Here is a 115,343-nt window from a genome sequence, read left to right on the forward strand (position 1 = left end):
GAAATTCAGAATCCGCGAGCTTCACGATTGGAAGGAGTTCCCAGTCATAAAGGTCGATTGTCTGCTTCAAGCCGTTTACTGCGACTGTCACCTTCTTACCATCATCGGCGCCTGGGTTATACTTGAGCGAAAACAATTCAATCTCAAAATCGGCACGACTTGTCACAACGCCTTGCAGGATCCCTCCACCCGAGTTCTTCAGTATCTCTATCTGATTATGTGTCTCTCTGCCCTGACCCTTCATTTGCAGGACTCTTGGTTGACTTGGAAATCCGGATAATCGTTGCCGCCTTGGGTCATTGGGATTCCCGAAACTGATTTCCTCAGCCGCGAACAAAACACCGACGATGCTCTGAAGCCAGATTGCCGCAATAAGATACGCTGAGATTGTGAATCGCAGACGATGTGATGAGGGCTTGATCATATTGGTTTCTATTTATCCTCGTTGTTTGGCGGATAAGGAAAATTCTCTTGCCAAGGGGCTGGCGTTACCTCTCCAACATAGCCGAGAGCGGATAGTTCCTCTTTTGCTCTTTGATGGATTTCTTGAGGTAAAATAACTCGCCGTACGCGTGACTTGATAGGAGTGCAGTTTATATCGCGGATGATGCGGCAGCAGTCAAGATAGCGAAGCGTCTCGGAACCGAATGGTATGAGCGACAGATTCCAAGATGGGTAAATTTTCGCAAAATCGGCCTTCTCGACGAGATTTAAAGGAGCGTCTACCGGATCTCCGGAATTTAGTATTTCGCTAATCACTCTCCACTCTCTTTCGTGATAATAATCCATTTGACTTGACTCAGGACAAGATGGCCCCGCGGGGAAAAACAGACAGCTGAGCGCCTGAATGGTCGAACTTAGTTCTTCGAGCGACTCCTGTTTGGGTTTTACCATGTCCAGAAAGCCTCTGAGGGATCGATTGTGAATTACAACCTCCTCCGAGGCTTCGTTCGTGCTGACAACCATTGATTCGTCTTGATCAAAGGCTTGAGCCTCGGCGCGTAGCGCTGCTAGCTCGTCAAGGACTCTTCTGACGTAGCGAAGCTTTGAAACAAATGCATATCCAATGCTCGCCATTAGATCCTTGCGCTTGTCAACTACTTGAGGAATGTAAATTACAGGCAATGCCCCAAGATCGCGGATGGCGCTCCTATCGAATTCGAGAGAAACTGGGCCGAAGGTATCGCAATGAGTCTTGAGATCCGATATATCGAGTTGGGTTAGGCAGAATCGCACCTGCAGGATTGGCGGAATTTGTTCACCGCTTCTAGGCTGAAGTTCCTCGGCCTTGAATTCGACCAATTCCGGGGTCAGTACAATCCCTCGAGTGAAGATGGATCGCAGGATCGTGAAACACCGATCAATCCAAGCTTGACGACACTCGTGGGGTCGCGAAATTGAGAAGGAGTGGTAGAAGTAATGTTCGGGCATACCGCTCGACCTTGAGTTCGTTCTGTATCCGCTGGTTTCCTTGCTGTTGTCCGTTTGTTGAAAACGACTGGTCCTGTTCTCTCGCGTTAAGTCTTGGTTATGCCCAGAAGTTGTTCGGCTGTGAAGTGCTATTCCGACAAGCCGGCGTTCACACATCCCGAAGTCCGCCGGACTATTTGGCAAAATTTTGGTAAGCGGACCGATGAGGACCCTTGCGGACCCTGTACGACCAAGGGAGGGGTGTTTGGCGGGTTTGGCCCCTAGAAAACGACGAAGCCGCTGGAGGCCAGCAGCTTAATTGGTTGCGGTGCAACGGAAGTTGGTTGCCGGGGCTGGATTTAGTTCAACCTAGGACCTTCAGGTTATGAGCCTGAAGCGGAGAGGGTTGATGAGGGAACGGTGGGAATGCGAGGAACAAGCGGGGCATGGGCGTCGGGGAGTTTGGGTTGGTAGTGGGAGGCTTTGCAGGCGGTGGAGGGCGGTCAAGCGATTTCCTGAGGCCGATTCTTCAGCGTCCCGGGGACTGTATTCTTCGTAGTTGGGCGGGTTCATTGCCTGGTCCCGGGTCGGAGTTGGTAGGGGCGAGCGGGCGGCGCATCGATCGCGACTTCCTCCAGGGCCCTTCGGGATGGGTACGAGTCCCAGGGGGGGATGGGTTGGGCGAGTTCAGAAAACCTGCGATGCACCGGAAGCAGGGCTGTTCCGAACGCGATCCTTGCCGGGGAGGCGACGGGGGGGGCAAGATGCCGCCATGGAATCTGCGGAGCGCGGCTTCGCCGAACGCCTGGCCATGAAGGCTGAAGAGTCCAGTGCCCGGTGCCAGGCCATGTTTCGGCACCGGTCGGAGGGCTGGCCTTGGCCCCGCTTGCCAATCCGAACTTCCATCGATCCCGATGCCGAGTGGCTCCTCGAGTTGGACCTGGAACGAGATCGCGCCGTTTGCCCGGATCCTCGCTGACCTGGGGGCGCCGTCGGTGGTTTGTGGCGGTCAAGCGGTCGCTTTCTGGGCGGCCCGATTCGGCCTGGGAGCCATTGTGAGCCGGGACCTGGACGTGTTGGGCGAGCGCGATGGGGCCGATCGACTTGCGGCGACGCTTGGGGGCACCATCCAGTATCCCCATCGGTACGAAATGACCGTTCTTGCGGCCGTCATTCGGACGACCTGGCGAGGGCGCCCACTGGATATCGAATGGCTGCACAGTGTCCCGGGTATCGAGGCCGATCCGGAAGCCATCTCGGTCCTTGCAGATCTCGGTGAGGGACATCTTCTACGAGTGCTGCACCCGGTCCCGCTGGCGGCCGCCAAGCTCCACGCGATCCGCTTCTTCGATCAGAGGGGGAGAAACGACGCGGCACACCTCAAAGTCGTCGTGCAGGTTATCGGGTATCGGGTCACCGAGGAATTGGACCTGAACCCGGCCTTGGCCCTCGGATTCATTCACCGTTGGTATCGAGCGGCGCGGCTTCATGGAAACCGGCGGGTGCTCGCCGAACTCGCCATCGATTGGCGGCATGCGGTCCCGGTCGAGGAATTGCACAGGCGCGCGAGTCGTGATCCGCGGGTTGCACGATTCCTCTCGGAGCACTGGCCCCGGTTGTCGGCTGAGATCTGAGCCGTAGGCATGCAGCAGGGGCGGGCGCCATTCGCCATTCAACATTCGCCCGGGATCGGTAGGATTACCTAGGCAACGGTTCGTAGCGGGTTCTACGCAAGCCATCCGATGGTTGGGGATGGGCGAGGGCGTCACGATTCGGGGGTCATGGCCCGATCGGGAAGTTCCAGAATCCTCGTGGTGGACGATCATCCGCCGACACGGCCGTACCGCCGGGTACGAGGGGCGCTGACACGGATGGCGCTGGCGGGTCTGCTGTTCGCGGCAGGTCTGTCGGCCCCGGGCGCACGGGCCCAGGAGGTGGCCGGGAACGCCCTGCGCTTCAACGGCACGACCGCGAGGGCGGAGACGCATGGGATTCCGATCGGGGACAATGGGAGTTTCACCGTCGAGGCCTGGGTGAGAACCCGCGTGGCGGCGCAACCGGGAACGGTCAGTCCGGCCGTCGCGAAGATGGCGAGGACGAGCTTCCATCATCCAACGGAGCCCGGGGAGTGGATGGTAGGACTGCGCCCGGACGGCGTGCCGATCTTCAATCTGCACGCCGCCAACGTGACACTCGATGCCTACCCGCTGCGCATTCCCGAGGGGCACTGGGTGCACCTTGCGGCGGTGTACGACGCCTCGATTCCCGAGGCACGGCTCTTCGTGGACGGCGGGTACATGACGGTGTCCCCGAAGTTGAACGCCTTCGGGCAACCCTGGAGGGAGCTGGTCCGGTCCCAGGGCGGCAACGGCAGTCCGGTCACCCTCGGATTCCTTCCGGGCAGTCATCTGGACGGGGATGTGGACGAGGTGCGGATCTGGAACGTGGCGCGGACGTCCTCGCAGATCAGCGGTGCCATGAATGCGCCGCTGACGGGGTCGGAACCGGGTTTGATCGCGTACTGGCGGATGGACGATGGGGCGGGGACGGTGGCGGCGGACAGTTCGGGCCATGGCCGGGTGGCCCACCTTCTGGGGGGTGCGACCTGGGCAGTCTCCGGGGCAGGGCTGTCCACGGAACCCGTGACGATGACCGTGCCGCCGCGGGGCGGTCGTCAGGCCAGGGCACGCGCGACGGTCAGAGTGGAGCCCACCACGAGTCTGCTGCCCACGGGTCGCATCGTGGAGGGCCACTTGAACGACGGAGGCAGCGGCTACGATCGCAAATACTATTACGAGCCGCTGGACGTGGTGGCGCGAGGGCACGGCGGCCCCAGAAAGGTCGGCTCCTACTTCCCCGGGATTAGCGGGTGGGGATTGCTCGGCGTCTTCGACAGCACCGGGGGATTCACCGACGACACGACGCTGGTCATTCCTCCGCCGCACATGGGCGATCTGAACCCGGCCATCGACAATCCCCGCTGCAACGTGATCCGGCTCGGGGTGGGGACCTACTACGACAATGTCATCGTCGATCGGGACCTGACGATCCGGGGCGAGGGCATGGGACGGACCTTCGTGTCGGGGGCGCTGTTGGGGACGGTGTTCACCGTGCTCCCGGGCAGGACGCTTCATCTGGAGGATCTGACCGTCATCGACGGACTGGCTCCGAGCGGCGGCGGGATCTACAACCAGGGCACGGTGGTGCTGGACCGGGTCGAGGTGCGCGACTGCCGGGCGTTTGACTATTGGGGAGGCGAGGGCGGCGGCATCTACAATCGCGGTTCGGCCCGGCTCACGGTGCGGAACAGCGTCATCCGCAATAACTCGGCGGCACGGAACGGCGGCGGGATCAGCAGCAGCGGCTTGAATGTCTCCACCCTGCGGGTGGGCGGCGGGCGCAGCGCGTCGGACGAATTGACGGGGCATCGGTCGGACCTGGCGGAGATCACGCCGCCCTTGGATCCCACCCAGGAGGACCAGGCCGAAGCGGTCGAGGCCGAGTACGTCGCCAAATCCTCCACCCGCGCTGCGCAGGCCGGATCGGCGGAGGAGTTCATGGGCGGGCAACTGGGCAACAGCGACTCTGAAGGCGGCAATCCCCTCACCAACATTGCGGGCTGGCTTGGCCTGGGCTCACCGGTCACCGAGGTGATCGATTCGGTCATCGAGGGGAACAAGGCCGGGACCGGGGTCGCGGTTGCGCGGCACCTGATGAAGATCTGCTGGGTGGAACGAGGCCTCGTGCATTGTTTCCTCGCCGACCACATTCCGACCCCGCGCGCGCTGGTGGTCGGGGGTGGGATCCACACGGACCTGGGGCTGCTCAGGATCCGGAACTCGGAGCTGACGGGGAATGAAGCGGCGGGTCTGCTGGGCAGTCACGGCGGGGCCATCAGTTCGTTCTTCAGCGGGCTGGAGGTGACCGGCTCGAAAGTCAACGGGAACCGCGTTCGCGCCACGACGATCCTGGCGATGGGCGCGGCCATCCACAGTTTCGGGTCCTACACTCGGGTGAGCGACTCGGAACTGAACGACAACGCGGCGGAGGCGCTGTTCCTGTCGAGTGGCGGCGCGATGAAGACGACCTTCGGCAGCTTTGTCCGCATCCAGGGCAGCGATCTCAACCGGAACACGTCCGGCGGTGGCGGCGCGATCGCGAACGACTACTACGCAGCCCTGCTGGTCCAGGACAGCACCCTGGCGGACAATCAGGTTTCCGGGGTCATTGCGGCGTATGGCGGCGGGCTGCGCAACGAGAACGGCGGCCAGGCCGTTCTGATCGGGAGCACGATCAGCGGCAATGTCGCGAAGGGGAAGTCGAAGGGCGGGGGCGTGTTCAACGACTGCGCGGGGTCGGGCACGATCCTCATCAGCACCGTGACGCTGCAGAATTGCACGTTGAGCGGCAACCGGGTGGATGGGGAAGGCACGCGGGGCATTCCGTTGCCGGCCTTCGGAGCCGGGCTGTACAACGGCAGTTTCACGCAGGGCACCGCCATCGCCACGCTGGTGGACTGCACGATTTACGGGAACCAGGCCGTGAACGGTCTGACCCGTCAGGGCGGAGGGATCTATTCGACGGCGATGAGTTCATTGAAGGCCCAGCTCAAGCCGGAGGTGCTCGGGGTGTCGGTGGTCCACCTCTCGGGAACCCTGCTGGCCGGGAACAGCCCCAACGATGTCTTCAACCGGACCCAGACCCTTCAGTCCCTCGTGGTTTCGACCGGGCACAACCTCGACACCGACGGAACGGGCGCCGAGGCCGCCTGGGCGAGCGAGTTGTTGCTTTCGGAAGGGGCGAGGTTCCGGACCGCGGACGATGCCGGGTTGGGTCCCCTGGAACATAACGGAGGTCGGACACACACCCATGCGTTGCGTCCGGACAGTCCGGCGCGGGACCAGGGGGCAACGGGCAGCCTGGTGGACCAGCGGGGCGTGCCTCGCGCGCTCGGGGGCGTCCCCGACATCGGGGCCTTCGAGAGCGTGGCGCCGTATGGCGCGCCCGAAGCCTACGAGGGGATGGAAGGCGTCCTGCTCGCGGTGGAAGGATCGCGCGGGGTGTTGGTGAACGACTTCGGCGACTCGCTCAAGGCCGCGTTTCAGTTGGGGAGCGGTCCGCAGAACGGCCAGCTCACCCTGTTTGAGGACGGGAGCTTCACCTACCAACCGAATCCCTTGTTCCACGGCGAGGATGGGTTCCTCTACCGGGTGCAGGATTTCGAGGGACGCATCTCCCCCGCCATCGCGGTCTCCCTCACCATCCGTCCGCGGCTCGACTGGCTGGCCCTCAGTCCGAACCCGGGCAGCGAGGCCGAGGAGTCGGCGCCGGTGGTGCTGACCTTCGATGAACCCGTGACGGCAGCCGCACTCGATGCCCACGTCGAAGTGCGCGGTTCGGTCAGCGGACGGAGACCGGTCTCGATCGCCCTGTCCCCTGACGGACGGGAGGCGACGTTGACCCCGGTCGGGCGGTTCATCCGGGGCGAGACGGTGAACGTCACGGTGCGGGATACGATGACCAGTGCGGCGGGCTCGCCGTTCTTTCCCACCGAGACACGGACGTTCGGGATCCTTCCCAACCGCGCGCCCATTCCGGCGGCGCCGCGGACCTTTGTGATCGAGAGGAACACCGTGCTCGAACTGCCGCGTGCGCAATCGTTGCTGCAAGGCGCCTCGGATCCGGACGGGGACGACATCACGGTGCGCACCGATGAGTGGGTCCAGGGGCGGCTGTACGATCTGCTGACCCGGTTCCCGGGAGTGGCCCTGGAGGACATGCAGTACTTCGGCAACTGGCCGGATGGGAGCTGGGCGGTGCGGGTGCCGGTGCCCGCCGAGCGGGGCCAGTTGAACCTGCGTGCGGACGGCACGTTCACCTACACCCCGCCGCCGGTCTTCCGGGGGACCGACACGTTCCAATACGTGCTGACCGACGGCGACCTGGAATCGGCTGCGGTCACCATCACAATCCAGGTCGGGGGCGGCACGGAAGCGCCGGAACCGAGACCGGACCACTACCCGAATGTGCCCTTCCAATTCAACCACGGCGTCGATGCCCACTTCTCGCTGACCGTGGACGCCAGTGGCGGCGTTCTGGCCAACGATCGGAACCCGGACGGGCTCGATCTGGTGGCCGAGCTGGTGGAGGACGTCCAGAACGGGTTCCTCACCTTCCATCCCGATGGCGGGTTCACCTACCGGTCCTTCGGTTCCTGGAGTGAGGGGATCGATGCCTTCACGTACCGGGTTCGGGCGGACGAGATCGAGTATGTGTCCGGGCCGGTTCGCGTCGCCCTGGGCGCCGCGTCCCTGATCATGGCGGATGACTATTATGCGTACTCCGGTGCCGGGAACATCGATGTGCCCAGGGATGCGGGCGTGCTCGCCAACGATTTCGATCCGAACCTCGGAGTGCCGGCCACCGAAACGGCGTGGGCGGAACTGGTGACCCCGCCGGGCCACGGCACGGTCGTCCTGGCGAACGACGGATCGTTTGTCTATACGCCGGGGCCGGGCCATCCCGGGTCCGACGCCTTTGTCTATCGCGCCGGAACGGCGTACACCTCGGGGACCTACCCGCAGGCGAGGGTCAAGTTGGGGAACCGCGCCCCGGTGGCCGGGGACGACACGTACTTTCTCTTCCAGGGCCAGCCACGCACGGTGTCCGCAGGCGAGGGCCTGCTGGCGAACGATGGCGATCCCGACGGCGACCCCGGGCTGGTGGTCGAGCTGCTGACCGCTCCTTCGCACGGCGCGTTGTCCCTCGCGGCGGACGGCTCGTTCGAGTACGTCCCGGAACCGGGCTTCGACTCGGTCGATACGTTTACCTACCGGGTCTCCGACGGGCGCGATGCGTCGGGACCCGCGACGGTGACCCTGCGTGTGGTCGAACTGCTGGAGATCGTGTCCGTTGAACCGGCGGCCAACACGACGGATGCGCCGGCGTCCGGGCCGGTCCGGATCACCTTCAGCGGGGCGGTGGAGGCTTCGTCCGTTGCGGGGCGGGTCCATGCCTTCGGATCTCTGACCGGTCGCCGGGAAGTCACCGTGGGGGTGAACGGAGCGGAAGTGACCCTGGTTCCCGGGGAACCCTTCCTTCCCGGGGAAGTCATCACCGTGCACGTCTCGCCCGGCATTCGCGAGGGCGTCCGGGCGGAACTGGCCCGACCCCACGCGTGGCAGTTCCACGCCGCGGTTCCCCGGGGAAGTGCGGTGTTCCAGCGCGCGTTGGCGGGAACCTCGACGTCGGAGTTCAGCGAGTTTGTGACCCTGGTGGATTTGAACGGAAACCGGGTCCCCGACGCGATCGTGTGGAATCGCGACACGCATCCGCGTGTGTACCTGAATCAAGGGGACGCCACCTTCATCGAGCGCGAAGAGTCGCTCGGACTCCAGTACCCGGACCTTGCCTTCCGCGGGTCCGCACCGCTGGTGGCGGATCTGAACGGGGACGGACATCCGGACCTGGTCCTGATCTGGCAGGTGGACAACTTCCTCGGCAGCCAGAGCAGGGAGATGCGGATCGGGTTCAACGATGGCACTGGCGCGTTTCCCGCCGGGAGCGTCGTCGTGCTCGGACTGTCGAGCTTCCCGCTGGGGGCGCCGTCATTCCTGCTGGCGGGCGACTTCGACGGTGACGGCGACCTCGATCTGCTGGGTGTCGGCTCCTCATGGGCCTGGGTCTGGCGGAACGACGGCCACGGAAACTTCACCTTCGATCCGGGTTCCGCGGTGGCCATCGCCTCGGCGTCGGCCGGTGCGGTCGGGGACCTGAACCACGACGGGTTGATGGATGTGTACCTGGTCGGGCTCGCGGGCGGGCAGTTGCTGATCAACGAAGGCGGGGCGCGGTTCGACTTGCGTTCAAGCGGGGTGAGCACCACGTGGTCCCGCCAGGTGGTGCTGGCCGACCTGGACGGCAACGGCACCCTCGATGCCTGGCTCGTGCATCAGGTGAATTCCGGACCCAACGAGGTCTGGCTCAACGACGGCGCCGCGAACTTCCACCGGTCTCCCTTCGGAATCGAACGGCGTTTCACCCTCGGGGTGGGGCTTGGCGACCTGAACGCGGACGGGCACCTCGATGTGTGGCAGGCGGATGTCCGCGACGGGGCGGGCCAGGGTGGCGGCGATGGCGTCCTGCTCAACAACGGGGCTGCCCGGTTCACGCAGTCCGGCGCGCGGTTGGGCACCTCCGAGAGCCTCCATGCGGGGGTGGCGGATCTCGACGGCGACGGCGATCTCGACGTGTTCGTGGTCAACAACAGCCGCACCACCGGCTCCGGCAATGAGGTGTGGTTGAATCAGTCCGCCCCGGTGGCGCGTGACGATTTCCATCCGGCCAACGGATCCGCGCCGGTCGTCGTCGCCGCGGCCCAGGGGGTGCTGGTGAACGACCTCGCTGGCGACGGCGGTCCGATGCAGGCGCAACTCGTGAGCGCTCCCGCGCGGGGAAGTGTGGTGCTGGCCTCGAACGGCGGGTTCACCTACACCCCGGGGACGGGGTTTGCCGGGACGGATGTGTTCACCTACCGCGCCGCCGATGCACAGGCATCGTCCGCGCCGGCCCGGGTGAAGATCGGCAACACCCCTCCGGTGGCGGCGGGTGATGGACCCTACCTCGTGCCAGCCGGCGAGGCCTTTGCGGTCGTCGCGTCGCACGGGGTGCTCGCGAACGACATCGACGCAGAGGGCGATCCCCTGACTGCCGTGCTCGTGACACCACCGACCCACGGCACGGTTGTGCTGCGGCGCGACGGCTCGTTCGTGTACACGCCTTCGCCGGGGCACCTGGGCGCGGATGCGTTCACCTATGCGGCCACGGATGGCCTTGAGAACTCGGCGCCAGCGACGGTCACGCTCGATGTCCGTTCCGTTCTGCGCGTGGTCGAGATGAGTCCTTCGCCCAATGATCCCTCGGCGCCGGGCAACGGAACCGTAGTGCTCCGATTCAATCGTCCGCTCGATTCCGCCACCGTCGGCGCCAACGTCGCCGTGGCCGGCGGACAGAGCGGCCCGCGGAGTCTGCGGACCGTGTTGAACGGGACGATCCTGACGCTGCATCCCGATCCCGAGACCGGGTTCATTCCCGGCGAACAGGTCACGGTGTCGGTTCGTACGGGGCTGGGCGGGGCGCAGGGCGAGATCTTGCAGGCGCCGTTCCTGGCGCAGTTCATCGTCGAGGCCCCGACCGGGACCGGGTCGTTCACGGACAGCCTCCTGCGGTTGGGCAACGCCGAGTACAATTCCGTCGGCATCGCGATCGGGGATTTGAACGGGAACGGACATCCCGACCTCTTCGTGCCGAACGCGCTGGGCTACTTTGGCCAGGCCGAGCCGTACGGCAGCCGGGTCTGGTTCAACGATGGCGCCGGCGGGTTCTCGGAAGGGCAGCAGAAGATCGGCTCCAAGATCCTCTCGAAGGCCCAGCTCGCCGACCTCAACGGCGACGGCCACCTGGATGCCCTCACCACCCATCGGATGGAGCCCTACGGCATGACCCTCTACTTCAACGACGGCAGTGGCGGGTTCACCGAAGGAACCCAGGCGCTGGAGAGTGTCCTGGTCGAGGCCTTCGCAGTGGGAGACCTGAATGGCGACGGAGCAGTGGACCTGGTCACGCTCGCCTCCGCAGGCTTTTCGAACTGGTGGGTCCGCGTCTGGTTGAACGATGGAACCGGCCAGTTCACCGAGTTCCCGGCCGCCATGGAAGACATCAGCTTCGCGAACCGGACCTTTCTCGAGGTGCGCCTGGCCGACCTCAATGGCAATGGCAGCCTCGACCTGGTGCTGGGCCAGTTCAGCGGCCCCACGCTGGTCTGGTTCAATGACGGTTCGGGCCGGTTCCGTGACAGCCTTCAACTGCTCGGCACAGGCGGCGCCTTCCCTCTCGTCGGGGACGTCAATGGCGACGGCGCTGTCGATATTGTCACCGTGCGTCGGAGCGGCACCGGACCCCTGGTCTGGTTGAACGATGGCTCCGGACAGTTCACGGCCACCGCACAGACCTTCGCCGGGACCACCATTCAGGGCGCCGTGCTGGGCGACTTCGACGGGAGCGCGGCGCTCGATCTGGTCGTCCTTCAGAGCGAGTTCGTCAGTGCCCTGTCCGAATCCTTCAATCGTTCCGTCCTGCTGGTGAACGACGGCCACGGGAACTTCACGGCTTCCGCCGCCATGCCCGGACCGGTGCATCCCATGGTGTCGATCGGGGCAGGGGACTTGAACGGCGATGGCGCAATGGACCTGGTGCTCAGCGGCGGTCTCGGCCGATCCAGCCATGTCTGGTACAACGGGGTGGGGCTTCCCGCGCCCTCCGGAATCGCCAGCCTGACGATCACCGATCGCGAAACCGCCCTGCCGTTCGACAACGTCTCGTTGCGGTTGCCCGCGGCGACACTGGTGACCGTCCGCGTGGTCATGGAGGACGCGGCAAGGGGCGTACTCCTCGCTGCCGGGTTCTCCGGCTCCGACGTGGCCGGCTACGAATTGACCGGTCCGGCTGGGACGGTCGAGGCGGCGTTGCGGGCGGTGCGTTTTATTCCCACCCGGCACCGGCGTCCCGTCGGGGAATCCGAGTCGACCGGGTTCACCCTGACGGTCGGCCTGGGCAGCCTGAACCGCGTCGCGGACGGCACCGTTGTGACGGTGGTGGCGGAGAACGACCCGCCGCTGGCCGCGGACGACGGTGGAGCGGGTTACAGCACCGTGGCCACGGCGGCCTTCACGACGCCCAGCGTTCTGGTGAACGACACGGATCCGAATCCGGGCGACACCATCAGCATCGTCCATGTGGTCACTGTGGGAACGATCGGGCAGGTGACGCACCAGGGGGGCGGGGTGTTCCACTACGATCCGAGCGGCCGGTTCCCCCTGCCGCCCGGGGTGACGGTGACCGACTCGTTCCGCTACGTGGTCGAGGATTCGCACGGGGCGCGGGCCTCGGCACGGGTCACGATCCAGGTCCAAGGGGAGAATCATCCGCCTGCCGCGCCGGACCTCGTGGTTGTCGTGGCTGAGTTGAGCGGGGACAACCTGATCGACAACGCCATCCTGACCCAGGCGACCGATCCGGACCTGGGCGACCAGGTGCAGATCACCGCCATTGATCCGGCGGGTGTGCTGGGCCAGGTGTCCCTCGCCCCGGACGGGCGGCTTCGTTACAACCCGGCGGGCAGCGGTCCGAAACTTGGACCCGGCGGCGAACGCCTCGATGGTTTCGGGTACACCGTCAGCGATCGCCAGGGCGCCACGGCGTCCGGGCGCGTGACCGTCCGCATCGAAGGACGCAACGACGCGCCGACGGCCGGGCCGGTGGCCATCACCGTGGCGGAGAACGAAGATCCAGTGGATATCGCCGCCCTGCTAATGGCGGCGGCCACGGATCCGGACCCGGGCCAGACCGCCCAGTTGCGTGTGGTGCGCGTGGATCGCTCGCTGACCCAGGGGCAGGCGGTGGTTGCCGGGACCGAAGTGTTCTACTCGACGGCACGGCGCTTCGAGAGCCTTCAGGAGGGCCAGACCGCCACGGACCTGTTCGACTACGAGGTCGAGGATCCGTTCGGCGCCATCGGAAGGGGCACCGTCACGGTGACGGTCACCGGCGTCAATTCGACCCCCACAGCGGGTCCGGCGCATGCGGTGATGGATCTGCAACCGGTCGAGGCGGACCTGACCGCCCTCCTGCTGGCGAACGCCGAAGACCCGGACGACGACCCTGCCACCTTGCGGGTGGGGGAGATCGATACGGACGGAACGCTCGGTGAGGTGACCCTGTCGGGTGACACGGTGCGGTACACACCGCCGGCCGGATTGGTGATTCCGCGGGATGAGTTCCACACCGACCAGTTCCGCTTCAGCGTGCGCGACCCACGCGGTGCCGGGAGCGCGTTTGCGGTGGCCACGGTGCATCTGCGGGGCGTGCAGTCGCCGCCGACCATCGAGGTGGATCGGATGGATCAGGAGGTTCAGTACAGCGACGCGATCGCCCCGGTGAGCGTCTTCGCCAGCGACGCCGACACGGCGGGAACGGATCTCGTCGTGCGGATCGGGTGGAAGCGCGCGGACCACGCCGGAGCGTTCGAGCCCGGCGTTCCCGGGGGTTTCTCCTGGGGTCTCGCCCTGACCGAGGCGAACGCCGCGCACTGGACGTTGTCCGGGCGGGCGCAGGTTGCGCCGGGCGACTACCGGTTCCGGGTGGAGGTGGAAGACGCCACGGCGTCCACGGACGAAGCGGAGTTCGGAATCACGGTGTTGCCCGAGGACGCCCGCAGCGTCTTTGGTGGAACGCTCTTCCAGGGGACCGCGTCGCCGACCAGCGGAACGACCGTGCTGGCGCTGCGTGCCACCGTATGGGACCTGTCCACGTTGCCGGTGGGTGATCCTGAGCATGACCCGTATCCCGCCGAGATACGGAATGCGACCGCCAGCTTCGTCGATCGCAACACCGGTTCGGTGATCGCTGCGAACCTTCCGGTGCAGGTCCCTGACCCGACTGCCCCCACGGTGGGCGTGGTGTCCTTCGACTGGCCGGTGGACATCGGAACGGCCGATTCGAAGTCGTATGCGATCGGGGTGATCGTCGGAGGCTGGTTCGAGCGGGACAGCCGCGAGGACGACGTGCTGGTGACGGTCTCCAGGCCATCGGCAAGCGACATGGTGACCGGAGGCGGATTCCTGGTGCTGTCGGGTTCGCAGGGCATCGTTCCGGGCACGCCCGGGTCGAAGCTGGATTTCGGCTTCAATGCGAAGTTCATCCAGGGCGGCAAGACCCTGCAGGGTTCGGTGGACCTCACGCTGCGGGACGGCGGGCGGGTTTATCAGATCAAGAGCAGCGCGGTGACGTCGCTCGCCGTCCAGGGCAACCGCAGTGTCTTCACGGCGAATGGGGTGATCTCCGACATCACCGGACCGGGCAAGGGGATCACCGTGGAAGACCAGGCAACCCTTCAAGTGCTGCTGACCGACCGTGGCGAGCCGGGTCGGGACGACAGCCTGGCGGTGACGGTCTGGGATCGGAACGATGCCATGTGGTTCTCGAGCCATTGGAACGGACACCGGACCGTCGAGCAGACCATCGGGGGTGGCAATCTGAAGATCCATTCGAAGGGTCCGGGTGCCCACGGGTGGGCTGGTGGTTCCACCGGGGAATCCGACGGACCTTCCATCGAAACGGCGGGCGATTCCGACGCCGGTTCAATGCCGAACGAAGCGGGCGCGGCGGGAACTTACAGGATCGCCTTTCCGGCCGTGCCAGATCGGGACTACCTCGTCGAGGCGTCGTCGGACCTGACCACGTGGACTCCGGTGGCGCGGGTCCGGGGTCTCGGCCACCGGATCGAGGTGTTCGAGACGACCGACGCCCCCGTGCGCTTCTATCGGGCGCGCCAAACCGGGGACGAGGGTAGTGACGCCGAACCCGTGCGCTCCACGGGTTCGGGCGGGCACCTGGAGTGACGGCACGACTCGGGGCCTCAACATCGCGCGAAAGGATTCGTGGCGGATGCTTCTGTAGTGGGTTGAACGCGGGCCATTCCCGTGCGGACCGTCGTCCGAGTGGATGCGGCAGAACGATAGAACGAAACAGCCCGACCCATAAGATCATGAGAAAGTCACTACGCGCCCTCCTAGGTTCCATCCTCGCTGGCCTCCCGGCGTTCGCAGAGGACGGCCTGTTCATCCATGTGGACCCGCTCACTCAAACCTACTTCCTCAGCGGCTCGGCCACGGGACAGCCGGCAAGGCAATCACCATTCCGAGTTTTCTGGGAAAACTTCCAGCCCCAGGCGGATGAATTTGCGAGACTTCTATCGCCCGAGGCGTTTACGGTTTCCGGGAACATCATTGTCAGGGCATTTGATGGATTCATCCATGCTGGCGGCAATGTGAATGGGGCCATCGCATTCGACTCAGACAGCCTGACGACATTGACCGGCAATAAGGCGGTTCAGTTCGATTACTCCGGCTGGTCGTCAGCCCTCATCGATGAGCTGGAGAATAAGGCACTGGATGGAGAGGTGGTGGGTATGCTGGAAGGCTCGCCTGAATTCGCTCTGACATTTCGTCTGTTGGAACCGGTCGAGCCGGAGCCGTTGTCATGGTCGGGCGTGCTTTCTCCGATCCGGGCCGATGGATCCTCGGTGTTCAAGGCCGGGCGCGTGGTCCCGGTCAAGTTCCAACTCACGGGAGGGGATGGTGGCATCGTGGACCTCGAGGCCCGGCTTTACTTCACCAGGCTCCAGGGTGCGGAGGCCGGTCCGATCAACGAAGCCAGGTCGCCCGGAGCCGCCAATTCGGGGAATCTGTTCCGATACGAGCCCGGGAGCGGCGAGTACATCTTCAACTGGAGCACCAAGGGACTGAGCGCCGGTACCTACCGTCTGGAGCTGGATCTGGGCGACGGCGTGGTCCGCGAGGTCCTCGTCGGGATGCGGTGAGGCAGGGCGGGATCACGAGATGGACGCGGCGGTTCACCGTTCACGAAACGGCTGCGGGTCGGGCTGCTGTCGATCGATGAGGAACCATCGGGCCCAACGGGAGTAGAAGTCGGTCTCGCGACGGGTTTCCAGCCCGGCAAGGAGGCTGTCCCATTGCGAGGACGGAACGGGCTCGATCGTATCGTCGTCCAGAAGACGGGCGCCGGCCACGGTTTCGGCGAGTTCAGGGAACCAGGTGGGGGCGGGACGCCGGGGGAACAGGGGCTGCCAGAGGCGCACCCCGCGCCCGAGCGACGCGGTCAGGGCGTAACGGGCATGGGGCCCCAGTCGCGCTCGTCGGATCGGCGTACCGTGATCGAACCATCCGTTCAACGGCAGCCCGGATCGGGCATCCCAGACGCGCGCGTGGCCGGTGTCGTCGGCGGTGAACACGACGCGTCCGTCCTCGCTGAACTGACCGAACCACACCGCGCTGGGGTGGCGCATGGGCTCTCCCATGGGGCGTCCGTCCGCCAGGTTCCAGAGCTGGGCGATCTGGTCGCCGCCGCCCGTGAGGATCACTTGCCCGTTGGGAGCGATCTGGGAGCAGTAAACCGCCTTCTGATGGCGGAACTCGGCCAGCAGGGTACCCGACTCGACGTCCCAGAGGCGGGCGCTGCGATCGTTGGAGGCGGTGAGCAGGCGCGTTCCGTCGTGGCTGAACTGGAGCATCCAAATGACGCCCTCATGGCGGCCAGTCTGGTGACGGCGGACCGCGCGAAGCAGACGCGTGCCTTCGGCGCTGCGGGGAATTTCGGGCAAGTCCCAAAGCAGGACCTGACCGGAGACGGTCGCTGCCGCCAGGCGACGCCCGTCGGGACTGAACTCCGTGCCGACCACAGAACCCTCGTAGGCCAACGGATCGAGGACCGCGCGCCCGGTTTCGACATCGAACACCAGGACCTGGGGTGGCTCAGGGACGGTCGCCGCGTACCGGCGGCCGTCGGGAGCCAGGGCAAGATGACTGACATAGCTGGATAACGGGTGCATCCTGGACAGCAGGTCCCCCGTCTCCGGGTTCCACACCAGCACACCGGCAACCGAGGAACTGGCGAGAAGGCGGCCATCGTCCGAAATGACCAGGTCTCGAACCGGGTCTGGAATCGGCAGCACTCGGCGGATGTGCCCGTCCTCGGTGTAGAAGAGGGTCACGTTGTTCGACCTGCCCACCGCCAGCCAACGTCCATCGGGGCTGAAGCGCGCGTCGCCCAAGTGCGCATCGGTCGGCAGAAGGCGCGATGAAGGCGTCGCCATATTGAATTCCCAGAACTGCACGATCCGTTCCGAGGCGGCGGCGACCCACCGTCCGGAGGTGGACTCGACAACACTCGCGATGGCTCCGCGATATTCGACCGGTTCCAGAAGACGTTTCCCATCCTCCAAGCCGAAACAGGTCAGCAGACCCGAGCGCGCCCAGACAAAGGCCTTCGATGGATCGCGACTGACCAGCACGCCCGACGTTTCCGCAGGGGCTTGAGCGGAAACCTGGGGATGCTGCTGGACGATCGGCTCCGTGCCGCTCGACGCCGCGAGGTCGAGCGGCCACACACAGAGGAGACGCCCGCCGACACCGGCCAGGTGAGTGCTGACGATTGGTCCACCGTTTCCGGTGAAATCCCCTCTGGCGTAGTACCAGTCTGAGACGGGCGAGACAGGTTGGGCACGCCAGACCAAACGGCTCGTCGCGGTGTCGTACACACGGAGTTCGAGATTCCGGGTGCGCAGCAGGAGTCGCCCGTCGGCATTCAGGCGGATGAAGGCAGGGTCCTCGCGATCCTCTGCGGCGCCTATCCAGAGCCTCTGCAAGGTGGCGGTATCCCAGACCTCTGCGGGTCCCTCCCGAGGGCTCAGGGCCAATCGACGTCGGTCTCGAGACAGATGCACGCTCTCCCAGTCCTGGCCGGGGACTTCGCGCAGAGGTTCGGCGCCGCCATGGGCTGGCCACAGGGAGACGCCGGAACGATCGACGACGAGAATCGGTCCATGACGGGTCACGAAACCGGCCAGGGGATGTTCAAAGGTCCTGGGCAGCGTGAACAGCTCCGTTCCCGAGGCGACCGACCAGCACCGGACGCGGCCCGCGACATCGGTCGTCAAGAGCTGGGAGTCGTCCGGCGAGAGATGGATCTCCAGAACCGCAGCGTCGTTCGTGATCGGCGACCCTCGAGGGATCGGGAAGGCGTGATCGCTGAGAAGCGACAGGAGACGGGTGCTCAACTCGAGACTCTCCGGGTGCTGACGCAGGGCTCGGGCGAACCACATCAACGCCCCGGCGGTCTTGTTCTGCGCCACCAGGGCCTCGGCGCCCTGCCATTCGCGGAGGAACAGGTTGCGCGATAGCCGCGCATTCGCCTCTTCCGCGGCCTCTCGCGCCCTGACCACATGAAGCGTGAAGACCGCGCCTCCCACGCCCAAGGCCAGCAGGGCCGTGACCGCGGTGGCGATCAGGGCTGCCCAGGCCGGCCTGCGGCGAATCCATTTGCGGATCCGTTCGGGGGTTGAAGCCTTCCGCGCCAGGATGGGTTCGTGGCGCAACCAGCGCTGGAGATCTTCCGCCAACGCCGCCGCCGATTCGTAACGCGAGCCCGGTTCCTTCTCGAGACACTTCAGACAGATCGTATCGAGATCTCTCACGTCGGAGCGGGCCGTGTCCCATGTCCGGGAACGCTCGCCATGCGCCAGTCGGCTGGGCGGCGTCGGCTCGGTATCCTCCACCTGTCGGAGAATGTCGGCCGGCGACGCACCCATGAAGGGAGGGCGCCCGGCGAGCAGTTGAAACAGGATGGCCCCCAATCCGTAAACGTCGGCCGCGGTGGTGACCCGCCGCGAATTCCCCCGCGCCTGCTCGGGCGCCATGTAGGCCGGTGTTCCCATGACCGCCAGGGTGCGCGTCAGCGTGCTTTCCTTCTCCAGCAGGCGGGCCAGGCCGAAATCGGTGAGGAAAAGCGCGCCGGCATGGTCCACCAGGACGTTATTGGGTTTCAGATCGCGGTGGAGGACCCCTCGCTCGTGGGCGTAGTGGACGGCGCGGGCGAGGGTGACAACAGCCGCCGCACAGGCTCGGCGATGGGCTTCATCCGGTTCGCGAGAATGCCAGGAGGCGAGCGTGCCGCCCTCCACCAGCTTCATACTGAAGTAGGACTTGCCTTCCGCTTCACCGACTTCGTAAACGGGAACGATACTCGGGTGATCGAGCGCGGCTGCCGCTTCCGCCTCGGTCCGGAATCGCTGCTTGAAGTCGGCCGATGCGAACTCGCCCCCGGCCAGGACCTTCAAGGCGACCCAACGGTTGAGCCGGGCGTGGCGCGCGCGGTAGATCACGGCCATTCCGCCGCGCCCGATCTCCTCGTAAACCTCGTAGTCGCCAAGGCGCCGGGGGCCTGCGTCGGATCCCGCCCCGGGGGATTCCGCGGCACTTGTCCGGGTCAGGACCTGGCGCAACGCGCAACGCGCACAGAATGCGGCGCTCGACCGGGCCCCGAGCGGGACGCCGCAGCTCTGGCAGGCACGCCCGGAGTCCGTCCCGGTAATTCGTGAATCTCCGGATTTCATGTTCGTCCCCGTTACAGAAGCACCCGCCCGGAATCCCTTCGCGGGTTGGGGTCTTCGTCATTGGCTCAACGCCTCGATCAGGTCGCGCAGCTCGGATTCCGCGTCGCGAGCGTCATCGAGAGTCTGGGCCGCTTCCCGCAGCAGATGTTCGCGAAAGCGCAGGCGCATCCGATGGATTGCCGAGGTCACAGCGCTCTCGCTCAACCCGAGACGCGTGGCGGCCTCGGCGTAGGTCACTCCCGATGGATCTCCGAGCACGAAGTCGCGCAGGACCTCGAATCGGAATCCCTGGCTCGCGGCCTCACAGTCCGCCTTCAATCGATCCAGGGCCACCTCGATCAAGGTCTCGGCCCAACGGCGGTCGAAGGCCTTGTCCGGTGACGACTCATCCACCGGTTCCAACTGATACCACCGTTCCGCGGCCAACCCGTCGATCGACAAGACCTCCACGCGCCCGCCTCGCTTCAGGCGTTTGGCACGGTCCAGCTCGTTCATCAGGAAGTGGCGCGCGGACGCCAGCAGGAAGTTGCGGAAACGTCCCTTTGCCGGATGAACCCGGGCCAGATCGTTTCGCTTCAAGAGCGCCGCGAAGAAGGTCTGGGTAAGGTCCTCGGAGTCCTCGGCGGACTGCCGGTCACGCCGGAAGAACGCGTAAACCGGATACCAGTAGATCTGGCACAAGTGCAACAGCGCCTGCTCGGCTCCGGGCGACGTGCCGTCCCGCCCAGCAAGGAGCACCACACTCCAATGGGTCGTCGCGAACATCGGATTGGCATCCGAGCCTGCGGCGTGAATGTCGAAGGCCATGAGAGCGTGCCGTCGCCGCTGGGACTCCTCTTACCCGGACCCCGAACCCCTGGGCATCCCGCGGGGCATGATCGAGGTGTTCATGGGCCATGTGGGACCCATCGCGGGATCAAGGGCTTTCCCCCGGACGGAATACTCCAGTTCGTCCGGGTTGTTGCCGCCCTGGTGGCGGCAGGTCGGGATGGGGCTGCGAATGCAGGCAAGACACCTGCGAGCCGACATCTGCGTTCCTCGCAGCGCGCGAAAGCACCCCGATATCCACTGCATGATCAACCGTTGGTCCGGATGTCCGCGATCAGGGCATCGAGGCGGCAACCGTACTCGACGAAGTTCGCGCGGGTGGCGTCGTCGTTGGCGGCCTGGGACTGGGCATCGTGGAAGACGACCACCATGTGGGGTTCGATGGAAATCGCCTCCTCATACCCGCGGTGGAGGGCGTCGGCGAGGATGCGGCGGACGGCGCCTTCCCCCTCGCCGGGCCAGGTGTAGTCGGCGTCGCTTTTGCCGGGATTCCAGGTGGCGTCCTTGACGTGGATGTGGACCACGTGGTCGCGCACATGTTCCCAGAACTCCCACGGGTCCTGGCGCGGCCACGGCTTGGGCTTCGAGCGGTCGGGATTGAAGACGGGATTGGCGGTGTCGAACACCCAGCGCAGGCCGGGACAGCGGTCGAGCAGTTCGAGGGCGTGCTGCCAGCTCATGCCGCCGTAGTTCATGCAGTTCTCGTGGACCGGGGTCAGCCCGGCATCGAGGAAGCGCTGGGTGACCTCCCGCACCCGGTCGAAGACCACCTTGGGAATGCTGTGGGCATCGTCGGCCGGTTTGAAGCTCATGATCCGGACGAAGCGGGTGCCCAGCCGCTGCATCCGGGGCAGGCATCGTTCCACCTCGGCGAGCGTGACCTCCCAGGGTGTCTCGATGGTCTTGGCCCAGTTCATGATCGTGGAGCCGAAGCAGTACACGCCGACGCCGGATTCGGCGAGGCGGGCGGCGGCCTGATCGAAGGCCGCGTCGGGGAGATCGTGGAAGTTCGCCTTGGGAACGCCCGGGAGTTGCACGCCCCGCATTTCAAGCTGGTTCCAGCCGAGTTCGCGGACCGCGGCAATCTGGGAATCCAGGAGACTGCCTGCTTCGTCGCCGATGCCGGTGAGGATCATGGGCAAGTGGTAACCTCGAACCCGCCTGCGGTGCCAGCGGAACCGCACCCTGAGGAGGCCGCGAATTGCTGGAGCGGGTTATGGGGTGCGGGGGTGGAGGGCGAGGAAGCGGGCGATCGGCGGTTCGAGGAGGGATGGAGGGGAGCAGGGTTGGTCGCCGATGAGGAACGTGCGGTAGCCGAAGGCGGAGAGGCGGTCGAGGACGGCGGCGGGGTCGGCGCCGCGTTCGCGGATCATGGCATTGTGAAGTTCGAGGAAGAGCGGGGTGCGGCGTTCGCCGAAGGTGAGCGGCCCGCCGGCGAGGACATCGGATTCGAGGCCTTCGACGTCGATTTTCACAAGGGTGGGGGGGTCTTCGAGGGATTGGGCGAGGGAATCGACGGTGCGCAGGGGCAGGGTGAGGCGGTCGGCCCGGGGATGGTTGCGGGGCAGGACCATGTAGCCCGCCCCGGTGAGCCCGGTTTCGACCAGTTCGATCTGGCCATCCCGGGCCCCGACGGCGGCCTGGAGGAAGGTGAGGCGGTCCGTCCAGCCGTTGAGGCGGGCGATGCGGGCGACCATGGCGCGGGCCTCGGACGATGGGTCCACGCCCAGGACACGGGAACCCGGGGCGCCGTAGTGGAGGGTGGCGCCGCAGAAGATTCCGAAATGGCAGCCGACATCGAGGAGGTTCACCCGGCCGGCCGCGCGGAGGTGACGGACGAAATCATCGAACTCACGGATCTGGGGGGGGTCCTGGGACTGGAGGTGGAAGGCACGTTCGACGGCGTTGCGGGGACAACGGAGGGTCCAGTCGGTCCGCACGGGATGGGCGATCGGGGGACGCCAGGCGTTGAGGATCCAGCGGGCGGTCTGGCGGGGGGATCGCAGCCAATTGCGAATCCTGCGGGGCACGATCGTGCGGGTCAGGGAACGCAGGACCGTCGTCACGCGGGCGAGGGTAGCGACGGGCGGGCGGGGAGACGACCGCGAATGCGGGGAATGCGGGGAATGCAGGAAGTATGGGAGCGGGGCATTGCCCCTCCAATCAGGGGCCGCGGGCGGCGAGGAACTCGAGGAGGCGGGTGGCGGTGGCGCCGCCGAAGCCGGGGACGGAGGCGATTTCCTCGAGGGACGCCCGCTTGAGGCGCTGGACGGAGCCGAAGCGTCGCAGGAGGGCCTGTTTGCGGATCTCGCCCATGCCGGGGAATTCGTCGAGGAGGCTTTCGCTGATGCGCTTGAGGCGAAGCTGGGCGTTGAAGGTGTTGGCGAAGCGGTGCGCCTCGTCGCGGACGCGCTGGAGGAGCCGCACGGCGGGGCGATCGAGGCCGAGCCGTAGGGGTTCGCGGTCGCCCGGACGATGGATTTCCTCGAACTCCTTGGCGAGGCCCACCACGGGGATGGCGCCGAGACCCAGTTTCTCGAGTTCAGCGAGGGCGGCGCCGAGCTGGCCTTTGCCCCCGTCGATGAGAATCAGGTCCGGGTACCGGGGCTGGCTTGGGGGTTTGGCGGGCGACGCGGCTTCCGTGGGGGGATCGGAAGGGGACGGGGTCGATGGGGAATCGGGATCGTCGTCCGGGGGGGCGGGGGCGGGTGGCTTGCGGGACCGTCGCGAAGCAATGCCCATGGCGGCGGCGTCGGTATCAGATCGGGGCGGGCGTCCGGCGAAGGCGGCGCTGATGTCGTTGGCGGCGCGTTGGAGTTCCTGGGGGCTGGCGGTGCCGCCTTCGTCGCGGGGTTCGCCGGTGGCTGCCGGGCTGGGGAGGATGGAGGAGGCTTTCGATTCGACCTCGCGGCGCAGGCGGGCGTAGCGGCGGCGGACGGTTTCGGCCATGCAGGCGAAGTCGTCCTGCTGGGTGACGGACTTTATGCGGAAGCGGCGATAATTGGAGCGGTCGGGGCGGCCGCGCCAGAAGCTGACGAGGGAAGCGACCATGAAGGTGCCGCTAATGTTGGAGATATCGAAGCCTTCGATGCGGGCGGGGAGGGCGGGGAGGTCGAGGGCACGGGCCAGATCGGCGAGATCCGATTCGGGGTCGAGGGCGACGGGGAGGGTGTAGGGGATGCGCTCGAACTTGCCGGTCTTCTGGGTGGAACGTTTGAGGTCGGTGACGGCGTCGCGGAGCTGGGCGGCTTTTTCGAAGTCGAGGCGGGCGGCGGCCTTCTTCATCTCGGCCTCGAAGTCGGCGATGAGTTCGTCGCACTGGCCGGCCATGAAGTCGCAGGCGGCCTGGACCTGGGCGAGGTACTGGTCGCGGGAGACATTGCCGATGCAGGGGGCGGTGCAGTACTTGAGGTTGGCGTAGAGGCAGTGGCGGTAATCGGATTCGCCGGGCTGGAGGGGGCGGCAGCCGCGGAGATGAAAACGGCGGCGCAGGACCGCGAGGGTGCGGCGGACGGAGCCGGAATGGGCGAAGGGACCGAAGTAGAGGCTGCCGTCGTCGTGGCGCAGCCGGGTGAGGGTGAAGCGGGGGATGGGATCCTGAAGATTGACCTTGAGCAGGAGGAAGCGTTTGTCGTCGCGGAAGTCGATGTTGAAGCGGGGCTGGAACTCCTTGATGAGCCTGCCTTCGAGGAGGAGGGCCTCGGCCTCGGATTTCACCACGTGCCAGTCCACGTCGTGGATGGACTCGACCAGGGCGTTGAGGCGGAGGTCCCAGGCGAGGCGGCGGGAGGGTTGGAAGTAGGTGCTGACGCGTTTGCGCAGATCGCGGGCCTTGCCGACGTAGAGGACGCGGCCGAAGCGGTCCTTGTGGAGGTAGATGCCCGGCCGATGGGGGAGTTGCGCGAGCTTTTCGCGGATTGCGGGGGTGACGGGCATGGACGCGGTCAGGGTTCCGGGGCGGGCTGGCAGCGGTGGAGCGTCATGAGGGCGAAGGCGGTGCCGTAGGGCTGGTGGTAGTTGTAGAGGGGATAGTCCCACCAGGAACCGTCCTTCTCCTGGAGATCGAGGAGGAGCGCGGCGAGCTGGGGGCGGAAGTGGTTGGCGACGGCGGGTTCGAGGAGTTCGAGGCAGCGGGCGGCGTAGTAGTGGCCGTAGTAATAGAAGTAGCCGGCGACCTCGAACCAGGACTCGTGGGGGATGGGGCGTTTGCGGCCGAAGGAGAGCCAGTCGTTGCGGTCGATCAGGCGCTGGAGCCAGTCCGTGACGACGGTGTCGGTGACCTGGGAATCGCCCCAGAGGCGGAGGGCGAGGTTGCAGGTCTGGGAACGTCCGAGGCTGCCGGCGGCGCGGTTAATGGGGCGCATGGGCCGGTGTTTGAGATACTCGCCGTAGAGGTAGGAGTGGTCGGGCTTGCGCTGGCGATGGATGGAGTCAACGGCACGGCGGACGAGGTCGTCGGGGATTTCCACGCCGGTCTGGCGGGCGTCGTGGAAGGCGATGAGGACCGTGGCGGAGACGAAGCTGAGAGTGTCGGCGGCGGGACGTTGGGCGCCGACGCGGAAGTCGTAGTAGCCCCAGCCGCCGTCCACGGATTCGTAGCGGCGCAACCGGTCGATCTGGTCGAGGAGGAGTTCCCGGATGCGTTCCTGGCGGAAGGTGTCGGAGGCGGCGCGTCCGTGCATGGCGGCGAGGGCCTGGAGGGCGTAGGCGTGGGTCCAGATGTTGTAGATGGCCGTGGCGTCGGCGCGGCGGACCCGGGGGAGAAATTCCAGGAACCACGCCTCGGCGCGATCGAGGACGGGGCCGGCCTCGGTGAGCCGTGCCGGGGCGTCGGTTTCGATCAGGGCCGCAATGGCGAGGGCGGTGACGGCGGCGCGGAAGGCGTGATGGGCGCCGGGGACGGGGGCGTAGATGTTGAGGTCCTTGGTGCGGTGCGGGGAGCCCCAGGAACCGTCGGGGTTCTGGGAGGTCACTAGGAACGCGATGCCGCGGTCGAGGCTTTCATCGATGGAGGGGGCGGCTTCGGTGGCGGGGGTGGAAGGAGGGATCAGGATGGCGAGGAGGAAGGCGAGGAGGATGGGGAGGGTGGAGGGGGCAGGAACGGAGGGAGTCGCATGGGATGGGAGCATGGGTTGGCCGGACTCGAGGGAGCCGGGTCCTCCGAGGGCTTGGGGACGATGTGGGGGGATGGGCATGGCGCCGGGGGGTGGGCGGGTTTCGCCCGGCTACTCGGCCGGGGCGGGAACGAGGCGGTCCCCTTCGGAGAGGCCTTCCACGATCTCGACGTGGGCGGCATCGGATTCGCCGATCGTGACGGCATGCTTTTGCGGGGCGCCGGTGCCGGTGTCGCGCCAGACGTGACGGGAGGCACCCTCGCCGAAGACGAGGGTGCGGGGGGCGAGCAGGATGCCGGGTTTGGGGGCGTCGGGGAGGGTCACCTTGCAGAGGAGGCCGGGGACGAAGCGGCCCGTTTCGGAAGCCGGTACGGAGAGGCGGGCTTCGAAGCCGCCGCCGGGGAGGGGAACGGGATGGACGGAATCGAGGGTGACCGGGAGGCGCCGGTCGGGGGCGGAGACGGGGACGGCTTCGCCGCGGAGCCATGGGCGGGCCTGGGCGAGCTGGGATTCGGTGAGCGTGGCGGTGAGGTGGAGCGGGGCGGGTTCCACGAGGGTGATGAAGACTTCGGACGGGGCGAGTTTTCCGCCGGGGACGAGTTTGCGGGCGAGGTTCTGGGCCTGGGTCCAGCGGCCGTTTTCAGAGGGGCCATGGTACACGATGCCGTCGTGGGGGGCACGGACCTCGAAGGATTCGAGGTCGGCGTGGAGTTCCTTGAGGCGGCGTTCGGCGAGTTCGCGATCGTGGCGGAGTTGATCGACGTCGAGGCGTTTGCGGGCGAGGGCGCGGGGGAGGGTGGACTCGGCCAGGGCGAGGGCGGCGGATTCGTCTCGGTGCCGGATGCGGAGGGAATCGTGTTCGCGGGGGATGAAGACGGTGAGTTCGCGTTCGGTATGGAGCCGGGTGGATTCGAGGGCCAGACGGGCGGCCTCGACCTCGAAGCGCTGGCGTTTGAGGATGATCTCCTCGGTCTCCTCGGTGAGGTCATCGGCCAGGTACATCTTCTCGAGTTGCTTCAGTTCCTCGGCGGCATTCTCGAGCCGTTGCTCGGCGCTGCGGACGCGGAACCGGGCGAGGCGTTCGCGGTCGGGACGTCCGGTTTCGCGGAAATAGTGCAGATCCTCCTCGGCGACGCGGAGGGCGCGGTGGGCGGCTTCGAGGCGGTGGGGGGTGGTGGACTCGAGATGCTCCAGTTCGGCGCGGGCCACGGCGAGGGCGGTTTCGGAGGCGGGCCGTTTGCGATCGAGGGCATCGATTTCGTCACGGAGCCTGCGGGTGTCGAGGCGGAGGAGCAGATCGCCCTTGCGGACGCGCGAACCGTGGGCGGCGGCTTCGAGGACGGTGAGATCCGACCAGGCCCGGGGTTCGAGGCGGAGCGGGGTGGCGGAGGCGGGTTCGAAGACGGCCTCGAAGCCGAGGGTGGCATCGAGGGCGCCGCGGGTGACGACATGAGGGCGGGACGGGGCGGCGGCGGGTTCGATGGCCGCGGCGTGCAGGGGGAGGCCCGGGGCTGGCGCCAAGGCAAGCGCGAGGGCGATGGAACGGACGGATACGGGCCGGCGAGAAGCTGGGTTCAACAGGGCGAGCAGGTTCATGCTTGAGGGTCGGTAGGGTACAGCGATGGGGCGCGATCTGTCAGGCAGGATCCGGATCCGGGCGCAGCACGCGGTGCATCCCGAAGTGGTGCGTGAGGAGGCAGCGAATCGGAGGGACGAGCTCCGCGAGTCCTCCACCGAAACGTCGCGGCCCGGAGCGCGGACAGCCGTGTCCGCGCGTTTCGTGACCCGGCCGGGGCGGTGCGGACAGGGCTGTCCGCGCTCCAGACGAGAGAGGGGCGCCCGACCTGATCATCCTCCGTGGAGCACGCCTGGGATGTTCGCTTGGTCCCTTGCTCTGCCGTAGGGCCCGGCGAGAAGCTCTCCTGACGCCATCGTGCGACGATCCGGCAGACCACCGGGGCGGGGGGGCAGATCGGTACGCGAGGCAATTCATTGGGGATCGATCCTGGCGAATCCGCTTGCGTGCGACCCTCAGTCTGGCGAAGTAGATCCCGGACGGGTCGGAACGAACAAGTTTGGCCAAGCGCCCGTAGCTCAGTTGGATAGAGCAGCTGCCTTCTAAGCAGCGGGCCGCGTGTTCGAATCACGCCGGGCGCGCCAACAGCATCAAGGGCTTGGGGCGATGCCCCTCACGACAGCGGCCCCGGGCGAAGGGACGAAGAGCTGTGCTGCAACCGCGCACCAACGGAACCGGGCTCCGCCGTTGACAGTGCGTCCGTTCTTCTCCTAGGGTCGCTCCACGATGAAACGGGCTCGTCTCCGCAATCCTCTCGTCGCCGCAGCGTGCGGCGGGGGAACGGCGTGACCGGCCTGCAGGTTTCCGGCCATCGTCCCTCCTCCACCCGCTCGGATGACTGAGCGGGTTTTGTTGTCTCGATGCCTTGTCGTTCCCTGGAATGAGTTCCCTTGTCCTGCCGAGAACCTGGTGGTCCGAGTGCCGGACCACCGTCCGACTGGCCATCCCGCTCATCGTGGGACAGCTCAGTCAGATGCTGATGGGCCTTACCGACACGCTGATGATCGGGTGGGTCGGGGTCAGCGAACTCGCCGCATCGGCGTTCGCCAACAATCTGCTGTACCTCCCGCTGATGTTCGGGATCGGGATGTCGGCGGCGGTATCGGTGCGGGTCTCGCAGGCCCGCGGCCGGCAGGATCCGGACGGGGCAGGGGAGGCGCTTCGGCACGGATTCCACATCACGATGGTGCTGGGGGTGATCACGGTGGTGGGTGCGCTGGGCCTGCTGCCCTTGCTGGATCTGTTCCGGCAGGACCCTGCGGTGATCGAGCATGTGCCGGTCTATTTCGTGCTGGTGGCGGTTTCGATGATTCCGGCCATGGGAGCCATGGCGGTGAAGAATCACGCCGACGGCATGAACCGTCCGTGGCCTGTGTTCTGGATCACCTTTGGCGGGGTGATGCTCAACGTGGTCCTGAACTGGCTGTTCATCTTCGGTCGGGCGGGCTGCCCGGCCCTGGGCCTGGAGGGCGCGGGACTGGCGACGCTGCTGGCTCGTCTGGTGACGCTGTGGGCCATGCTGGCGTGGTGCCGCCAGGATGCCGGTTTGCGCGCGTGGATCCCGCGTCACTGGTTCCGGCGGCCGGACCGGACGGCGATCCGGGATCTGCTGAAGATCGGATTTCCCACCAGCATGCAACTGCTGGCGGAGGTGAGTGCGTTCGTGATGGCGACCCTGATCATCGGAGGCATGGGGGCGGAATCCCTGGCGGCGCACCAGGTCGCCATTTCCTGCGCGGCAACGGTCTTCATGGTGCCACTGGGGATCTCGATGGCGCTGACCGTCCGCGTCGGGGAGGCATGGGGTGCCCGCCAACTGGCGCGCCTGCGACCGATCATTCTCAGCGGATGGGCCCTGGCCACGGCGTTCACGCTTCTCAGCGCGACGTCGTTTGTCCTGTTCAATGAGGCCATCGCGGGGCTGTTTTTGTCGGAAGGGCAGGGGGCCAACGTGGCCGCGGCGCTGCTGCTGGTGGCGGCGGCCTTCCAGTTCTGCGACGCCCTGCAGATTGTCGCGGTGGGTGGGTTGCGCGGGATGAACGACGTGAAGGTGCCGGCGTGGATTGCCTTTGGTGCCTACTGGGTGGTCTCGCTGCCCCTCGGTTGCTGGTTTGCCTTCCGCCTGGATCTCGGCGTCAGCGGCATGTGGTGGGGCATTACGGTTGGCCTGACCCTGACGGCGATCGCTTTTGGCGGGCGACTTCTCAGGCGAACCCGACAGGGCTGGGATCAGGTTCCCAAGGTGTTCGAGGGTCAGAGCCGGGTGCCGACCGGGGCCTGATCGGAGCCGGTCAGCACCCGGATCAGTTCATCGCGAACGTCGGCCAAACCCTTATAGCGGGCCATGGCTTCGGGCATGGTCTGCAAGGCGCGCGCCAATCCGGAAGCGAGGGCGGGGTTGCGCCGGAAGTCGTCGATCGGGGACTGCTCGATGCGAATGCCGAACAGGATGCCGTCGGATTCGGGGAGGGCGACGAGGGCCTGATGTTCGATTCGAACCCAGACGCCCGCCGGGTCGAGGGGCGGGGTCAGGCGCGGCAGTCGGCGCAAGGGGTGCTGATTCCGCTCGGGCGAGGCGGCAATCCCCCAGTTGGCCCGGAGCCAGGCGATACCTTCCGGCAACCGCTGCAGGAACCGTTCGATGGCGTCGCCCAGGGCCGGGTTCAATCCGGGGACCACCTGATGGATGGCCTCGATCGGGAGCCCGATCCGCTCCTCCGGGGCCCACGAGGACGGAAAACAAACAAGCCCCGCCACCATGCGATGGCCCGCCGTGCCGCGCGTCAGCCAGATGAGGTCGGGTTCGAGGGGCGCTGTCAGGTCCCAGACCGATGACGGCTGCGACGATCCCGCATCGGGCGTATCTCCGGGCCGCAGGACACCCCACGATCGCATCAGCGCGTCGCACTCACGGATCAGAGGGTCGGCTTCGGGCAGGCGGATCGCGTGACGTTCCGGGAAGGACTGCATCCAGCGGGCCCGTTCGGCCAGGCTCACGGGATCGGCTTCCCAGGATCCGAAGAAGTCGCCCGGTTCGGCACGTTGCAGTTTCAGGCGATGGCCGTAATCGGTGTCGGGAAACACCTGTTCCAGGGGGAGCAGGGCAGGGGCCCTGCCCCCGCAGATCCGGCCGTGGGAGGGCGGCGATGGGGTCTGGGCTGCGACGGGGTTTAGAGGGTCGGGCGCCATTCGCTTCGATACTCGCGGGACCACAAGGCCGTGACCGCGGGAGCGGGCCGCGGTTGGCGGGTGGCCGCGTTGAGGTGGATCCCGGTCCGGAGGCGCTGGGCCAGATTCCCCAGATGAACCCACAAGGCGCTGAGTTGTCCGTCGTCGATGCCGGCACTGGGCAACCGGCCGCGGTGGGTCACGGCATCGAGAAAGTTCGCCACGTGGGGAGCCAGTGAAACCGTTCCCGGCACCCGTTCCACGAGGCGGCCCTCGCGGTCTTCGATGCGGTAGCCGGCGTCGTCGAGAACCAGGGAGCCGCTGGTCCCTTGAAACCGCACGCCGCCGGGGCTGCCCTCGACGGGCCGGGGAAGACAGCTCCGGTGTTCCCACACCACGAAGCGCTCGCCGAAGTCGAAGGTCGTCACCTGGGTGTCGGCGGTTTCCTGGTCGTCCTCGTAGGCGGCCCGCATGCCGGCCGAAGCGACCCGGGACGGACAGCCGAGGTCGAGAGCCCAACGGGCCAGATCGAGCCAGTGAATACCCGTGGCTCCCAGTTCTCCGGTGCCCCAATGCCACATCCAGCGCCAGCCGCCGTGAACGAGGTTGTCCCGAAACGGCCGGTCCGGCGCCGGACCCTGCCACATCCCGAATTCGAGCCAGTCCGGAACGGGAGCCAGCCGCCCGAAGCCCATGCCCGGACGTTGGTCGGTGTGCCAGGCATGGGCTGTGAGGGGCATTCCCACCGCGCCCTCCTGGAGGCGCCGGACCGCCTCGATCACCCATGGGAGACTTCGGCGCTGAAGTCCGCACTGGACGACGGTTCGGGATCGGCGGGCGGCTTGGATGAGCCACTCGGTCTCGCGCGGATTATGGGAGCCCGGGCTCTCGAGATAGAGGTGTTTGCCGGCTTGCAGTGTGCGGAGTCCGGCCACGGCGCTCCAGTGATCCGGCGTGGCCACCACCACGGCCTGGAGCCGTCGATCGTCCAGGAGTTGACGGAGGTCGTGGGTCGTCCGGAACGGACGGGCCTGCCGTTCGCGCATCCACGGCGTGACGGTCTCGAACGTGCGTCGATCGACGTCGCAGAGCCACGTGACCACCACGCGCCCGGTGGCCAGGAACTCGCGCAGGAGCCGGGAGCCGTGGCCGTGAAGGCCGATCAAGGCGATTTCGAGCGGTTCCGGGGTTTGGCCCCGGACCGGGAGGAAGAACGGGGCAACGCCCAGAGGCACGGCGCGACGGAGGAAGGACCGCCGGTCGATCGGCGCGGGGATTGTGGGATGAGGAGGCGCCGCCATGCCGGAACGGATGCTGAACTGCGCAGCGCCAGGATCAACCCTCCCAATTATTGCGCACAATGCTTGTTAGGTTTTCTAAACAGGGCCTGGTTCGGCAGGTCGGGTCGGATGGCTGCGGCGGTTCGTCGTGGCTGGGGTCCGGCGCGTGCCGTCGGTTCACAGGTGCAATGCGCGTCCGTCCACAGCCAGGGCCGCCTCCTTCACAACTTCGGCCAGCGTTGGATGCGCATGGCAGCAGCGCGCGATGTCCTCGCTGCTGGCCCCGAACGCCATGGCCGCCGCGGCTTCGGCGATCAGGTCGCCGGCCCGGGGTCCGATGATGTGCACGCCCAGGACGCGGTCGGTCTGCTCGTGGGCCAATACCTTGACGCGCCCTTCGGTCTGGCCCAGCGCCCGGGCACGGCCGTTGGCGGCGAACGGAAAGACGCCCTTGCGATACGGGGTTTCGGAAGCCTTCAGGTCCTCCTCGGACCGTCCGACCGTCGCGATTTCCGGATGGGTGTACACCACGCCCGGGATGGTGTTGTAGTCCACATGACCATGGCCGGAAACCAGCGTCTCGGCGAAGGCCACGCCTTCCTCCTCGGCCTTGTGGGCCAGCATGGGTCCCGGGATGACGTCGCCGATGGCGTAGAGGCCGGGTTTCTCGGTCTGAAAGCGCTCGTTGACCGGGATGCGGCCGCGCTCGTCGAGTTGGATGCCAACGGACTCGAGCCCCAGTCCGTCGGTGTTGGGACGTCGCCCGACGGCCACCAGGACCCGATCCGCCTCGAGGGATTCGTCGTCGTTGAGGGTGATGGTGCAGCCCTGGTCCAGGGTGCGGACGCCGGTCACCTTGGTGTTGAGGCGGAATGCGAGGCCCTGTTTCTCGAACAGCTTGCGCGCTTCGGCGGCGATTTCGGCGTCCATGCCGGGCAGGATGCGGTCGAGGTACTCGATGACCGTGACCTTCGCGCCGAGGCGCCGCCAGACCGAGCCGAGTTCGAGTCCGATATAACCGGCACCGATCACCGCCAGATGGCCGGGGACGGCCTCGAAGTCGAGGGCCTCGGTGCTGGTGACGACGGTTTTGCCGTCGAGGGCGACGCCGGGCAGCGACACCGGGACGCTGCCGGTGGCGATGAGGATGTTCGGGGCCTGCAGGGCGACCGGTTCGTCCCCGCCCCGAACCTGCACCACGCCTTCGGGCGCGAGGGTGGCGTGGCCGCGGTAGCGGGTGACGCGGTTCTTCTTGAGCAGGCCTTCGACGCCCTTGGTCAGCGTGGTGACGACCTGGCGCTTGCGCTGGAGCATTGCGGCGAGATCGAGGCGGAGGTTGTCCGCCAGCACGCCATGTTTGGCGAGGGTCAGGCGGGCGTCTTCGAAGCGTTCGCTGGATTCGAGGAGGGCCTTGCTGGGGATGCAGCCCACGCGCAGGCAGGTGCCGCCGAGTTCCGGTTCCTTTTCGACACAGGCGACGCGCAGACCGAGTTGCGCGGCGCGGATGGCGGCGACGTAGCCGCCGGGACCGGCACCGATGACGACGAGATCGTAGGACTGGGACATGGCGCGGGAGCGGGAGCGGGTCGGATGGGTTCAGGCTTCGAGAAGCAGTCGTGCGGGGGTTTCGAGGATGTCCTTGATCCGTTTGAGGAAGGTGACCGCCTCACGTCCGTCCACAATCCGGTGATCGTAGGTCAGCGCCACGTACATCATGGGGCGGATGACGACCTGGCCATCGACGGCGACCGGGCGGTCCTGGATGGCGTGCATCCCGAGGATTCCGCTTTGGGGCGGATTGACGATGGGGGTCGAGAGGAGACTTCCGTAAATGCCGCCGTTGCTGAGGGTGAACGTTCCGCCCTGGAGTTCCTCCGGTTTGAGGCGGCCGTCCCTGGCACGGGCGCCGAAGTCGGCGATGGTCTTCTCGATCTCGGCGAATCCGAGTCGCTCGGCATTGCGGAGGACGGGCACCACCAGGCCTTTGCCGCCGCCAATGGCGACGCCGATATCGTAGTAATGGTGGTACACGATCGACTGGTCCCGGACCTCGGCATTGAGCTGGGGCGTGTCCTTGAGGGCCTCGATCACCGCCTTCACGAAGAACGACATGAAGCCGAGTTTCACGCCATGCCGCTGGGTGAAGGCCTCTTGAAAGCGCTTCCGGAGGGCCGAGACGGACGACATGTCGATCTCGTTGAAGGTGGTCAGCAGCGCCATGGTGGACTGCGCCTCGACGAGGCGACGGGCCACCGTACGGCGCAGCGGCGACATGGGAACCGTCTCGTCCAGCCGATCCTCCGCTGACACTGGCGAGGCGGATGCGACCGCGGCCGGTTTGGGTGTGGATGACGCCACGGCCACGGGGGCATCCGGGGTTGGAGTCGAAGCGCCGGCCGGCCTGGCGCCTTCCTGGGCGGTGCGGGCGCGCTGGGCATCCTCCTTGGTGATGCGACCGCCCGGGCCGGTGCCTTCCACGGCGGCGGGCTCGATTCCCGCTTCGGCCAGGACCCGTCGGGCGGCGGGCATGACGGTTGGAGGCTCGGATCGAGGAGGGGCCCCCTGCCCTGCCGCGGACTCGGATTCGGACCCGGACCCGGCCTGCTTTGCGGGAGCCGATGACGTGGGAGGGGGTGCTTCAGGGCTGGCTGCGGAATCGGTTCCCGTATCGAGGATTCCGATGACTTCGCCGACACGGGCCGTGGCGCCGCGGGGTTTGAGGATGGAGCGGAGCCGGCCGGCGGCGGGGGCAGGGAGTTCGAGGGTTGCCTTTTCCGACTCGATGGCGACGACGGGTTCATCCTGCCGCACCGGGTCGCCCTCGTTTTTCAACCACTCCCCGACCTGGACCTCAGTGATGGATTCGCCGACGGGCGGGACGCGCAGTTCCGATGACATAAAGATGGCCGCAGGCACCCGTGTGCCGGAGCTCGGCGGAGGGCGGAGACCGGGCGATGCCCGCGGGACGCCGAGGGTAACGCGCGTTGTCAGGCCAGCAAGCCTGGAGCAGACTGCGCCGGCGACATGCCTGGTGCGATGAAGTCCTTGCGAGGAAGACTGTTGCTGGATGGGGGCAATCTCCGTGGATCCTGGTTCCACCGGACGGTGGTGCTGATCTGCCAGCACGATGCGGAAGGCGCCTTCGGCCTGGTATTGAACCGGCCATCCGGGGCCCGGGTGAACGACGCGCTGGTGGCCGATCTTCCCGAGGCCCTGCGCGAACTCCCGCTGTTCATCGGCGGGCCGGTTCAGCCCGGAGCCCTCAGTTACCTGCACGGGGACGCTTTTATTCCGGACGCCTCGGTGATGGACAACGTGGATCTGGGTCATTCGCTGGATCGGCTGGTGGAACTGGCGGGCGACGTTTCCCCCACGCGGCGGTTGCTGGTGTTCGCGGGCTACTCCGGCTGGAGTCCGGGCCAGTTGGAACAGGAGATCGCCCGGGACGCCTGGCTCATTCACCCGGCAAGCACCGAATGGGTCTTCGAATCCGAGCCTGCCCAGCTCTGGAGGCGCATTCTCCGCTCGCGGGGCGGGCTCGGCCGGCTCCTGGCTGACGCGCCGGAGGACCTCGAGGAGAACTGATCCAGGGCGTTGGAATCGGAGAGCCGCCCCTTCGCCACCCACCGGCGAAAGCCGGGACACCCAGCGCTGAGGGCGCGTACCGGCCGTTCGGTGTCCACGCTTCAGCGTGTCTGGATTCGCAGATGGCCAACCCTTCCGTTGCCATTCGGCCCAGCCCACGCACTCTTGGCGGCCATGAAGGACACGCATCGGGTGGTCGTTCTGGGGGCCGGGTTTGGGGGACTTACGTTCTGCCAGGCCTTTCGGCATCCCGCGGCGAAGATCACCCTCGTCGATCGCACCAACCATCACCTCTTCCAGCCCCTGCTCTACCAGGTCGCCACCGCCGGGCTGTCCGCGCCGGAAATTGCCGCCCCGGTACGCGCCCTCTTCTCGGACCGGCCCGACGTGACGGTCCTGATGGACGATGTGCTGTCCATCGATCTCGCAGGCCGCAAGGTCGGGATCGGGCACGGGGTCCTCGACTACGACACGCTCATCATCGCCCTGGGCGGCGTGACCAGCTATTTCGGGCATCCCGAATGGGAACAGCACGCGCCCGGACTCAAGACCCTTGACGACGCGCTCCGGATCCGGCGGGACGTTCTGCTGGCGCTGGAACGGGCCGAGAACGAATCCGACCCGTGGCGCCGCACGGAGTTGATGACCCTGGTTGTGGTTGGGGGCGGCCCGACCGGGGTCGAACTGGCCGGGGCGTTTGCCGAACTCACCCGCACGGTCCTCGCCCGCGACTTCCGCCGGATGGACCCCACCCGGGCCCGCGTTGTCCTGGTCGAGGCGGGAGAACGTGTGCTGGCCCATCTGTCCCCGGAATTGAGCGCGAGCGCGCAGCGCCAGTTGGAGGCGCTCGGGGTCGAGGTGCGCACTTCGACCCGCGTTCAGGACGTTCGCGAACGGGAGGTGGTGCTCCACGGGGGCGAATCCCTCCGGGCGGCCAACATCATCTGGGCCGCGGGTGTCGCCGCCAACCCGCTGTCGCGTGTCCTCGGGGCCGAAACCGACCGGTCCGGACGCATCCGGGTCGAACCCGACCTGAGCCTCCCCGGTCACCAGGAGGTCTTCGCCATCGGCGACATCGCCCTCGTCAAGGATGGACAGGGCGGACTGGTTCCGGGCGTCTCCCCCGCGGCCATGCAGATGGCCCGGCACGTGGCGGCCCTTCTTCGCAACCAGCTCGATGCCGGGGCCGGACTGTCGCCGGATCGCCCGGCCTTCCGGTACTGGGACAAGGGAACCATGGCGACCATCGGTCGGTCGGCGGCGGTCGCCAAAGTGGGGTCACTGGAACTGAGCGGACTGCCGGCCTGGCTGGCCTGGCTGCTGGTGCATCTCGTCTTCCTGATCGGGTTCCGCAACCGGCTCGCTGTCCTCCTCCAGTGGGCCTACTCCTACTTTACCTACAAGCGCGGCGCCCGGATCATCGTGTCTTGAACGCCCCCCAGGAAGCCACGGACGATTCATGGCACGGGTCGCCCACGCCGATCAGTCGGCGCGGCCCCGGGAACTCCCTCCGTGCCAAGTACTGCAACAGCGTTCTGGCCCTCGCGTTCGGACTCCTCCTAGACCAGGCCCCGGCCGCGTCCGATCCTTCGCAGAACGAGCCGCCGGTCCGCGAATCCCTTTCGTGGGCCACGTCGTTGCAGCATCTCGGGCGCCTTCACCGCGACGATGACCACCCCTGGTTCCAGGAGTTCTGGATTCTCGGCCGGTACCACGGCCAGTTCCACTGGGCCGAAGGCTCCGCGGGCGACAGCGACGGCTGGGAATCCCGCCGGTTCCGCATGGGCGCCCAGGCCCGCCTGTTCCGTCACCTGACGCTGCATGCCCAGATGGTCGCGGGCACCGACTTCGATCCCTTCTACAACGGGTTCACGGAACTCTGGGCGCAATGGGCCTTCGCCGGGAGCCTGGCGCTCACGGTCGGACCGCAGAAGCACCGCTTCACCCACGACCGCACCGTCTCCAGCCGCTACATCAACACCATCGAGCGCACCCTCCTCGTCAATCTGTTCAATGCCGAGTACTCCCCCGCCGTGACCCTCTCCGGAACCCACGGCCGCCTCGGTTACTACACCGGGCTCTTCTCCAACACCACCGGACCCGACATCGGCGAAGCCCTGACCCATTTCACAGGCGGGGCCTCCTTCCTCGCGTCGGTGAACTATGACCTCGGATCTGTCCTCGATTTCGACACCGCCCACCTCAACGTCGGTCTCCTCCTCAGCGACGCGAACGACCACGCCACGGTCCTCAACCGGTTTCCCCGCGGATTGTCCTCCGCCCTCATCGTCACCCGCGGCCCGCTCTCCCTGATCGCCGAAACGGTCGCCGGCCTCGGTCATGAGGACGGCGACGCCTGGGCCCTGCACCTGCAACCGGGATGGTTCATGACCCGGCAGTTCCAATGGGTCGCCCGGTATCAGGCGGCCTTCTCGAACCGGGACACCGGCCTTCGGGCTCAACGCCGTTATGAACGACCCGCCGGCCTTCGCACCGGCGATTTCTACCAGGCGGTGTATCTCGGCCTGAACCACTACCTCGCCGAACATCGCTTCAAACTGATGACCGGCGTCGAGTACGCCCGTCTCGATGGGGACTCGCTCTGGACGGCCCTGGCCGCCGTCCGCGTTTTCTGGGGACCCCACGCCCGCGGCCCGTTTCCCGCCGCGCAGGTCCTCGCCCCCCGTTGACCCTCCCCCCCGCCGTCGCCCCCCAGGAACCCTCTACGCAGCCCGGTCCGCCCTCCAGAGCAGCCACGCCCCCGTCAACTGAAACAGGGCGTTCGGCATCCACACAATCAGCCAGGGCACCGCCTCCATCGATGTCTCCAGCGCCTGGGCCACGATCAGGAACCCGTAGTACACGAGCACCAACCCGATCGCCACCGCCACCCCCACGCTGGTCTCCCGACGGTGCCCCCGCACCCCCAGAGGAATCCCCACCAGCACGAACCCGAAACACGCGAAGCTGAACGCCACCTGACGGTGGATCTGCACGTCCAGCGGCGTCACGTCCTCGATCCCCAGCCGCAGCAGTTCCCGTCTCTCGTCCCGCAACTGTCGTGCCGTCATGTCGCTCAACCGCGGCATGCCGCCCGACACGATGGCGCGCGGCAACGCGACCGTCACCGGCAACGCGCCCGTGATCATCAGCGGCTGCCAGAACCCCGCGGATTCCTCCTCCTCCCCGTCGGGACGTCCTCCCTCCATTTCCTCCGGCGCCCGTGGAATCCACTCCAACGCCCGCCCCTGGAAGAAGGTCAGTCTCAATTCCCCTTCCTCCGTCCGCACCTCCAGACGCGCGCGCGGCGCCCGGATGTCCCGCACCTTGCGCCCTTCCCGCACCTGGAAGAACAGCACGTCGATCATCTCCTCCCCGGCAATCCGGTCGGCATACAGGACGAACCCGGGAAACTCGGTCACAAACCGGCCCGCCGGAATCAGGCTCCGGGCCTGTTCCCGCGCGATCTCCTGGAAGAGCTGCTTGTACTGGCCCCGGCAGCGCGGGGCCAACTCCATGTTCACCCAGGCGCATACCCCGCACAGCGCCAGCCCCAGGATCACCACCGGAAAGGCCATCGCCATCACTCCAATCCCGTTCGCCCTCGCCGCCGTCAATTCCTGGTCCGCGCTCAGTCGCCCGAACACCAGCAGCGCCGCTGTCAGCACCCCCATCGGCAGCGCGTACACCAGCACGTACGGGATCAGCAGGCCGATGCCCCGCAGCACCAGCGGCAACGTCGCCCGCCCGGCCATCAACAGCGCGAGAATCTCCTTCAGCAGGTTGCCCAGCAGCAGCAGCCCGATGCACACCAGCACCGCCACCACCAGGGTGCCGAGCATCTCCACCAGCACATAACGATGCAGCGTCCGCATAGCCCGCCCGTTCCCGTCACCACCCGGTACCTGCCCGGAACGGCGACTCTCCGGGCCCGCCCCCCGCCCCATCAAGGCAAACCCTTTCACCCCGCCAAAAACCATTGCCCCGTCCCCCCTCCATCCGGAACATCCGCCGATGCCCGAGTCGCCCGAATCCAAACCCGCACGCCTTCCCATGACGGCGCAATGGGACCCGGAAAAACTCCGCCGGGAGGAGGCCTTCCTTCAGGAGATCGAGCAGAAACCCATTCCCGCCCGGATCCGGGGCTACTGGAAACTCACCGGCCCGGCCTGGATGCAGAGCGCAATGACCCTCGGCGCCGGCAGCGCCGTCGCGTCGGTCGTCGCCGGCGCCTCCTTCGGCTACACCCTGCTTTGGGTCCAACCGGTGGCCATGTTCCTCGGGATCCTCATGATGGCCGCCCTCGGCAACATCGTGCTCTCCACCGGCGAACGCCCCTACCCCGCCTTCGCCCGCGAACTTCACCCCTCGATCGCCTTTCTCTGGGCCCTCGGCTCGATCGTCGCCTCGGTCATCTGGCATTTCCCCCAGTACGGCCTCGCCGGCGCCGCCATTTGGGACCTCGCCCTCCTCGCCGGCGCCCCCTCCGACTCCCGCACCGTCGAGTACCTCGTCAAGTTCGCCGGCGGCCTCGGCATCCTCTCCATGGCCATCCTCGTGACCTGGAACTACGGCTCCGGCACCCGCGGCATCAAGCTCTACGAGAACTTCCTCCGCTGGACCATCCGCCTGGTCATCCTCGCCTTCCTCTTCGTGGTCGTGAAAACCGGCGTGGACTGGGGCGCCCTCTTCCGCGGCTTCTTCACCTTCCGAATCCCGCCCGGCGAAGGCACCACCATCCTCGTCCTCGGCGCCATCGGCGCCGCCGTCGGGATCAACATGACCTTCCTCTACCCCTACTCCCTCCTCGCCAAGGGCTGGGGCAAACACCACAAGGGCCTCGCCCGCTTCGACCTCGCGAACTCCATGTTCGTCCCGTTCGTCATCGTCACTTCCCTGGTGATCATCGCCATGGCGAATACGGTGTACGACCCCTCCACCCCGGGCGTGCAAACCGGGCTCCGCCCGATCGACGCCGCCCGCAGCCTCGAATCCCTCCTCGGCTCGTCCTTCGGCCGCATCATCCTCGACCTCGGCTTCATCGGCATGGCCTGCGGCGCCATCAGCACCCACATGGTCGTCTGCGGCTTCACCGGGTGCGAGATGTTCAAAGTCGAGTACACCCCCAAACGCTACCGCCGCTTCACCCTCCTCCCCGCCATCGGCGTCTTCGGCGTTGTCTTCACCAGCCCCCTCTGGATGCCCATCGTCGCCTCGGCCATCGCCCTGACGATGCTGCCCATCGCGTACCTCGCCTTCTTCGTCCTCAACAACAAACGCAGCTACCTCGGCGATGCCGTCGGTCGCGGCTGGAAACGCGCCCTCTTCAACTTCGGCATGATCGTGGCCATCGTCTTCGCCTGTGTCGCCTCCGCCATCGGCATCAAACGCCGCGTCATCGACAACCTCCGCCCCGCCCCCGCAGCCACCGCGCCGGCAGTCCCCCCCGTCCCCCCCGCCCCGACCGGCTGAAGCCGGGACACCCAACGTCGGGAGGCACGCTCCGACCGTTTGGTGTCCACGCTTTAGCGTGTGCCGGGTCACGATCCGGGCGTTGACCCGCGGCTTCACCCCGACCGGCTGAAGCCGGGACACCCCAACGTCGGGAAGCACGCTCCGACCGTTTGGTGTCCACGCTTTAGCGTGTTCCGGGTCACGAACCGGGCGTTGACCCACGGCTTCACCCCGACCGGCTGAAGCCGGGACACCCAACCTCCGACCGTTTGGTGTCCACCCCACCTCCGGTTTCCCCATCCCAGCCCTTCCGGCGCTCGTCCCGGGCTGGACCAAATTCACCCCGAATTCACTGCAACCCTTGGCCCGGGCATGGTGTCATCAGAGGCACGTGCGCCTCTTGAGTTGTCCTCGGGAACGGGCCCGCAGCCCCTTCAGACAAAGTCCGACAGCAGTCCCGGCTGTCGTCGCCTGCCTGCTTGCCGCCTCCCTCCTCGCCGCCTGCGGAAAGCGGCCCAAGCCGGACGAAGGCCGGAAGAACATCGAGATCGCCATTCCGGTCGAGGTCCAGCCCGTCGCCCGCGGTCCCATCGAATCCACCCTCCGCACCTTCGCCACCCTCGAAGCCGAACAGGAGGTCAAGGTCTTCGCCCGGACCGCCAATCGCGTGGTCGTCCTCCACGTCGAGGAAGGCGACGAGGTGGCCCAGGACGCCGTCCTCCTCGAACTCGACGACACCAATCAACGGGTGGCCCTGGCACGGGCCGAGAATTCCCTCACCAAGGCCCGCCAGGAACTCGAACGTCTCAGCGCCCTCCACGCCCAGAACCTCATCAGCGACCAGGTCTTTCACGACACCCAGTTCGAGGTGCGCGGACTTGAACTCGCCCTTGCCGATGCCCGCCGGGAACTCGACCACACCGTCGTCCGCGCCCCCCTCGCCGGCACCCTCACCCGCCGCCTCGTCAACCTCGGCGACCTCGTCAATGTCAACCAGCACCTCTTCGACCTGGTCGATTTCGGTTCCATCGTCGCCCGCATCCACATCCCCGAGAAAAACCTCACCCAGGTCGCCGTCGGCCAGATCGCCCGTGTCACCGCCACCGCCCTCGGCGATCGTTCCTTCCCCGGGGTCGTCCGCCGCATCGCCCCCATCGTCGATGCCCGCTCCGGCACGGTCCGGCTCACGGTGGGCTTCGACGACATCGGCCCCCTCCGTCCCGGCATGTACGTCGATGTGGAACTGATCCTGGGAAGCAATCCCGACGCGATCCTCCTCTCGAAACGGGCTCTCATTCTCGATGGCGACCAGACCTACGCCTTCCGCCTGGATGAGGGCCGCCGGGTCCGGCGCATCCGCATCGAGGCCCGGGCCAGCGACCGGTTCCATGTCGAACCCGCCACCGGCTTCGCCGACGGCGACTTCGTGGTGATCGCCGGGCAGACGGGACTCAAGGACGGAGCCCTGGTCCGCCTTCCCGACGACCCGGAACCAGCCCAGGAACCGCAGGAGAAATCCGCCGGCCTCAGCGCCGCCAAGCGATGAACGCCCCGGCCGCGCGTCCGCCCCGCCACTTCACCACGCACCGGCCGGTCGCGGTGCTGATGGTCTTCACGGCGGCCGTGGTCTTCGGCTTCTTTTCCTTTCAGCGCCTTCCGGTCACCCTGATGCCGGAACTGACCTACCCCTCCCTCACCGTCCGCACCGAGTATCCCGGCGCCGCCCCCGAGGAGGTCGAAAACGAGATCAGCCGCCCGATCGAGGAGGCCCTCGGCGTCCTCGGCGGACTCAACCGCCTCACCAGCGTCAGTCGCGCCGGCCTCAGCGACGTCACCCTCGAATTCCTCTGGGGCACCGACATGGCCAAGGCGGCCCAGGAAGCCCTCGAAAAGCTCGACCTCGTCTTTCTCCCCCGCGAGGCGGAACGCCCCCTCATCCTCCGGTTCGATCCCGCCCTCGATCCCATCATGGAACTGAGCCTGGCCGGCTCCGGGGACCGCTTCGAAGGTGAGGACGGCCTGCGCCGCCTCCGCCGCCTCGCCGATCTCCAGGTCAAACGCGCCCTCGAACCCATCAAGGGCGTCGCCGCCGTCCGGGTCCGCGGCGGCCTCGAGGAGGAATACCACGTTCTCCTCGACAAACCTGCCCTCGACCGGACCGGCCTCTCGGTTCAGACCGTCATCGACCGCCTCCGCCAGGAAAACATCAACATCGCCGGCGGCACCCTCAAGGAGGGCCGCACGGAATACATGGTCCGCGCTCTCAACGAATACGCGGACCTCCACGAAATTGCCGAAACCATCGTCGCCCGCCTCGATGGCCGCGAGGTGCGCCTCAAGGACCTCGCCACGGTCGTCCGCTCCCACCGCGAACGCGACATCCTGACCCGCACCCAGGGCGCCGAGAGCGTCCAGATCGACATCTACAAGGAAGCCGACGCCAACATCGTCGCCGTCGCCAGGGCCGTGACCTCGGCGGTCGGTCGCATCGTCCCGCCTTCCGACACCGCACCGGCACGCCCGCAGCGCCAGTTCGGACCCCCGCGCCCCCCGCCCCCCCCTTCCCTCGCCCAACGACTCTCCGACCGCGAAGGCGCCGTGCTCCGCGTCGTGGCCGACCGTTCGGTCTTCATCGAAAGCAGCATCCGCGAAGTCCGCAATGCCGCCCTCTTCGGCGGCCTCCTCGCCATCGCCGTCCTCTACCTCTTCCTCCGCGATTTCAAGACCACCGCCATCATCGGGGTCAGCATCCCGATGTCCCTCCTCGTCACCTTCGCCCCCCTCCATCTCCTGGGCGTCTCCCTCAACATCATGTCCCTCGGCGGCCTCGCCCTCGGCGTTGGCATGCTGGTGGACAATTCCATCGTCGTCCTGGAATCCATCTTCCGCTGCCGTCAGGAGGGCGACGATCCGGTCGCCGCCGCCATCCGCGGGACCGCCGAGGTGCGCTCCGCCGTCGTCGCTTCCACGCTCACCTCGGTTGCCGTCTTCCTCCCCATGGTCTTCGTCGAGGGGATCGCCGGGCAGACCTTCGGTGACCTCAGCCTCGCCGTGGTGACGTCCCTCCTCGCCTCGCTGGCCGTGGCGGTGTTTTTCATCCCCATGCTGGCCAGTCGTCAGGCACCCCGCTGGGCCGCCGATTCCGCCCCCGGCCCCGCCCCGGGCCTCGCCTCCTGGCACCAATTCCGGGATTCCATCGCCTCCACCCGCGGCCCCTGGCGCCTCGTCGCTCTGCCCTGGTTCCTCCTTCGCCTCACGGTCGCCGTTCCCCTCGAGCTTCTCGGACGCCTCCTCCTTGCGCTCCTCGCCGGATTCGCCTGGTCCTTCCGCCACGCCATCGCCCCCGCCGCAACCCGGTCCGCCCGCCTCCTCCTCGTCCCGCCCGCCCGCCTCGTCGGCAGGGCCATCGAGGCGCTGCAGGACCGGTACCCGCGCTGGATCCAGTCCTCCCTCGCCCACCCCTTGCCCGTCCTGGGCGCCGTGGCCGTCGCCGCCGTTCTCACCTGGCAGCTCGGAAGCCGGCTCGACACCGAACTCCTCCCCCAGGTGCATCAGGGCGAGTTCACCTTCGAAGTCGATCTTCCCGTCGGAACGCCCCTCGAGGAGACCATCGCGGTCCTCAGCCCGGTCGAACAAGCCATCCTCGACGACCTCGATGCCATCGAGGCGGTGCTCGTGACGTTCGGGTACGACGTCACCAACATCAAACGTTCCGACGAAGGCGAGCACACCGCCCGCTTCAAGATCGTCCTCCGCCCCTCCCGCAATCCCGCCGCCACCGAGGAACGCGTGCTCGCCCGCCTTCGCGCCCGCTTCGCCCGTCTTCCCGACGCCGAGGTCCGTGTCGCCCGGCCGGTCCTCTTCAGCTCCCAACGTCCCATCGTGGTCGAGCTTCAGGGGGACGACCTCGCCGCCCTCCGCACGCTGTCCGCCCGCGCCGAATCCCTTCTCGCCCCCCGCCCCGAACTCGCCGATGTCGAGGTCAGCCTCCGTCGTGGCGCCCCCGAGATCCAGGTCACCTACCACCGCGACCGCCTCGCCCTCTACGGCCTCAATGTGGGCACCGTGGCCCGGCAGGTGCGCGACCTGGTCCAGGGCTTCGAGGCCACCCGCTTCAACCTCAAGGACCGCCGCATCCCCGTGGTCGTCCGCCTCGCCGAGACCGATCGCGCCCACGTCGAGGACGTCGGCCGCCTCGTGGTCAATCCGGGAGGCGAACGACCCATCCCCCTGTCCGCCGTCGCCCAGCTCCAGCTCGGTGAAGGCCCCAACGAAATCCGCCGCGTCGATGGCCAGCGCGTCGCCCTCCTCCAGGCCAACGTCGGCAGCGCCTCCCTCGGCGCCGCTGTCGCCGCCGTCCAGTCCACCCTCCGCCGCGACATCGCCTGGCCCGCCGACATGGCCTTTGCCATCCGCGGCCAGAACGAGGAATGGGAACGCAGCCGCGGCAGCCTCTACCTCGCCCTCGGCCTCAGCCTCTTCCTCGTCTATGTGATCATGGCCGCCCAGTTCGAATCCCTCCTCCAGCCGCTGGTGATCATGGCCTCCATCCCCCTCGCCTTCTTCGGTTCCGTCGTCGGTCTCGCCCTCACCCAGACCCCCGTCTCGGTGGTCGTCTTCCTCGGCCTCATCGTCCTCGCCGGCATCGTCGTCAACAACGCCATCGTCCTCGTCGATTGCGCCAACCAGCTCCGCGCCCGCGGCCTTCCCCTCGCCGAGGCCCTCGCCTCCGCCGGCCGCATCCGCCTCCGCCCCATCCTCCTCACCACCGCCACCACCGCCCTGGGCCTCCTCCCCATGGCCCTGGGCCTCGGCGACGGTGCCGAAATCCGCACCCCGCTTGCCCTCACCGTGATCTTCGGCCTCACCACCTCGACGGTCCTGACCCTCGGCGTCATCCCCGTCCTCTACCACCTGGTCGTCGGCACCCGCGAACGCTGGTTCCCCGTCGTCCCCCTCCACGATGCCGCCCCCCAGTCCTGAACTTCCCCCGCAGGACCGCACCGAGGAGTTCGCCAGCACCCTCACCCGCGTCTCCCTCCGCCGCCGCGTCACCGTCCTCGTCCTCCTCCTCGCCATCCTCGTCGTCGGCGTCGTCGCCACCGTCGGCATCCCCCTCGAACTGTTCCCCCGCGGCTACACCGGCCATTCCCTCAACGTCTGGGTCCCCTGGCAGGACGCCCCGGTCCAGGAGGTGCTCCAGAAGATCACCCTCCCCCTCGAGGAGGAACTCAGCACCGTCCGCGGCCTCGACGGCATCAATTCCTACTCCGGCAAGGGTTCCGCCGGCGCCTTCCTCCGCTTCAAGCGCGGCACCGACATGGATGTCGCCTACCGCGAGGTCCGCGATCGCGTCCAGCGCGCCCGCCTCCTCCTCCCCTCCGATGCCGACCGCATCTTCATCCGCAAGGAGGACGCCTCCGGCATTCCCGTGGCCGTCATCGGCATGGCCATCGACCCCGGCCTCACCGACTACTACACCCTCATCCGCCGCCAGGTCGTCCAGCGCTTCGAACGCCTCGACGGCGTCGCCAACGTCCGCACCGACGGCCTCGAGGAAAAGGAGATCCTCATCGAGGTCAACCGCCAGCGCGCCGAAAGCAGCGGCCTCAACCTCTACCAGCTCTCCCAGGAACTCGCCTCCGACAACTTCTCCCTCGCCAGCGGCACCGTCCGCGATGCCGGACGCAAACGCCTTCTCCGTTCCCTCGCCCAGTACCGCTCCGTCGAGGAGATCGAGAACCTCCCCCTCTCGCCCTCCATCCGCCTCAAGGACATCGCCGCCATCCGCCTCGAGGAACCCGACAAACGCTACTCCGTCCGCGTCAACAGCCGTCCCGCCGTCGCCATCGTGGTCTTCAAGGAGGGCGAGGCCAACACGGTCGAGGTCTCCCGCCGGATCCGGGACGAGGTCGAACGCCTTCGCACCGATCCCCGCATGGCCTCGATCTACATGGAGGTCCTCTTCAACCAGGGCCGCGTGATCGAGGATTCCCTCGCCAACCTCGTCCGCGGCGGCCTGCTCGGTGCCGGCCTCGCCGCCCTCATCCTCTTCTTCTTCCTCCGCCGGTTCCGTCTCACCGCCATCGTCACCCTCTCCATCCCCCTCTCCCTCCTCATCGCCCTCGTTTCCATGTTCTTTGGCGGCGAATCCCTCAACATCCTCACCATCCTCGCCCTGGTCATCGCCGTCGGCATGCTGGTGGACAACTCGATCGTGGTCGCCGAGAACATCCATCGCCATCACCGCGAGGGCTGGTCCCGCTTCGACGCCTGCGTCCGTGGCGCCGGTGAAATCGCCCTGGCCATCACCATGGCCACCCTCACCACCGTGATCGTGTTCGTCCCCGCCGCCCTCGTCGAAGGCGAGGGCCAGTTCTTCCTCATCCGCCTCGCCTGGCCCATCTCCGTCGCGCTTCTTGCGTCCCTCGCCGTGGCCCTGGTCTTCATCCCGCTCAGCGTCTATCTCACCCTCCCTTCCACTCCCCACCCCTCCCAACCCTCCCTCTGGAATCGCGGACACCTGCACCTCAACGCCGCCCTCCGCGCCGCCTACGAGGCGTCCCTCGGCCGCCTCAACCGCCTCTACGTCCGGACCCTCGACTTCTTCCTCGCCCGCCGCCTCGACCTCATCCTCCTCCTCATCGCCGCCTTTGCCCTGACCTTCGGCTGGGCCTTCAGGAAGGTCGAACTGGTCTCCCAGCAGGAGGAGGACCGCACCAACTTCCAGCTCCGTGTCGAGGCCTCCAACGAATACAGCTTCGAGGACCTCGGCGAATACTTCCGCGAGGTCGAGGATATCCTCGCCGCCCGCCAGGAGGAACTCGGCCTCAAGGGCTACTTCGTCTTCTACCGCCAGCGCGGCGGCCAGGTCGAAGGCTGGATCGACACCGACCGGCCCCGCTCCCTCTCCGCCAAACAGCTCGCCGAAAAAGTCCAGGAGGCCCTCCCGAAAAAACCCGGCATCCGCATCTTCCACGGCGACGAGAACCGCGCCCAGGAGGCCCGCGGCAAATCCGTCTTCGTCGTCCATCTCGAAGGCGACGACGCCGCCGAACTCGACGCCCTCGCCGCCCGGGTTCAACCCCTCTTCCTCGCCGTGGACGGCGTCCTTGGCATCCGTCGTGGCGAGGAGGCCGCCCCCAGCGAGATGGCCCTCCGCATCGACCGCGACCGTGCCGCCGCCGTCGGCGTCAATCCCGAGGTCATCGCCGGCCTCGTAGGCTATGCCCTCCGCGGCAACGCCCTCCCCAAGTACAACGATCGCGGCCGCGAAATCCCCGTCCGCCTCCGCTTCCGTGAAGCCGACCGCGAAACCCTCGCCGAACTCGGCGCCTTCCAGATCCCCACCGCCGACGGCGGTCGTCTCCCCCTCGCCGCCCTCACCGACAGCTCCGTCGAGAACGCCCCCCGCGGCATCTTCCGCCGCAACAAGCGCACCACCCGCTCCATCACCCTCGAACTCCGCGACGAACAGTCAGGCCCCGTCCGCGAACGCCTCACCGCCATCCAGAACAGCATCGCCCTCCCCGAAGGCGTCACCTTCGGCTCCACCGCCGTCGATACCAGCCGCGAAGACCTCCTCGCCATGCAGTTCGCCGCCACCCTCTCCGTGGTCTTCATCTACCTCCTCATGGCCTTCCTCTTCGAATCCTTCGTCCTCCCCCTCTCCATCATCTGCACCATTCCCCTCGCCGGCATCGGCGTCGTCTGGATCCATTTCCTCACCGGACGCGACCTCGATTTCCTCGGGGTCGTCGGCATCATCCTCCTCATCGGTGTCGTGGTGAACAACGGCATCGTCCTCGTGGACTACATCAATCGCCTGATCCACGAAGGCCAGTCCCGCCGGGATGCCCTCCTCCACGCCGCCGAACGCCGGTTCCGTCCCATCCTCATGACCGCCCTGACCACCATCGTCGGCATGGTCCCCCTCACCCTCAGCGCCCCCAGCGAGACCGGCCTCTCCTACAAGAGCTTCGGACTCACCCTCATCGGCGGCATGAGCGCCGCCACCCTGCTCACCCTCCTCGTCGTCCCCGTGTTCTACACCCTCTTCGACGACCTCCGCGGCTCCATCACTCGCGGATGGGGACTTGCCGGCGGGCGGGGGCGGGTGGGTAGCCTGCCGGCATGCACGGGTTCGCAATGACGGTGTTGGCCCTGATCGCCCTGCGCTGGGCGGCTCAGATCGTCCTTGAGTACCTCAATCTCAGAACGCTGGAGGACCACCGGGACCGGATTCCTCCGGAGCTCGACGGGGTGATGGACCCCGAAACGCACCGGCGTTCGGTGGATTACACAGCGGCCAAGAGCCGGCTCGGGGTCTGGGAGTTCTCCACCGCCATGCTGCTGCTGGTGGGCGTGCTGTTCAGCGGCTTCCTTCCGTGGCTCTGGGACATCTGGACCGGATTCGCCGGCACCGGTGCCTGGGCAGGCGCCGGAGGCCTGTTCCTCGTCGCCACCCTGCTCTCGATCGCGGCGTGGCCGTGGGAATGGTGGGCCCAGTTCCGTCTCGAGGAACGCTTCGGCTTCAATACCACCACCCCGAAAACCTGGTGGCTCGACCGGCTCAAGTCGTTCCTCCTCTCCGCCGCCCTCGGCCTCCCCCTGCTCGCCCTCCTCCTCCAATGGGTCCATTGGGCCGGCCCCCTGTGGTGGTGGTGGAGCTGGCTGACGCTCGTCGCCTTCCAGACGATCCTCCTGGTGGTCGCCCCCATGCTGATTCTGCCCCTGTTCAACCGGTTCAACCCGCTCCCCGAAGGCCCGCTCAAGGACCGCCTCTGGGCCCTGGCCGCCCGGACCGGCTTTCGTGCCCGCGCCATCGAAGTGATGGATGGCAGCCGCCGCTCCCGCCATGCCAATGCCTTCTTCACCGGCCTCGGGCGCTTCCGGAAGATCGTCCTCTACGACACCCTCCTGAACCAGCTCGGCGAACCCGAGGTCGAGGCGGTGCTGGCCCACGAAATCGGGCATGCCCGGCGGCGGCACCTGGTGAAGATGGCAGCCGTGATGGCCCCGCTCACCCTGGCCGGATTCGCCCTGGTCGCCTGGCTCGCCCATCAACCGTGGTTCTTCGCCGCCTTCGGCTTCAATACCCCGTCCCTCGCCGTCGCCTTCCTCCTGTTCGCGCTCCTCGCGGATACCGTCACCTTCTGGATCCTGCCGCTGACGCGCCACCTCACCCGCCGGTTCGAATTCGAGGCGGACGCCTTCGCCGCCAAGGCCGTGGGGACAGCCCAGCCGCTCATCGAAGCCCTGCGCGTCCTGCACCGGAAGAACCTCTCGAATCTCACGCCCCACCCCTGGTACAGCACATTCCACTACTCGCACCCCACCCTGATCGAACGGGAGCGGGCCCTGCGGGCCATCCCCCCGGGTTGCGGGTAGGGCGACAACGAATCGGAGGGACGAGCTATCGGAGGGACGAGCTCCGCGAGTCCACACCCCATCGCAACTCCCCTTCACGCCTCCGGACGCTGCATGGACCGAACCGGACCAGGCCCGGGTTCCTTCACGAGACCGGCGAGAGATTCTCCGCCACCGGCGTCCGGTACGCCTTCCAGGCCGGAATCACGCCGGCCAGCGCCGCCATCGCAATCATCCCGACGGGTGCCCAGAGCATCACCGCGGCCGGCGCCCAGGGATCGAGCACCACCCCGACCTGGGCCCGCACAATGGCAGCAACCGTGGCCAGAATCGCGCCGTACACGATGAAGGCCAGCGCCATGCCGAGCGCCGCGATGGCCGCCGCCTCGAGGACGATGGCGGAGAAGATGGTCCGTCGCCTGGCCCCCAGCGCCCGCAGGATGGCGATGTCCCGGCGTCGTTCGGACATCGAGTTGTAGATGCTCACCAGGATCGAGCCGGTTGCCACCAGGGCCACCAGATACGCCACCAGCGCCAGCACCCGGTCCACCCACGCGATGCGGTTGAAGAGTTGGGCGACGATCCGCGCGATGGGCCAGGCAAAGGTCAGCCGGTTGCCCTGCCGGTTGTACATCAGGTCCAGGTTGCGCGCGGTGAGCGGACTGGTGTCCCGGAACTTGATGAGCACCCCGCTGATGTCGTTGGCGGCCCTCGGGTCGTGGCCGGCCATCAACTGCACCCCCTGCAGCGGGATCCAGATCACCCGGTCGGCCGGCGTGTTGCTCGGTTCGAGAATGCCCACCACCACGTAGGTCTCCGCATGCTGGTCGTTCGGGTTGAAGATCAATCCGTGGTACGGCTGGAACGTGTCGCCCGGTTTCCAGCCCAGCCGCTGCGCCGCAAAACTCCCCACCACCGCCTCGCGCAATTCCGGATCGAACAGACGTCCCCGCGCCAGCCGGTGACGGCGTCCCTCCGATAGTTCCACCTCCGTGAACAGGTTGGTGATCGTTCCCACGATGCGGTACCCGAGATAGTTGTCCCCCAGCGCGATCGGAATCGCCGTCTGCACCGCCCCGTGCGATCGGATCTGCTCGTAATCGGTCATGGGGATGTTCCCCGGCGACTCCTCGATGTGAAACAGCGTGTTCAACACGAGCTGCAACTGCGATCCCCGGGCCCCCAGCACCGCATCGAAACCCGAGTTCACCCCCGTGAACGCATTCTGTGCCTGCTCCTTCACCACCCACACCGCCATGAGCAGCCCCCCGGCCAGGGCGATCGACAACGCGGTTACCAGCGTGGACAGCAGATGCTGCCGGAGGCTCTTCCGCACCATCCACGGCAGGGTCACGATGCCACCTCCCGCGCGTGTGCCGCCCGGTTCAGTTCGAGCAGGTCCCGCCGATCCTCGAAGGTCTCCAGCACCTCCCGGTCATGGCTGACCAGCAGCAGCGCCGCCCCGTTGTCGCGGCAACCTTCGCGAATCAGTTGCAACGCCTCGCGGCCCGACTTGTGATCGAGATTGCCGGTGGGCTCGTCGGCCAGCACCAACTGCGGCCGGTTGGCCAGGGCCCGCGCCACTGCCACACGCTGCTGCTGCCCGGTCGAAAGCTGCCGCGGATAGTGCCGCAACCTGTCCCCCAGCCCGACCCGCCGCAGCAGCGTCTCGGCCCATTCCCGGTCGGCTCCCGGCCCGAACGACATCCCCAGCAGCACGTTCTCCAGGCAGGTGTACCCCTGGACCAGGTTGAAGGTCTGGAAAATGTACCCGATCCGGGTCGCCCTCAGCCGGTCACGCACGGATTCGCTGAGCCCGACCAGCTCGACACCGTCCAGCCGGATGCTCCCGCAGTCCGGAATGACAATCCCCGCAATCAGGTGCAGGAACGTGGTCTTGCCCGACCCGCTCGCCCCGCTGAGGGCCAGTTGCTGCCGGGCCTCCAGGTCAAACCGCTCGACGTCCACCACCGTGCTGCGTCCCCCCCCTTCCGGGTGCCGGTAGGATTTTCGCAAATCGCGTATCTCGAGTAGCGCCATGACGGGCGACGACGATACCCGCGGCCCGAGCCGGTCGCGAGCGGTTTGGAGTCAATCCCTCACGGCTCAAACACCCGCACCCGGAAATACCGCGCGCTCCCCTCCGCCATCTCGATCCATTCCGCCGTCCCGCTTTCCGCCGGAATCCGAAACCGGTTGGCCTCGGACTCCACCGCCCGCCACGACTCCGGGCTGGCCAGGTCCTCCGTCCACTCGACCACAAAACCCCGGTTCCGGAGGCGCGGATACGACAGCCGCACGCCCGCCTCCGAGGGCGCAATCGACATCGCCCAAACCTCCGCGGGATCGAGCGGATCGGTGCCCGTCAGGTACTCGAGCCAGTTCGTCGCCCCGTCGCCATCGGCATCGAACTCCGGCGCCGCCACCGGCGCCTCGGGATCCTCGAAATGGACCCCCTGCCATTCGGCATAGCTCTTCCAGTCCGGCAGTTCCTCCTCGATCCAACGACGCAACAGCGCCGCGGACACCTCGTCCACCACCTCGCTCGCCAGGGGCGGCATCCGGCCCGGACCCAGCCGCACCACGCGCGCGTGCAGCATCGAGCGGTCCACATGGCCGCGCACCACCAGGCGATTGTCGGCGTCACCCTCATCGTCGCTGAGCAGGCCGTCGATCAGGCCCGTTGCCGAAAGCGGGGTGCGCGACCGGGCATCCCAGGCGCCCAGTGCCGGTCCCCCGGGCTGGTGACACTGGGCGCAATTCACATCGAGCCATGACCGCACCCGCCATTCCACGCTGGAGGTTTCGTCGTCCGCCGGTGCCAGCGCCGGCAACGTCGCATAGCCGTCGGGCGGCGCCTCGAAGTATCCCGCCCCCGCAAGGAGCGCGATCTGGTTCGTCACCCCCTCCCCCGCCACCACCGGACGGTTGAGTTGCGCCGTGCTGAATCCCAGGGCCAGGCCCCCCGCCGGCGTGTGGCACTGGAGACATTCCGACCGGCTCGGATACCGCCACGTCTGGGTCCGCTCGACGTCGCCGTCCCGGACCATGAACGTCTCGTCCATGCCCTCCTCGCCCACCAGCACCGCCTCGGTCGCACCGGTCCAGCGGTAGGTGAACCCATGCACGCCCTGGTCGCGCCGAACCAGGAACCGCGTTTCCAGACGGCGGCGCGATGCGGGATCGCCGCGCACCAGCTCCAGTTCGAAATGCTTGATCCAGACGGTCCCGGCCGGGAACGACCAGGGCCCGCTCGGATGAAACCCGATGCGTTGTTCCAGGCCGGGCACCGAGAACCAGCGTTCCTTCAGCGCCCCGTCCGACCAGAAGGGCACGTTCAAGTCGTAGGGCACAATGCCGGCATGCGGCGTCATCGTCGCCAGGTCCGAAAACGCTCCGGTGTCCGCCAGCGTCGGGGGAAGCGGGTCCCCGGTGGACGTTCCGCTGTAGGTCAGGCGCATCAGCATGTCCGTCGCCTGCACGGCCATCAGCACGTCCCCGTTGCGCGGGTCCACGCCAAACCCGGCGATCTGGGTCCGCCCGGTCAGTCGTTCCATCGGCGGCATCGGACTTCCATCCCCCGGCTCGCCGTCCCAGCGGATGGCCCAGACATTGCCGCTCACATAGTCTGCGAACACATAGGCGCCGGTGAGTTGGGACATCCGATTCCCGCGGTACACCACGCCCCCGGTCACCGAGCGTCCCTGCAACGCTCCGCCCCCGTGGCTGTACTGGACCACCGGCGGAATCGAGGTGAATCCCGCAGGCGCCTGACTGGCCTTCGGACCGTTCAGTGTTCCCTCCCGGAACGCCCATCCGTAGTTCCCGCCACGGGTGATCACATTGATCTCCTCCCGGGCGCCCTGCCCGACGTCGCCGGTCCACAACCGTCCCGTCGCCGGATCGAACGCCATCCGCCACGGGTTCCGCAATCCCACCGCCCAGAATTCCGTCCGCACCGCCCCGGGATCCACCGCCCGCCCGTTGAATTCGGTGACGCCATGGAAGGGATTGTCCGCCGGCACCGCATAGGCCCCGGGAAACACCGCCGGATGCGGATTCGGTTCCACACTGCCGGGACGTCGATCCACATCGATCCGCAGGATCCCGGCATGGAAGTTCCGGTCGATCCACTGCGCATTGTTCCAGTTGTCGTTCGCCCCGCCCTCGTCGCCCAACGCCACGTAGAGATACCCGTCCGGACCAAAGTGCAGATCGCCCCCATTGTGATTGTTGGCCCGGTGATGCTGGCTGAGAAGGATCATCTCCGAATCCGCCCGGGCCCGGTTGGGATCATCCTCGGACACCTGAAACCGCGACAGCCGGTGATGCAGCACCCCGTTGGTCAGGGTCGAGTAGTACACAAAGAACGCGCCGTTGTCCGCATACCCCGGATGGAACGCCAGTCCGAGCAATCCCCGCTCATCCGCAGGCACGCCCCCCGCCACCCGCGCCGCGATGTCCAGAAACACCGTCCGCGTCGGCTCGGCCAGATTGGTGATCACCCCGATGCGTCCCCGCTGCTCGACCACAAACACCCTGCCCGTCTCCCCCGGCGGCGTCGCCATGCCCACCGGATCCGTGAAGCGCACCGTTCCAAACGCCGGCTCCACCGTGTACCCGAACACCGGCGGATCGACCGGAACCGTCAAGGTGGTGTTGGCCTCCCGCTCCAAGGCCATCCCGATCCCCATCCCCGTCAGCCAGCAAGCCGCGACCATCGCTCGCCCAAGGTGTCTTCCGGTTGTGATCATGACCCGACACCCTGTCCTCTCCCCCCCTCGTGTCAAAGAAAGTTCCACCCCCCGCTTCTCCCTTCGGAGGGACGAGCCCCGCGAGTCCCCATCCCATCGCTCCCCTCCCCTGCGGCCTCGTGGAACTCGGCCCTCCGAGTCCGGTTCGATTCCGATGCGGATACCGACCCCGACGGTCCCCTTGTCGTATCCCTCGACCGATCGCATCTCCGACACCATGGAGATGCACCCTGCAGGCGCGGACGTCATTGTTCCCCCTCCCCGTTTCCGGCAGTCTCGGCGCGTGTTGCGTTGTGTTGTCATCCTCCTCGGGCTCGCCGGAGTCCTCGGAATCCTTCCGCCCGCTTCCGGCGCCGACCGTGCGGTCCCCAATTTCGCATTGATCGATATCGAGGACACCAACCATGAGCTGTACCGGACACCGGGCCGCGCCGTGGTTCTCTTCTTCGCCGGCAACGGCTGCCCCGTGGTCCGGCAGAACGCCGCCAAGTTCCTCGATCTGCGCGATCGCTTCGAAGCCCGCGGAGTCGTCTTCTGGATGGTCCACGCCTTCGCGGGGGACACGCCACGCGAAATCCGCCACGAACGGGATCGCCTCGGACTGCGCACCCTCCCCTGGCTGCTGGACCGGCAGCAGGCCCTGACCCTTTCTCTGGGCGTCGAACGGACCGCCGAAGTGATCGCCATCGACACTCGCGACTGGAAGATCTTCTACCGCGGAGCCCTCGACGATCAGCAGGCCGAGGGAGCCGCACGCCCTGAACCCGGATCCCGCCACCTCGAGGAAGCCCTGACAGCCTTCCTCGATGGCAGACCCGTCGCCACGCCCAGGACCCTTCCCCGCGGATGCCGCATCACCTTCTCCAAAGTCGCTCCGGACGGTGCGATCCCTGACTACCCCACCCAGGTGGCGCCGCTCCTCCAACAACACTGCGTCCCGTGCCATCGCCCCGACGGCATCGGCCCCTGGAGCATGAGCCACCATCGCCGGGTCTCCAACTACGCCGACATGATCGAAGAGGTCCTCCTCACCCGCCGCATGCCGCCGTGGGATCCCCATCCCGGTTACGGGCGGTTCCTGGACAGCCACTCGCTCTCCCGGGAGGAAACCCAGACGCTCCTCCGCTGGGTCCGGGCCGGGGCGCCGCGCGGCGACGGACCGGATCCCCTCGAAGCCCCGCTGCCGCCCCTCGCCGAATGGCGCCTTGGAACTCCGGACGCGGTGCTGCAATTGCCCGAACCGCAACGCATTCCGGCCACCGGCGTGCTCGACTACCGCTACGTCCGCGTCGCCAATCCGTTCACCCATGACGTCTGGCTGTCGGCCCTCGATGTCCGGCCCGGCAACCGCAAGGTGGTCCATCATGTCATCCTCTACGCGAAGTGGCCGGGCGCACCGGACAGCGGCACCGGCCGCGGTGTCTTCTTCGTGGGCTGGGCGCCCGGATCCTCCGCCCTGCGCTATCCCGAAGGCGTCGCCAAGCGTCTTCCCGCCGGAGCCGAATTGACCTTCGAACTGCACTACACCACCGACGGCACCCCGCAGACGGACCGGAGCGAGATCGCGCTCTACCTCGCCGACGGTCCACAGGAACGCTCCGCCGAGACGCGCCAGGCGGTGGCCTGGGACCTCGACATCCGTCCTGGCGACGCCGAGTCCCGGCACCTCGCCACCTACGCCTTCACCCGGCCGGCCACCCTCTACGGCATGTTCCCCCACATGCATCTGCGGGGAAAATGGATGCGCTACGAACTCCTCCTGCCCAATGGCCGCCGGGAAACGCTCCTCCACGTGCCGCGGTACGATTTCCAATGGCAGTTCAGTTACTACCTCGAGACCCCTCGCCGCATCCCCGCCGGCGCCTGGCTGCTGGTGACCGGCGCCTTCGACAATTCATCCCGCAACCCGGCCAATCCCGATCCCAACCGCCGCGTCACCTTTGGCGAACAGTCCTGGGATGAAATGTTCATCGGCTTCTTCGAGGCCGCCGACGACCCCGAACTCACCGCGTCCCCCGCCCCGTAAACCCGTCGGAGACCGGCCCCAAACCAAACGGTGTCCAGGCACCCGGGGTTCACTGTCCCGGCCGGACATCTCCCTGCGCGAAGATCCGGTTCGCCTCCTCAAGCGTCTCCTTCGAGCCGATGTCGTACCACAACCCCGGCACCTGCCACGTGTAAAAGGGCCGCTTCTGGCACATCCACTGGACCAGGCGCCCGGGCTGGTCCGGGTTGTTCCCCTCGGCCATGTACTGGTGGATGAGCGGCAGCGCCGACTTCGGGTAGTAGTACAACGCGATCCCCGCCAGCGTGCTCGCCGGTTGCGGCGGCTTCTCGACAAAGCTGAGAATCCGACCCGACTCATCCAGGACGATGTTGCTGTACTTCTTCGCCAGCTCGAGGTTCCCCACGTCATAGATCCCCAGCACCGGCGCGTCCTGGGAACGGCACCGCTCGCCAAACCCCACCAGCGGCTGGCTGAACAGGTTGTCCCCAGCCACCACAATCAGGTCGTCGTCCACCCCCTCCTGCCGCAAGACCAGGTGCAGATCCCCGATCGCCCCCAGCTTGTTCGAATCGTCCGTCGAACCGTCGTTCACGATCGTGAACTCGAAGGTCCCGTGCGCCGCCCGGTAGTCATCGGACCACTTCTGAAAATGCCCGGCGAACTTCGCGTTGGTCACCACATACACCCGGTCGATCCCCCCGACCGGGCCCAGATTGTCGAGCACGTACTCGATCATCGGGCGTCCCGCCACCGGGAGCAGCGGCTTCGGTTGGGTCAGCGTCAACGGGTACAGCCGGGTTGCGTACCCGGCGGCCAGTACAATGGCTTTCATCGATCGGTTGGGTCGTGTGGAGTCCTGAACTCAGACTGACATTCCGGAAACAGGATCGGCGCCAGGCGATGGGTCAGTTCCTCCGAGCGCGAAAGAATGCCGGCCCCGTTCGGCTGTCGCAAGGCCCACTCCGCAAGCTCCCGGGCCTCCGAAATCCGGCAGCGCCGGATCAGATGCTTGATCCCCGGCACCGACGCCGGCGCAGCACTGAGCTCGTTGACCCCAAGCCCCAGCAACAACGGCACCAGCACCGGGTCCCCCGCCATCTCCCCGCACACCCCCACCCAGATCCCCTGACGCCGCCCCGCTTCCACCGTCATCCGGATCAATCGCAGCACCGCCGGATGCGTCGGCTCGTACAGATGCGCGATCCGGTCGTTCAACCGGTCGATCGCCAGCGTGTACTGGATCAGGTCGTTGGTCCCAATGCTGAAAAACTGGACATGCTCCGCCAACCGGTCCGCCACCATCACCGCCGACGGAATCTCGATCATCGCCCCCACCTCGATGTCCTCATCAAAGGCATGACCCTCCTTCCGCAACGCCTCCCGGCATTCCGCCAGCAGCGCATTCGCCTCCAGCAGTTCGTCCACCCCCGAGATCATCGGGTACATGATCTTCACCCCGCCATGCGCGCTGGCCCGCAGGATAGCCCGCAGCTGTGTCCGGAACAGGTCGCGCTGCTGCAGGCAGAACCGGATCGCCCGCCATCCGAGAAACGGGTTCACCTCCTTCGGCATCGGCAGATGCGGAATGAACTTGTCCCCCCCGATATCCAGCGTCCGGACGATCACCGAGGCCGGCCGCACCGCTTCGGCCACCGTCCGGTATGCCGCCAGTTGCGCCTCCTCGTCGGGCAGCGCATCCCCGTGCAAAAACAGGTACTCCGTCCGGAACAATCCCACCCCCTCCGCTCCCGCCTCGGCGATCGCCGGCGCGTCCTCCGCCAGCTCGATGTTCCCCGATAACACGATCCTCTCGCCGTCCAGCGTCACCGCCGGCAGATCGCGGATCTCCTGCAACCGCTCCTCCGACTCCACCCGCCGTCGCGCCAGCTGGCCGTACTCGAACAGCGTCTGGTCCGTCGGATTCACGAACACCGCGCCGGTGTACCCGTCCAGCAGCACCGCATCCCCCGTCCGGATCCGCAGACTCGCCTCGTGCAACCCCACCACCGCCGGGATGTTCAACGACTTCGCCAGTATCGCCGTGTGCGAGGTCCGGCTCCCCACATCCGTGGCAAACCCCAGCACCCGGGCCCGGTCCAGTTGCGCCGTCGTCGAGGGCGTCAAATCCCGGCTGATCACCACCGCCGGTTCGGCCAGCTCGGGCACCCCGCCATGCGTCCGCCGCCCGCTCAGACGGTTCAGCACCCGCTGCGTCACATCCCGTATGTCCGCCGCCCGTTCCCTCAAATACGGGTCGTTCACCGCCCCCAGCATCTCGGCATAGTTCCGCGCCACCTCCGAAAACGCCGCATCCGCATTCAACCGCTGCTCCCGGATGCAGCGGGACGACTCGTTCAACAGCACCGGATCCTCGAGGATCAACAGGTGAACCTCGAAGATGCTCGCGTCGCGGGTCCCGATCGCCTCCGCCAGCCGGCGCTGCAGCTCGTTCACCTCGTGCCGCGTCTCCACCAGCGCCCGCTCCAACCGCCCGATCTCCCCGTCCACTTCCCCCTCCCCCAGTTCCCGCCTCTCGATCGCCGTCCGATCCTCCTCCAGAACAAGGGCCCGCCCGCGGCAGACGCCCGGGGACGCCGGCACGCCTCGCAGCACGACTTCCCCCCCTGGGCTCTGGGAACGCACGCCGTTTCCTTACCGGGACCGACCCGCCGAGAAAAGCCAATCCTCGTGCAACGTGGACCCGAGGAGCATGAATCAGGCTGTCCAATCCGAAGGGCCCGGTTCCACGCGACCCCAAAGGTCTGGAGCGTTGGGTCGAGAACTCCCAGCCTCAGGCTTCAGGTTTCAGGCTTCAGGTTTCAGGTTTCAGGTTTCAGTCTTCAGGTTTCAGTCCTCAGGCTTCGAACTCACGCCTACAGGTGACGGCTCAGGACTGCCGCTTCACCATGGCCTCGATCCAGATCGGCGCGAAGGGCGAGGTGCAGCCCTTCGGCACCGGATAGTCCCGGTAAAGCCCCAGCTTCTCCCCAATCGCAATCGCCCGGCCCCGAAGCGCCGGAACGTGGATCCCGATGGCTGCCAGGGTGCCGTTCATCGTCCACTGCACCTCCGGTGCGGCCCCGGCCATTTCCGATTCGATCCGGTCCAGCAGCGCCACCAGATCCAGCCCCTCCGGCGCCTTGGCCACCCGCTCCGCGGTCAGGCTCCAGCCCGCCCGTGCCTCCCAGCGATCGTCCGAGGTCATCCACACCTCCCGAAGCGCCTCCTTCCCGGGATGCTTCGCCACGACGTAGGCGTTGAGCCAGTCCGCGACACGGACGAAGGCGATGGATCGCACCATGCCCTCCAACTCCCCGGCCGACAGCTTCGCCGGTTCGACCACGAGCGTCGCGAGAAACTGGGCGTCCGCGTTCCCGCTCTCCCAAAGCGACAAACCCAGGGCGTGGTTCGTCCGAATCCGCTTGGCCAACGCCCGGATGTCCCCCAACCGGACGCCGTACTGGATTGCGACCGCGCCGCTCCTGGCGTTCTGCGCCCGCACCTTCTCGTCGCCGCGTGCCTTCAGTTCCTTGAGTGCTTCCTGGAGTGTCATCGTCGTGTTCCTCCCTCACCCGAACCCTTCCGTCACCGGATCGTCAACCGGATTTCAATCGGAACGCCTTGCCACCACGGCTCATCCAAGGATTGTCAGAGGCCATGCCGCTCCGGTTTCTCCTCCTCGTAGGCCTCGCACTGTCCGTGCGGGCCCATGACGACACCCACCATCGCCCGCGCCCCGTGCCGGAGGCGGATCTCCACCGCCCCAGCCCCATGCCCGACCGTATCGTACTCACCTGGGCGGGCGATCCTGCCACGACCCAGGCCGTCACCTGGCGTACCGATCCCTCCGTGGGCCGTGCCGTGGCCCAACTCGCCCTCGCCGCCGACGGCCCTCAGAAGTCCGAACTCGAACGGTCCGCCGTCACCGAACCCTTCACCTCCGACCTCGGCCCCGCCCACTACCACCACGTTCACTTCCACGGCCTGCAACCCGACACCCTCTACGCCTATCGCGTCGGGGACTCGGTCAATTGGAGCGAATGGTTCCATTTCCGCACCGCCCGCGCCGAACCCGCCCCGTTCTCCTTCATCTACTTCGGCGACGCCCAGAACGACATCCGCACCCACTGGTCCCGCGTCGTCCGGGAAGCCTTCCGCGAAGCGCCCCGCGCCGCCTTCACCCTCCATGCCGGCGACCTCGTCAATGTCCCCACCCGCGACGCCGAATGGGGCGAGTGGTTCGGTGCCCCCGCCTGGGTCAATGCCATGGTCCCCGTCATCCCCACCCCGGGCAACCACGAGTACTACACCCTCCAGGGCGCCGCCCCCAACGTCCGGGTCTGGGATATCCTCGGCCGTTCCAATCTGGTGGTCACCCTCCACCATACCCCCATGACCAACACGGTCGGAGTCACCAACGGCTTCCACCTCGCCGTCACCGCCGCCGACGGTCGAACCGCCTCCGCCCAACTCGATGCCGATCACCGCCTCGTTGCCGTCGATGCCGGCTTCGACGCCCTCACCGGTTACGCCCCCGCCGATCTCCTCGGTCGCCCGCTCGCCGCGTTCCCCCTCCACGATCGCCCCGCCGTCCCGCCCCGGCGTGTCCTCGCCCCCCACTGGCGCCCCCAGTTCACCCTGCCCCGCAACGGACCCGCCGGCCTCGAGGAAACCGTGTACTACCTCGACTACCAGGGTACCCGCATCGTTTCCCTCAACTCCAACGAACTCCAGGAATCCCAGGTCGGCTGGCTTCGCGAAATCCTCGCCCGCAACCCCAATCGCTGGACCCTCCTCACCTTCCATCACCCCGTCTTCTCCCCCGCCCGAAATCGCGACAACCCGCGCCTTCGCGCCCTCTGGAAACCCGTCTTCGACGAGTTCCGCGTCGATCTCGTCCTGACCGGCCATGACCATACCTACGCCCGCACCGGCGACGTCGCAGGCCGCGCCGTCGTCGGCACCGAGAATGTCCCCGAAGGCTATCGCCAGGCCTGGGACCCCGAAATCGGCACCGTCTATGTCGTCTCCGTCAGCGGCCCCAAGATGTATGCCCAGGAGCACACCGATTGGGCCGTCCGTCGCGCCGAGGACACCCAGCTCTTCCAGGTGATCACCGTGGACGGCGATGAACTCCGCTACCAGGCCCGCACCGCCACCGGCCGGCTCTACGACGCCTTCACCCTGCGCAAACGCCCCGGCCGCCCCAACGCCCTCCTCGAATCCCTGCCCCCCGAACACCGCCGCCCCCCCGCAACCCCCGCCGAATAACCCGCCCCGTCTCCTCCCCCCCCGAATCGCCCTAAACTTCGTGCATATGCACGCAAATTCAGTCGCTTCCAAGGCCCCATGAAAGGTTCCCACCATCCCCCCAACGATCTGTCCCTCAATCCCTCCGCCAACCCTTCCATCCGCGATGTGCTCGCGCACACCGCCCTCAGCCGTCGTACCTTCCTCCAATCCACCGTCAGCGCCCCCGTCCTGGCCTCGCTCGGCGGCCTCACCATGAAGGGGATCCTCGCCTCCGTGGACGCCGCTCCCATCCCGCCCGGAAACGGATTCGCCGGGATCGGCTTCGAGAGCATCCCCCCCAACCTCGTGCCTCTCGACGATGCCGTCGCCGTGCCCCCGGGCTACCAGGCCGAGATCCTCGCCGCCTGGGGTGACCCGATCCTTCCCAACGCACCACCCTGGATCGAGGAAGCCACCCAGGATGCCGCCGCCCAGGCCGCCCAGTTCGGCATGCACAACGACGGCATGCACTTCTTCCCTTTCCCCGACCCGTCATCCGGCAACCCGGGCCCATCGAGTGAACACGGCCTCCTCTGTGTGAACCACGAATACACCCAGGAGGAAATCCTCCATGGACCCGAAGGCAACCGTGACCCCGCGCCCATGACCGTGGCCAAGGCCCGCAAATCCCAGGCGGCCCACGGCGTCTCGGTGCTTGAAATCCGCCGCGCCGACGGACGCTGGGCGGTCCTGCGCGAATCCCCCCTGGCCCGCCGCATCACCGGCAACACCCCGGCCCGGATCTCAGGTCCGGCGGCCGGACATGCCCTCCTCCAATCCCGACGCTTCGAAATCACCCCCGAGGCTTCCATCGCCCACGGGTTCCACGACGGCCGCTCCGCCCTGGGCACCCTCAACAACTGCGCCCACGGACACACCCCATGGGGCACCTTCCTCACCTGCGAGGAAAACTGGAACAGCTACTTCGGCGTCCGGGCCGCAGAACCCGGTGCAACCGACACTCCTCCGCCGGACCCCGCGGACATCCCTCCCCATCACCGGCGCTACGGTCTCAACCGCAACGGCTCGGGCTACCGCTGGCACGAGGTGGATCCCCGATTCGACCTCGGATCCAACCCCCTCGAACCCCACCTCTTCGGCTGGGTCGTGGAAATCGATCCCCTCGATCCCTCCAAACCCCCGGTCAAACGCACCGCCCTCGGCCGGTTCAAACACGAAAGCGCCCAACCCGCCCTCACTCCCGATCCCTCCGGATCCCACCCTCGCCTCGCCTTCTACATGGGCGACGACGAACGCAACGAGTACCTCTACAAGTTCGTCTGCCACCGCCCCTTCAACCCCGCCAACCGTGCCGCCAACGCCGATCTCCTCGACGACGGCACCCTCTACGTCGCCTCCTTCACCCCTCAGCCCGGCCACCGCCCCGGAAGCTTCCGCGGCGCCTGGATCCCCCTCCTGCCCGATACCGATTCGGTGCTCGATGACCCGAAGGATCCCGGCCGCAAACGCAAACTCCGCGAACTCGACCTCTTCCGCTCCCCGTCCGGCGAGGATCGCGATGTCCTCGCCCGCATCCTCATCCACACCCGTCAGGCCGGGGACGCCGTGGGCGCCACCATGATGGACCGGCCCGAATGGACCGCCCTCCGCACCTACTTCGATCCCGACCTCACCCCCGGCGCCGTCCCCATCTACTCCGCCCGGCGCCCCCTCGAGATCTATTGCAGCCTCACCAACAACGACCTGCGCGGCGCCATCGCCGAGGACCCCGCCCGTTCCTTCAATCAGCCCGACGGTTCCACTCCGGCCGGTTCCGCCCGTCCCCCCGTGGACCCCGCCAATCCCAGACCCCACAACCTCTTCGGTCACATCCTCCGCTGGCGCGAAGACGGCAACGACGTCACCGCCACCGGATTCGATCTTCGTGCTCTGTGGCGACAGCGCCACCACCCTGACCCTCGACGCCACCGGTCCCTCGCCTGCCTTTGATCCCACCCTCGCCCAACCCGGCATGGCCCTCCCCGATGTCTATCGCGGCACCATCGGCGACATCCCTCCGGGCAGTGCCGATTTCGGCGCCCCCGACGGCCTGTGGTTCGATCCCTTCGGTCGCCTCTGGATCCAGACCGATCACCAGGGCACCGCCCAGGGCCACTGGGTCAACCTCGGCACCAACGTCATGTGCTGCGCCGACCCCAATACCTGCGAAGTCCGTCGCTTCCTCACCGGCCCCCCGCAATGCGAAGTCACCGGCATGACCTGCACCCCGGACGGACGTTCCCTGTTCGTCGGCATCCAGCATCCCGGCGATCTCTCCAAGGCCTCCGATCCGGACGAGTTCAGCGCCTGGCCCGGCAGCCAGTTCGCTACCAATAGCGCCGGCGATCCCCTCCCCAACGGAACCCACCGCCGTCCCCGCTCCGCCGTCATCGTCATCACCCGCAAAGACGGCGGCATCGTGGGCACCTGAACGCCAAAACCGCCCGCCCCTCAAAGCCCGCCGAAGCGGCGGTGACGCCGGGTGTACTCCTCGAGCGCCGCGAAAAACTGCGTCCGCCGGAACTCCGGCCACAGGGTCTCGGTCACCACAAACTCGGCATATGAAATCTGCCAGAGCAGGAAGTTGCTGACCCGCAGTTCCCCGCTGGTCCGGATCAGCAGATCCGGATCCGGCCAGTTCCGCGTGTAGAGATGTTCGGACACCGTCCGCTCCGTGATCTCGGCCGGATCGATCCCGCCCTCCCTGACCTTCGCCGAAATCTCCCGCACCGCATCCACAATCTCCGTCCGGCCCCCGTAACTCAGACAGAGCACCAGGGTCAACCCCGTGTTCCGCGACAGCGCCGCCCGCGTCTTCGTCAACTGCTCCTGCACGAACTCCGGCAGGCGCCAGATCTGCCCGATCGCCTCGAGACGCACGTTGTTGCGCTGCAACTCGCCAATCTCGTTCTTCAGGAACCGTGCGAGATACTTCATCAGCGTGTTCACCTCGTCGCGCGGACGGTTCCAGTTCTCCATCGAAAACGCGTACAGGGTCAGGTACCGCACCCCGATCTCCCCCGCCGCCCGCAACACCGCCCGCACCGACTCCGCCCCCTGCCGGTGCCCCTCCACCCTCGGCAATCCCCGCCCCTTCGCCCACCGCCCGTTCCCGTCCATGATGATCGCCACATGCTGCGGCACATTCCCGCGTGCCTCGGCGCTCAGGTGGACGGTGTTGGCGCTCATGAAGGGTGCCCGGAACAACGGGACGGCTCCGCCCGCCGCCTAAAGCAGAATGGTCTGCTCCCGTCCCGGCCCCACACTCACCACCGTCAGTCGCGCCCCGGTCATCTGGGCAATGCTCAGCAGGTAATGCCGGCAGTTCACCGGCAGATCCTCCCAGCACCGCGCCTCCGTGGTCGCTGTCCCCCACCCGGGAAATTCCTCGAACACCGGCTCGCACTGCGCCAGCAGGTTCACATCCGCCGGCACATGATGGATCACCCGGTCCTCGAGCCGGTACCCCGTCACCACCCGCACCGTCTCCAGTGTGTCGAGCCCGTCCACATTGGTGACCGCCAGCTCGTCGATCCCGTTGACCATGGCGGCATGTCGGGTGATGACCGAGTCGAACCATCCGCACCGCCGCGGGCGACCTGTCGTCGCCCCGAATTCGCGCCCCAGCCCGTGCAGCATCGCCGTCACCCCAGCGTCCTCGCTCGGCAGGGGTCCCTCCCCCACCCGGGTCGTATAGGCTTTCATCACCCCGACCACCCGGTCCATCCGGTTGGGTGGCACCCCCGAACCGGTGCACGCCCCGCCGGCGGTGGTGTTCGATGAAGTCACATAAGGGTACGTTCCGTGATCCAGATCCAAAAAGGTGCCCTGCGCCCCCTCGAACAGGATGTTTGCCGCCCGCCGGGTCGCCTGGTGCAGGTACAGCACCGTGTTCTCGACAAACGGTCGCAGCCGCTCTGCCGCAGTCTGATACTCCCGCAACACCGTGGCGTAGTCGATCGGCGGTGCCCCCAGTGCCGCCAGCACCTCGCTGTTCTCGTCCAGGCGCTCCCGCAGCCGCTCCGGAAAACGGGTCGGATGCAACAGGTCCACCACCCTCAACCCCACCCTCGCCGCCTTGTCTCCATACGTCGGCCCAATCCCGCGCTTGGTGGTCCCCAGCCGCCCTGACCCCTTCCGCACCTCACGCCGGGCATCCAGTTCCCGATGCCACGGAAACACCACGTGCGCCGTCTCCGCGATCTTGAGATTCCCGGGAGTCACCGCCACGCCCAGCTTCTCCAGCCCGTCGATCTCCCCCACGAGGTTCACCGGATCGATCACCACCCCGTTCCCGATCACGCAGACCTTGTCCGGTCGCAGGATTCCTGACGGGATGAGATGCAGCACAAACTTCTGTTCGCCCACATAGACGGTGTGCCCCGCGTTGTTGCCGCCCTGCGTGCGGACCACCAGGTCCGCCTGCCCGGTCAGCACGTCGATGATCTTCCCCTTGCCCTCGTCGCCCCATTGGGCTCCCACCAGAATCGTGTTCATGTGCGCATGCTCCGTCGCCTGTCGATTCGCCGCCTCTCGCAACTCGCCACCTGCCTCCCCGCACCTACCGGCCCGCCCGCTCCGGGCGGGGTTCCGGATGCGGCAGCGTGTCGGGAATCACCCGCACATCCGTCGTCAGCTTGAGCGGTGTCGGCGCCCCGACGTCGTAGGTCAGCTCAACCATATACGCCGTCCAGCCTCGCTCCGGTGTCCCCACCCGGGCCGTGTAGGCGCCCTCGTCATCGGCCGTCAGCCCCGTTCCCTTCCATACCGCCCCGATCGTCTCCACCCGGAAATCCCGCGCCTCCGGATTGCTCGCCTGCCAGAGCGTCGCCGCCACCGGCCGGTCGGTCGGTCGCACGCGGAGGTTCCCCGGCGTCCCATGCGACCACTCGAACCTTGGGGCCGCCTTCTCGCGCAACGCCAGATAATGCCACGCCAGCAGCGTTTCGTAGGCGTCCGTGCCCCGAAGGGAATGATCTGCATTCGGCACATAACGCAGGAACTTCGGCCCGGGCAGTTCCGACAGGTAGAACTGCGACGAGTCCGGCAGAAAAAACTGATCGCCGCACGCGTTCAGGATGAGCTTCGGCAACCCTCCCAGCCGGCCCCGGTACGAAAACGGATCCTCGATCTTCACCAACGCCGCCATCTCCGGCGTCCGCATCCAGTCCATGATCCCGTGATGCACATAGTCCCCCACCGCCGGGGCCCAGAATCCGTACGCCCGAAAGTGATGCAGCATGGAATCCTCCATGTTCAGCACATCGATCACGATCGGACAAATCGACACCACCCTGCGGTCCACGATGGCCGTCGCCCACGTCGTCCATCCCCGCTTCGACCCGCCGGCCACCACGAATCGGTCCACCGCCCTTCCCCCACCCTCCTCGGTCCCGCTGAAGGCGGTCAGCGTGTCCATCGCCCGCACCGCCGCCTTGGTCATCGGCAACCGCGCCGGCCACCGCTCGTCCCCCGTCCGCAGAAACTTGTCCCACGTGTACCCGATCAGATCGTCCTCCACCCGCTCCACCCCGTCCCCCCCAAACACCAGCGGCTGGTTCGGCACCATCCGCAATTCCGCCACCATCGATCGGGTCTCCCGCGCAATCCGGATCAGATCGTTGTTCAGTCGCGGCGGACGCGTGTCGTTGTTGTTCCCCCCGCCGATGAACAGCAGCGCCGTCCCGTGCTCCATCACGTCCGGACGGGCCACCACCAGCCAGTGACGCCACTCCGGCCGGTTCACTTCGTTCGTCGTCAGCCACGTCTGCGACGTGAAGTCGATGAAGGTCGCCGTCCCTCCCTCCCCCCGTGCCGATCCCGCCACCCGCCAGGCATAGGCCGGGTCCGGCGCATGCACGTAACGATCCAGAGCCGTCAAAGGCGCATCTTCCGTCGGTGCCCGCTGCGTGGATCCCGACGCCGCCATGCGCCAGCCTGCCCCGATCATCATCAGGATTCCCAATACACCGCCTGCAGCGGTCCGAACTCCGAAAAAGCCGTGGGCCATCATGGGTCAAGAATGTCCCCGGACTGTGCCGGGAACCCGTCCCGCGTGGGAAGCGTCAACCTGCCGGAAACCAGTGGTAGAGCATGAAATAAATCAGCACCCCGGTCACCGAGACATACATCCACACCGGCCACGTCCACCGCGCAATCCGCCGGTGCGCATCGAACCGCTCGCGCAGCGCCCGCGTGATCGTGATCAGCGCCATCGGCACGATCGCCGCCGCCAGCACGATGTGCGAGATCAGCATCGGGTAGTACACCGCCCGCACCCACCCGTCCGCCCCCAGCCGCGTATGCACCCCCTGCACCAGGATCTTGTGCGCCACGTACGACACCAGGAAAATCACCGAGGTCGAAAACGCCGCCAGCATGCAGCGTCGATGCGCCTCCTTCCGTCCCTGCCGGATGAACACGAATCCCAGCACCAACAGCACCGTCGCCACCCCGTTCAACCCCGCATTCAACGCCGGCAGATCCGCAACCGTCATCGGCGCCCCTCCGACTCCAGCATCCGCAGCGCCTCCACCACCCGCTCCGCCGCCCCCGGCTCCAAACCTTCCATCGTGCCGCGCCACCGCCCCTGCCCGTCCAGCAGCACGATGGCCGTGCTGTGCAGAAACAGGTCGTCCGGCGATTGCCGTTCCTCCTCGGGAATGTCCTGCAACACCAGCAGCAACCGCTCGATCGCCAGCCTCCGGATCTCCGCCCGCGTTCCGGTCACAAAATGCCAGCGGCTCCCGTCCGCCCCAAACTTGGAACCGTACGCCCTCAATACCGCCGGCGTGTCGTACTCCGGATCCGACGTCAAGGTCATCAACCCCGCCCGGGAACCCGCCGGCAACCGCTCCTGCACCGAGCGCATGACGCCCGTCAGTTGCGCACAGGGCCCCGGACACCGGGTGAAGATCAGGTTCACCGCCCAGGGCCGTCCGCCCAGATCCTCCAGCCCGAACGGAACCCCCGCCGCATTGGTCACCGAAAACGCCCCGACCTCATGCAGCACCGGCATCGGTGCTGCCGTCTCCACCGGCCCGCGCGGCATCGTCATCCGCAGCACCGCCATCGCCACCAGCAGCACCGCCCCGGAAAGCAACAGCCATCGAAAATGTCGTTCCATGAAAAGGTCCCGCGCCATCGAGGACGCCGCGCTATCCGAAGCTCCTATTCGAAGCTCGTGGCCACGCCGTCCCCGGCCACCTGAGAATCGATCCAGGCGTCATACTCGTCCTCCGGCAGCACCGTCAGCACCCCCTGCGCCATCTTGGCATGGCCGTTGCCGCACAACTGCGCGCAGATCACCTGGTACCGGCCCTCCTTCACAGGCACGAAGTGGATCGGAATATTCAGACCCGGTATGCACTGCTGGTTCACCCGCATCGGCAACACCTTGAAGGTGTGAATCACGTCCTTTGACGAGCAGTTCAGGATCACCGGCTTGTTCACCGGCACCCGCATCTCATTCAGCACCTGAATGTTGTCCCGCGTCGCCTGATCCTCCGGGTCGAATCCGAACGGGTTCGCGTTGCTCACCAGGGTCAGATCCTGGCGCCCGAACTTGCCGTCCGGACCCGGATAGATGAACCACCACCCGAACTGCTCCGCCACCACCCGGACAACCGTCGATTCCTCCGCCGGCGGAAAGTCATCCACCGCCTTGCCCCACAGCGGGATCGCAAAACCCACCAGCAGCACCGCCTCGAACGAAACCACCCCCACCTCCAGCCACGTCGAAGCATGCCCCTTCACCCCCGCATGATCGGCCCGCCGGTTCCGGGTCGCCCGGAAACGCCACAGCACATAGAAAAAGAACAGGGTCCACCCCACCGCCAGCAGCCCCATCAGCCAGTGCACCAGCACCATCATCCGATCCATGTCCGGACCGTGTTGTGACACCACGACCGGCAGGTCCAACAGTTTCTCCATCATGACAGGTCTCCGGATTCAACTCTCGATTCAACCCCCGATTCACCCCCCGAACGCCGCTGAACCCCCGTGGCAGCCCCGCTCTCCAACGCCATCTCCGCCTCCACCGCCGCCGCCCGGCGCACCAGGTACACGGCAAATGTGCCGAAGGCCACCAGCGTCCCCATGATGCACATCAGCAGCGCAAACACGCCCCAGTGCAATCCCTTGCCCAGCGGTGAATCAGTCTGTCCAAAACACACCGAGCACGCCTCGGCCGCCATCGGCAGTCCCCCCATCGCCACCCAAACCACCACCACCGCCGTCGTTGTCCACGAACGTCTCATTCGCATTGTCAGAAGTAGTCGATGTTCTTCAGTTTCTTGAGGAAATACCGGCCATAGACCACCAGGCCCACGGCCCCGGCCAGCGACAGCAGCCCAAGCAGCAGATCGCCCGCCCGGCGTGACTGGGAGAAAAACTCGTTCAAACTCCATCCGCCAAGGAACAGGCAGAGCAGGAACGCCGACCCGATGAAGACGACATGGAAGGTTTTGAGGGACACGGCGGTTCAGGGGAAGATCGGGCGCGGAATGTCATTCATGGCCCAGATGGTGAGGAACATCATTCCAAGAAAGAAAAACGCGGTGATCCCCAGAATCGCGTAGATCATCCGCTGCTCGCTGGCCAGATGCATGAACCACCCCGCCACCAGCGACGCCTTCGCCGCCGCAATCACCAGCGCCACCAGCACCGTCAGGAAGAGCGTTGTAAAATGCACCGTCCATGCCAGCACCGTGATGATGGTGCCGATGATCAGCCCGAAAAACACCCAGAGATACAACCGGATGTTCCCGTGCCCGTGATGCGCCTTGTTCGTGCTCATGCTTAAAGGAGATAGAGAATCGGGAAGAGAAAGATCCAGACGAGATCGACAAAGTGCCAGAAGAGTCCCGTCGTCTCCACACGGTTCGTGTAGCGCTCCGGATCCGTCTTCCACATCCCCGCCCCCGGACCCCAGATCCATCCGATGACCAGCGCCCCGCCAATGACGTGCAGCGCATGCAGGCCCGTGAGGGTGAAATAAATCGCCAGATAGGTGTTGTGCCACGGCCCGTAGGACTGCAACCGCCGGGATTCGGCCAGCGGCACCCGAAATTCCTGGTGGTGATCAATCCGACCGCCACGCTCCTTCTCCAACCGCTTGATCAACGGTCCCTTCGCCTTCCCCGCCGCCGCCATCTCCGCAGGCAATTCCACCCCCTTCAGCACAATGTACTCGGCCCGCTGCCGCACCCCGTCCACCACCTGGCCCTCCCCCTGAAAGGCCACCAGATGACCGTCGTACACCCGGCCGTCCCGCATCACCACCTCATAGTGCGTGAACTTGTCGTGGTACTCATAACTCTTGATCCCCACAAAGATCGCCGCGCAGGCGAGGGTGATCGCCTGGTACTTCCGGTAACTCGCGAAATTGTTCGCCTTCAAGGCCGCCCAGCCCAGCACCACGGTCACGCTTGAACAGATCAGCACCAGCGTGTTCACCGTGCCCACCGGGATGTTCAGTATCTCCTGCGGCCAGGTGCCGGGATCCGCCCCCACCCGCAGCAGCACATACGCCGAAAACAACGCGCCAAACAGCATCACTTCCGACGCCAGAAACAGCCAGATGCCCAGCTTGGCGTTGTACAGCCCCGTGTCGCGTCTCGGTAGTACCGTGTAGGGAATGTCCATGTGCGGAGAAGTCGGTTTCGTCGGTCGCTTCGGTCGCTTCGGTCGCGTCAGTCGGTATCAGCCCTTCACGGGAATCTCGTTCTGAGGGGTGTAATCCCGCGGCGCCCCGGGAACACTGTACTCGTACGGCCCCCGGTACACTTTCATCACCCCCGCAAAGTTGCCATGCGGCGGAGGCGTCGGCGTCTGCCATTCCAGCGTCGTCGCATCCCACGGATTGTCCGAGGTCACCTTCTCGCCCCTCACAATGCTGTGGAAGAAATTCCAGATGAACGGCAGTTGCGCCACCGCCAGCAACAACGCCGCCGTCGAAATCCCGATGTTCGCCTGGATGATCGTCTCCGAAAGCCGCCCCACGACGTCCGCCGTCACATCGGACACCATGTAGGCAGCTCCACCATCCGACATCCGCCGCGACATCCCCGCAAACCCCTGCGCGAACATCGGCAGGAAAATCAGGTTCATGAACACAAACGACGCCGCGAAGTGGATCCTGCCCAGCAACTCGTTCATCTTCCGCCCCGTCGCCTTCGGGAACCAGTAGTAGATCCCCGCAAACAACGCGAAGATCGTCCCCGGGGCCACCACATAGTGGAAGTGCGCAATGACATAGTAGCTGTCATGCAGATGCACGTCCGTGAAACTGAATCCCAGCGGGAGACCGGTGAGCCCCCCGATGCCGAACATCGGAAGAAACGCCAGCGTGAAGAGCATCGCCGTGTTGAACCGGATCGACGCACCCCACAGGGACAGAAACAGACACGTCAGGATGATCACCGATGGAATCGAGATGATCATCGTGGTGGTCTGAAAGAAGGTCGAGATCTTCGTCCCCATCCCGGTCAGATACATGTGGTGCGCCCACACGATGAACGAGAGGAAACCCACCGCCAGAACCGAGTACACCAGCGAGCGGTACCCGAACAGCGGCTTGCGGGAGTTGTTGGCCAGAATCTCGGCCACAATCCCCATGGCAGGCAGAATCAGTACGTACACCTCCGGATGCGCCAGGAACCAGAAGAGATGCTGCCATAACAACGGACTCCCTCCCCCGCTGATGTCCGCCAGGTTGCCCCCCACCATCAGCCCGGTCGGCAGGTAGAAACTGGTGTCGAACACCTTGTCCATGAGCTGCATCACCGCCGCCGCCTCCAGGGGCGGAAACGCCAGCAGCAGAATGAATGCCGTCACAAACTGCGCCCACGTGAAAAACGGCAGCCGCATCCACGTCATCCCCGGCGCCCGCAGTTGAATCACCGTGGCAATGAAATTCACCGACCCCAGCAGCGAGGAGGTGATCAGAAACACCATGCCGATCAGCCAGTACGTCTGTCCGTCCGTCGGAATCGACGTCGCCAGCGGTGAATACGAGGTCCATCCCGCCTGCGCCGCCCCGCCCGGGATGAAGAAACTCACCATCATGATCACGCCTCCGATCAGGAACGACCAGAAGCTCGCCATGTTGATCCGCGGAAACGCCATGTCCGGCGCCCCGATCTGAAGCGGCACCAGGTAGTTCCCGAAGGCCGCAAACCCCAGCGGCACCACCCCGAGAAACACCATGATCGTCCCGTGCATCGCCCCGAAGGCATTGTACAGGTCCGCCCCGATCACCCCGCCCGACGCCACCGGGCCCAGCATCGCCTCCAGCATCCCCCCAAAAACGGGCAGCGGCTGGTCCGGATAGGCGATCTGCCACCGCATCGCCAGCATCAGCAGGAAACCAAAGAACAGGAAAACCAGGGACGACACGCCGTACTGGATCCCGATCACCTTGTGGTCGGTCGAGAAGATGTAGGTGCTCCAAAATCCGCCGTGAGGATGATCGTCCCCGGCGTGGGACGTGTGCCCGTGCGTGGCAGAAGGCGTGGCCGTGACTTGCTGACTCATGGGATGGCGTTCGTCCGTGTTCGGGTTAGCCCAGGATTCGGGAGGCGTTGTCCAGCATCAGTAATCCAAGAAGCAGAGGCAGATAAAGGATCGACGCGAAAAACACCAGCCTTGCCTGATGCCGCTCCAATCGATGCGTAAATCGCGCCGCCATGGCCAGGAATCCAATCCCCAGGATCGTCGCCCCCGCCCCGTAGAGCGGCCCCGCAATCCCCACCCCCACCGGCACCAGACTGACCGCCAGCAGCAGCAGCGTGGTCCCCAGTGTCGCCCATCCGGTCGCCCGCCCGCCGGGATCCACCACCGGAAGCATCCGGTATCCCGCCCGTGCGTACTCGTCCCGGTACAGCCACGCGATGGCCATGAAGTGCGGGATCTGCCAGAGAAAAAGAATGCCGAACAGCGCCAGCCCCCCGAGCCCCATCTCACCCCGCGCCGCTGTCCACCCCATCAGCGGCGGCAGCGCCCCGGGCACCGCTCCGATCACCGTGTTCCATGCCGTGACCCGTTTGAGTGGCGTGTACACCAGCACGTAACTGACCATCGCCAGCGCCCCCAGCACCGCGGTGAGTCCGTTCACCAGGGCCGCCAGGTACACCACCCCAGCCAGCCCGGTGCTCAGACCGAAGGCCAGCGCGAACCACGGCTCGATCTCCCCCGACGGCAGCGGTCGATGCGAGGTGCGCTCCATCAACCGGTCCAGATCCCGTTCCCACCACTCGTTCAATGCCGCCGCCCCCGCCGCCACCAGGCCCGTCCCCAAAAGCACATGCAGGCCCGTCAGCCAGTCGGCCATTCCCGTTCCAGCCACGAAAAAGCCCGTCAGCGTGGTAATCAGGACCAGGGCTGTCAGTCGCGCCTTGGTCAGCTCCGCCAGCATGGAAATCACCCCGCGCATCGGCGTCGCCGACTCCCGCTCCGCCGAGATCGAGGCCTTCATGGTCGCTTCCGGATCCATCTACGACTTCACCCCCACCCACGGAGCTGTCGCTCCGGACAATTCCCCGGGCGCCTCCGCAGCCCGCGGCACCCGGGCGGCGCCGACCACGAAAACCCCCGCCGCCACACCGGCCACCAGGCATAGGGCCCCCACCACCACGTGGGCCGTCGCCATGTCCGCCGCCTTGTTCGACCAGACGGTGATGGCCCCCAGAAGAATCTGCACCCCGACCAATCCCACCCAGACCGTCCCGACCCGCCCCATCCCGGACCGGACCCCGAAGGCACGCCGAAGTCTCAAGGCCGCCACCAGCACCGCGGCGGTCACTCCCAACGCCAGCACCCGGTGCGCCATGTGAAGCTGCACGTGAAACGGAGTGATCGGGTGGAAATCCCGCGTGTCCATGCGCCCGGCGTTCACCCGCTGCAGGAACCCCTCATCCATGGGGGGCCACACCCGTCCGTACGCCAGCGGAAAATCCGGCACCGCCAGGCCCGCATGCTGGTGCCGCATGCCCGCCCCCACCAGGAGCTGGACCAGAATCAAGCCCGTGGCCAGCCCCACCCAGGTGCGAACGCCCGGCGCCACGGCCGGTGCGGAAACCTTCCAGCGCCGCCACGCCGGTGACGCCAGCACGGCAATGATGACCAGCAGGGCCAGGAACAACTGCGCCAATGCCGCATGCACCACGCCGATCTGGTCCTTCATCAGGTTCACCCGCAATCCGCCCAGCACCCCCTGCACCACCACCAGCGCCAGCGCCATCCAGCCCAGCCGGATCAACCGCCGGTCCTTCGACCCCAACTGTAACCCGACGGCCAGGATCACGGTCATCAGGCCCACCACGGAGGCATAAAGCCGGTGCGTGTGCTCGTAGAAGATGCCGCCCACCCACTGGGACACGGGAAACAGGAACATGTTGTACCCGTAGGTCGTCGGCCAGTCGGGCACCGCCATCCCCACCCCGTGCGAGGTCACCAGCCCGCCCAGCGCAATCAACCCCACCGTGGCCAGCGCAGTCAGTGCGGCGTAATGGCTCAGCCAGGGTCGTGTTGTGGATTCGGGGGCCATCTCTGCAAAAGGAACCGCCGAGGAACTACCCCCGGCGGCCTCATCCAGCTTCGCCCGACCAAGCCCCTCGCGAGTCCCGCGAAGCCCGGCCGGCGACGTCATCCTACTGGGTCAGGACCTCCACAGTAAAGTTCGCCGTTACCGTGGCGTCGCCCACCGTGATCTCCTGGGTCGCAGCCTTGTCGTCCGTGACATGCGTCCGGCGATGGAATGCCGCCAGCGTGTACGTGCCGGGCGGAACGCCCTCGATCTTGAAGTTCCCGTCCTTGTCCGTCACCGCGTAATACGGATGCGGGAGCACCCCGACGTAGGCGAACATCCACGGATGCACGTCGCACTTGAACCGCACGAAAACCTCCGCCTGCGGGAACACCCGCTCGATGTCCTTGCCCCCGGCCATCTGGGCAAGGTTGAACCCGCGGTTGATGCGCGGCGTGGCATGCACGTTGTGCAACACCGGATCCGAATTGCGCACCATGAGCTTCTGGCCGGTCTGAAGTCCCACCACATACGGCAGATACTCGCAGCCCTTCTGATCCAGAAGCACCGGCTTGCTCGGAGGATCAACCGCCAAGTCGTCGCTCCGCAGATAGACGAAGACATCCGCCAGCCCGTTGTCCGCCCCCACCAGATAAAACCGGGTCTTCGGCTTTTCGTTCGGCCACAGCTTCCCGCACGAGGGGTCCAACGGCATGACCCGCTCCGGCGGCGGCGTGCCCGACAGCGTGATCTTTCCAACAATGTCGGCGCCTGAGGCGGACCCGACGCCCGCCAGCAGCGCCACTCCGGCGACTGTTCCAATCAATCTCATCGTGATGCGTAAATAGGTGTTAAGACCTGAGCGGCGACCTAACAACCCCGCCCCAACCCGGGCAAGCGATTTGTGTCGCGCCGCCCAAGGTAGAAGCCCCGCTTCTCGCCAGAATTGCCCCCGTTGCGGGCCCACACCGCAATCCCTCAAACCGGCCTCGCCCGTTGCCCGCCCCCCCCTTTCCTACCCCCCCGCAATCGAGGCATCAGCCGCGCCATGGCCAGGGCCGACCGCGCCGCCTCCACCCCCCGGTTGTACCGTGCATCCAGGCAGCGCGCATCCGCCTGCGATTGGTTCGCCACCAGCAGCACCTCGTGGATCACCGGCACCCGGTGCCGGACGGCGATCCCCATCAGGGCCCCGGTGACCGTGGTTCCCACCAGATCCGCATGCGCCGTCTCCCCGCGAATGATCACCCCCAGGCAGATCAACGCCGACCAGCGCCCGCGGGCCTCGTGCAGCAGGGATTCGGCGGCCACAGGGATCTCGAACGCCCCGGGCACCCGGAACACCTCAACCTCCGCTCCCGTCGTCCGAAGTCCATGCACCGCCGCGTCCAGCAGTCCATCGACGTGTTTGCGATTGTACTCGGACGCCACAATCGCCACCCGCGCCCGGGACGCCACGGGAGCGGCCAGTTTGACCCGTTTGAGCATGCCCCCCGACCCTGCCGGGTCCGCCCCCCTCAAAGCAAGTGGCCGAGTTTGTCCCGCTTGGTCTTCAGATACCGCCGGTTGTGCGGATTCGGCCGGATCTGGATCGGGATCTGATCCACGATCTCCAGTCCGTACCCCTCCAACCCGACCACCTTGCGCGGATTGTTGGTCAGCAACCGGATCTTCCGCAGCCCGAGATCCACCAGGATCTGGGCCCCGATCCCGTATTCCCGCAGATCCATCGGGTAGCCGAGGTCGAGGTTGGCCTGCACCGTGTCGCGCCCCTGTTCCTGCAGCTTGTAAGCCTGGATCTTCGGCGCCAGTCCGATCCCACGCCCCTCCTGCCGCATGTAAACCAGCACCCCGCGTCCCGCCTCCGCAATCTGCCGCAAGGCCTGCTGCAACTGCGGCCCGCAGTCGCATCGCAACGACCCGAAGACATCCCCGGTCAGGCACTCGCTGTGCACCCGCACCAGGACCGGCTTCCCGTCCGCCACGTTCCCATGCACCAGCGCGACATGATGCTGGTCGTCGGTCAACGCCCGGTACAACACCAGTTGGAACTCCCCGAACTCCGTCGGCATCCGCACCGCCTCCACCCGCTCGATCAACCGCTCCTGCCGGCGTCGATGCTCGATCAGCGCCTCGATCGAACAGATCTTCAACCGGTGCCGCACCGCGAACCGCCGCAGCTTCGCCAGCCGCATCATGGTCCCGTCGTCGTCCATGATCTCGCAGATCACCCCCATCGGCCGGTACCCCGCCAACCGCGCCAGATCCACCGCCGCCTCCGTGTGCCCCGCCCGCTGCAACACCCCGCCCGCCTTGGCCCGCAGCGGAAACACATGACCCGGCTGCACCAGGTCCCCGGGCACCGCCGTCGGATCCGCCATCACCTGAATCGTCCGCGCCCGGTCGGCCGCGCTGATCCCCGTGGTGATCCCCGTCGCCGCATCCACCGAAACCTGGAAGTCCGTCCGGAAACTCTCCCGGTTCTGCACCACCATCCGGTCAATCCCCAACTGCCGCAGCCTCTCCGATGTCGCCGGTACGCAGATCAGCCCGCGCCCGTGCTTGGCCATGAAGTTGATGGCCGCCGGCGTCACCCGCTCCGCCGCCATCACCAGATCCCCCTCATTCTCGCGATCGGCATCGTCCACCACGATGACCATCCGCCCCCGGCGAAGATCGGTCAGGGCGGCGTCGATGGGGTCCAGTGGGCTCGGCACGCCGCTCAGGCTATCAGGCGCCCCACGCGGGGTCACGCCCCGCCACGATAAACCTCCTCGTACGCCGCCCGCGTCCGGTCCCACGAAAAGTCGGCCGCCATCCCGTTCCGCCGGTAGAATCCAAGCCAGTCCGGCTGCGCGTACAACGCCAGCCCCTTCCGGATGGCCTTCACCAGCGCCCGGCTCGAATACGACTCGAACTTGATCCCGTTGGCCCGCCCCGGGTCGTCCCGCAGATCCGTCACCGAGTCGTCCAATCCCCCCGTCCGCCGCACGATCGGCACCGTCCCGTACCGCAGGCTGTACATCTGGTTGAGCCCGCACGGCTCGAACCGCGACGGCATCAGGAAGAAATCGCACCCGGCCTCGATCCGGTGCGACAGCGCCACATCGAAGCTGACCCGGCTCCCCACCTTGTCCGGATACCGCCGCATCAGCGCCGTCAACGCGCTCTGGTATTCCGCCTGCCCGCTCCCCAGCGAGACAAACTGGATCGGCCCCGCCAGCATCTCCTCCAGCGCCCCCAGGGTCAGGTCCACGCCCTTCTGCTCCGCCAGCCTCCCCACCGTCCCCAGCAACGGCACCGACGCCCGCGGCGGCAATCCCATCTCCGTCTGCAGGGCCGCCTTGATCAGCGCCTTCCCCCGCATTTCCTCCGCCGTGTACGCAAACGGCAGATACGGGTTCCCCTCGGTCTTCCACTCGTCGTAATCCACCCCGTTCAGAATCCCCCGCAGCACCCCCTGCCGCGACCGGATCACCCCGTCCAACCCGTCCCCAAACTCCGGCGTGGTGATCTCCCGCGCGTACCGCGGACTCACCGTGGTCAGCGCATCGGCATAAATAAGCCCGGTCTTCAACAGGTTGAACCCGCCATGAAACTCCGCGCCGCCCGGATGGAAATGCGACCACGGCAACCCCGTCAGCCCATACGCCGCACGCCCGAACATCCCCTGGTACGCCAGGTTGTGAATGGTCAGCACCGTCCGCGGCGCCTCCGCCCACCCCCCCCGTTCCACCGCGTCCCGGATCAGCAACGGCACCAGCCCCGTCGGCCAGTCATGCACATGCACCACCTCCGGCCGCCACGGCAGATGCCGCGCCAAATGCACCACCGCCTGGCTGAATCCGATGTACCGCGCGTCATTGTCCCCGTACGGCACATGGGTGTCGCCATACACGCCGTCCCGGTCGAAATACTCCAGCGCATGGACGAAATACACGGTCAGGTTGGGCTCCGGTTCGAGTACCCGGACCTCCGGCCGCACCGTCCGGTCCCCCACCGTCAGTTCCATCCACCAGTCCAGCCGCTCCGGACTGTGACGCGCCCAGATCGGCCGGTACAACGGCGTCACCACCCCGACCCGATGCCCCGCCCGGGCCAGCGCCTTGGCCAGCGCCGAGACCATGTCCGACAACCCGCCGGTCTTCGAGTAGGGATGCAGTTCGCTGGTCGCCAGTAGAATGCGCATGCTCCAGTTCCCGTGTTCAGGGTTCGTTCAGGGTTCAATCCGGTCCGTCCCCAAATAGTCCCGCAGCGGCTCCGGAACGATCACCCCACCGTCCGCCTGCTGATGGGTCTCGATCAAGGCCACAAACAGCCGCGCCAGGGCCGTCCCGCTGCCGTTGAGAATATGCGGGAACCGGTTCTGCCCCTCCTCGTCCTTGAATCGCAGATTCATCCGGCGCGCCTGAAACTCCTCGCAATTCGAACAGCTCGACACCTCCAGCCATCCCCCCTGCCCCGGCGCCCACAACTCGATGTCATAGGTCCTGGCGCTCGCGAACCCCATGTCCCCCGTGCACAACTGGATCACCCGGTAGTGCAGCCCCAGGCTCTGCAGGATCCGCTCCGCGTTCCCCACCATCTCCTGCAACGCCGCCTCCCCCTCCTCCGGCCGCACAATCCGGATCATCTCCACCTTGTCGAACTGGTGCACCCGGATCATCCCCCGCGTCCCCACCCCGGCCGCCCCCGCCTCCGCCCGAAAACACGGACTGTACGCCACGTACCGGACCGGCAGCGCTTCAACCGGCAGGATCTCCTCCCGATGGATGTTCGCCACCGGCGCCTCCGCGGTCGGAACCAGGTACAGCTTCCCCAACGTCCCGTCATCCAGTCCCTCCCGCACCGCATACGCCTGGTCCGCAAACTTCGGAAACTGACCCACCCCCACCATGCACGCATGACCCACCACAAACGGCGGCGACACCTCGGTGTACCCGTGCTCACGGATGTGAAGGTCCAGCATGTACTGGATCAACGCCCGCTCCAGCCGCGCCCCCCAGCCCGTATACAAAAGAAAGCCGCTCCCCGAGAGCTTCGCGCCCCGCTCGAAATCCACCAACCGCAACCGCTGACACAACTCGACATGCGTCCGCGGCGTGAACTCAAACGCACGTCGCTCCCCCCACGTCCGGATCACCGGGTTGTCCTCCGCACTCCGCCCCACCGGCACTCCCGCGTCCGGCAGATTCGGCAGGGCCAGCAATACCTCGCGCCGGCGCTCCTCGCATTCGTCCACCTCCCGGTCCAGTGCCGCGATCCGCTCCCCCAATCCCCGCACCTCGGCCTTCCGCGCCTCCGCCTCCGCCACCTTCTTCTGGCCCATCAGCGCCCCAATCGCCTTCGAAGCCGCGTTCCGCTCCGCCTTCAACCGCTCGACCTCCCCCACCTTCAACCGCCGCGCCTCGTCCAGCTCCACCAAAGCGTCGATCTTCGCCTCATCCCCAGCCCCACGCGCCCGCAGCCGTTCCCGCACCCAGTCCGGCCGCTCCCGCACTAACTTCATGTCGAGCATCGCGGCGCCAGTCTTAGAAACCGCCCCACCCCGACGCAAGACCCCGTCACACCGTCCGCCCTCCGCCCTCTGCCTTCCGAGGAGCTACGCAATTCGCTGAGACGAATTGGATTACCGGCTTCTGATCTCTATAACATTGACTCACCCTGCGAAATCAGGGACGGACTGAACCCATCCTATGGAGGCTCTCCACGTCCGGCACTGCCGTCTTCCCGTGTCCATTCCCCGCCCCCCATTGGCCTGGCTCGGTGCCCTCGCCGCCGCCGCCTTCGTGGCCGCCACTCCCGGCTCCCTCCGCGCCGCCACACCCTGGGGCACCCCCATCATGCAGCCCGGCATCGGAGCCGTTACCTGCGCCGCCCCCGCCAGCATGGCCCTGACCAATGCCTGGGTCATGGGCCTCATGGATTTCCGCAATCCGCCCCCCGGTGACTACGGCCCCCTCGGCCCGGCCGCGCCGCTCTGGAACCCGCCCGACTACCATCACCCGTCCTGGACCGCCGAGACCCTCGGCGCCGTGTACGGTCTGGCCATCGACACCCAGGGCGACATCTACGCCGCCGCCCACGGCCTCTATTCCAAATCCTGGTTCCTCAATTACCACCATCGCTACGGCAGCCTCGGGGGCGGTTCGAATTCGCTCGCCGCCGCCGGGACCATCTACCGGATCAACCGGACCAACGGCGTCCCCTCCGTCTTCGCCGTCCTGCCCCAGCAGGCCATGACCCTCACCCCCGGCTGGGTCTCAGGCCCCGGCATCGGCAACCTCGCCCACGACCCCGTTCACAATCAGTTCTTCGCCACCAACCTCGAAGACGGCCGCATCTACCGCATCGACAGCGCCGGTTCCGTCGTCCAGACCTTCGATCCCCTCGGTGCCGATACCGGCGCCCCCGGCCTTCCCCCCCTGACCGAACTCCTCTGGGGCATCGGCGTGTCCCAGGGCGCCGTCCACTACGCGGTCTGGAACACCGGCGGCTCCACCTCCCCCGGCAAAATCCGGCGCATCCAGATCTCCGGTACCGGCGCCCTCCTCCCCGCCACCGACGCGGAAATCCTCACCGTCCCCGCCTCGCCCATCGCCGTGCCCACCGGCTGGGCCCAGGCCGTCCCGGTCACCGACATCGCCTTCTCTGCCGACGGCACCCGCATGCTCCTCGGGGAACGCACCATGCTCACCCCGACCGACTCCTATAATCACGCCAGCCGCGTCCACATCGCGGTCCTCTCCGGCACCACCTGGACCGTCACCCGCACCCTCGAGACCGGCAACAGTTGGGGCCGCGGCGAAGCCTATGGCGGCGTGGCCTACGGCGAGGAAAACGGCGCCCCCGAACAGATCATCTGGATGACCTCCGCCGACCTCGCCGACATGCCCGGACCCCACGGCATCCAGGGCGTACGCCCCGCCGACTTCCCCCTGGCCACCAGCCCCTCCATCGTCACCAACGCCTTCCGCGTCCCCTTCGATCCCGCCTACACCACCTCCGGTCCCGACTTCAAAGGCAGCGGCGGCGACGTCGAGATCATGCCCGGCCAGCCCTGCAGCGCCATCCGCGTCCTGCGGGTCGAATGCCCGAAGGAACCCGGCGCCCCCGTCACCGTGACCGCCGAAATCACCAACCTCTCCGGGGTCACCGTGAACTACGCCTGGTTCACCCCCTGCCCCACCAACCTCCTCCCCGCCGGGGCCATCACCCTGCAACCCATCCCCACCACCGTCTTCAACCTGCCCGGCCCCCTCACCAACAACGGCACCGCCACCATCACCTTCCAGCTTCCCGCCGGTGCCGACGGCCATACCGTCTGCTTCCGCCTCACCCTCCTCAACGAAAGCGGTGAGGTCTGCTGCACCGAAAAACTCTGCGTCGTCGTCCCCAACTGCGACTGCGCCCGCCTCGTCGAGCACAAGATCGATTGCCGGCTCCAGCCCGACGGCACCGTTCTCTACACGCTCCAGCTCGTGGTCGAAAATCTCACCCACCTCTCGCCCAACCCGTTCCCGTTCTACTACGCCACCTTCCTGCCCCCGTCCGCATTCAGTCCGGCCCATGCCGTGCCCGTTCCCAACCCCATTCCCCCCGGCGGCACCGGCGTCTTCACCGTCAATTACACCGGCGGCCCCGGACCCCTCTGCTTCAACCTCACCCTCCACGACGAAAGCATCGACCCCTGCTGCGCCATCCCCGTCTGCCTCGAACTGCCCCCCTGCGTGGGCACCCCCGTCAAACCCGACTTCTGCGCCGTCGATGAACGCGTCCCCTGCCGGCCCAACACCGACGGCACCCCGGGCAGCAGCGCCATCATCCTCTACACCGTCTGCAACAACGCCACCGTCCCCCGCACCTACACCTGGGCGGCCGCCGGTCTCCCCGCCTCCCCTCCCTGCACCCAGGTCCTCGGCGTGTCCGACTTCTCCCCCGCCACCGGCACCCTCGGCCCCATCCCCCCCGGCGGCTGCCTCACCGTTCCCATCGTGATCCGCTGCCCCGATCTCCCGCCCGGCGGTTGCGCCGCCTTCGAGGTCTGCGCCTCCGCCGGACCCGACCTCCCGCGACTCTGCTGCCGCGGAACCGTCTTCCGCCCGCGCATCGGCGATCCCGTCATCCACCTCGTCCGCGACCCCGCCGCCCCGACGCCCACCCTCACCGTCGGGGGCTCCGTCCCGCTCGACTTCGACGTCGCCAATCCCGGCACCGCACCCCTCGACGCCACCGTCGTCATTCGCGACCGCGTCAATATCCTCGGCTTCGCTTCCCAACCCGGAAACGTCCCGGACATCGGTCACGTCGCGTCCTTCACCCTGGCACCCGCCGCCACCCAGCGCCTGCGCGTCCTCGTCTCCCGCTTCGACCTCGGACAAAACCCGCCGCCCTTCTCCGAGGTCCTCGCCTGGGCCCGCTCCGATCTGGAAGCCCTGGACCTCCTGTCCCTCGGCGAACCGGACCTCGCCACCCCGCTGCGCCTGCCCGCCCGCACCGGCACCGTCGATCCCCAGCCCCGCCCCACCATCGCCGGGTTCCGCATCGTCCCGACCGATCCACCTCGCGCCGCCCTGACCCTCGAGTCCGTCGCCGGCGCCCGCTACCGCATCGAACGGAACCCGTCCCTCCGCGAAGACTGGGCCACCACGCGCCCCGAAATCGAAGACTGCCCCGTGGACGACCAAGGCGTCTTCGTCGGCAACGGCGGCGCCCTGACCTGCGAGGTCCCCTGCGAACCCGGCGAAACCGCCATGTTCTTCCGCATCGTCCGCCTGCCCGAGTGATCCACCCCCGGAACACCCCGCCCGCCACGAAACGCCGCATCTCCGAGCTGCCGTAAGGTGCAACGGGATCGGGATCGGCATCGGGGTCGGGGTCGGAATCGGTCTCCAGAGGAGCAACGAGGGTTCACGAATCCCCGGAGTTCGATCCGGGAACTTCCCAACCGCCCACTCGGCCGCCCCGTGATCGTCAGGAGGGAGCCAATCGGAGGGACGATCTCCGCGAGTCCACAACCCACCTCTCCCCGTCCTTTGCGCCTTCCTGGTGAATCCACTATTTCTCGGACGGGCTTCCCCGGCGATCAGGCCTCTCTTCCCGTCCCGCCACCCACCCCCGACCGAACCCCCCGTCGCCCGTGCAGCATCCCCGGCATTCCCGCAGCTCCAATGGAACGAGCCGGCCCATCGCAATCCAAAACCGGATTCTCCCCACCAGGCCCCCCCCACAACCCCCTCGCACCCCGCCCAACCTCCCCCGCAGACATCATTCCACACCTGGGCCCACCCAGACCCCCTCACCCATCCTCAAACCTATCCGCCCGCCAGGAACTCACGGCTCACCTACCCCACCCAATCCATCATTGACAACCTCAAACCCTTTCTACAAGCCTATAGGCCAATCAACTTAGGGCACTTCTCAGCAAGAGTACCTAATGACCGAAAAGGATATAAAGCTACTCTGGGGACGTGCAGCGAACCTCTGCTCTATATGCCGCGTCGAGTTGTCGCAAACCCAAAGTCCCGCCAGCGGAGCCTTTGTCATTGGTGAGCAGGCGCATATCGTGGGTGAGAAACAGGACGCGCCACGCGGAAAAAGCCCGCTATCGGCAGAGGAGCGTGATGGATACCATAACCGGATTCTGCTTTGTCCCAACCATCACACAGAGATCGACAAGAACCAAGTTGAGTGGCCTGTCGAGCGACTTCATATTCGCAAGTCAGAGCACGAGCTCTGGGTTCGGGAGACTCTAACAAGCGTTGCAGACGCTAAAATGAAGGCCCAGCAGCTCGCAGTTTCCTCCATCATCGACTACACGGTCAAGGCCTGTCAGCTGGAGCGATGGAAGACATGGGCGAGTCAGATGCTTACACCTGATCCGGCACTCGAAAGAGAAATACCAGAGAATTGTTTTAAGTTGAGGCAGCGCATCGCCGCATCTATTTGGCCGAAGGAGTTTGATGAGCTAATGCGAGCCACGACATGCCTTGGTTGGCTGCTTCAGGCCGCATGCCAGAAGTTCTTGGAGCACGCTCAGCTCGAACAAACCCACTTTGTTTCGCAGCGATTCTACAAGAGTAAAGGGTATTGCTCTGACTATGACCTGCGTGTTCAAATGTACGAGGACTGGCTTCTTGAGTGCTCTAGGCTGATTAAGCGGGCGACATGCGCTGCCAATTGGTTTGCGGACGTAGTACGACGCGACATCAACCCATTATTCTTTACCGAGAGCGGCAAGTTTCTGGTCGAGGAGGGTCCGTGTGAGAGATTTCGATACTACGCAATCATGCCAGAGTTTACGACCGAGGAGAAGGCCCGCCTGCCAGGAACGATGACAGATCCATACGCATAACAGCCCTGAAGGTATGTAGAGAACGCGCGGCAGAGCGGGTCGGGGCGAGACTTCGGATCGGATGCGACGAGTCTGCTGATTGCCCCCGTGTTCCTTACATTCCAGTCCCGCGGACCCGGAAGAAGCCGATGCGTGGCGGGGCGCCCCCGGTTTCAGCGGAAACATTGCGAAACGTGTCAATACGCCCCTTCGCACCGAAGTGTTCGAGCGGCAGCAGCACCCGATCGGAGGGCCGCTGACCAAGTCCCGTGTCTCCCCGTCCGGTGTCCTGGCTTCAGCCGGCCACAGCCCCGCTCCAACCCCCCGGCTCCGGCCACCCACCGGGAAACCGCAGGGTCTCTGACATAGTCCCCAAGGAAGACCCGAGGTTTTTGGAAAGGATTTACAGGATCGACAGGATGCAGAAGAGCGGCGTTCCTGCCGGGTTTCGCGGTGGATCGAGCGCTCCATGTCTCCTTCTCCGCTCCATCCTGTTCATCCTGTTCATCCTGTCCAAGAGCCTCAGACCAGACCCCTCAGAGCCTTTTCAATCGTCCTGCACCAGATCTTCCGCGATGCGCTTCTGGATTGCGTGGGGAGAGGGCTTCCCTTAGGCATGGGAACCGTGATTGAGGCCGCTCCCGATCGCGGCGGCGGTCGGTGATCCGAGTCATCAGGCCGCTCAAGGATTTGTCCAGCGCCCAATGGAAATCGACCATTGCATGTCCTGAAGTCCCTCGCTCATTCGTCGCATCATTGAACGACACCAAGGCGATCAGCCTGATTACGAAGACCAATACCATGCCAAGTTCCATCCGCACCTGCCTCTGGTTCCATGACGGACGCGGCCGTGAGGCCGCCGAATACTACTGCTCCCTGATCCCAGGAAGCCGGATCGAGACGACCTTTCATGGCGACGCCGGACATGGTGCCTTCTCGGTGATCGACTTCTCGTTGGGCGGAGTACCCTACCAAATACTCGACGCCGGGCCGATGTTCACGCTGACTGAGGCGGTCTCGATTTCAGTTGCGACGGACAGCCAGGCCGAGACGGATCGCCTCTGGGCGGCGCTGACTGCGAACGGGGGTGAGGAAAGCCACTGCGGATGGCTCAAGGACCGCTTCGGGGTATCGTGGCAGATTTACCCAAAGCGGTTGACGGAGTTGACGACGAGTGCCGACAAGAATGTATCGTCCCAGGCGATGGCAGCCATGATGAAGCAGATGAAAATCGACATCGCCGTGATCGAAGCAGCGGTTCGTGGCCAAAAGAAGCTGTGATCGCTGTAGCCCACGGTCACCGGTGACCGGAGTACTGGAGGGACCGATTGCCGGAGCCATGACGCCAGGCAACGAGACGCCACTACACAAAACACCAACCACAAAGCGCGCCATGAAGACACCATCAAGAGTTGGACCTGGAGAGTTTCCTGCCCCGCTTCGCCGTCGTGGACACCGCGCGAGAGGCCGACGCCAAGCGGGCACGTGAGGTGTGCGCCGACGTGCAAGCGGGGGAAATCGTCATATTTGACAAGGCCTACGTCGATTTCCGGCACTTGTGGGACCTCCAGTGCCGGGGGGTGTTCTGGGTGACGCGAGCCAAGGAGAACATGGGCTGCGAGGTGCAGGAGTCCCTCCCGGTGGCCAGCGGGGCACGAGCGGTCCGGGACGAGTTGGTGGCGCCCAAGAGCCCGCGTTCGGCGAAGGCGTATCCGGACTTGCTGCGCCGGATCACCGCGTGGGTCGTAGTGGACGGAGGGGATCGGTTAATGACCTTCCTCACCAATCAAATGGACTGGAGCCCTCAGACCATTGTGGAACTCTACCGACGTGGCCAGGGCTTCCTCGACGGTGGTTTCCTCGATCATCCAATCCCCTCCGGAACGCGTGGGGAAATCGGCGGCCCAAGGGAGCCGGGAAAGGGCGGCGGAGTTTCCAAATCCACGATTCAGAGGCGGGACTTGACAGTATCGACCTCGGAGAACGAGCCTGAAATCGGCAGGAAGCTTGAGCGAGTTCACCCAAATCCTGGAACGTGTGGAACGTGGCGATCCCGAAGCTGCCGCGGGACTTTTCCCCATCGTTTACGAAGAACTCCGCCGTCTGGCGGCGCAGAAGATGGCCCGTGAAGCCGCTGGCCATACGCTCCAGCCCACCGCCCTCGTCCACGAGGCCTGGATCCGGTTGGTCGGCGGAGATGCCCCGACGTTTCACAATCGCGCCCATTTCTTCGGTGCGGCTGCCGAGGCGATGCGTCGCATCCTGGTCGAACACGCCCGGCGAAGGCTGGCCGCCAAACGCGGCGCCGGGATCCAGGTGATCGACCTGGATGGACTCGACCTTCCCACTCCTGTCGCCGCCGACGATCATTTGCTCGCCGTGAACGAGGCGTTGGAAAAATTCGCCTTGATCGACTCCCGCAAGGCCGAGCTGGTGAAGCTGCGGTACTTCGTCGGCTTGAGCTTCGAGGAAGCCGCCACGGCCCTGGGCATCGCCGTGCCCACCGCCAAGCAGTGGTGGGCCTACGCTCGGTCCTGGCTCTCGGTCGAGCTCAAGGGTGCCACCGCCGGAAAGCCATCCGGCTGAGTTCAGGCTTGGCGGCCCTTGGGCGTATGCGTGTCCCAAGTGCGCCCGGACTCCGGCTGCACATGGGTGAAGCCGGTGCCCGCCGGCGGGTTCGGGATGCGGATCAAATGGTCGCAGGCCGGGCACTGAATCTGCCGGCCCGCGTGGCAGGGATCGCACTTCAAGGGCTGATCGCAGTGGGAACAGTAGAATTTGAATTCGATGGTGTTCATGGCCTTCACCAGAGACATGCGTTCATTCGTCTCCAAAAGTATGTCGAAAATAACTCCATACTTTTCGCCCGGCGGATCACGCATGGAGAAACAGATGAACCATTCCACTATGCCATCGCCCCAGGAACGTGAGGCCGCCTTGTTCGCGCTGACCGCCGAGAAGCCCGTCGCCGAACGCCCGGCCTTTCTGGACGCGGTCTGCGGCCAGGACTCCGCCTTGCGCCAGCGCCTCGAAGCGCTGCTCGCCGCGCACGAGCAGCCAGCCACCGCGCTGGATGCGCCGACGGTACCCGCCCGCCCCACCCTCAAGCTCGACCTTCCCGAACCGCCCGACGAAGCCGTCGGCCAGACCCTTGGGCGATACAAACTCTTGGAGCGCGTCGGCGAAGGCGGGTGCGGCGTGGTGTATGTCGCCGAGCAGACCGAGCCGGTGCGGCGGCTCGTGGCGCTGAAGGTCATCAAGCTGGGCATGGACACCAAGCAGGTGGTGGCGCGGTTTGAGGCCGAGCGGCAGGCGTTGGCAATGATGGATCATCCCAACATCGCCAAGGTGCTGGATGCGGGGACGACCGACGTAGGTCGCCCCTATTTCGTCATGGAACTGGTGCGCGGCATCCCCATCACCCACTACTGCGACCAGGCCAACCTGAGCACCAAGGAGCGCCTCGACCTGTTCATCAAGGTCTGCCAGGCGATTCAGCACGCGCACCAGAAGGGGATCATCCACCGGGACATCAAGCCGTCGAACATCCTGGTGACGCTACATGACGGCGTGCCGGTGCCCAAGGTGATCGACTTCGGCATCGCCAAGGCGACGGAAGGCCGGCTGACGGACAACACGGTTTACACGCAGTTGCACCAGTTCATCGGCACGCCGGCTTACATGAGTCCGGAGCAGGCGGAGATGAGCGGGTTGGACATTGATACGCGCTCGGACATCTACAGCCTGGGCGTATTGCTCTACGAACTGCTGGCCGGCAGCACGCCGTTCGATGCGAAGGAATTGATGTCGCAAGGCATTGATGTGATGCGGAAGACGATCCGGGAGAAGGAACCGCAACGACCCAGCACGCGCCTCGCAACTCTCGGAGCCGATCAACTCACCACCACGGCCAGACGCCGCTCCGCTGACACCGCGAAGCTGCTCCATCAGCTCAAGGGCGACCTCGATTGGATCGTGATGAAGTGCCTGGAGAAGGACCGCACCCGGCGCTACGAGTCGGCTAGTGGCTTGGCAGCGGATCTCAAACGTCACTTGGAAAACGAACCGGTGGTCGCGCGTCCGCCCAGCCAGCTTTACCGCTTTCAGAAAGCCTACCGGCGCAACCGGCTGGCCTTCACGGCGGCGGCCTGCGTGCTGGTGTCACTGGTCGGCGCCCTGGTGTTCATCGGGATGGCGGCACAACGCGAGGGCCGGGCGCACATGCATGAGTCCATCCAGCGAAACCTGGCGGAGCAGCGGCGACAGGAAGCCGAAGCCGCGCGGACACTTGCCGAAAACGCCCAGGCCAAGGAGGCGGGCGAACGCCAGCGCGCGGAAGCCAGCGAGCGGGCCACGCGCGAACTGCTCTACTCCGCCAACATGGGTCTGGCCCAGACGGCCTGGGAAGAAGGCGACATCGGAAGATTGCAGGGTTTGCTCGCGCAGACCCGTGACGATCCCCAGCGAGGATTCGAGTGGTTCTACTGGGCACGCCAGCTTCATCGCGACTCGCTGACCTTTCGCGAACACCGGGGAGTTCCTCGCAGGCCGGAATTTTCGCCCGACGGACAATGGATCGCCAGCAGTGGCGACGACTTACGCTTGAAGATCTGGAGCGCCACGGATGGCCAGGTGCGGCACGATGTGAAGCTCGACCAGTTGTTGTCCGGCCTGGCTTTCTCTCCGGACGGAGGCCGCCTCGCCACCGCAACCCAGCGGCCGTGGAAGCTGCAACTGTGGGACGCGCTCACCGGTCAGATCCTCCGCGAGATCAAGGTGGACACCACCAACGCAGTGCGGAATCTGGCCTGGTCGCCGGAGGGTTCGCGCATCATCGGCGTGGACACCCGTGCGGTGTGGCTCTGGGACGCTTCCACCAACCAGGAATTGCGTCGCATTACCAACTATCACGGTGAGGCCGTCCTGACCTGGTTCTCGCCCGAAGGCCGGCCTCAGATCGCGGTGCGAGACGAAACCGGTTACCAGCTTCAGGACGTTGCCACGGGGGAGGCGTTGGCGCGGTTCGATGCGCCCGGCGCGGTCAGCGAAACGATCTCCCGCGACCTGAGCCGTTTCGCCGCGTCGGCCGACAATGGCGTCATCAGCCTGTTCGAGGTCCGCACGGGGCGTGAGTTGCGCCAGTGGCGCGGCAGCGAAGGGCCGACGTGGCTGTTGCGACTGTCCCCCGACGGCAAGTATCTCGCCACCACGGAAGGGAACGGGACCATCCGGCTCCGTGATACCGACTCCGGCGAGGAACTCGGCACGTTGAAAGGCCATAGCCGGCAAATCTTCGGACTGGCCTTCTCGCCCGACGGCCAAAGGCTGGTGTCCGCGAGCGGCGACGAAACGATCCGGGTTTGGGATTGGCCTGGTTTGATGGAGCCGGCTTCGTTGTTTGCAAGGCATCCTCGTTTGCAGGTTTTCTTGAGCAGCGATGGCTCCCGGGCGGTCGTCGTGACCAATCGCACACCGGGGTTCAGGGGCTGGGTCTTTGGCCTTCCCAACCGTCGCAACCCGGATCAGCCGTTTGACGTGGAAGCTCGCGTCGTGGACACCCGCACGGGGCAGACGCAAGCGGTGCTGCCGGGACTGACCGGCGGGGTCGTGCAGTTCACGCCGGATGGGCGGCGCGTGGCCGGCGTCAGCACCAACCTGTCACGTGCGCAGGTGTGGGATGCGCTGACGGGTCGTGTATTGGTCACCTTAGATGCAGGGACCAACCTGATCGCCGACTTCAGGCTTTCGCCGGATGGCCGGCAAATCGTCACCGTCGAACGGCACCCCTCCCAGCTGCTGCCCGATGTGGTGAAGCTCTGGGACTCCATCACTGGGAAGATCCGATTTTCCCTCAAAGAAGTTCCAACACCTGCCATTCCGCTGGCCTTCTCCGCCGACAGCCGAAGGCTCCTGACCGGTGCCCCCTTTGATCCGTTCGCCGTCGTCTGGAACACCATGACCGGACAGGAGGAATCTCGAATCGAGGCCACGGCCCTTTCAGGAGTCGTTTTCGGTGCGTTCTCGCCCGACGGAGAGCGTGTCATCATGGCCAGCTTCCTGGACGCGATGATGCGGGTCCGGTCCATGCGATCGCCGGGAGCCGGGACGGATGCCGGATTCGTGCTTCACAGCCGGATCGTCGGTCCAAATCCGGCATTTTCTCCTGATGGTCACCGCATTCTGTCGGAAACCGAAGATAAGGCGAAGCTTTGGGATGCCGCCACCGGTCGCGAGATGCTGACCTTGAAGACTCCGCCGTATGCGCGTTGCCAGTTCACCCCCGATGGCCAGGCGGTCATCAGTGCGCGCCCCGATGGCACCCTCCTCCGGTGGGACATCGCCACGCCGGCCCAGGTCGCCGCGTGGGAGGCGGAGGAGGACGTCGGAACCCTCCGGAAAATGGCCGCCACGGCACGCAACTCCACCAGTTCGCTGCTGCGTTCACGCCGTTACACGGAACTGGAGACGACCAGTCGCGAGATGTTGAAGTCGCTACAGACGCGCTCTGGAGCGGAACCAGCGGAGTATGTCGAATTCACACTACGACTCGCCACCGCCCTGCTTTCACATGCTGTTGAAGCTGACGCCAAAGGCGAAAAGGACCGGGCGGAAACTCTCAAGGTGGAAGCCGGGGAGCTATTGCGCGGTATCGCCAACGAGCGGCTCGACGCTTACCTGCGGACTGATCCCGGATATGAAATGGGAGATTTCCTGGGGCAGGCGGGACACTGGTCGCAAACCGAAGCGTTCGTGAGGCGAATTAGTGAAACCGTGCCGACCAACAGCATCCCGTGGAAACTTCGCGCCACGTTGCTGGCCAGGATGGGAAACGAACCGGAATTCGCGAAAGTGCGTGACAACCTGCTCGAACTGCTCCCCGGACTGACCAACACAGCTCACCTGGCCTGGGGAATCAGAGCCGTGGCGCTCCGACCGCTTGATGCGTCCACAGCGGCGACCGTCGAGCGCCTGGCGAACCGGAAGCTCGAGCTGGACCAGGACGAATACTCTGAATCCTGGCTTCCTCTCGCCCAGGCTTTGGCGCGCTATCGGAACAGAGATTTTGCCGGCGCGCTGACGTCCGTTCAAAAGGCCGCGGCCGCTACCGATCATGCGAGCTTCGAGACGACGCTGCACGCGGTGACAGCGTTGGTCCGCTATCAGCTTGGCCAGCGCCAGGAAGCCAGCGCCGCACTCAACGACGGCGCAGCGCTGCTGAAAGAGAACTGGTTTTCACCCGAGCGGGGGGCGTTGGAAGGCGACGGGTGGTGGATCGACTGGCTCTCCGCCCACATTCTGCTCCAGGAAGCCAGGGAGCTGATCGAGGGACAGCGCACGAATCCTGAGGCACTGAAACCATGAATCCCTCCCGCGAAGAAGCCCTGTTTGCGTTGGCGCTGGAAAAACTGGCGGAGAAACGCGCCGCCTTTCTGGACGCCATCCGGCTCCTCGAAGACCTCATTGAGAAACAGCGCCAGGTGCTCGGAAGGCAAGCCGCATACGAGTCGAATCGCGACGCCATGCCGGCGCGATTCGGCTCGACGACGAACGCGCAAACTGCAAACCGCGTGGCGAAGATGTGCTTGCTGCAGCCGCTGTACGCCGGTCAACGCATGCCGGCCGTGGAACTGGCCGATCATGGCGTCCGACTCGGAGAAAACTCCCAGTCGCTCAGATGGTGTCTGTTCGCGCAGTCCCTGGCTCGATACGTCCTGATCGCACACATGCCCCTGCGCGAGGCTGGTGCGCTCATCCCGGGCGATATTGATGAGAGGAAACCATGAACTCATTCCAAATGATCCCTTGTGCCATTGCCATTCTGGCCACGCTGTTATTACCGCTGCGCGCCTTTGCACGAGACGTGTCGGTCCGTATTCCGGATCCGGCGCTCGAAGCGGCAATTCGGGCGGCGCTGAATAATCCCCCTCGGGACATCACACGGGCGGACATGGAAGACCTCACGGTGTTGGACGCCAGCCGGGATCGTACTTATCCGCCGACTTCCGCTCCCATCGCCTCCCTGGAAGGGCTCGAACTCGCCACAAACCTGGTCGTGCTCAAGCTCGACGGATCATCGCTGCTTTTTCCCATGGGGAATGAAACCGCGGCGCTGAGCGTGAGTGACCTCTCGCGTCTCTCCTCTTTGACGAAACTGGAATCGTTGTCTCTTGCACTAAACCAGTTCACGACCATCCGATTGCCGGACGGGATGAGCAGCCTCCGAACGCTGGTGCTGGAGGGGAATCAGCAATCTGACCCTGCCGCCGAATCTCAGCAGCCTCCGCACGCTCGACCTGGGTTTGAATCGGCTCACGAATTTCCCGTGGGTTGTGACCAACCTGACGGAGTTGGCGTTTTGGGGCCATCCGATTCGCGATTTCAGTTTTCTGCGCAATCTCCCGGCCCTTCGAAGGGTGAGATTTTCCTCGACAGGCATGACAGCCGGGAACGCCGTCGATGTGATGGCTGCGTTGCCGGAACTGCGCGAACTTGCCATCGGTTTAAACCCGCTGGGTGCCTTCACGCTGCCGGCGCACTTAGCCGCTCTCGAAAGATTGGACCTGCGCAGCTCGGAACTCACCAGCCTTGATCTGCCGCCGGAAATGACATCTCTGCGAAGGCTTGAACTGGATGGAAACTCATTGAGCCACATCCGCCTGCCCGCCAAGCGTAAACGCCGAAACCGGTCTGGACGCCCGCTTCCACCAATCCTTTCGGCGGCGCGCCAAACTCGGAGCGCCAGCGTTCCGACGCCTTCACCTCGATGCCCACCGAGCGTTTGGCGCGCGTCCAGATGAAGTCCACTTTGCTGCCGTGCGGCGTGCGCCAGTAGTGAAGCTGGCCGCCGGTGTTGTGAGACGCCATCGCCGCGCGCAACTCGTGCAGCACCCAGGTCTCCAACAGGAAGCCGCGCTCGCTTCCTTCGAGAGGTTCGCGTAGTGCGCACCAGCGCCTCCTGCTGGATTTCCTCGCGGATGTAGTTCGACACGTAGGCGTCCAGCACATCGAGCGCGTGCTCCGGTTCGGCGTGAATCTGCGGCAGCAAACCGAAACGCAACACGCGGTCGAGGTCGAAGTCGTGATTCAGCTCGGAGGCGGTGAGCGGGAAGAACTGGCGGTTGACGGCGCGGCCGGCGAGGAGGTTCACGTCCAGGCGCTTGAGCCTGCACGCGCTGGAGCCGCTCAAGGCAAAGCGGTATTTGCGGCCAGTCTCCGCGATCAGCGCATGGACTTCGTTCAACAGGCTGGGCAGGCGTTGCACCTCGTCCACCACCACCCAGCCGCCCTGCGGACGCGCCTCGACCTGCTGCCTGAAGGACTCGGGCTGGCGCGTCAACCCGAGCAGCGTATGCGTGCGGAGCAGATCGAACCACACCGCGTCCGGCAATACCTGCCGCAGCCAGGTGCTCTTGCCTGTGCCGCGCGGGCCGAACAGGAAGAACGAATGATCAGGAACCGGATAACGCCGCAGAAACATCGCCGGCAGATTGCCGGTAAAAATGCTGGCGAGTAATACATGATTATCAACCCATGAACCCTTCATCAGAAGAGGCCCTGTCGAATTTGCCACAAATCGCTGGCCGAAACCCTCTACCCTGTGGCGACCGTGTGGCATGCGTGCACCCATCGCGCCCCGCCGGAAAGGATTCCCCGTTGTCGCTGTCGCTTGCGCTGCCCTGACCTTCCTCGTCGCCTCCAGCCCCCGGGCCGCCGATGCCTGGTCTCCCGCCAAGGGGCCCCTCCTCACCCGCTGGGCCGCTGACGTCCATCCCGACCGGGTTCACCCCGAATACCCGCGCCCCCAGCAGACCCGTCCCGACTGGCTCAACCTCAATGGTCTCTGGGACTACTCGATCGCCCCCAGGGACGCCTCCCAACCCGGGGCCTGGGACGGCCGGATCCTGGTCCCCTTCCCCATCGAGTCCGCCCTCTCGGGCGTCGCCAGGTCCGTCGGCCCCGACCAACGCCTCTGGTACCGCCGCACCTTTGAACGACCGATCGCCTGGAATGACCGTCGCCTCCTCCTCCACTTCGGCGCCGTGGATTGGGAAACCACGGTCTGGGTGAACGGCCGGGAAATCGGTTCCCACCGCGGCGGCTATGACGCCTTCTCCTTCGACATCACCGAGGCGCTCCGGCCGACCGGCCCCCAGGAACTCGTCGTCGCCGTCTGGGACCCCTCCGACGCCGGCTATCAGCCTCGCGGCAAACAGGTTCGTGAGCCCCACGCCATCTGGTACACCCCCACCACCGGGATCTGGCAGACCGTGTGGCTGGAACCGGTCCCCCACACCGCCATCGAGTCCCTGCGCATCACCCCCAACTACGACGAAGGCACCGTCACCCTCGAAGCCCGGATCCGTTCCTGGGAAGAATCCCCGGCTCCCGCTTCGGTCCGGTTCGTCGCCCTCGAGGGCAACCGCCGCGTCGCCTCCGAAACCGCCCGCGTCCTTCCAGGCGCCGACGGCTCCCCCGCCATCGCCCGCGCCACCCTCACCCTCCCCGATCCCAAGTCATGGTCGCCGGACTCCCCCTTTCTCTACGATCTCCGCGCCGTCCTGCGCCGCGACCGTCGCCCCGTGGACCGCGTCGCCTCCTACTTCGGCCTCCGCAAGATCGAACTCGCCCAGGATGCCGAAGGCACGCCCCGCCTCTTCCTCAATGGCGAACCCCTTTTCCAGTTCGGCCCTCTCGACCAGGGCTTCTGGCCCGACGGACTCTACACCGCGCCCACCGACGAAGCCCTGCGCTACGACATCGAGGTGACCCGCCAGTTCGGGTTCAACATGGCCCGCAAGCACGTCAAGATTGAACCGGCCCGCTGGTATTACTGGGCCGACCGCCTCGGCCTCCTCGTCTGGCAGGACATGCCCAGCGGGGACCGCTACATCGGCAGCCGCGACCCCGACATCACCCGCTCCCCCGAATCCGGAGCCCAGTTCGAAGCCGAACTCCGCGCCATGGTGGACGGCTTCTACAACCATCCCTCCATCGTCATGTGGGTCCCCTACAACGAAGGCTGGGGCCAGTGGGACACCTGCCGCATCGCCGACCTCGTCCGCTCCTGGGACCCCACCCGCCTCGTCAACAGCGCCTCCGGCTGGACCGACCGCGGCTGCGGAGACGTCCACGACATCCACGCCTATCCCGGCCCCGCCGTGCCCCCCGTCGAAGCCCGGCGCGCCGTGGTCCTCGGCGAATTCGGCGGCCTCGGCCTCCCCATCGCCGGCCATACCTGGCAGGACGAGCGGAACTGGGGCTATCGCAGTTACACCACCCGGGAAGACCTCACCGAAGCCTACCTCGCCCTCATCCGGAAACTCCATCCCCTCACCGGCACCCCCGGCCTGGCCGCCGCCGTGTACACCCAGACCACCGATGTCGAAATCGAGGTCAACGGTCTCCTCACCTACGACCGCGCCATCCTCAAGTTCGACCCCGCCCTCCTCGCTCCCATCCACCGCACCCTCTACACCCCGCCCGAACCGCGCCAGCAGACCGACACCACCCAGCTCATCCCGCCCTCCACCCCGCTCGTCGTCTGCGATCCCTACTTCAGCATCTGGTCCCCCGCCGACCGTCTCGCCGACGAAGACACTGTCCATTGGACCGGCCGGCCCCACCGGCTGACCGTCCTCGCCCGCATCGACGGTCGCACCTTCCGTCTGCTCGGCCCCAACCCGCCGGAACTGCCGCCCCTGCCCCAGACCGCCCTGGAAGTCCTGCCCACCCGCACCATCGCCACCTTCGCCGGCGCCGGAGTCGAAATCACCCTGACCTTCCTGACCCCCATGCTGCCGGAGGACCTTGACCTCCTCTCCCGTCCTGTCACCCACGTCACCTGGGACATCCGGGCCACCCGGGCCGCACCGCGCCGCGTTCAGTTGCTCTTCGAAGCCGCGGCGGAAATCGCCGTCCACGAACCCCGTCAGGAAGTCCAGTGGTCCACCGTCCAGGCCGGAACCGTTTCCGCCCTCCGCGTCGGCACCACCCACCAACCCGTCCTCGCCCGGCGCGGCGACGATGTCCGCATCGACTGGGGCCACCTCTACCTCGCGGCCGCGGACTCCCAGCAGCCGACATTGCGCATCCTGCCCACCCACGCCGCCCGCGCCGCCTTTATCCAGGGTGGCCAGATCCCCTCCGCCGGGCCTGAACCGGCTCCCGCGTCCGCCGCCACCGCCCCCGCAGGCTTCGCCCACTTCGACCTCGGCCTGGTGGGCCCCGAACCGCAGTCCCGATGGCTCCTGCTCGCCTACGATGACGAATACTCGATCCAGTACATGAAGCGGAACCTCCGTCCGTACTGGCGCCGGGATGGCACCGACGCCGCCGCCCTGCTCGAACGTTCCGCCGCCGAACATGACTCCCTCGTCGCCCGATGCCGCGCCTTCGATGACGAACTGATGTCCGATCTCACCCGCGTCGGCGGGCTGCCCTATGCCCAACTCGCCGCCCTCGCCTACCGCCAGGGCTTCGCCGCCAGCAAGTTCGTCGCCGACGACCACGGCCAGCCCATCTCCTTCTCGAAGGAGAACTTCAGCAACGGCTGCATCGGCACCTCGGATGTCTTCTATCCCATGGCGCCCCAGTTCCTTCTCTTCGGCTCCTCCGCCGCCCGGTCGTTCCTCGTGCCCTTCATGAACTACGCCGTCAGCGAACGCTGGAAGTTCCCCTTCGCCCCCCATGACCTCGGCACCTATCCCCACGCCAACGGCCAGGTCTATGGCGGCGGCGAACACTCCGAGGAAAACCAGATGCCCGTCGAGGAATGCGGCAACCTCCTCATCCTCATGGCCGCCGTCGCCCACCTCGAAGACAGCGCTGAATTCGCCGAACCCTGGTGGCCCACCCTCACCCGCTGGGCCGGATACCTCCGCGAACACGGCTACGACCCCGCCCATCAGCTCTGTACCGACGACTTCGCAGGGCACCTCGCCCGCAATGTCAACCTCAGCGCCAAGGCCATCGTCGCCCTCGGCGCCTTCGCCCAACTCGCCGATCGTCGCGGCGATTCCGCCCTCGCCGCCGAATACCGCGAGGTCGCCCGCACCTTCGCCGCCCGCTGGGTCGAAGACGCCCGCGACCCCACCCATTACCGGCTCACCTTCGACCGCCCCGGCACCTGGAGCCAGAAGTACAACCTCGTCTGGGACCGTCTCCTCAACCTCAACCTGTTCCCCGACTCCGTCCGCCGCCTCGAGATGGACCACTACCTCAGTGTCCAGAATGCCTACGGTCTCCCCCTCGATAACCGGGCCGATTACACCAAGCTCGATTGGATCCTCTGGTCCGCCACCCTGACCCGCGACCGCTCCGACTTCGAGGCCCTGGTCGATCCCGTCGTCCGCTGGCTCAACGAAACCCCCCAGCGCGTTCCCATGAGCGACTGGTACGACACCCGCAACGCCCGCCAGATCGGCTTCCAGGCCCGTCCCGTCGTCGGCGGCGTCTTCCTCGAAATGCTCTACCACCCGGAACTCTGGTCCAAATACGCCAGCCGCGACCGTACCCGCGCCACCGGCTACGCCCCCATGCCCGTCCCCCCGCGTGTCATCCCCGTCCTCCCCACCGCCCGCGATGAAGCCCCCCCGTGGCGCCACACCACCCGACGGCCCCAGGCCCATTGGATGGACCCCGGCTTCGACGACGCCTCCTGGGAACTCGCCCCCGCCGGTTTCGGCACCCGCGGCACCCCGGGCGCCATCGTCCGCACCGAATGGAACACCCCCAACATCTGGATCCGTCGCACCTTCGATCTCCCGTCCGACCTCCCCACCGACGGGCTCCACCTGCACCTCCACCACGACGAGGACGTCCGCGTGTACCTCAACGGACGCCTCATCCTCGAACGGTCCGGTTACACCACCGACTACGAGACCATCCCCCTCACCCCCGCCGCCATCGAAGCCCTCCGGCCTGGCCTCAACATCCTCGCCATCCACTGCCGCCAGACCGGCGGCGGCCAGTACATCGACGCCGGCCTCGCCCGCGTCGAGTTCGTCCGCTGAACCGGCGGCAACCGGACCGGGCCCGACAACACCCGAACGGCGGGAGGGATCGATCGCGCCAAAGCACCCTGCGGGCAGGGCACGACACCCGTGCCCACCCACCCGCGGGCGCTCCGAGGGACGGTGCGCCCCGACCCAGCGCCTTCGCCGGTTCGTTTTTCCTCCCTCACCTCGACCGCAATCGGAAGAACACTGCTTCGCTGGTTCCCGGCAGTTCGACCGACATCATGGCGCCCTCAAGCACCGCCTCCCTGGCCACAGGATTGAACGGCCCACTGACCTGTGTTGCCGACTCCGTCACGAATCCCGGGCCACACACGGACGCTGGCCAGCGAAGGCGCACCCCCTCGCCGGTACGCACCCATTCGATCGTCGGCACCTCAACAGGTTTCGGGATCAGCAGCACCTCCGGCAACGAACTCACCGCGGGCACCTCCAGCACGCGATCCGGGACAGGCTCGTGACAGTCGCTGCGAACGTGGAGCGTGTAAGTCCCTGCGGTCAGGTTCGTGAACGCAAACCCTCCCTCGCCATCCGTCGACAATTCCAACGTCGTGTCGCCCGGACCCGTCAGCGTGATGGTCACACCCACCCCCGGCGTTCCCGAGACACCCCCGGTGCGGACGGTGCCCCGAACTTCGAAGCGGGACGGCGCGGGCCCCGGATCCACCCCGCTGAACCGGCTCAATTCCCACCCGCCATTCTCGAACCCGCTGAAGGCCAGCCGCACCGGCCCGATGCCCGGGGCCAGGTGCCACTCCTCGACATCGCCGAAGTCATCCAGCCGGAGAACCAGACAGTTCTGGAAGGTCCCTGCCGGCGTCGTGACGGTCGCCGTGGTCGAGATGACCGTGTACTCCGACTCGAAGTACGGGTCCCATAGGAAGTAGCGTTCCCCAACCCTGGGGTTCGCGGGCAGATAGAGCACATCGGCCTCATGATACTCGCCCGTCAGCCCGTCGTGGGTCCGCAACTGCCAGACGTTCCCGTCCGTGTCCTGAGCCAGCCAGGAGAGCTGGTCCGCGTCGATCGATCGCCTTGAGCGCGCCTTGAGGCAGGCCACCCCGTCCACCGTCTCAACCGCCAGCGCCTCCATGGAAAGCCCGATGCCCCGCGCATCCCCGAAGCCGGTGAACGTCAGCGACGTCCCGACCCGCCAGGCGCCGTAGGGGTGGGTCAACATTGCGGAGTTCGGACCGAAAGTGGCGGCAGACGCCGTCCAGACGGCCCCCAGCCCGAGGGCGACCAGGCTTGATCGCAGTTTACCAGTGAGTGTGTGGATGCGTTTCATGGCAATGGTCGATGATGAGTGACTGCACCGGGATCGCAAAATCGTCGGAGACATGAGCGGGCTCCTTTGCTGCACAGCGGGGTATCCATGGGCTGGATGTCCCGATGTCCGTCGCGGATCCCGCCCCACCCCGGGCCAACCGAGCGAAACAACACGGATCTGCGGAAGCTCATCGAAGGATCCCGCCGGATCCACCGCCTTGCAGCCTTTCACTCGCCCCCTCCCGTCACGTGGCGCGCCCGGTAAAAGCCCGCGGCCGTGCCCGGCTCGGCGACGATCGGGATCCACGTCGTCTCCACCTCGCTCCGGAACTCACCGACAGTCCGCCACGGACTCCCCTCCCCGATGAGCGCCTCAGCGCGCTCGATGAGATACCGCCACCCGACTGGACCCCGCACGCCCAACCGCATGCCGCCCCCGACGTCCCGCGTCACCAGCAGTTCGATTCCCCCGACCTCCACCTCCCACCGGGCCAGGTTGGTCTCGTCGAAATACTCGTTGTTCCCACGCACCGATACCTGGCTTGTCGCCAGGCCCGGCCGCGAAACCCTCCCGATCACCCGGATCTCGTTCACCGATGACCTGGCAAGGTGTCCCATGTGGAAGACCAGTGTCCCACCGCGCCACTCGAGACGGCCCTGCCGGTACTCCGCATGCAGGAATTCCACGTTCGGCGGGAGTTCGTGGGTCACGACGACGCCCACGCCCTCGCACTCCCCACCGTGGCGCACGGTCACCGTATAGGCGATTTCGTCCCCGGCCCGCACCACTCCGGATGGCCCGTCCATTTCCACCGCCAGACTCAACGCCCCGCACTCCAGACACCGGATCAGCCAGCAGACCGCGTTCTGAAACAGCGCCTTCCGATTGAACTGCCCCGCCGGATCGTCCCCGCGCGCCACCAGGAAGTGCTGCCGCACCGTTCGCGTCTGTCCGTAGTCCACCTCCTGAAACCCCGGATGAATCACCAGCACTTCCGACTCCCCGGCGCGCCCCAGGGTCTCCGACTCGGGATCGACATTGGTCACCACCTCCAGGCCGCCGGGATGCTCGATCCACTCCTCCAACACCCCGAAGTGCCCGTGACGGATGGCCTCATACTCGACCGAACTGTCAAGGATGATCCGGCCCGCGCCCGTGCGACCCTGCACCGGCCCGGCCTGCACCAGGGACTGCCACGCCACCCGGGCACTGCCCGTGAGCGCCTCACCCGATGACCCCAACCGCTCCCCGATCAGATACAGCGGCATGCCCTCAGCGTGCAGGCGGGCGAACAACTCGGCCTGAACTCCGGTGAGGCCGGGTTCGCCAAGATCGTTCCAGATCACCAGCCGGAAGGGACGCAACGCCTCGAAATCCGCCGTCGCCTCGTCAAACACCACCGGACACAACCCCATGTCCCACAGGTACGCCTCCATCAATTCGATCTCCGAACCCTCCCCGTTCCCGACAATCGCCACGTCTCCCGCGAGAGGCCGCACCACCACACATACCGGTTCCGATACCGTCATCGCGCCGTCCCGACAGTACGCCACCGCAGTGAAGCAGTAGTCCCCAACCGGCACTTCCTCCCAATCGACCGCGAATGGGCTGGACCGGACAACGGCCAGTGGCATCGACCCCACATGGAACTCGACCCGTTCGATCCGGTCGGCGTCGCCGTCCCCCGGCGTGGCCGCCAGGTGAAGCGTCGAGCCCGGCGCATAGCAGGCCCGATCCCGCGGCGCCACCACGGTCAGAAACCGGGGACACTCCGTCCCGCCTCCGCCCGTGCGGTCGTCGTCCACGATGGTCCCCAACCCCCGGTCGATCCGGAACGTGGCGTGGCTCGCCCGGACGAGCCGCACTTCGAACCGCTCGTCCTCCTCCTCGAGGGTGTCTCCCAGGACCTCGACCCGGATCTGCGCTCCCGTCTCTCCCGGTCGAAACCGGAGCGTCCCGGACGTCGCCCGATAGTCCAGGCCCGCCGTCGCACTGGTCGGCCCGGGCGGCAGGTCGGCGGTCGCATAATCCACGGTCACTTCAAAGCCGCTCGGTCCCGACAACCGAACCGAAAACACGGCGTCCGTCATTCCCTCGTCCCCTTCGATGACGCTGACGGAATCCACCGACAACTCGGGGGGCGGATCGTCATCCACAATCGTCCCCACCGCCTGCACCCGGCCCGGCATCGCGCCCTCCCACTCCAACAACTCCACATGAAACGTCTCGTCGGGCTCATCCAACCGGTCCCCAATGATCTCCACCGGAAGGGTCGCCGTAGTCCGCAGCGGCTCGAACCGCAACGTTCCCGCGGCAGCCCGATAGTCGAGCCCCGCCAAAGCCGACCCGTTCCCTGTGCGGTAGCGCACCGACACGGGAAAACTGCTCGGATTGCTCAAGGCGACACCGAAGGCCGCCACCGTCGTCCCTTCATCCCCCTCGGGCACCCGGACATCGGCCACTTCCAGCGTCGGCATCGGGTCGTCATTCACGATCGTCCCCACGGCGCGGTCCCGGCCGAACCGCGCGTTGCGCACCTCGCTCAACCGCACCTCGAACGTCTCGTCGTGCTCGTACACCCGGTCCCCCAGCACCGGCACCGACACCGTCCGCAGCACCTCGCCCGGCTCGAACAACACCGCCCCCGCCCGCGCCAGGTAATCCTCCCCGGCCCGTGCCGTCCCATCCGCGGTGCTGTAGTCGGCCCGCACGGTGAAGCGGTTGGGCGCCGTCAACCGGACCTCGAAGACCGCGTTGGTCGTGCCGTGATCGCCCTCAAGCACCCGCGCATCGGCGATCGACACGACACCCGGATCCTCGTCGGTGATGGTCACCCTTCCCACCGGCCGGATCAGACTCGCATGCTCGGGCTCGGACAGGTCCACGAAGAACCACTCGATGCCCTCATCGAAGGTGTTCCCGCTCACCACCACCTCCACCCGTCCTCGTGTCTCCCCCGCCGGCATCTCGACCACGCCGGCCCGCGTCTCGTAATCCGTCCCCGAACTCGCCGTCCCGTCCCGCGTCGCATACCGCACCCGAACGTCCCGCTCGCCCGGTGACGACAACGTCACCTCAAGGATCGCCACCGCGGCCCCTTCTCGCCCCACGTTCACCTCGACGTCCCCGATCGACAGCCCCGGCGGATCGTCATCCAGAATCGTCGCCGTCCCCCGCCCCCTGGCCACCGCCGCCCCCTCGGACCGGCTCAACTGCACCTGGAAGAATTCCGTGGGCTCGTCTTCCGCATCGTCCAGAACTTCGATCGACAACCGCAATTCGGTGGTCCCCGACGGAAACCGCAGCGTGCCCGACGCCGGAACATAGTCCCTTCCGGCCACCGCCGTGCCATCGAGCGTCGCGTAGTCCACTGTCACCTCCCGCCCGGAAGGGGGATGCAACCGCACCGTGAAGACCGCCCGGGCGCCAGGTCCCTCGGTGACGGTCACATCGTTGATGGACAGGCCAGGCGGCGGGTCCACCCGGTTGGCGATGACCACCAGGTTGTTGCCGGGCACCGGATCGGCCGTCCCCGACTGCACCTGCCCGAGGTAGATCAGGTTCCCAAGGCGCACCGGTTCGACCTCCAGCGCCATGGCGACGCTCTCGCCCGCCCGCAGCAACGGAATCGAAACGACCACATCCCGGTTCGTAACCGTCACTTCTCCCGCCGGACTGGTTGCCGCCACCAACGGCACGCCGTCAGGAAGCCGGTGCAGCACCTGCACCCGCTCGGCCTCGCCCGGACCGAGATTCTCCAGGACCAGGGCGTACGTCAGCAGACCCCCAAGCGTCACCGGCTCCGGCGTGCCGTTCCCCGTCAGCCGCAGGTCCGCCTGCGTGCAGCAGGTCCATTGCCCGCCCGACTCCCGCCCCAAAACCAGTTCATACGGCAATGCCCCCAGGGAACGGTCGCCGTCCGCCACCTCCAGCCACAGCGTCAGGCGTTCCCCGCATCCGCCCATCGCCTGAAGCGTGAAGGGCCGGCTCACCGCCCCCCCGCCCACCCCGACCCCGCCGTACGACTGCGCCCCAGAAAGGACGGTCACCCGCCCGGTATCCCGCAGGCGCGCCGTCAGGTTGCCGATCGGACCCAACCCCCGATTCACCAACGCCAACTGCAACGTCACGGTCTCGCCCGGGTCCACCGCGCCGTTGGCAGGCACGCATTCCTCCGCCATCAGCGCCCAGCCCGCCGCCTCGGGACGACCCAGGTAGTCGTCGTTGACGATCGTTCCGGTCCCCTGGCTCACCGCCAGGACCGCATTCACCGGATCGCTGAGCCGCACATGGAAGATCTCATCCAGTTCGGGCAGGTCGTCGCCATGCACCGTCACCGCAATCCGCTGTTCGGTGGTCCCCGGCGCCCATTCAAGCTGCCCCGAGGTCAGCACATAGTCGCTCCCGGCCACCGCCGTCCCGTTGGCCGTCGTGTACGTGACCCCGACCGCACGACGGCTGGGCACCGTCAACCGGACCGTGAACACCGCCTGCGTCGTCGTCCCCGACCGACCTTCGACCACCCGCACATCGTCGATTGTGATCGAGGGCACGATCCCGTCGAAATCCAGGATCGTTCCGGTGGCGTTCGTGCGGCTCAGGGTCGCGTTCTCCGGCCGGCTCAACACCAGGTGGAAGGTCTCGTCCGGTTCCGTCACCGTGTCCCCCAGCACCCCCACCCGGATCTGGGCCTCCGTCTGTCCCGCTTCGATCATCAACACCCCGGAGGTCGCCTCATAATCCAGCCCGGCAATGGCTGTGCCGTTGGCCGTTGCATAGGCCACCGACACCCGCCGGCCGATCGGAACCTCCAGGCGCAATGGGAAAACCGCCTCCGTCCGACCCCCGTCCGGCGGTTCCTCCACCGTGACATCCTCAACCGTCAACGCGGGCACATCGTCATCCAGGATCGTGCCCGTCCCGATGCCGCGCCCCTCGGCGATGACCGCGTTGACGGGATCCCTCAGCACAACCCGGAAGGTCTCGTCCGCCTCCACCAGCCGATCTCCCAGCACCGGCACCATCACCGTCGCGGTCGTCGTTCCCGGCGCGAAGGTCAGCGGCCCCTGTGTGCGAACATAGTCCACACCCGCCATCGCCGTGCCGTCCGCCGTCTCGTAATCCACCGTGACCGTCCGCCCGCTGCCCGGCTGCAACCAGACTGTGAATACCGCGTTCGTGGTCCCGGTGTCCCCTTCCCGCACCGCCACATCCCCGATCGACAGCCCCGTCGGCGCCAGCACCCGTGTCGCCACCACCGCCACGTTGTCGTTCGGGTTCGGATCGTTCTCGACGCTTCCCACCCGGAAGATCGCGATGCGATCCCCGGGACTTTCCGGCACCCCCACCACGATCACCTGGGCCCCTTCCCCGGGTTCGATCCGCCCCAACGCGCAACGCAACAGATCCCCCTCCAGCTCGCATCCCCCCTGCGTCGCCTCGAACGAAATCAGCCGCACGCCGGCCGGAATCCGATTCGTCAGCCCCACCGCCGTCGCCGGAAGCGGCCCGCGATTCGCCACCTCGGCCACATACGTCAGCGGTTGTCCGACCTCCACGGTCTCCGGCACACCGGGCACCGCGACGCCGACATCCGCCGTCCGGCAACACACCCATCGCCCGCCCACCAGGGTCCCCAGGGTCAGCCGGAACACCACGTTCGTCAGCGGCACGGTCCCCTCCCTCAACTCCATCCGCGCCTCCACCACCCCGCCGCACTCCCCGTCCACCCGCAGCGTGAACGGCCGCGACACTTCCGGCCCGCGCGCCTCCAACCTCCCGAATGGCTGCGGCCCGCTGATCGGCGTGACCCCTCCCCCTTCCACCAGGCGCCCGATCAGATTCGTCGTCGGGATGCTCCCCACATTCGCCAGCGCGAAGTTCACCGTCACGGTCTCCCCCGGATCGATCGCCCCATTCGCCGGAAGACAATCCTCGACGATCACCGACGTTCGTACCGGCACCACGACCACCACCAGATCGTCATCCACGATCGTCCCGATCCCCTGCTGCCGCCCCAGCGTCGCCCGCACCGGATCGCTCAACCGCACGAAGAACATCTCGTTCGGCTCCGGAATGTCGTCTCCCAACACCGTGACGGTCACCGGCAGGGCCACAGTCCCCGCCGGAAACGTCAGCAGCCCCGTTGCCCTCCGATAGTCCTCCCCTTCGGTCGCCGTGCCGTCCGCCGTCTCGTACCGCACTGTCACCGTCTCGCAACTCGCCGCCGAAAGCCGCACCGTGAACACCGCCGGTGTCGTCGTCCCGGCCGGTCCTTCGATCACCGTGACGTCGTCGATGAACAATTGCCCGCTGTCGTCGTCCCGGATCGTTCCCGTGCCGCGCGCCCGTGCCACCCCGGCGTTCACCGCGCCGCTCAAGTCCACATAAAACCGCTCGTCCGCCTCGACCCGGCAGTCGCCGATCACGGGAACCACGACGGTCCCGACCGTCGTTCCCGGCGCAAACTCGAGCTCGCCGCTTCGCGCCTCATAATCCTCGCCCGCCGTCGCCGTGCCATCGGCCGTCGCGTACCGCACCGTGACGGTCCGGCTGTTCGCCACCGAAAGACTCACCCGAAAGACCGCCTGCGTCGTTCCGGAATCCCCTTCGGTCACCGTCACATCCTCGATCGAAATCTCGCACACATCGTCGTCTTCGATCGTCCCCACCGCGCGCTCCCGCTGCAAACCCGCCTCCGATGGGTTCCGCAGGCTCACCAGGAACGTCTCGTCCGGCTCCGCCACCCGATCCCCAATGACCTTCACCGTCACTGGCTTGCTCGTTTCGCCCGGACTGAAGCTCAACGTGCCCGACGCAGCGATGTAATCGTTCCCCGCCCGCGCCGTGCCATCCGCCGTCTCATAGGACACCGTCACCGGCCGCCCGCTTGCCTCCGTCAATCCCACCGTGAACACCGCATCCCGCGTCCCGGTGTGTCCCTCGACCACCCGGACATCCCCGATCGTCAGTCGTGGCGGGTCGTCGTCGTTCCGGATCTCCCCGGTCGCCCGGCCCGCTCCCGCCCCGATCCGCCCGTTCTCCGGCTGGCTCAACGTCACGAAGAACGTCTCGTCGAACTCGTACCGCCGATCCCCAACGACCGGGACCGTCACCGCCCCCGTCGTCTGACCCGGCTCGAAGGTCAATCGCCCCACCCGCGCCTGGTAGTCGTTGTCCCCCGTTCGCGCCGTGCCGTCCGAGGTCGCATACCCCACCGACACCCGCCGCCCGCTGGGCCGCGACAAGCTCACGGGAAACACCGCGTTCCGCGGCCCGCTGTGCCCCTCGTCCAGCGACACCCCGGCGATCGAGATTTCCGGCGGCTCGTCATCGTCCAGAATCGTCCCCGTCGCCACCCCCCTCTGAATCAACGCCTGCGTCGGCTCGCTCAACGTCACCCGGAAAGTCTCGTCGTCCTCGTCCAGCAGGTCGTCCATCACCGGCACCCGGATCTCCCTCTCGGTCGTCCCCACCGGGAACTCCAGAATCCCCGAAACCGCCCCGTAATCCACTCCCGCCCTCGCCGTCCCGTCCGACGTCGCATACCGCACCGTGACGATCTCCTTCGCCGCCGGTGCCAGCACCACCCGGAAGACCGCCTCGCCCGGCCCGCCGCTCCCTTCGACCACCGTCGTATCGAACACCGAAAACGCCGGATACGGATCGTCGTTCCGAATCGTCCCGATCCCCTGCGACCTCCCGATCCTCGCCCCCACCGGATCGCTCAATTGCACCACGAACGTCTCGTCCGGCTCCGGCAGATCGTCCCCGATCACCACCACCACGACCTCCCGTTCCGTCTGACCCGGCTCGAAGATCAACGACCCCGACGCCGCCCGGAAATCCACCCCCAGGGTCGCCGAACCGCCCACCGCCAAATACTCCACCTTGATCGCCAGCGAACTCGGCCGCGACAACCCCACCCGAAACACCGCATTCGTCGTCGTCCCCGCCGCGCCCTCGAACAACGTCACATCCCCGATCTCCAGCACCCGCCATTCGTCGTCATCCAGGATCGTCCCCACCGCCTCCAACCGCCCCGGTACCGCATGCGTCAGGCCGCTCAACGTCACCCGGAATGTCTCGTCTGCCTCAATCGCCACATCCCCGATCACCGGCACCGTCACCCGCCCCACCCGCTCCCCCGCCGGCAACGTCAACAGCCCCGACCGCGCCACGTAATCGCTCCCCGCCGTCGCCGTCCCGTCCGAGGTCGCATATCGCGCCGTCACCGTCCGACCGCTGACCGCCGACAACGACACCTCGAACACCGCGTCCACCAGCCCGACGTCCCCCTCGACCACCGAAACGTCCTGGATCGAAAGCGTCGGCGTCGGATCGTCGTCCCGGATGGTCCCGATCGCCTCGCCCACCGACACCACCGCATCCACCGCCCCACTCAGCGTCACCCGGAACGTCTCGTCGTCCTCGTCCATCACATCCCCGATCACCGACACCGGGATGTGCACCAACCCGACGCCCGGAGGGAACACCAGCGTTCCCGCCGCCGCCACATAGTCCACGCCCGCCGTGGCCGTGATGTCCGACGTCGCGTACTCGACCGTCACCGCCACGCTGCTCGCCGGCACCAGCGTCACCGGGAACAACGCCGTTCGCATCCCCACGTTCCCCTCCTCGACCGACACCGGACCGATCGCCAGCCGGTTCGGAAACGCCGCCGGCGTGAACAGGTCGTCCACCGTCACCGTCAGCGACCCCGCCTCCTGGTCCACATTCCGCGCCCCGGAGTTCTGCAACCCGATCCGGTTCACCGACAGACTCCGCCCCTGCGGCAGCAACGCCGAGGAAAACCCCACCAGATTCGTGAACCCCGCCCCGTCCAGGATCTCCACCGTCAATGTTCGCAACCCCGACTTGTACCGTCCCACCGCCAGATACTCCCGTGCCAACTCCAGCGGCACCGCCGCCCCACCTGACTGGAACTCCCCCTGCTCGATCGTCGCATTCGCCACCAAGCGCCCCTCCGCCGTGGACACCACCATCGTCAGCCCATCCCCGAAATCCCCCAGCGACCGGTCCGTCATCAACCCGAAGAACCCCGCCGGCGAAAACCGGTCGTCCACCTCCTCCACCCGGAACCGCACCGAGAAACTCGCATCCACCCCATCCGTCACCGCGCCGAACGGCCGCGACAGATAGAACGCCGCATCCCGATCCACATCCAGCACCGCCCGCAGCCGCCCCTCCGCCGCATCATGCTCAAACCCCGACTCCGTCCCCCCCACCCGCATCTCGAACCGCCCCGAAGCCACCGGGTCGTTTGAAAAGTCCTCAGCCACCGCACCCCCTGCCGGACTCCCCGCAAACACCAGCGCCGCGAGAATGCTTCTCCTCGCCCGGTGGGTTCCCTCCACCCATCCGCTCAGGCAAACCCCAAGCATGCGGCTCTCACGGAGGCACCAGGGCACGGAGGAGAAGATCCCCTGAAGACCCTCAATCCCGCGCCCGGATTGTGTCTTGCCCATCATCTCCGTGTCTCCGTGTCTCCGTGGGAAACCGTCCCTTGAATCATCCATGGATCTCGCCTTTTACGGGATCTGGACCGCCCGATAGAACCGCGACGGTCCTTCATCGGCCGCCAACGTCATGCACCCGAGTGCCCCCGCCGCGACCGACAGTTCTCCAATGCGAGTCCATTGCGTCAGGTTGGGTTGAGCATGGAACGCCGGCGCCCATTCGATGGCGTACTTCCCGGCCGTCGCGCCCCCCGCAAGGCAGAACTCCAACCCTCCGCCCGGAGCCTTCCCGACCCTCAGCGAGAAGTCGCCGATCCGCCAACCCTCTCCCGGTCCCGCCACGAAGCTGGCCATGCCGCTCATCGGCGGCTGCCCATTGTCCGTCACCCGCACGGTGATCGTGTGCTCACGACCCGCCTGCTCCTCCGTCGGCGTCCACGAGAACAATCCCGTCTGCGGTTGGATGCTCGCGCCGGCTGGTGCGCCGTCCCCCAGTCCGAAGGTGAAGGCCTGAAGAACCGGCCGGTCCAGATCGAACGCCGTCACCGTGAACACCAATGGCACCCCGGCCGCAATCGTCTGCCGCGGAATCGGGTCGATCTGCGGTGGCTGATTGACCTCGTTGACCCGCACTTCAAACGTCCTGAAATCCAAGGGAGTGAGCGTGTTGTTCGGATCCACCGCCTCGACGGTGACCGTGTAGGTCCCGGGTCCATGCTCCTCGCCCGGAATCCAGGTCACCACACCCAGATCCACCTGCATCCCGTCCGGGGCATCGCTTCCCAGACGCACCTCCGGAACCGGGGCGGCCAACGAGAGCGGTACGGTCATCAAAGCCCCTTCGTCCACCACCTGGTTCGCGATCCGGTCCAGGTAGCCGCTCCGAATGCTCACCTCGTCGATGTACCAGCCGGGGGCGGTATTGTGAGTGCGGCCCGAGTTCCAACGGGTGTGAAGATAGAACCCGATCTGCACCGTCCTGCCGGCGTAGGATGTCAGTGGGTAACCTGCCGGACTCCATCCCTCGCCACTACTACCCCGGATCTCCCCGCTCAAGTCGCGCCAGGCCCCCCCAACTTCTCTGATCTGGACCTTCCCGTAGTCGCCGCCTTCGACAGGCTGCTCAGCGGCGTTGCGTTGCAACTCCACATAGAACCCATGGAAGTGCCAGAAGCTCAAACGAGGTTCCAAACTCCCTGGCGGCACCAGGAACGTAGGCGAGATCAGATGGGAGGCCGTGTTATCCCAATAGTCGGCAGCTACACGGGTTCCCATGACGCTCCGCCCCCGATACGCCCCCCGGGGACCGAAACCAAGCGGCACGACGCCAATCTCCCACGAGCCGAACTCGGCAGACCAGTCTCCCGGACCCTCCTCGAAGCCCTCGGGATTCCGAAAGGCGATCGGCCCACGGACCAACGAAACCTCGTCGAGATACCATCCGGGTGCGGTGGTGAGACTACGCCCGGAGTTCCAGTGGGCCTGGAAGTTGAATCCGACCTGAACGCGTTTGCCGGCAAAGCCCCCCAGGGCAACCGAGACCGGGCTCCAAGCGCCCGAACTGTTTCCACGAATCTCCCCGCCCAGGTTCTGCCACGCCCCGCCCACCTCCCGAATCTGAAGGCGTCCATAATCCCCCCCCTCGATAGGCTGCTCAGCAGCGTTGCGTTGAAGCTCCACATGGAACTCGAACCAATGCCAGAACCGTAACCGCGGATTCTCGTCGGCATCGGGCACGGTGAACTCCGGAGTCATCAGCCGTGACTGGGCGTTGTCCTGATAGTTGGCGGCCAATCGCGTTCCCATGACATTGGCGCCCCGAAACGCGCGGCGGGGCCCGAAGCTGGCCGGGAGCGGGCCGACCTCCCAGCTCCCATACTCGGCGGACCAATCCCCCACGCCGTTCTCGAAACCCTCCACGCCCTCGCCGAACTCGATCGGCCCACGGACCAGTGAAACTTCATCGAGATACCAGCCAGGTGCCTCGGTCAGGGCTCGCGCCGAATTCCATCTCGTATGAAGATGGAAGCCAATCTGAACACGTCGGCCCGCAAAGGCCGCGAGTCCGACGGACACGGGACTCCAAGCGCCCGAACTGCTTCCACGAATCTCCCCTCCCAGATTCTGCCACGCTCCACCCACCTCACGGATCTGAAGGCGCCCGTAATCCCCCCCTTCGACAGGCTGCTCAGCGGCGTTGCGTTGGAGCTCCACATGGAATTCGAACCAGTGCCAGAACCGCAGCCGCGGATTCTCCGACGCCTCGGGCACCAGAAACGAATGCGTGATCAGTCGCGAGTTCACGTTGTCAGAATAGTTCCCGCCGAGGTTCGTGGCGGCGCAACGGGTTCCCTCCTTCGCTCGCCCCGGTCCGCTGGTGGGCACCCCGGCCTGCCAGACCCCACCCTCGACAAACCAGTCCTCCCATACCTGGTCCGACTCGAAGTCCTCGTGCCACACCACCGTGGGCGCAGCGTGAACGGCCGGGCCGCGAAGCAAGCATGCCACGGTAACCAGCATGAGCAGGCACGTGGGGAACGCCCGGCCTCGGGCAGACGGGCTTCGAAGGAGCGGGGTGAGGTGCGACGGTTTCATGTCAGGAACTGTGCTGGGGTGGGGAGAGAAACTCGTCAGCGGTTGGCCAGCGTCGCCTCGGTGAGCTGCTCCAGCTTCGCACGACACAGCGCGGCGGCCTGGATCGCCCGCAGGGCGAGCGATTTCGTCTCGCGCCTGTCCCGGATCATCTGGCCATAGGGGACGTCGGTGTAGGCGTGTCCACCCGCGATCGCCGCCAGGAAGTGAATGCCAAGGTCCGCCACGAACGCTCCGGCAAGCGCATTGCCCTGCTGCCGCGCTTCGCCGTCGACATGGGCGGTGGCCTCGATGGCCACGCCCCGATCGAGCAGCGCCAAAACGAGGTTCGTGTCCCCCGCTTCGGCCGCCCGGTGCAAGGGCGTCGCACCGACGGAATCCCGGCGCTCAAGGTGGCGGCCCCGCTCGATCAGGGCCTTCGCCCTGGCGTGGTCCTTGCGCACGATGGCGCCGTGAAGCGGCGGATGCGTCGCGCAGCCGCCTGTCACCACGGCAAGCGCCACGAGGACCAGCACGCATGCGGCGAGCGGTTTGAGGGAGGAGCCGGCGGCAACCGCGAACCGCGACAGGGAGGGAAGGGTGTTCATGGCTTTCATCAACACACTCCGCCGCGCCGCGGCTCGAGGTTACGGCCGACGTGAAAATGGCGCGCCCGGTCTCGAAACCCGCCCCAATGGCCCCAGGTCCGACACCAGCCCGCCGCCCCACACGCAACGCCCGAACCTCCGTGCATATGCACGAAGTTTCGATCGTATCTCCCGCCCTCATCGAACCCTGCGCCATCGGGGACCCAACGTCCCGCGCGCTCTCTCACCACGCCTCCTCGTGCGGTTGATGGTCGTTGTTCCATTGGCGGCGGGCGCCGGGGGTGGGGGCGGCCCAGGCGGAGCGCTTGGCGAAGGCGGTGTGGCCATCGACGAAGAGCATGATTGCCCCGTCCCGATGCCAGTTGCCGATCCCGGGCCGGCCGAGCCTCGGGACGTCATGGGGAAATGCGACGTGGAGAAGGTCGCGATACGCGGGCGGGTCGTCCGGATCCAGACCGATGACGATCGCTGCGTCGCTGTCGCCAAAGGCGATCATCTCGGACGGCGCGACGACGCGGGTCTCCGGCATGGCAAGGTAGGTGCCACCCGTGTCGGACCAGACATAGTCGCCGCCCAGTCCGAGGTTGTGATCGGTCGTCCTTCGCCGCGCGGCTCCAAGATGGTTGTACCCGTAGTGCGGGTGGATGCGGCTCCCCGGGAACTTGAAGAGAGTCACATGTTCCCACGCGGCGGTGATCCGTTGGGGACACTGGAGCAGCGAGTCGCCGACAGCCTCCCTCAGCGGTCGCTGCCAGCTCCCCAAAGCGCGTCCGGTGGTGGCGAGTGGAAACGCGCCGGCGTCGTCCACGTAGAGGCGCAGGGCGATACCGAGTTGGCGAAGATTGTTTGTGCAATGAGCCGCCCTGGCCTTGGCGCGAGCGATGCCCAGCACGGGCAGAAGCAACCCGGCAAGGATCCCGATGATCGCGATCACCACCAGCAGTTCCACCAGGGTGAAACCGGATGCGGTGCATCCGCGAGTTGTCGGTAAGGGTGTCAGCCTCGCAAAGCTTGGCTTCGGAGGGCCGAGTTCCACGAGGCCAGGCGAGCCTGTGGAGCAAGGGGATGAGGACTCGCTCAACTCGTCCCTCCGAAATGCGGCATCGTCACCGTCAACCTGTGGATGCACGGAACCGGATGGAGCGGGACGGGGTCTCCCGGTGCGAGCGGGTTTCATGGCCGGACAAGAACGCGGAAGTAGCCTTCGGAATGCTCCGGAGGGAGGGGTGCGGTCCAGGAAGGGACGGTCGGGCTCCCGAGCACATGCCATTCGGCGTCGGAGGCTTGGGGAGCGGATTCGACCGAGTACCCGGAGGCGCCCGGCTCCGGATCCCATTGGATCAGCGCCTGGTCATTCTCGACCCGAATGCGCAGCCCGCTCACCGATTTCGGGACGTCCGGGGGTGACAGCTCGCTAGCCTCGAAGACACGCCGCAGCGTCCTGGCAAGTCCGATGCCCGGAGGCGGCACTTGTTCCTGGCCACCCGCAATGATCTCGACCGCCCTCCCGATGCCAGGGACGAGCCAGTAGTAATTCCGGAAGCGCTGCGGCGGCAAAGGCAGTCCGAAGTCCAGCTCTTGAAGCGTATAGGTGTTCAACTCGTGAACACGCAGGGCCGGGACCTCGCCGATTTCGGGCAGGACAACGGTTCCATGGGCATCGACCTCGGATTCGG

69 protein-coding genes and 1 tRNA gene (1 of these 70 running past the window's edge) are annotated in these 115,343 nt (G+C 66.5%); 24 read left to right on the plus strand and 46 right to left on the minus strand.

Annotation, left to right across the window (positions count from 1 at the left end; genetic code table 11):
* Window positions 1–424, minus strand: a 424-nt coding sequence (locus tag KF833_10825) for a hypothetical protein (protein ID MBX3745789.1), incomplete at its 3' end; no start/stop codon positions are given.
* 8 nt (window positions 425–432) lie between these two features.
* Window positions 433–1,431, minus strand: coding sequence for a hypothetical protein (locus tag KF833_10830; protein MBX3745790.1), 999 nt, complete (start codon window positions 1,429–1,431; stop codon window positions 433–435).
* 893 nt (window positions 1,432–2,324) lie between these two features.
* Here KF833_10830 and KF833_10835 point away from each other — a divergent pair.
* The 3 genes from KF833_10835 to KF833_10845 all read left to right on the plus strand — a co-directional run bounded on the left by KF833_10835 (window position 2,325) and on the right by KF833_10845 (window position 15,847).
* A complete protein-coding gene (locus tag KF833_10835) occupies window positions 2,325–3,044 on the plus strand; it encodes a hypothetical protein (protein ID MBX3745791.1) in 720 nt (239 codons plus the stop codon).
* A 147-nt stretch (window positions 3,045–3,191) separates the two neighbouring features.
* Window positions 3,192–14,867: a tandem-95 repeat protein gene (locus KF833_10840; protein MBX3745792.1), complete on the plus strand. Its 11,676-nt coding sequence runs from the start codon at window positions 3,192–3,194 to the stop codon at window positions 14,865–14,867.
* Between the two features lie 227 nt (window positions 14,868–15,094).
* Window positions 15,095–15,847, plus strand: coding sequence for a PxKF domain-containing protein (locus KF833_10845; protein MBX3745793.1), 753 nt, complete (start codon window positions 15,095–15,097; stop codon window positions 15,845–15,847).
* A 33-nt stretch (window positions 15,848–15,880) separates the two neighbouring features.
* Here the strand turns inward: KF833_10845 and KF833_10850 are convergent, their stop codons facing one another.
* The 7 genes from KF833_10850 to KF833_10880 form a co-directional block, all read right to left on the minus strand.
* Window positions 15,881–19,207 (minus strand): protein kinase, encoded by a 3,327-nt coding sequence (locus KF833_10850; protein ID MBX3745794.1) that lies wholly within the window; start codon window positions 19,205–19,207, stop codon window positions 15,881–15,883.
* A gap of 288 nt (window positions 19,208–19,495) precedes the next feature.
* Window positions 19,496–20,245 (minus strand): sigma-70 family RNA polymerase sigma factor, encoded by a 750-nt coding sequence (locus KF833_10855; GenBank protein MBX3745795.1) that lies wholly within the window; start codon window positions 20,243–20,245, stop codon window positions 19,496–19,498.
* A 269-nt stretch (window positions 20,246–20,514) separates the two neighbouring features.
* A complete protein-coding gene (locus KF833_10860) occupies window positions 20,515–21,402 on the minus strand; it encodes a sugar phosphate isomerase/epimerase (GenBank protein ID MBX3745796.1) in 888 nt (295 codons plus the stop codon).
* A 78-nt stretch (window positions 21,403–21,480) separates the two neighbouring features.
* Window positions 21,481–22,332 carry an FkbM family methyltransferase gene (locus tag KF833_10865; GenBank protein ID MBX3745797.1) on the minus strand — a complete coding sequence of 284 codons (852 nt, stop codon included), beginning with the start codon at window positions 22,330–22,332 and terminating at the stop codon, window positions 21,481–21,483.
* Window positions 22,333–22,429: 97 nt separating this feature from the next.
* Window positions 22,430–24,202, minus strand: coding sequence for an excinuclease ABC subunit UvrC (locus KF833_10870; protein MBX3745798.1), 1,773 nt, complete (start codon window positions 24,200–24,202; stop codon window positions 22,430–22,432).
* Between the two features lie 8 nt (window positions 24,203–24,210).
* Window positions 24,211–25,461 (minus strand): hypothetical protein, encoded by a 1,251-nt coding sequence (locus tag KF833_10875; GenBank protein ID MBX3745799.1) that lies wholly within the window; start codon window positions 25,459–25,461, stop codon window positions 24,211–24,213.
* Window positions 25,462–25,491: 30 nt separating this feature from the next.
* On the minus strand, window positions 25,492–26,976 hold the full coding sequence (locus KF833_10880; protein ID MBX3745800.1) for a hypothetical protein: 1,485 nt from the start codon (window positions 26,974–26,976) through the stop codon (window positions 25,492–25,494).
* Window positions 26,977–27,463: 487 nt separating this feature from the next.
* Here KF833_10880 and KF833_10885 point away from each other — a divergent pair.
* Both KF833_10885 and KF833_10890 read left to right on the plus strand, forming a co-directional pair.
* Window positions 27,464–27,540 (plus strand) — tRNA-Arg (locus KF833_10885).
* Between the two features lie 296 nt (window positions 27,541–27,836).
* Complete coding sequence (locus KF833_10890; protein MBX3745801.1) at window positions 27,837–29,237, plus strand: MATE family efflux transporter; 1,401 nt, start codon at window positions 27,837–27,839, stop codon at window positions 29,235–29,237.
* Here the strand turns inward: KF833_10890 and KF833_10895 are convergent.
* The 4 genes from KF833_10895 to odhB form a co-directional block, all read right to left on the minus strand.
* The gene (locus KF833_10895) at window positions 29,210–30,145 is read right to left on the minus strand and encodes a DUF3445 domain-containing protein (GenBank protein ID MBX3745802.1); all 936 of its coding nucleotides are present in this window, start codon (window positions 30,143–30,145) and stop codon (window positions 29,210–29,212) included. The genes KF833_10890 and KF833_10895 overlap by 28 nt on opposite strands.
* Window positions 30,127–31,425, minus strand: a complete 1,299-nt coding sequence (locus KF833_10900) for a Gfo/Idh/MocA family oxidoreductase (protein ID MBX3745803.1) — start codon at window positions 31,423–31,425, stop codon at window positions 30,127–30,129. Before KF833_10900 ends, KF833_10895 begins: the two co-directional genes overlap by 19 nt.
* A 156-nt stretch (window positions 31,426–31,581) precedes the next feature.
* The gene (gene lpdA, locus KF833_10905; GenBank protein MBX3745804.1) at window positions 31,582–32,970 is read right to left on the minus strand and encodes a dihydrolipoyl dehydrogenase; all 1,389 of its coding nucleotides are present in this window, start codon (window positions 32,968–32,970) and stop codon (window positions 31,582–31,584) included.
* Between the two features lie 30 nt (window positions 32,971–33,000).
* Window positions 33,001–34,302 carry a 2-oxoglutarate dehydrogenase complex dihydrolipoyllysine-residue succinyltransferase gene (gene odhB / locus KF833_10910; GenBank protein MBX3745805.1) on the minus strand — a complete coding sequence of 434 codons (1,302 nt, stop codon included), beginning with the start codon at window positions 34,300–34,302 and terminating at the stop codon, window positions 33,001–33,003.
* Between the two features lie 126 nt (window positions 34,303–34,428).
* On the opposite strand from odhB, the gene KF833_10915 reads away from it, so the two are divergent.
* The 3 genes from KF833_10915 (at window position 34,429) to KF833_10925 (ending at window position 37,679) form a co-directional block, all read left to right on the plus strand.
* Window positions 34,429–34,989, plus strand: coding sequence for a YqgE/AlgH family protein (locus KF833_10915; protein ID MBX3745806.1), 561 nt, complete (start codon window positions 34,429–34,431; stop codon window positions 34,987–34,989).
* Between the two features lie 174 nt (window positions 34,990–35,163).
* Entirely contained in the window at window positions 35,164–36,420 is a 1,257-nt protein-coding gene (locus KF833_10920; GenBank protein MBX3745807.1) for an NAD(P)/FAD-dependent oxidoreductase, read from the plus strand.
* Entirely contained in the window at window positions 36,417–37,679 is a 1,263-nt protein-coding gene (locus KF833_10925; protein ID MBX3745808.1) for a hypothetical protein, read from the plus strand. Before KF833_10920 ends, KF833_10925 begins: the two co-directional genes overlap by 4 nt.
* 33 nt (window positions 37,680–37,712) lie before the next feature.
* Here the strand turns inward: KF833_10925 and KF833_10930 are convergent, their stop codons facing one another.
* Window positions 37,713–38,864, minus strand: coding sequence for an LptF/LptG family permease (locus tag KF833_10930; protein ID MBX3745809.1), 1,152 nt, complete (start codon window positions 38,862–38,864; stop codon window positions 37,713–37,715).
* Between the two features lie 139 nt (window positions 38,865–39,003).
* Between KF833_10930 and KF833_10935 the strand changes: the two genes are divergently transcribed.
* The 5 genes from KF833_10935 (at window position 39,004) to KF833_10955 (ending at window position 49,833) form a co-directional block, all read left to right on the plus strand.
* Window positions 39,004–40,461, plus strand: coding sequence for a divalent metal cation transporter (locus KF833_10935; protein MBX3745810.1), 1,458 nt, complete (start codon window positions 39,004–39,006; stop codon window positions 40,459–40,461).
* A gap of 382 nt (window positions 40,462–40,843) precedes the next feature.
* Complete coding sequence (locus tag KF833_10940; GenBank protein ID MBX3745811.1) at window positions 40,844–41,989, plus strand: efflux RND transporter periplasmic adaptor subunit; 1,146 nt, start codon at window positions 40,844–40,846, stop codon at window positions 41,987–41,989.
* Complete coding sequence (locus KF833_10945) at window positions 41,986–45,426, plus strand: efflux RND transporter permease subunit (protein ID MBX3745812.1); 3,441 nt, start codon at window positions 41,986–41,988, stop codon at window positions 45,424–45,426. Before KF833_10940 ends, KF833_10945 begins: the two co-directional genes overlap by 4 nt.
* The gene (locus KF833_10950; GenBank protein MBX3745813.1) at window positions 45,407–48,595 is read left to right on the plus strand and encodes an efflux RND transporter permease subunit; all 3,189 of its coding nucleotides are present in this window, start codon (window positions 45,407–45,409) and stop codon (window positions 48,593–48,595) included. Before KF833_10945 ends, KF833_10950 begins: the two co-directional genes overlap by 20 nt.
* Window positions 48,577–49,833, plus strand: coding sequence for a M48 family metallopeptidase (locus KF833_10955; protein ID MBX3745814.1), 1,257 nt, complete (start codon window positions 48,577–48,579; stop codon window positions 49,831–49,833). Before KF833_10950 ends, KF833_10955 begins: the two co-directional genes overlap by 19 nt.
* Window positions 49,834–49,957: 124 nt before the next feature.
* Here KF833_10955 and KF833_10960 read toward each other — a convergent pair whose 3' ends face one another.
* Genes KF833_10960 through KF833_10970 form a run of 3 tightly spaced genes read right to left on the minus strand, consistent with a single transcriptional unit; the run spans window position 49,958 to window position 54,533 of the window.
* Window positions 49,958–51,166, minus strand: a complete 1,209-nt coding sequence (locus KF833_10960; protein ID MBX3745815.1) for an ABC transporter permease — start codon at window positions 51,164–51,166, stop codon at window positions 49,958–49,960.
* The gene (locus KF833_10965; protein ID MBX3745816.1) at window positions 51,163–51,852 is read right to left on the minus strand and encodes an ABC transporter ATP-binding protein; all 690 of its coding nucleotides are present in this window, start codon (window positions 51,850–51,852) and stop codon (window positions 51,163–51,165) included. Before KF833_10965 ends, KF833_10960 begins: the two co-directional genes overlap by 4 nt.
* Before the next feature lie 59 nt (window positions 51,853–51,911).
* Window positions 51,912–54,533, minus strand: coding sequence for a PQQ-dependent sugar dehydrogenase (locus KF833_10970; protein ID MBX3745817.1), 2,622 nt, complete (start codon window positions 54,531–54,533; stop codon window positions 51,912–51,914).
* A gap of 316 nt (window positions 54,534–54,849) precedes the next feature.
* Between KF833_10970 and KF833_10975 the strand changes: the two genes are divergently transcribed.
* Entirely contained in the window at window positions 54,850–56,592 is a 1,743-nt protein-coding gene (locus KF833_10975) for a redoxin family protein (protein ID MBX3745818.1), read from the plus strand.
* A 49-nt stretch (window positions 56,593–56,641) separates the two neighbouring features.
* Here KF833_10975 and KF833_10980 read toward each other — a convergent pair whose 3' ends face one another.
* The 3 genes from KF833_10980 to KF833_10990 form a co-directional block, all read right to left on the minus strand.
* Window positions 56,642–57,397 carry a nucleotidyltransferase family protein gene (locus tag KF833_10980; protein ID MBX3745819.1) on the minus strand — a complete coding sequence of 252 codons (756 nt, stop codon included), beginning with the start codon at window positions 57,395–57,397 and terminating at the stop codon, window positions 56,642–56,644.
* Between the two features lie 5 nt (window positions 57,398–57,402).
* Window positions 57,403–59,217, minus strand: a complete 1,815-nt coding sequence (ptsP, locus tag KF833_10985; GenBank protein MBX3745820.1) for a phosphoenolpyruvate--protein phosphotransferase — start codon at window positions 59,215–59,217, stop codon at window positions 57,403–57,405.
* A 244-nt stretch (window positions 59,218–59,461) separates the two neighbouring features.
* Window positions 59,462–60,127, minus strand: coding sequence for a DNA alkylation repair protein (locus tag KF833_10990; protein ID MBX3745821.1), 666 nt, complete (start codon window positions 60,125–60,127; stop codon window positions 59,462–59,464).
* 713 nt (window positions 60,128–60,840) lie between these two features.
* On the opposite strand from KF833_10990, the gene KF833_10995 reads away from it, so the two are divergent.
* The 3 genes from KF833_10995 to KF833_11005 all read left to right on the plus strand — a co-directional run bounded on the left by KF833_10995 (window position 60,841) and on the right by KF833_11005 (window position 64,297).
* Window positions 60,841–61,845 (plus strand): metallophosphoesterase, encoded by a 1,005-nt coding sequence (locus tag KF833_10995; GenBank protein MBX3745822.1) that lies wholly within the window; start codon window positions 60,841–60,843, stop codon window positions 61,843–61,845.
* Window positions 61,846–61,923: 78 nt separating this feature from the next.
* Entirely contained in the window at window positions 61,924–63,816 is a 1,893-nt protein-coding gene (locus KF833_11000; GenBank protein ID MBX3745823.1) for a PhoX family phosphatase, read from the plus strand.
* A gap of 22 nt (window positions 63,817–63,838) precedes the next feature.
* Window positions 63,839–64,297 carry a DUF839 domain-containing protein gene (locus KF833_11005; protein MBX3745824.1) on the plus strand — a complete coding sequence of 153 codons (459 nt, stop codon included), beginning with the start codon at window positions 63,839–63,841 and terminating at the stop codon, window positions 64,295–64,297.
* A 20-nt stretch (window positions 64,298–64,317) separates the two neighbouring features.
* Here KF833_11005 and KF833_11010 read toward each other — a convergent pair whose 3' ends face one another.
* The 18 genes from KF833_11010 to serS all read right to left on the minus strand — a co-directional run bounded on the left by KF833_11010 (window position 64,318) and on the right by serS (window position 80,909).
* Window positions 64,318–65,055, minus strand: coding sequence for an isoprenyl transferase (locus KF833_11010; GenBank protein ID MBX3745825.1), 738 nt, complete (start codon window positions 65,053–65,055; stop codon window positions 64,318–64,320).
* 39 nt (window positions 65,056–65,094) lie between these two features.
* Window positions 65,095–66,363, minus strand: a complete 1,269-nt coding sequence (locus tag KF833_11015) for an adenylosuccinate synthase (protein MBX3745826.1) — start codon at window positions 66,361–66,363, stop codon at window positions 65,095–65,097.
* A gap of 64 nt (window positions 66,364–66,427) precedes the next feature.
* Complete coding sequence (locus tag KF833_11020; GenBank protein MBX3745827.1) at window positions 66,428–67,879, minus strand: PhoPQ-activated pathogenicity-related family protein; 1,452 nt, start codon at window positions 67,877–67,879, stop codon at window positions 66,428–66,430.
* Window positions 67,880–67,931: 52 nt separating this feature from the next.
* Window positions 67,932–68,363 (minus strand): DUF420 domain-containing protein, encoded by a 432-nt coding sequence (locus KF833_11025; protein ID MBX3745828.1) that lies wholly within the window; start codon window positions 68,361–68,363, stop codon window positions 67,932–67,934.
* The gene (locus tag KF833_11030) at window positions 68,360–68,992 is read right to left on the minus strand and encodes an SCO family protein (GenBank protein MBX3745829.1); all 633 of its coding nucleotides are present in this window, start codon (window positions 68,990–68,992) and stop codon (window positions 68,360–68,362) included. Before KF833_11030 ends, KF833_11025 begins: the two co-directional genes overlap by 4 nt.
* A 44-nt stretch (window positions 68,993–69,036) precedes the next feature.
* Complete coding sequence (locus KF833_11035) at window positions 69,037–69,801, minus strand: cytochrome c oxidase subunit II (GenBank protein MBX3745830.1); 765 nt, start codon at window positions 69,799–69,801, stop codon at window positions 69,037–69,039.
* Complete coding sequence (locus tag KF833_11040; protein ID MBX3745831.1) at window positions 69,798–70,124, minus strand: hypothetical protein; 327 nt, start codon at window positions 70,122–70,124, stop codon at window positions 69,798–69,800. Before KF833_11040 ends, KF833_11035 begins: the two co-directional genes overlap by 4 nt.
* An 8-nt stretch (window positions 70,125–70,132) precedes the next feature.
* On the minus strand, window positions 70,133–70,342 hold the full coding sequence (locus KF833_11045) for a hypothetical protein (GenBank protein MBX3745832.1): 210 nt from the start codon (window positions 70,340–70,342) through the stop codon (window positions 70,133–70,135).
* 6 nt (window positions 70,343–70,348) lie between these two features.
* Window positions 70,349–70,663, minus strand: coding sequence for a cytochrome C oxidase subunit IV family protein (locus KF833_11050; protein ID MBX3745833.1), 315 nt, complete (start codon window positions 70,661–70,663; stop codon window positions 70,349–70,351).
* Between the two features lie 2 nt (window positions 70,664–70,665).
* Window positions 70,666–71,511 carry a heme-copper oxidase subunit III gene (locus tag KF833_11055; protein MBX3745834.1) on the minus strand — a complete coding sequence of 282 codons (846 nt, stop codon included), beginning with the start codon at window positions 71,509–71,511 and terminating at the stop codon, window positions 70,666–70,668.
* Between the two features lie 57 nt (window positions 71,512–71,568).
* The gene (locus tag KF833_11060; protein ID MBX3745835.1) at window positions 71,569–73,401 is read right to left on the minus strand and encodes a cbb3-type cytochrome c oxidase subunit I; all 1,833 of its coding nucleotides are present in this window, start codon (window positions 73,399–73,401) and stop codon (window positions 71,569–71,571) included.
* A gap of 25 nt (window positions 73,402–73,426) precedes the next feature.
* Window positions 73,427–74,341, minus strand: coding sequence for a heme o synthase (gene cyoE, locus KF833_11065; GenBank protein MBX3745836.1), 915 nt, complete (start codon window positions 74,339–74,341; stop codon window positions 73,427–73,429).
* Window positions 74,342–74,359: 18 nt separating this feature from the next.
* Window positions 74,360–75,412, minus strand: coding sequence for a COX15/CtaA family protein (locus KF833_11070; protein ID MBX3745837.1), 1,053 nt, complete (start codon window positions 75,410–75,412; stop codon window positions 74,360–74,362).
* A 103-nt stretch (window positions 75,413–75,515) separates the two neighbouring features.
* A complete protein-coding gene (locus KF833_11075) occupies window positions 75,516–76,223 on the minus strand; it encodes a hypothetical protein (protein MBX3745838.1) in 708 nt (235 codons plus the stop codon).
* 146 nt (window positions 76,224–76,369) lie between these two features.
* On the minus strand, window positions 76,370–76,879 hold the full coding sequence (gene ribH / locus KF833_11080; protein ID MBX3745839.1) for a 6,7-dimethyl-8-ribityllumazine synthase: 510 nt from the start codon (window positions 76,877–76,879) through the stop codon (window positions 76,370–76,372).
* 29 nt (window positions 76,880–76,908) lie between these two features.
* On the minus strand, window positions 76,909–78,108 hold the full coding sequence (locus KF833_11085; protein ID MBX3745840.1) for a bifunctional 3,4-dihydroxy-2-butanone-4-phosphate synthase/GTP cyclohydrolase II: 1,200 nt from the start codon (window positions 78,106–78,108) through the stop codon (window positions 76,909–76,911).
* Between the two features lie 32 nt (window positions 78,109–78,140).
* Window positions 78,141–79,580, minus strand: a complete 1,440-nt coding sequence (gene glgA, locus KF833_11090) for a glycogen synthase GlgA (protein ID MBX3745841.1) — start codon at window positions 79,578–79,580, stop codon at window positions 78,141–78,143.
* A gap of 27 nt (window positions 79,581–79,607) precedes the next feature.
* A complete protein-coding gene (gene serS / locus KF833_11095; protein MBX3745842.1) occupies window positions 79,608–80,909 on the minus strand; it encodes a serine--tRNA ligase in 1,302 nt (433 codons plus the stop codon).
* A gap of 214 nt (window positions 80,910–81,123) precedes the next feature.
* Between serS and KF833_11100 the strand changes: the two genes are divergently transcribed.
* From KF833_11100 to KF833_11115, 4 genes are all read left to right on the plus strand, one after another.
* On the plus strand, window positions 81,124–84,177 hold the full coding sequence (locus KF833_11100; protein ID MBX3745843.1) for a hypothetical protein: 3,054 nt from the start codon (window positions 81,124–81,126) through the stop codon (window positions 84,175–84,177).
* 650 nt (window positions 84,178–84,827) lie between these two features.
* The gene (locus KF833_11105) at window positions 84,828–85,745 is read left to right on the plus strand and encodes a hypothetical protein (GenBank protein MBX3745844.1); all 918 of its coding nucleotides are present in this window, start codon (window positions 84,828–84,830) and stop codon (window positions 85,743–85,745) included.
* 780 nt (window positions 85,746–86,525) lie between these two features.
* Window positions 86,526–87,005, plus strand: a complete 480-nt coding sequence (locus KF833_11110) for a VOC family protein (GenBank protein MBX3745845.1) — start codon at window positions 86,526–86,528, stop codon at window positions 87,003–87,005.
* Between the two features lie 726 nt (window positions 87,006–87,731).
* Complete coding sequence (locus KF833_11115; protein MBX3745846.1) at window positions 87,732–88,310, plus strand: RNA polymerase subunit sigma; 579 nt, start codon at window positions 87,732–87,734, stop codon at window positions 88,308–88,310.
* A 2-nt stretch (window positions 88,311–88,312) separates the two neighbouring features.
* Here KF833_11115 and KF833_11120 read toward each other — a convergent pair whose 3' ends face one another.
* Window positions 88,313–88,606, minus strand: coding sequence for a hypothetical protein (locus KF833_11120; protein ID MBX3745847.1), 294 nt, complete (start codon window positions 88,604–88,606; stop codon window positions 88,313–88,315).
* A gap of 10 nt (window positions 88,607–88,616) precedes the next feature.
* Here KF833_11120 and KF833_11125 point away from each other — a divergent pair, with 10 nt between their 5' ends.
* Both KF833_11125 and KF833_11130 read left to right on the plus strand, forming a co-directional pair.
* On the plus strand, window positions 88,617–93,086 hold the full coding sequence (locus tag KF833_11125; protein MBX3745848.1) for a protein kinase: 4,470 nt from the start codon (window positions 88,617–88,619) through the stop codon (window positions 93,084–93,086).
* Complete coding sequence (locus tag KF833_11130; GenBank protein MBX3745849.1) at window positions 93,083–93,508, plus strand: hypothetical protein; 426 nt, start codon at window positions 93,083–93,085, stop codon at window positions 93,506–93,508. The genes KF833_11125 and KF833_11130 overlap by 4 nt, the downstream gene beginning before the upstream one ends.
* Window positions 93,509–93,897: 389 nt before the next feature.
* Here the strand turns inward: KF833_11130 and KF833_11135 are convergent, their stop codons facing one another.
* The gene (locus tag KF833_11135) at window positions 93,898–95,268 is read right to left on the minus strand and encodes an AAA family ATPase (protein ID MBX3745850.1); all 1,371 of its coding nucleotides are present in this window, start codon (window positions 95,266–95,268) and stop codon (window positions 93,898–93,900) included.
* Between the two features lie 70 nt (window positions 95,269–95,338).
* Between KF833_11135 and KF833_11140 the strand changes: the two genes are divergently transcribed.
* Window positions 95,339–99,736, plus strand: a complete 4,398-nt coding sequence (locus KF833_11140) for a DUF4965 domain-containing protein (protein MBX3745851.1) — start codon at window positions 95,339–95,341, stop codon at window positions 99,734–99,736.
* 166 nt (window positions 99,737–99,902) lie between these two features.
* Here KF833_11140 and KF833_11145 read toward each other — a convergent pair whose 3' ends face one another.
* The 6 genes from KF833_11145 to KF833_11170 form a co-directional block, all read right to left on the minus strand.
* Window positions 99,903–101,027 (minus strand): carboxypeptidase regulatory-like domain-containing protein, encoded by a 1,125-nt coding sequence (locus KF833_11145; GenBank protein MBX3745852.1) that lies wholly within the window; start codon window positions 101,025–101,027, stop codon window positions 99,903–99,905.
* A gap of 209 nt (window positions 101,028–101,236) precedes the next feature.
* A complete protein-coding gene (locus KF833_11150; GenBank protein ID MBX3745853.1) occupies window positions 101,237–110,500 on the minus strand; it encodes a DUF11 domain-containing protein in 9,264 nt (3,087 codons plus the stop codon).
* 60 nt (window positions 110,501–110,560) lie between these two features.
* Window positions 110,561–112,996, minus strand: coding sequence for a cadherin repeat domain-containing protein (locus tag KF833_11155; GenBank protein MBX3745854.1), 2,436 nt, complete (start codon window positions 112,994–112,996; stop codon window positions 110,561–110,563).
* A gap of 122 nt (window positions 112,997–113,118) precedes the next feature.
* Entirely contained in the window at window positions 113,119–113,667 is a 549-nt protein-coding gene (locus KF833_11160) for a hypothetical protein (GenBank protein MBX3745855.1), read from the minus strand.
* Window positions 113,668–113,890: 223 nt separating this feature from the next.
* Window positions 113,891–114,844, minus strand: coding sequence for a type II secretion system protein (locus KF833_11165; protein MBX3745856.1), 954 nt, complete (start codon window positions 114,842–114,844; stop codon window positions 113,891–113,893).
* On the minus strand, window positions 114,841–115,343 hold the 3' end of the coding sequence (locus KF833_11170; protein ID MBX3745857.1) for a hypothetical protein. The gene runs 595 nt beyond the window's last position; 503 of the gene's 1,098 nt are visible here — the last part of the coding sequence; its start codon lies beyond the right edge, outside the window; its stop codon occupies window positions 114,841–114,843. The genes KF833_11165 and KF833_11170 overlap by 4 nt, the downstream gene beginning before the upstream one ends.

It is taken from the genome of Verrucomicrobiia bacterium (assembly GCA_019634625.1).
In the GTDB taxonomy this organism is placed as follows: Bacteria; Verrucomicrobiota; Verrucomicrobiia; order Limisphaerales; family CAIMTB01; genus CAIMTB01.

Excerpts from the sequence above, each read along its gene's own strand:
- KF833_10830 (MBX3745790.1), bottom strand. The coding sequence starts at position 1,431 with ATGCCCGAACATTACTTCTACCACTCCTTCTCAATTTCGCGACCCCAC.
- KF833_10835 (MBX3745791.1), top strand. The coding sequence starts at position 2,325 with ATGCCGAGTGGCTCCTCGAGTTGGACCTGGAACGAGATCGCGCCGTTT.
- KF833_10840 (MBX3745792.1), top strand. The coding sequence starts at position 3,192 with ATGGCCCGATCGGGAAGTTCCAGAATCCTCGTGGTGGACGATCATCCG.
- KF833_10855 (MBX3745795.1), bottom strand. The coding sequence starts at position 20,245 with ATGGCCTTCGACATTCACGCCGCAGGCTCGGATGCCAATCCGATGTTC.
- KF833_10860 (MBX3745796.1), bottom strand. The coding sequence starts at position 21,402 with ATGATCCTCACCGGCATCGGCGACGAAGCAGGCAGTCTCCTGGATTCC.
- KF833_10870 (MBX3745798.1), bottom strand. The coding sequence starts at position 24,202 with ATGCCCGTCACCCCCGCAATCCGCGAAAAGCTCGCGCAACTCCCCCAT.
- KF833_10875 (MBX3745799.1), bottom strand. The coding sequence starts at position 25,461 with ATGCCCATCCCCCCACATCGTCCCCAAGCCCTCGGAGGACCCGGCTCC.
- KF833_10880 (MBX3745800.1), bottom strand. The coding sequence starts at position 26,976 with ATGAACCTGCTCGCCCTGTTGAACCCAGCTTCTCGCCGGCCCGTATCC.
- KF833_10890 (MBX3745801.1), top strand. The coding sequence starts at position 27,837 with ATGAGTTCCCTTGTCCTGCCGAGAACCTGGTGGTCCGAGTGCCGGACC.
- KF833_10895 (MBX3745802.1), bottom strand. The coding sequence starts at position 30,145 with ATGGCGCCCGACCCTCTAAACCCCGTCGCAGCCCAGACCCCATCGCCG.
- KF833_10900 (MBX3745803.1), bottom strand. The coding sequence starts at position 31,425 with ATGGCGGCGCCTCCTCATCCCACAATCCCCGCGCCGATCGACCGGCGG.
- lpdA (MBX3745804.1), bottom strand. The coding sequence starts at position 32,970 with ATGTCCCAGTCCTACGATCTCGTCGTCATCGGTGCCGGTCCCGGCGGC.
- odhB (MBX3745805.1), bottom strand. The coding sequence starts at position 34,302 with ATGTCATCGGAACTGCGCGTCCCGCCCGTCGGCGAATCCATCACTGAG.
- KF833_10915 (MBX3745806.1), top strand. The coding sequence starts at position 34,429 with ATGCCTGGTGCGATGAAGTCCTTGCGAGGAAGACTGTTGCTGGATGGG.
- KF833_10920 (MBX3745807.1), top strand. The coding sequence starts at position 35,164 with ATGAAGGACACGCATCGGGTGGTCGTTCTGGGGGCCGGGTTTGGGGGA.
- KF833_10930 (MBX3745809.1), bottom strand. The coding sequence starts at position 38,864 with ATGCGGACGCTGCATCGTTATGTGCTGGTGGAGATGCTCGGCACCCTG.
- KF833_10935 (MBX3745810.1), top strand. The coding sequence starts at position 39,004 with ATGCCCGAGTCGCCCGAATCCAAACCCGCACGCCTTCCCATGACGGCG.
- KF833_10945 (MBX3745812.1), top strand. The coding sequence starts at position 41,986 with ATGAACGCCCCGGCCGCGCGTCCGCCCCGCCACTTCACCACGCACCGG.
- KF833_10950 (MBX3745813.1), top strand. The coding sequence starts at position 45,407 with ATGCCGCCCCCCAGTCCTGAACTTCCCCCGCAGGACCGCACCGAGGAG.
- KF833_10955 (MBX3745814.1), top strand. The coding sequence starts at position 48,577 with ATGCACGGGTTCGCAATGACGGTGTTGGCCCTGATCGCCCTGCGCTGG.
- KF833_10965 (MBX3745816.1), bottom strand. The coding sequence starts at position 51,852 with ATGGCGCTACTCGAGATACGCGATTTGCGAAAATCCTACCGGCACCCG.
- KF833_10970 (MBX3745817.1), bottom strand. The coding sequence starts at position 54,533 with ATGGTCGCGGCTTGCTGGCTGACGGGGATGGGGATCGGGATGGCCTTG.
- KF833_10990 (MBX3745821.1), bottom strand. The coding sequence starts at position 60,127 with ATGACACTCCAGGAAGCACTCAAGGAACTGAAGGCACGCGGCGACGAG.
- KF833_10995 (MBX3745822.1), top strand. The coding sequence starts at position 60,841 with ATGGTCCCCGTCATCCCCACCCCGGGCAACCACGAGTACTACACCCTC.
- KF833_11000 (MBX3745823.1), top strand. The coding sequence starts at position 61,924 with ATGAAAGGTTCCCACCATCCCCCCAACGATCTGTCCCTCAATCCCTCC.
- KF833_11005 (MBX3745824.1), top strand. The coding sequence starts at position 63,839 with ATGGCCCTCCCCGATGTCTATCGCGGCACCATCGGCGACATCCCTCCG.
- KF833_11010 (MBX3745825.1), bottom strand. The coding sequence starts at position 65,055 with ATGAGCGCCAACACCGTCCACCTGAGCGCCGAGGCACGCGGGAATGTG.
- KF833_11015 (MBX3745826.1), bottom strand. The coding sequence starts at position 66,363 with ATGAACACGATTCTGGTGGGAGCCCAATGGGGCGACGAGGGCAAGGGG.
- KF833_11020 (MBX3745827.1), bottom strand. The coding sequence starts at position 67,879 with ATGATGGCCCACGGCTTTTTCGGAGTTCGGACCGCTGCAGGCGGTGTA.
- KF833_11025 (MBX3745828.1), bottom strand. The coding sequence starts at position 68,363 with ATGACGGTTGCGGATCTGCCGGCGTTGAATGCGGGGTTGAACGGGGTG.
- KF833_11030 (MBX3745829.1), bottom strand. The coding sequence starts at position 68,992 with ATGGAACGACATTTTCGATGGCTGTTGCTTTCCGGGGCGGTGCTGCTG.
- KF833_11035 (MBX3745830.1), bottom strand. The coding sequence starts at position 69,801 with ATGATGGAGAAACTGTTGGACCTGCCGGTCGTGGTGTCACAACACGGT.
- KF833_11040 (MBX3745831.1), bottom strand. The coding sequence starts at position 70,124 with ATGAGACGTTCGTGGACAACGACGGCGGTGGTGGTGGTTTGGGTGGCG.
- KF833_11050 (MBX3745833.1), bottom strand. The coding sequence starts at position 70,663 with ATGAGCACGAACAAGGCGCATCACGGGCACGGGAACATCCGGTTGTAT.
- KF833_11055 (MBX3745834.1), bottom strand. The coding sequence starts at position 71,511 with ATGGACATTCCCTACACGGTACTACCGAGACGCGACACGGGGCTGTAC.
- KF833_11060 (MBX3745835.1), bottom strand. The coding sequence starts at position 73,401 with ATGAGTCAGCAAGTCACGGCCACGCCTTCTGCCACGCACGGGCACACG.
- cyoE (MBX3745836.1), bottom strand. The coding sequence starts at position 74,341 with ATGAAGGCCTCGATCTCGGCGGAGCGGGAGTCGGCGACGCCGATGCGC.
- KF833_11070 (MBX3745837.1), bottom strand. The coding sequence starts at position 75,412 with ATGGCCCCCGAATCCACAACACGACCCTGGCTGAGCCATTACGCCGCA.
- KF833_11075 (MBX3745838.1), bottom strand. The coding sequence starts at position 76,223 with ATGAGATTGATTGGAACAGTCGCCGGAGTGGCGCTGCTGGCGGGCGTC.
- ribH (MBX3745839.1), bottom strand. The coding sequence starts at position 76,879 with ATGCTCAAACGGGTCAAACTGGCCGCTCCCGTGGCGTCCCGGGCGCGG.
- glgA (MBX3745841.1), bottom strand. The coding sequence starts at position 79,580 with ATGCGCATTCTACTGGCGACCAGCGAACTGCATCCCTACTCGAAGACC.
- serS (MBX3745842.1), bottom strand. The coding sequence starts at position 80,909 with ATGCTCGACATGAAGTTAGTGCGGGAGCGGCCGGACTGGGTGCGGGAA.
- KF833_11105 (MBX3745844.1), top strand. The coding sequence starts at position 84,828 with ATGACCGAAAAGGATATAAAGCTACTCTGGGGACGTGCAGCGAACCTC.
- KF833_11110 (MBX3745845.1), top strand. The coding sequence starts at position 86,526 with ATGCCAAGTTCCATCCGCACCTGCCTCTGGTTCCATGACGGACGCGGC.
- KF833_11120 (MBX3745847.1), bottom strand. The coding sequence starts at position 88,606 with ATGCGTGATCCGCCGGGCGAAAAGTATGGAGTTATTTTCGACATACTT.
- KF833_11125 (MBX3745848.1), top strand. The coding sequence starts at position 88,617 with ATGAACCATTCCACTATGCCATCGCCCCAGGAACGTGAGGCCGCCTTG.
- KF833_11130 (MBX3745849.1), top strand. The coding sequence starts at position 93,083 with ATGAATCCCTCCCGCGAAGAAGCCCTGTTTGCGTTGGCGCTGGAAAAA.
- KF833_11135 (MBX3745850.1), bottom strand. The coding sequence starts at position 95,268 with ATGAAGGGTTCATGGGTTGATAATCATGTATTACTCGCCAGCATTTTT.
- KF833_11140 (MBX3745851.1), top strand. The coding sequence starts at position 95,339 with ATGCGTGCACCCATCGCGCCCCGCCGGAAAGGATTCCCCGTTGTCGCT.
- KF833_11145 (MBX3745852.1), bottom strand. The coding sequence starts at position 101,027 with ATGAAACGCATCCACACACTCACTGGTAAACTGCGATCAAGCCTGGTC.
- KF833_11150 (MBX3745853.1), bottom strand. The coding sequence starts at position 110,500 with ATGATGGGCAAGACACAATCCGGGCGCGGGATTGAGGGTCTTCAGGGG.
- KF833_11160 (MBX3745855.1), bottom strand. The coding sequence starts at position 113,667 with ATGAACACCCTTCCCTCCCTGTCGCGGTTCGCGGTTGCCGCCGGCTCC.
- KF833_11165 (MBX3745856.1), bottom strand. The coding sequence starts at position 114,844 with ATGAAACCCGCTCGCACCGGGAGACCCCGTCCCGCTCCATCCGGTTCC.